The sequence below is a fragment of the Burkholderia sp. 22088 genome (genome assembly GCF_052045915.1).
GTDB classification, from domain to species: Bacteria; Pseudomonadota; Gammaproteobacteria; order Burkholderiales; family Burkholderiaceae; genus Burkholderia; species Burkholderia cepacia.
In genome coordinates, this window is sequence record NZ_JBQEPY010000006.1 from 287,637 (window position 1) to 402,979 (window position 115,343).

89 protein-coding genes and 3 pseudogenes (2 of these 92 cut by a window edge) are annotated in these 115,343 nt (G+C 67.3%); 57 read left to right on the forward strand and 35 right to left on the reverse strand.

All coding sequences use genetic code 11. The features are described 5' to 3' along the window. From ACTJLD_RS14090 to ACTJLD_RS14105, 4 genes are all read left to right on the forward strand, one after another. On the forward strand, nt 1-1,753 hold the 3' portion of the coding sequence (locus ACTJLD_RS14090; protein WP_440659063.1) for a sigma-70 family RNA polymerase sigma factor. It extends 155 nt beyond the left edge of the window; the window shows 1,753 of its 1,908 coding nt (coding positions 156-1,908); its start codon lies off the left edge, out of view; the stop codon is at nt 1,751-1,753. A gap of 276 nt (nt 1,754-2,029) precedes the next feature. Next, nucleotides 2,030-4,012, forward strand: coding sequence for an acetate--CoA ligase (gene acs, locus ACTJLD_RS14095; protein WP_440659065.1), 1,983 nt, complete (start codon nt 2,030-2,032; stop codon nt 4,010-4,012). Nucleotides 4,013-4,197: 185 nt separating this feature from the next. After that, nucleotides 4,198-5,268 carry a porin gene (locus ACTJLD_RS14100; protein WP_440659067.1) on the forward strand — a complete coding sequence of 357 codons (1,071 nt, stop codon included), beginning with the start codon at nt 4,198-4,200 and terminating at the stop codon, nt 5,266-5,268. Nucleotides 5,269-5,536: 268 nt separating this feature from the next. Next, complete coding sequence (locus ACTJLD_RS14105; protein ID WP_060174265.1) at nt 5,537-6,943, forward strand: methyl-accepting chemotaxis protein; 1,407 nt, start codon at nt 5,537-5,539, stop codon at nt 6,941-6,943. Between the two features lie 31 nt (nt 6,944-6,974). Here the strand turns inward: ACTJLD_RS14105 and pbpC are convergent, their stop codons facing one another. Both pbpC and ACTJLD_RS14115 read right to left on the reverse strand, forming a co-directional pair. Next, nucleotides 6,975-9,386 (reverse strand): penicillin-binding protein 1C, encoded by a 2,412-nt coding sequence (pbpC, locus tag ACTJLD_RS14110; RefSeq protein WP_440659068.1) that lies wholly within the window; start codon nt 9,384-9,386, stop codon nt 6,975-6,977. Nucleotides 9,387-9,431: 45 nt separating this feature from the next. Then, on the reverse strand, nt 9,432-15,428 hold the full coding sequence (locus tag ACTJLD_RS14115; protein WP_440659070.1) for an MG2 domain-containing protein: 5,997 nt from the start codon (nt 15,426-15,428) through the stop codon (nt 9,432-9,434). A 12-nt stretch (nt 15,429-15,440) separates the two neighbouring features. On the opposite strand from ACTJLD_RS14115, the gene ACTJLD_RS14120 reads away from it, so the two are divergent. Together ACTJLD_RS14120 and ACTJLD_RS14125 are read left to right on the forward strand one after the other, a co-directional pair. Further along, a complete protein-coding gene (locus ACTJLD_RS14120) occupies nt 15,441-15,725 on the forward strand; it encodes a hypothetical protein (protein ID WP_440659071.1) in 285 nt (94 codons plus the stop codon). An 11-nt stretch (nt 15,726-15,736) separates the two neighbouring features. Next, on the forward strand, nt 15,737-16,990 hold the full coding sequence (locus tag ACTJLD_RS14125; RefSeq protein ID WP_440659073.1) for a lipoprotein-releasing ABC transporter permease subunit: 1,254 nt from the start codon (nt 15,737-15,739) through the stop codon (nt 16,988-16,990). Between the two features lie 34 nt (nt 16,991-17,024). Here ACTJLD_RS14125 and ACTJLD_RS14130 read toward each other — a convergent pair whose 3' ends face one another. Further along, nucleotides 17,025-17,840: a hypothetical protein gene (locus tag ACTJLD_RS14130; RefSeq protein ID WP_060193957.1), complete on the reverse strand. Its 816-nt coding sequence runs from the start codon at nt 17,838-17,840 to the stop codon at nt 17,025-17,027. A 591-nt stretch (nt 17,841-18,431) separates the two neighbouring features. On the opposite strand from ACTJLD_RS14130, the gene ACTJLD_RS14135 reads away from it, so the two are divergent. Both ACTJLD_RS14135 and ACTJLD_RS14140 read left to right on the forward strand, forming a co-directional pair. After that, nucleotides 18,432-20,402 carry a Xaa-Pro dipeptidyl-peptidase gene (locus ACTJLD_RS14135; protein ID WP_060357753.1) on the forward strand — a complete coding sequence of 657 codons (1,971 nt, stop codon included), beginning with the start codon at nt 18,432-18,434 and terminating at the stop codon, nt 20,400-20,402. Between the two features lie 131 nt (nt 20,403-20,533). Then, the gene (locus ACTJLD_RS14140; RefSeq protein ID WP_060373068.1) at nt 20,534-20,902 is read left to right on the forward strand and encodes an NUDIX domain-containing protein; all 369 of its coding nucleotides are present in this window, start codon (nt 20,534-20,536) and stop codon (nt 20,900-20,902) included. 21 nt (nt 20,903-20,923) lie between these two features. On the opposite strand, the gene ACTJLD_RS14145 is transcribed toward ACTJLD_RS14140, so the two are convergent. Beyond that, nucleotides 20,924-21,853, reverse strand: coding sequence for a 2-hydroxyacid dehydrogenase (locus tag ACTJLD_RS14145; RefSeq protein WP_027790641.1), 930 nt, complete (start codon nt 21,851-21,853; stop codon nt 20,924-20,926). A 164-nt stretch (nt 21,854-22,017) separates the two neighbouring features. Between ACTJLD_RS14145 and osmF the strand changes: the two genes are divergently transcribed. The 7 genes from osmF (at nt 22,018) to ACTJLD_RS14180 (ending at nt 27,561) form a co-directional block, all read left to right on the forward strand. Further along, nucleotides 22,018-22,941 carry a glycine betaine ABC transporter substrate-binding protein OsmF gene (gene osmF / locus ACTJLD_RS14150; RefSeq protein ID WP_027790640.1) on the forward strand — a complete coding sequence of 308 codons (924 nt, stop codon included), beginning with the start codon at nt 22,018-22,020 and terminating at the stop codon, nt 22,939-22,941. Then, a complete protein-coding gene (locus ACTJLD_RS14155; RefSeq protein ID WP_440659076.1) occupies nt 22,938-24,116 on the forward strand; it encodes an ABC transporter permease in 1,179 nt (392 codons plus the stop codon). The genes osmF and ACTJLD_RS14155 overlap by 4 nt, the downstream gene beginning before the upstream one ends. Beyond that, complete coding sequence (locus ACTJLD_RS14160) at nt 24,113-25,060, forward strand: ABC transporter ATP-binding protein (protein WP_321940658.1); 948 nt, start codon at nt 24,113-24,115, stop codon at nt 25,058-25,060. The genes ACTJLD_RS14155 and ACTJLD_RS14160 overlap by 4 nt, the downstream gene beginning before the upstream one ends. Further along, nucleotides 25,057-25,845: an ABC transporter permease gene (locus ACTJLD_RS14165; RefSeq protein ID WP_226129431.1), complete on the forward strand. Its 789-nt coding sequence runs from the start codon at nt 25,057-25,059 to the stop codon at nt 25,843-25,845. Before ACTJLD_RS14160 ends, ACTJLD_RS14165 begins: the two co-directional genes overlap by 4 nt. 32 nt (nt 25,846-25,877) lie before the next feature. Continuing rightward, nucleotides 25,878-26,273, forward strand: a complete 396-nt coding sequence (gene arr / locus ACTJLD_RS14170) for an NAD(+)--rifampin ADP-ribosyltransferase (protein ID WP_440659078.1) — start codon at nt 25,878-25,880, stop codon at nt 26,271-26,273. Between the two features lie 157 nt (nt 26,274-26,430). Then, entirely contained in the window at nt 26,431-27,105 is a 675-nt protein-coding gene (locus ACTJLD_RS14175) for a lytic transglycosylase domain-containing protein (protein WP_027790636.1), read from the forward strand. Nucleotides 27,106-27,132: 27 nt separating this feature from the next. Further along, nucleotides 27,133-27,561 carry a lysozyme inhibitor LprI family protein gene (locus tag ACTJLD_RS14180; protein WP_440659079.1) on the forward strand — a complete coding sequence of 143 codons (429 nt, stop codon included), beginning with the start codon at nt 27,133-27,135 and terminating at the stop codon, nt 27,559-27,561. Between the two features lie 30 nt (nt 27,562-27,591). Here the strand turns inward: ACTJLD_RS14180 and ACTJLD_RS14185 are convergent, their stop codons facing one another. Continuing rightward, nucleotides 27,592-28,467 carry a LysR family transcriptional regulator gene (locus tag ACTJLD_RS14185; RefSeq protein WP_440659080.1) on the reverse strand — a complete coding sequence of 292 codons (876 nt, stop codon included), beginning with the start codon at nt 28,465-28,467 and terminating at the stop codon, nt 27,592-27,594. Between the two features lie 168 nt (nt 28,468-28,635). Between ACTJLD_RS14185 and ACTJLD_RS14190 the strand changes: the two genes are divergently transcribed. Continuing rightward, nucleotides 28,636-29,709, forward strand: coding sequence for an alkene reductase (locus tag ACTJLD_RS14190; protein ID WP_440659081.1), 1,074 nt, complete (start codon nt 28,636-28,638; stop codon nt 29,707-29,709). 335 nt (nt 29,710-30,044) lie between these two features. Here the strand turns inward: ACTJLD_RS14190 and ACTJLD_RS14195 are convergent, their stop codons facing one another. The 6 genes from ACTJLD_RS14195 to ACTJLD_RS14220 are packed head-to-tail and all read right to left on the reverse strand — an operon-like array spanning nt 30,045 to nt 37,072. After that, nucleotides 30,045-30,485, reverse strand: a complete 441-nt coding sequence (locus ACTJLD_RS14195) for a dihydroneopterin aldolase (RefSeq protein WP_027790632.1) — start codon at nt 30,483-30,485, stop codon at nt 30,045-30,047. Beyond that, entirely contained in the window at nt 30,482-31,114 is a 633-nt protein-coding gene (locus ACTJLD_RS14200) for a sarcosine oxidase subunit gamma (protein ID WP_059622413.1), read from the reverse strand. Before ACTJLD_RS14200 ends, ACTJLD_RS14195 begins: the two co-directional genes overlap by 4 nt. Further along, the gene (locus ACTJLD_RS14205) at nt 31,104-34,115 is read right to left on the reverse strand and encodes a sarcosine oxidase subunit alpha family protein (protein WP_027790630.1); all 3,012 of its coding nucleotides are present in this window, start codon (nt 34,113-34,115) and stop codon (nt 31,104-31,106) included. Before ACTJLD_RS14205 ends, ACTJLD_RS14200 begins: the two co-directional genes overlap by 11 nt. Then, nucleotides 34,112-34,411, reverse strand: coding sequence for a sarcosine oxidase subunit delta (locus ACTJLD_RS14210; protein WP_027790629.1), 300 nt, complete (start codon nt 34,409-34,411; stop codon nt 34,112-34,114). Before ACTJLD_RS14210 ends, ACTJLD_RS14205 begins: the two co-directional genes overlap by 4 nt. 16 nt (nt 34,412-34,427) lie before the next feature. Further along, nucleotides 34,428-35,672 (reverse strand): sarcosine oxidase subunit beta family protein, encoded by a 1,245-nt coding sequence (locus tag ACTJLD_RS14215; protein WP_006480591.1) that lies wholly within the window; start codon nt 35,670-35,672, stop codon nt 34,428-34,430. A gap of 14 nt (nt 35,673-35,686) precedes the next feature. Then, nucleotides 35,687-37,072, reverse strand: a complete 1,386-nt coding sequence (locus tag ACTJLD_RS14220; RefSeq protein ID WP_027790628.1) for an L-serine ammonia-lyase — start codon at nt 37,070-37,072, stop codon at nt 35,687-35,689. Between the two features lie 302 nt (nt 37,073-37,374). Here ACTJLD_RS14220 and ACTJLD_RS14225 point away from each other — a divergent pair, with 302 nt between their 5' ends. From ACTJLD_RS14225 to denD, 8 genes and pseudogenes are all read left to right on the forward strand, one after another. After that, the gene (locus tag ACTJLD_RS14225; protein WP_027790627.1) at nt 37,375-38,448 is read left to right on the forward strand and encodes a GlxA family transcriptional regulator; all 1,074 of its coding nucleotides are present in this window, start codon (nt 37,375-37,377) and stop codon (nt 38,446-38,448) included. Nucleotides 38,449-38,648: 200 nt separating this feature from the next. Then, complete coding sequence (locus tag ACTJLD_RS14230) at nt 38,649-39,353, forward strand: FadR/GntR family transcriptional regulator (RefSeq protein WP_027790626.1); 705 nt, start codon at nt 38,649-38,651, stop codon at nt 39,351-39,353. 61 nt (nt 39,354-39,414) lie between these two features. Continuing rightward, a pseudogene (gene ltnD / locus ACTJLD_RS14235) lies at nt 39,415-40,314 on the forward strand (L-threonate dehydrogenase); the annotation flags it as partial. Nucleotides 40,315-40,333: 19 nt separating this feature from the next. Beyond that, nucleotides 40,334-41,623, forward strand: a complete 1,290-nt coding sequence (gene otnK, locus ACTJLD_RS14240; RefSeq protein ID WP_059682301.1) for a 3-oxo-tetronate kinase — start codon at nt 40,334-40,336, stop codon at nt 41,621-41,623. Next, a complete protein-coding gene (otnC, locus tag ACTJLD_RS14245) occupies nt 41,620-42,258 on the forward strand; it encodes a 3-oxo-tetronate 4-phosphate decarboxylase (protein ID WP_021156336.1) in 639 nt (212 codons plus the stop codon). The genes otnK and otnC overlap by 4 nt, the downstream gene beginning before the upstream one ends. A 113-nt stretch (nt 42,259-42,371) precedes the next feature. Further along, the gene (locus ACTJLD_RS14250; RefSeq protein WP_042972687.1) at nt 42,372-43,697 is read left to right on the forward strand and encodes an MFS transporter; all 1,326 of its coding nucleotides are present in this window, start codon (nt 42,372-42,374) and stop codon (nt 43,695-43,697) included. A gap of 68 nt (nt 43,698-43,765) precedes the next feature. Then, entirely contained in the window at nt 43,766-44,545 is a 780-nt protein-coding gene (gene otnI / locus ACTJLD_RS14255) for a 2-oxo-tetronate isomerase (protein ID WP_027790622.1), read from the forward strand. A gap of 28 nt (nt 44,546-44,573) precedes the next feature. Next, entirely contained in the window at nt 44,574-45,545 is a 972-nt protein-coding gene (gene denD / locus ACTJLD_RS14260; RefSeq protein ID WP_021156339.1) for a D-erythronate dehydrogenase, read from the forward strand. 43 nt (nt 45,546-45,588) lie between these two features. Here the strand turns inward: denD and ACTJLD_RS14265 are convergent, their stop codons facing one another. The 3 genes from ACTJLD_RS14265 to ACTJLD_RS14275 form a co-directional block, all read right to left on the reverse strand. Next, nucleotides 45,589-46,674 carry a lysylphosphatidylglycerol synthase domain-containing protein gene (locus ACTJLD_RS14265; RefSeq protein ID WP_124919990.1) on the reverse strand — a complete coding sequence of 362 codons (1,086 nt, stop codon included), beginning with the start codon at nt 46,672-46,674 and terminating at the stop codon, nt 45,589-45,591. After that, nucleotides 46,671-47,840: a bacteriohopanetetrol glucosamine biosynthesis glycosyltransferase HpnI gene (gene hpnI / locus ACTJLD_RS14270; protein WP_081072705.1), complete on the reverse strand. Its 1,170-nt coding sequence runs from the start codon at nt 47,838-47,840 to the stop codon at nt 46,671-46,673. Before hpnI ends, ACTJLD_RS14265 begins: the two co-directional genes overlap by 4 nt. A gap of 65 nt (nt 47,841-47,905) precedes the next feature. After that, nucleotides 47,906-48,310 carry a hypothetical protein gene (locus tag ACTJLD_RS14275; protein ID WP_321940663.1) on the reverse strand — a complete coding sequence of 135 codons (405 nt, stop codon included), beginning with the start codon at nt 48,308-48,310 and terminating at the stop codon, nt 47,906-47,908. 225 nt (nt 48,311-48,535) lie between these two features. On the opposite strand from ACTJLD_RS14275, the gene ACTJLD_RS14280 reads away from it, so the two are divergent. The 3 genes from ACTJLD_RS14280 (at nt 48,536) to ACTJLD_RS14290 (ending at nt 51,243) form a co-directional block, all read left to right on the forward strand. Then, nucleotides 48,536-49,195, forward strand: coding sequence for a response regulator (locus ACTJLD_RS14280; RefSeq protein WP_021156343.1), 660 nt, complete (start codon nt 48,536-48,538; stop codon nt 49,193-49,195). Continuing rightward, the gene (locus ACTJLD_RS14285) at nt 49,192-50,646 is read left to right on the forward strand and encodes an ATP-binding protein (RefSeq protein WP_440659086.1); all 1,455 of its coding nucleotides are present in this window, start codon (nt 49,192-49,194) and stop codon (nt 50,644-50,646) included. Before ACTJLD_RS14280 ends, ACTJLD_RS14285 begins: the two co-directional genes overlap by 4 nt. 69 nt (nt 50,647-50,715) lie before the next feature. Continuing rightward, a complete protein-coding gene (locus tag ACTJLD_RS14290) occupies nt 50,716-51,243 on the forward strand; it encodes a cytochrome b (protein ID WP_059697126.1) in 528 nt (175 codons plus the stop codon). Nucleotides 51,244-51,510: 267 nt separating this feature from the next. On the opposite strand, the gene ACTJLD_RS14295 is transcribed toward ACTJLD_RS14290, so the two are convergent. Next, nucleotides 51,511-51,786 (reverse strand): DUF4148 domain-containing protein, encoded by a 276-nt coding sequence (locus ACTJLD_RS14295; RefSeq protein WP_091925372.1) that lies wholly within the window; start codon nt 51,784-51,786, stop codon nt 51,511-51,513. 71 nt (nt 51,787-51,857) lie between these two features. Beyond that, nucleotides 51,858-52,202: a DUF4148 domain-containing protein gene (locus ACTJLD_RS14300; RefSeq protein ID WP_440659087.1), complete on the reverse strand. Its 345-nt coding sequence runs from the start codon at nt 52,200-52,202 to the stop codon at nt 51,858-51,860. Nucleotides 52,203-52,443: 241 nt separating this feature from the next. On the opposite strand from ACTJLD_RS14300, the gene ACTJLD_RS14305 reads away from it, so the two are divergent. Then, nucleotides 52,444-53,133: an aspartyl/asparaginyl beta-hydroxylase domain-containing protein gene (locus tag ACTJLD_RS14305; protein WP_060174281.1), complete on the forward strand. Its 690-nt coding sequence runs from the start codon at nt 52,444-52,446 to the stop codon at nt 53,131-53,133. Between the two features lie 96 nt (nt 53,134-53,229). Here the strand turns inward: ACTJLD_RS14305 and ACTJLD_RS14310 are convergent, their stop codons facing one another. Beyond that, nucleotides 53,230-53,595: an ASCH domain-containing protein gene (locus tag ACTJLD_RS14310; protein ID WP_440659088.1), complete on the reverse strand. Its 366-nt coding sequence runs from the start codon at nt 53,593-53,595 to the stop codon at nt 53,230-53,232. A 308-nt stretch (nt 53,596-53,903) separates the two neighbouring features. Here ACTJLD_RS14310 and ACTJLD_RS14315 point away from each other — a divergent pair, with 308 nt between their 5' ends. Next, on the forward strand, nt 53,904-54,173 hold the full coding sequence (locus ACTJLD_RS14315; RefSeq protein ID WP_059682289.1) for a MoaD/ThiS family protein: 270 nt from the start codon (nt 53,904-53,906) through the stop codon (nt 54,171-54,173). A gap of 67 nt (nt 54,174-54,240) precedes the next feature. Continuing rightward, nucleotides 54,241-55,401, forward strand: a complete 1,161-nt coding sequence (locus ACTJLD_RS14320) for a WD40/YVTN/BNR-like repeat-containing protein (protein WP_027790611.1) — start codon at nt 54,241-54,243, stop codon at nt 55,399-55,401. Nucleotides 55,402-55,446: 45 nt separating this feature from the next. Here ACTJLD_RS14320 and ACTJLD_RS14325 read toward each other — a convergent pair whose 3' ends face one another. Beyond that, nucleotides 55,447-56,376 carry a LysR substrate-binding domain-containing protein gene (locus tag ACTJLD_RS14325; protein WP_060082564.1) on the reverse strand — a complete coding sequence of 310 codons (930 nt, stop codon included), beginning with the start codon at nt 56,374-56,376 and terminating at the stop codon, nt 55,447-55,449. Between the two features lie 147 nt (nt 56,377-56,523). On the opposite strand from ACTJLD_RS14325, the gene ACTJLD_RS14330 reads away from it, so the two are divergent. The 4 genes from ACTJLD_RS14330 to ACTJLD_RS14345 all read left to right on the forward strand — a co-directional run bounded on the left by ACTJLD_RS14330 (nt 56,524) and on the right by ACTJLD_RS14345 (nt 59,998). Then, nucleotides 56,524-56,949 carry a PACE efflux transporter gene (locus ACTJLD_RS14330; protein WP_027790606.1) on the forward strand — a complete coding sequence of 142 codons (426 nt, stop codon included), beginning with the start codon at nt 56,524-56,526 and terminating at the stop codon, nt 56,947-56,949. A 331-nt stretch (nt 56,950-57,280) separates the two neighbouring features. Beyond that, entirely contained in the window at nt 57,281-57,409 is a 129-nt protein-coding gene (locus ACTJLD_RS14335) for a hypothetical protein (RefSeq protein ID WP_021163990.1), read from the forward strand. Nucleotides 57,410-57,487: 78 nt separating this feature from the next. Beyond that, the gene (locus tag ACTJLD_RS14340) at nt 57,488-58,444 is read left to right on the forward strand and encodes a hypothetical protein (RefSeq protein WP_059697134.1); all 957 of its coding nucleotides are present in this window, start codon (nt 57,488-57,490) and stop codon (nt 58,442-58,444) included. Nucleotides 58,445-58,579: 135 nt separating this feature from the next. Then, the gene (locus ACTJLD_RS14345) at nt 58,580-59,998 is read left to right on the forward strand and encodes a hypothetical protein (RefSeq protein ID WP_440659089.1); all 1,419 of its coding nucleotides are present in this window, start codon (nt 58,580-58,582) and stop codon (nt 59,996-59,998) included. A gap of 116 nt (nt 59,999-60,114) precedes the next feature. Here the strand turns inward: ACTJLD_RS14345 and ACTJLD_RS14350 are convergent, their stop codons facing one another. From ACTJLD_RS14350 to ACTJLD_RS14365, 4 genes and pseudogenes are all read right to left on the reverse strand, one after another. Then, the gene (locus ACTJLD_RS14350; RefSeq protein ID WP_021163993.1) at nt 60,115-61,062 is read right to left on the reverse strand and encodes a choline ABC transporter substrate-binding protein; all 948 of its coding nucleotides are present in this window, start codon (nt 61,060-61,062) and stop codon (nt 60,115-60,117) included. 104 nt (nt 61,063-61,166) lie between these two features. Further along, nucleotides 61,167-62,165: a GlxA family transcriptional regulator gene (locus tag ACTJLD_RS14355; protein WP_027790601.1), complete on the reverse strand. Its 999-nt coding sequence runs from the start codon at nt 62,163-62,165 to the stop codon at nt 61,167-61,169. Between the two features lie 107 nt (nt 62,166-62,272). Next, on the reverse strand, nt 62,273-63,169 hold the full coding sequence (gene choW / locus ACTJLD_RS14360) for a choline ABC transporter permease subunit (protein WP_021163994.1): 897 nt from the start codon (nt 63,167-63,169) through the stop codon (nt 62,273-62,275). Then, nucleotides 63,162-64,903: pseudogene (locus tag ACTJLD_RS14365) on the reverse strand (quaternary amine ABC transporter ATP-binding protein). Before ACTJLD_RS14365 ends, choW begins: the two are co-directional and overlap by 8 nt. Before the next feature lie 34 nt (nt 64,904-64,937). Between ACTJLD_RS14365 and ACTJLD_RS14370 the strand changes: the two are divergent. From ACTJLD_RS14370 to ACTJLD_RS14380, 3 genes and pseudogenes are all read left to right on the forward strand, one after another. Next, on the forward strand, nt 64,938-68,378 hold the full coding sequence (locus ACTJLD_RS14370) for a DUF2339 domain-containing protein (protein ID WP_440659090.1): 3,441 nt from the start codon (nt 64,938-64,940) through the stop codon (nt 68,376-68,378). Further along, nucleotides 68,375-69,718 carry a DUF3999 domain-containing protein gene (locus ACTJLD_RS14375; RefSeq protein WP_440659091.1) on the forward strand — a complete coding sequence of 448 codons (1,344 nt, stop codon included), beginning with the start codon at nt 68,375-68,377 and terminating at the stop codon, nt 69,716-69,718. Before ACTJLD_RS14370 ends, ACTJLD_RS14375 begins: the two co-directional genes overlap by 4 nt. A gap of 21 nt (nt 69,719-69,739) precedes the next feature. Next, nucleotides 69,740-69,880, forward strand: a pseudogene (locus tag ACTJLD_RS14380) (transglycosylase SLT domain-containing protein); the annotation flags it as partial. Between the two features lie 151 nt (nt 69,881-70,031). On the opposite strand, the gene ACTJLD_RS14385 reads toward ACTJLD_RS14380, so the two are convergent. Further along, on the reverse strand, nt 70,032-70,829 hold the full coding sequence (locus ACTJLD_RS14385) for a GNAT family N-acetyltransferase (RefSeq protein WP_440659092.1): 798 nt from the start codon (nt 70,827-70,829) through the stop codon (nt 70,032-70,034). 279 nt (nt 70,830-71,108) lie between these two features. Here ACTJLD_RS14385 and ACTJLD_RS14390 point away from each other — a divergent pair, with 279 nt between their 5' ends. From ACTJLD_RS14390 to ACTJLD_RS14405, 4 genes are all read left to right on the forward strand, one after another. Beyond that, entirely contained in the window at nt 71,109-71,414 is a 306-nt protein-coding gene (locus ACTJLD_RS14390) for an NIPSNAP family protein (protein ID WP_222211443.1), read from the forward strand. Nucleotides 71,415-71,725: 311 nt separating this feature from the next. Then, entirely contained in the window at nt 71,726-72,376 is a 651-nt protein-coding gene (locus ACTJLD_RS14395) for an NADPH-dependent FMN reductase (RefSeq protein ID WP_027790596.1), read from the forward strand. A gap of 235 nt (nt 72,377-72,611) precedes the next feature. After that, nucleotides 72,612-72,830, forward strand: a complete 219-nt coding sequence (locus ACTJLD_RS14400; RefSeq protein ID WP_021157097.1) for a hypothetical protein — start codon at nt 72,612-72,614, stop codon at nt 72,828-72,830. Between the two features lie 95 nt (nt 72,831-72,925). Continuing rightward, nucleotides 72,926-73,828: a hypothetical protein gene (locus ACTJLD_RS14405; protein WP_059697139.1), complete on the forward strand. Its 903-nt coding sequence runs from the start codon at nt 72,926-72,928 to the stop codon at nt 73,826-73,828. A gap of 355 nt (nt 73,829-74,183) precedes the next feature. On the opposite strand, the gene ACTJLD_RS14410 is transcribed toward ACTJLD_RS14405, so the two are convergent. Next, nucleotides 74,184-74,513, reverse strand: a complete 330-nt coding sequence (locus ACTJLD_RS14410; protein ID WP_134257607.1) for a hypothetical protein — start codon at nt 74,511-74,513, stop codon at nt 74,184-74,186. Nucleotides 74,514-75,041: 528 nt separating this feature from the next. On the opposite strand from ACTJLD_RS14410, the gene ACTJLD_RS14415 reads away from it, so the two are divergent. The 7 genes from ACTJLD_RS14415 (at nt 75,042) to ACTJLD_RS14445 (ending at nt 90,305) form a co-directional block, all read left to right on the forward strand. Next, a complete protein-coding gene (locus tag ACTJLD_RS14415) occupies nt 75,042-83,144 on the forward strand; it encodes an ESPR-type extended signal peptide-containing protein (protein WP_440659151.1) in 8,103 nt (2,700 codons plus the stop codon). Between the two features lie 124 nt (nt 83,145-83,268). Then, nucleotides 83,269-83,931, forward strand: a complete 663-nt coding sequence (locus tag ACTJLD_RS14420) for an OmpA family protein (protein WP_060193982.1) — start codon at nt 83,269-83,271, stop codon at nt 83,929-83,931. A 403-nt stretch (nt 83,932-84,334) separates the two neighbouring features. Beyond that, on the forward strand, nt 84,335-85,480 hold the full coding sequence (locus ACTJLD_RS14425; RefSeq protein WP_048025465.1) for a DUF2827 domain-containing protein: 1,146 nt from the start codon (nt 84,335-84,337) through the stop codon (nt 85,478-85,480). A 14-nt stretch (nt 85,481-85,494) separates the two neighbouring features. Beyond that, complete coding sequence (locus ACTJLD_RS14430; protein WP_027790588.1) at nt 85,495-86,649, forward strand: DUF2827 domain-containing protein; 1,155 nt, start codon at nt 85,495-85,497, stop codon at nt 86,647-86,649. A 26-nt stretch (nt 86,650-86,675) separates the two neighbouring features. Next, nucleotides 86,676-87,143: a DUF4019 domain-containing protein gene (locus tag ACTJLD_RS14435; RefSeq protein WP_440659094.1), complete on the forward strand. Its 468-nt coding sequence runs from the start codon at nt 86,676-86,678 to the stop codon at nt 87,141-87,143. A 30-nt stretch (nt 87,144-87,173) separates the two neighbouring features. Beyond that, nucleotides 87,174-88,310: a DUF2827 family protein gene (locus ACTJLD_RS14440; protein ID WP_440659095.1), complete on the forward strand. Its 1,137-nt coding sequence runs from the start codon at nt 87,174-87,176 to the stop codon at nt 88,308-88,310. Nucleotides 88,311-88,334: 24 nt separating this feature from the next. Continuing rightward, a complete protein-coding gene (locus tag ACTJLD_RS14445) occupies nt 88,335-90,305 on the forward strand; it encodes an FkbM family methyltransferase (RefSeq protein ID WP_440659096.1) in 1,971 nt (656 codons plus the stop codon). Between the two features lie 98 nt (nt 90,306-90,403). On the opposite strand, the gene ACTJLD_RS14450 is transcribed toward ACTJLD_RS14445, so the two are convergent. From ACTJLD_RS14450 to ACTJLD_RS14460, 3 genes are all read right to left on the reverse strand, one after another. Continuing rightward, nucleotides 90,404-90,826, reverse strand: a complete 423-nt coding sequence (locus tag ACTJLD_RS14450; protein ID WP_081076071.1) for a hypothetical protein — start codon at nt 90,824-90,826, stop codon at nt 90,404-90,406. An 86-nt stretch (nt 90,827-90,912) separates the two neighbouring features. Next, complete coding sequence (locus ACTJLD_RS14455) at nt 90,913-91,716, reverse strand: EAL domain-containing protein (RefSeq protein ID WP_027790583.1); 804 nt, start codon at nt 91,714-91,716, stop codon at nt 90,913-90,915. A gap of 785 nt (nt 91,717-92,501) precedes the next feature. Next, nucleotides 92,502-93,644: a DUF2827 domain-containing protein gene (locus ACTJLD_RS14460; RefSeq protein ID WP_060372458.1), complete on the reverse strand. Its 1,143-nt coding sequence runs from the start codon at nt 93,642-93,644 to the stop codon at nt 92,502-92,504. Between the two features lie 315 nt (nt 93,645-93,959). On the opposite strand from ACTJLD_RS14460, the gene ACTJLD_RS14465 reads away from it, so the two are divergent. Next, a complete protein-coding gene (locus tag ACTJLD_RS14465; RefSeq protein WP_060193988.1) occupies nt 93,960-94,658 on the forward strand; it encodes a methyltransferase domain-containing protein in 699 nt (232 codons plus the stop codon). Nucleotides 94,659-94,758: 100 nt separating this feature from the next. Here ACTJLD_RS14465 and ACTJLD_RS14470 read toward each other — a convergent pair whose 3' ends face one another. The 6 genes from ACTJLD_RS14470 to ACTJLD_RS14495 form a co-directional block, all read right to left on the reverse strand. Further along, a complete protein-coding gene (locus tag ACTJLD_RS14470) occupies nt 94,759-96,873 on the reverse strand; it encodes a phosphocholine-specific phospholipase C (protein WP_440659098.1) in 2,115 nt (704 codons plus the stop codon). Nucleotides 96,874-96,915: 42 nt separating this feature from the next. Next, nucleotides 96,916-97,119, reverse strand: coding sequence for a hypothetical protein (locus ACTJLD_RS14475; RefSeq protein WP_440659099.1), 204 nt, complete (start codon nt 97,117-97,119; stop codon nt 96,916-96,918). 321 nt (nt 97,120-97,440) lie between these two features. After that, complete coding sequence (locus tag ACTJLD_RS14480) at nt 97,441-99,438, reverse strand: acetyl-CoA carboxylase biotin carboxylase subunit (protein ID WP_124819302.1); 1,998 nt, start codon at nt 99,436-99,438, stop codon at nt 97,441-97,443. A gap of 36 nt (nt 99,439-99,474) precedes the next feature. Further along, a complete protein-coding gene (locus ACTJLD_RS14485; RefSeq protein ID WP_059697092.1) occupies nt 99,475-100,260 on the reverse strand; it encodes an enoyl-CoA hydratase/isomerase family protein in 786 nt (261 codons plus the stop codon). A gap of 19 nt (nt 100,261-100,279) precedes the next feature. After that, nucleotides 100,280-101,887, reverse strand: coding sequence for a carboxyl transferase domain-containing protein (locus tag ACTJLD_RS14490; RefSeq protein WP_226255133.1), 1,608 nt, complete (start codon nt 101,885-101,887; stop codon nt 100,280-100,282). A 31-nt stretch (nt 101,888-101,918) separates the two neighbouring features. Beyond that, the gene (locus tag ACTJLD_RS14495; RefSeq protein ID WP_440659101.1) at nt 101,919-103,100 is read right to left on the reverse strand and encodes an isovaleryl-CoA dehydrogenase; all 1,182 of its coding nucleotides are present in this window, start codon (nt 103,098-103,100) and stop codon (nt 101,919-101,921) included. Nucleotides 103,101-103,270: 170 nt separating this feature from the next. Between ACTJLD_RS14495 and ACTJLD_RS14500 the strand changes: the two genes are divergently transcribed. Then, nucleotides 103,271-104,017 (forward strand): TetR/AcrR family transcriptional regulator, encoded by a 747-nt coding sequence (locus tag ACTJLD_RS14500; protein WP_060083262.1) that lies wholly within the window; start codon nt 103,271-103,273, stop codon nt 104,015-104,017. Between the two features lie 53 nt (nt 104,018-104,070). On the opposite strand, the gene ACTJLD_RS14505 is transcribed toward ACTJLD_RS14500, so the two are convergent. Next, the gene (locus ACTJLD_RS14505) at nt 104,071-104,559 is read right to left on the reverse strand and encodes a MarR family winged helix-turn-helix transcriptional regulator (RefSeq protein ID WP_021163015.1); all 489 of its coding nucleotides are present in this window, start codon (nt 104,557-104,559) and stop codon (nt 104,071-104,073) included. Nucleotides 104,560-104,758: 199 nt separating this feature from the next. On the opposite strand from ACTJLD_RS14505, the gene ACTJLD_RS14510 reads away from it, so the two are divergent. From ACTJLD_RS14510 to ACTJLD_RS14530, 5 genes are all read left to right on the forward strand, one after another. Beyond that, entirely contained in the window at nt 104,759-105,838 is a 1,080-nt protein-coding gene (locus ACTJLD_RS14510; protein WP_027790575.1) for an aromatic ring-hydroxylating dioxygenase subunit alpha, read from the forward strand. Then, on the forward strand, nt 105,835-106,800 hold the full coding sequence (locus ACTJLD_RS14515) for a PDR/VanB family oxidoreductase (RefSeq protein ID WP_440659103.1): 966 nt from the start codon (nt 105,835-105,837) through the stop codon (nt 106,798-106,800). Before ACTJLD_RS14510 ends, ACTJLD_RS14515 begins: the two co-directional genes overlap by 4 nt. 64 nt (nt 106,801-106,864) lie before the next feature. Further along, a complete protein-coding gene (locus tag ACTJLD_RS14520; RefSeq protein WP_440659104.1) occupies nt 106,865-107,920 on the forward strand; it encodes a Rieske 2Fe-2S domain-containing protein in 1,056 nt (351 codons plus the stop codon). Between the two features lie 153 nt (nt 107,921-108,073). Further along, the gene (locus ACTJLD_RS14525; RefSeq protein WP_440659105.1) at nt 108,074-109,417 is read left to right on the forward strand and encodes an MFS transporter; all 1,344 of its coding nucleotides are present in this window, start codon (nt 108,074-108,076) and stop codon (nt 109,415-109,417) included. Nucleotides 109,418-109,518: 101 nt separating this feature from the next. Beyond that, on the forward strand, nt 109,519-110,625 hold the full coding sequence (locus ACTJLD_RS14530) for a porin (protein WP_440659107.1): 1,107 nt from the start codon (nt 109,519-109,521) through the stop codon (nt 110,623-110,625). Nucleotides 110,626-110,647: 22 nt separating this feature from the next. On the opposite strand, the gene ACTJLD_RS14535 is transcribed toward ACTJLD_RS14530, so the two are convergent. Then, the gene (locus ACTJLD_RS14535; RefSeq protein WP_027790570.1) at nt 110,648-111,094 is read right to left on the reverse strand and encodes a hypothetical protein; all 447 of its coding nucleotides are present in this window, start codon (nt 111,092-111,094) and stop codon (nt 110,648-110,650) included. A gap of 398 nt (nt 111,095-111,492) precedes the next feature. On the opposite strand from ACTJLD_RS14535, the gene ACTJLD_RS14540 reads away from it, so the two are divergent. Both ACTJLD_RS14540 and ACTJLD_RS14545 read left to right on the forward strand, forming a co-directional pair. Beyond that, nucleotides 111,493-113,661, forward strand: a complete 2,169-nt coding sequence (locus ACTJLD_RS14540; protein WP_440659108.1) for a TonB-dependent siderophore receptor — start codon at nt 111,493-111,495, stop codon at nt 113,659-113,661. A gap of 496 nt (nt 113,662-114,157) precedes the next feature. Continuing rightward, nucleotides 114,158-115,343: the 5' portion of a multidrug effflux MFS transporter gene (locus tag ACTJLD_RS14545; protein WP_226156795.1), read on the forward strand. The gene runs 17 nt beyond the window's last position; 1,186 of the gene's 1,203 nt are visible here — the first part of the coding sequence; it begins with the start codon at nt 114,158-114,160; its stop codon lies beyond the right edge, outside the window.

Sequence of the window (115,343 nt, forward strand, 5' to 3'; positions counted from 1 at the left end):
CGACGATGCCGCGGACGGCGCGGATTTCGACGCCGCCGCGTCGATGCTCGGCGAATGGGGAATCGAGGTACGCGAGCACGTCGACTCGCGAAGCGCATGGACGCTCGATCGTCATTTCGCGCGAGTGACGGACACGACGTCGCCGCTCGCCGACGCGCCGGCCCCGCTCGCGACCGCCGATCTGCTCGCGGCCCGCACAAGCGATCCCGTCCGCATCTACCTGCGCGAAATGAGCGCGACACCGCTGCTCGACCGCGAAGAAGAGATCGCGCTCGCGCTTCATCTGGAAAGCGGCCGCGCGGCGTGCATCGACGCATTGAGCCGCGACCCGGCTGCGCTCGACGCCGTCGCGTCGATCGCCGGCGACATCCGCGCCGGCAAGGTGGCGGCATCGGTCTACGTGACGGGGTTCGTCGGCGACGCCGAATCGCCTGATGAAGCGCCCGCGACTTTGCCCGGGGAATCGCCCGGCAACGCAACGGCGCCTGATTCGGCCATGGAATCACCGGAGGGGGAGGACGACACGGACCGCGCGCCGGACAGCCCCGCATGGCGCGACAGCGTCGTCGCATCGCTCGACCGCGCCGGCGCGCTGGCCGCCGGGATGCAGCACGCATTGCGCACCGGCGGTTTCGCGTCGGCCGGTTACCGGGCGCTGCTTCGCGAGGCCGTCGCGTCGACCGGCAGGATCCGCTTCACCGCGCGTGCGATCGAGCGCATCGGCCGCGCGATTCGCGACCGTGCAACGCAAGCACGCAAGTTCGAACAGCGCATCGTCGACATTCTGGCCGAATCGGGCATCCGCACCGATTCGCCGCGCCGCGACCTCTTCATGCCGTGCGACGACGTGCGCGCATGGATGACCGACTGCATCGCCGCGCATGCCGGCTGTACCGCCGCCCTCGCCTGCCGCGCGCCGGCGCTGATCGAAGCACGCACCGCGCTCGCCGGCCTCGCCGGCGAGTCGAGCCTGCCGCTCGACATCGCGATCGCGATCGACGCGCGACTGTCGCGTATCGAGCGCGCGATGCAGCCCGCGAGAACGAAGCTGTTCCAGAGCAATCTGCGGCTCGTCGTGTCGATCGCCAAGCGCTATCCCGATCGCGGCCTGCAGTTTCTCGACCTGATCCAGGAGGGCAATCTCGGCCTGATGAAGGCCGTCGATCGCTACGATCACCGGCGCGGCTTCAAATTCGCGACGTACGCGACCTGGTGGGTCCGGCAGGCCATCACGCATGCGATCGCCGATCAGGGCCGCACGATCCGCGTGCCCGCGCATACGGTCGACGCGATCAACAAGCTGGCCCGCCTTGCGCGAACGCATGCGCAACGAACCGGCGAGGTTGCCGGCGCCCCGACGCTCTCGGCGCAGATGCGGATCCCGGTCGACAAGGTGCGGGATCTGATGGATATCGTGCGCGAGCCCATCTCCGCGAACCTGCCCGTTTCTCCCGATCACGACCTCACGTTGTGCGACGTCGCGATCGACCACGCCGCGCCGACCCCGGAAGAATCCGCGAGCGCCCGCCAGCTTCGCGCGGCGGTTGCGGCGCTGATCGACCGCCTGCCGGCACGTGAAGCGTGGATTCTCCGCTTGAGGTACGGCATCGACGTCGAAAGCGAGTATTCGCTGCGCGAGATCGGCCGGCAACTGAACCTGTCCGCCGAACGCGTTCGCCAGATCGAGGTGTCGGCGCTCGAACGGATCAGACAGTTCGGGCACGCACCGGCGCTTCGGTCGCTGATCGCCTGACGCCGCCAGGTCGCCCCGCCGCGCTCCGGATCGGGCGGCCGACCACCTTCCCCGGCGCGCGTCACCTGTTGAGGACTGCAACACGATGTGCTGCATTTATGAACGGCCGGCTGGGACTTACGGTATCAACCTCGTCGCCCGTTCGACCTGATCGCTCGAAACGCGCACGGTGCGCCGCGACTTCCGCCGAATGCGCGCATCGATCGTTGATGCTGGCATGCATGTTGCGTTTTCCCGAACAGCAGCCCTGCATCCCAAGAACGCATGGAGACACGCTTGTCCACGATTGAATCGGTTCTTCACGAAACCCGCCAGTTTGCGCCGCCCGCGGCGCTCGAGCAGGCGGCGACAATTTCCGGCATGCCGGCCTATCGGGCGCTCGTCGCCGAGGCCGAGCGCGATTACGAAGGCTTCTGGTCGCGCCTCGCGCGCGAGGGCCTCGCGTGGCACAAGCCGTTCACGAAAGTGCTCGACGAGTCCAACGCGCCGTTCTACAAGTGGTTCGACGACGGCGAGCTCAACGCGTCGTACAACTGCCTCGACCGTCACGTCGAAGCCGGCAACGGCGAGCGCGTCGCGGTGATCTTCGAAGCCGACGACGGCACCGTCACGCGCGTCACCTATGCGGATCTCCTCGCCCGCGTGTCGCGTTTCGCGAATGCGCTGAAGAAGCGCGGCATCGGCAAGGGCGACCGCGTCGTCATCTATATCCCGATGTCGATCGAAGGCATCGTCGCGATGCAGGCCTGCGCGCGCATCGGCGCGACCCACTCGGTCGTGTTCGGAGGTTTCTCCGCGAAGTCGCTGAACGAGCGGCTCGTCGACGTCGGCGCGACGGCGCTGATCACGGCCGACGAGCAGGCGCGCGGCGGCAAGACGCTGCCGCTCAAGAGCATCGCCGACGAGGCGCTCGCGCTGGGCGGCTGCGAAGCGGTGAAGAGCGTGATCGTCTATCGCCGCACCGGCGGCAAGATCGACTGGCATGCCGACCGCGACCTGTGGATGCACGAACTGACGGCCGCCGAATCCGACACCTGCGAGCCGGAATGGGTGAGCGCCGAGCATCCGCTGTTCATCCTGTACACGTCGGGCTCGACCGGCAAGCCCAAGGGCGTGCAGCACAGCACCGGCGGCTACCTGCTGTGGGCCGCGCAGACGATGAAGTGGACCTTCGACTGGAAGCCCACCGACGTGTTCTGGTGCACGGCCGACATCGGCTGGGTCACCGGCCACACGTACATCACGTACGGCCCGCTCGCCTGCGGCGGCACGCAGGTCGTGTTCGAGGGCGTGCCGACCTACCCGGACGCCGGCCGCTTCTGGAAGATGATCGGCGACCACAAGGTCAGCGTGTTCTACACCGCGCCGACCGCGATCCGTTCGCTGATCAAGGCCGCCGAAGCCGACGACAAGGTGCATCCGAAGAGCTACGACCTGTCGAGCCTGCGCATCATCGGCACGGTCGGCGAGCCGATCAATCCGGAAGCGTGGATGTGGTATCACAAGCACGTCGGCCAGGAGCGCTGCCCGATCGTCGATACGTGGTGGCAGACCGAGACGGGCGGCCACATGATCACGCCGCTGCCGGGCGCGACGCCGACCGTGCCCGGTTCGTGCACGCTGCCGCTGCCGGGCATCATGGCCGCGGTGGTCGACGAAACCGGCCAGGACGTGCCGAACGGGCAAGGCGGCATTCTCGTCGTCAAGCGCCCGTGGCCGGCGATGATCCGCACGATCTGGGGCGATCCGGAGCGCTTCAAGAAGAGCTATTACCCCGAGGAACTCGGCGGCACGCTCTATCTCGCCGGCGACGGCACCGTGCGCGACAAGGACACCGGTTACTTCACGATCATGGGCCGGATCGACGACGTGCTGAACGTGTCGGGCCACCGGCTCGGCACGATGGAGATCGAATCGGCGCTGGTCTCGCACGAGCTGGTGGCCGAGGCGGCCGTGGTGGGCCGTCCTGACGACACGACGGGCGAGGCGGTGGTCGCGTTCGTGGTGCTCAAGCGTGCGCGTCCGGAAGGCGAGGAGGCCGCGGCGCTCGCGAAGACGCTGCGCGACTGGGTCGGCAAGCAGATCGGGCCGATCGCGAAGCCGAAGGACATCCGCTTCGGCGACAACCTGCCGAAAACGCGCTCGGGCAAGATCATGCGGCGCCTGCTGCGTTCGCTCGCCAAGGGTGAAGCGATCACGCAGGACACGTCCACGCTCGAGAACCCGGCCATCCTCGACCAGCTGAACCGTTCGCTGTAACACCGCCCGCCCGGGCGGAGCGTTTCGCTTCGTCGCGGTGCCGGGATGCGCTCGCATTCCGGCACTCGCGAAGCACCGCCGTGCGTTCCCCGACGGCACGGCCTGCAGGCGGCACGCGTCGATTCCGCCGCCGCAATATTAATTAGCTATACGTATTACAACATTCAACAAAACGGAGACAGACGATGAAGATCACGACACGGACGATTTGCGCGGCGCTGCTCGGCGCGGCGGCGAGCACGAGCGTTTTCGCGCAGAGCAGCGTCACGCTGTACGGCGACCTCGACGCCGCGTTGCTTTACACGAGCCGGTCGCTCGACTCGGCGACCGGCGGCAATGCGGGCCGCCAGTTCGCGCTGACCGATACCGGCATGACGCCGACCAACTTCGGCTTGACGGGTACCGAGGATCTCGGCGGCGGACTGCACGCGAAATTCAAGCTCGAGAGCGGCTTCAACATCACCGACGGGGCGTTCGGCCATTCGAACGGCAACTTCTTCGGCCGCCAGGCGTGGGTCGGGATCGACGGCGGGTTCGGCGAAACGAAGGTCGGCCTGCAGTTCTCGCCGTTCGTGCTCGCGGTGCTCGGATCGGACCCGCGCAACGTTTCGCACTTCGGCGCCGCGCTGATCCCGTACGTCGACAACGTGCTCGTCACCGGCCTCTTCAACCCGAATGCGATTTCGTACACGAGCCCGACGATCGCCGGGCTCACGGGCAGCGCGATGTTCGGCTTCGGCGGAAAAGCCGGGGACTTCCAGGCGGGACGCCAGTATTCCGGCAGCCTCACGTATGCGAATGGCGGCTTCATGCTCAACGCGGCGCTCTACGACGGCAACGGCGGCACGTCGCCGACGCCGGTATCGAGCACGGTCGCGTTCGTCGGCCGCACGATCGGCACCGCCTACACGTTCGGGCCCGTGACCGGCAAGGCGTCGTTCACGAGCTACAAGGTTGCCGGCTCGTTCAGCAACAACGTGTACAGCGCCGGCCTCGACTATCGCGTCACGCCGACCCTCGACCTGAACACCGGCGCGTGGTACACGATCGATCGCAACGATTCGCACAATCATTCGCTGCTCGCCGCGATCGGCGCCGACTACAGCCTGTCGAAGCGAACGGGCCTGTACGCGCAGGTCGGTGTCGTCAACAACCATGGCGCGATGAACACGGGCCTCGGCATCACGGGCGGCGCGCTGTTCGGGTTGCCGGGCACGACGGTCGGCGTCAACGCCGGCATCCACCACGTGTTCTGACGCGGCGCGACGCGTCCGGCCGGACGGGCAGCCCGCGTGCGCCCGTCCGGCCCGGCACCGGAACACGGCCGCCGCAAACGCCGCAAAAAGCAGCAAAAACCGTGAACGGCGGGCAACGCGCGGCACCGGCCGGACGATCTGCCATCCCGATCCCGGTCTCGATGTTTACCCGACCTCAAGTCCGTGCCCTCGCTGCCGTCAAGACAGGAGCGCACGCCCAGCATCCGCCGATGACCAGGCACGCGTCCCTTCAAGGAGACCCTGCAACGTGAACTTCTTCGGAATCGGCCGCGGCCACCGTTCGTCGCGCGCGCTCGTCGGCGACATCGCCGAGCAGGCCGGCAAGCTCGGCATCGAGATCTGCGACGTGTCGGGTCACGTCGAGGAAGTCGCGGCCCGCGTCGCCAGACAGGCGGAGGTCTGCCACACGCTGCGCGAATCGGCCGCCGTCACGTTGCGCGGCAACCACCGGATTGCCGAAGCGGCGCAGCAGGTGCGCGCCGTGAGCGCGAATGCGTCGAACGCGGTTCGCCAGTCGCAACAGACGATCGAGGCGTCGCTCGCCGACATCCACGGCCTCGTCGAAGGCGTCACGTCGATCGGCAACCAGATGGGTGCGCTGCGCGACGCGCTCGATCATGTACGGGCCGTGTCCGAGGAGATCTCCGTGATCGCGCGACAGACTCACCTGCTCGCGCTGAACGCCGCGATCGAGGCCGCACGCGCCGGCGATTCGGGCCGCAGCTTCGCCGTCGTCGCGGCCGAGGTCAAGAACCTGTCCGCGAAGACCGGACAGGCGACGGCCCAGATCGAGACGACCCTCGCGCGCCTCGCCGAGCAGACCGAACACCTGATCGCGGAAGGCACCGACAACGCCGCCCGCGCGCATCGCGTGCGCGAGGGCACGCGTACGATCGGCGAGGTCGTGCACGCGACCGGGCACGCGATCACCGAGCTCGCCGGCGAGGCCGAGCAGATCGCGTCGCTGACGGACGAAATCGAGACGCAATGCCACCGGCTCGACGAACAGGTCGGCGAGATGGCATCCGGCGTCGAGGATTCGAGCGACAACTTCTCGCAGGCCAAGGACCGGCTCGGCAACCTGCTCTCCGTCTCCGAGACGCTCATCGAACTCACGGCCGCGACCGGCATCGAATCGCCCGACACGCGCCTGATCGACACCGCGCGGCACACGGCCGCCGCGATCAGCAAGCTCTTCGAGGAAGCGGTCGGGCGCGGCGAGATCGCACTCGACGCGCTCTTCGACGCGCACTACGTGCCGATTCCCGGCACCGATCCGCAGCAGTTCATGACGCGCTTCACCGACTTCACCGACCGCGTGCTGCCGGCCATCCAGGAGCCGGTGCTCGGGATCGACGCGCGCATCGTCTATTGCGCGAGCTTCGACCGGCAGTGCTACCTGCCGACCCACAACCGGAAATTCTCGCTGCCCCAGCGCGCGGACGCCGCGTGGAACGCCGCGAACTGCCGGAATCGCCGGATCTACACGGACCGCACGGCGCGCACCTCCGTGTCGCATACCAAGCCGTTCCTGCTGCAGACCTATCGGCGCGACATGGGCAACGGCAACTTCGCGCTGATGAAGGACGTTTCCGCTCCCATCGTCGTCGGCGGACGGCAATGGGGGGTGCTGCGGATCGGCTACAGCGTCTGAGTCCCGGCCTGCACCGGCAGGCCGTCGTCCATTACTGTTCGAGCCCCACCGCCAGCGGCCGCTGGTCGCCGCGGCCGTGATCGTCGACCACGCGCACCGTATAGCTGCCGGCCGTCCGCGGCTGCCAGAACAGCGCATCGCCCGGCACGCTGCGCCCGACGAACGCATCGTTGACGAACCAGTACAGCGCATGCGCGCTCGCATCGGCCGTCGCGTTGAACGCGATGCGCGTCTCCTCCGTACTCTTCACGCGCATCGCATACGTACTGCCGCGCAGCGGCGACGTGATGCGCGGCGGATCGCCGTCGACCTGCCCCGCGTCGCGGCACTCCGCGTTCTGCGGCGGCCGCCGGCGCGCAATGCCGGCCTGCGCGAACACCTGCTGCAGATCCGACGGCCAGAACTCGAAGATCTCCGTATGCGTGCGCTTGCCGTCGTAAGGCGGGCACGCGGCCTTCCCCGTCGCGTCGTCGATCACGACCGGCCGGTGCACGGTGCTCACGCGGATCGGCGACGTGCCCGGAATGAACCATGTCCAGCCCTGCTGCGGGCACCACTCGTTCGGCAGGTCGCCGCTCGCGAGGCAGATCCGCACGCGCTTCAGGCGCGGCGGCACCGCGCGCGGCGGCTCGACGAGCGTGCGCTCGGCATTCAATGCGTCGACGACCTGGAAGAACAGCGGGGCGGCCGCGTCGACGCCGACGAACGCCGTATTGGTCGAGTTGTCGAAATTGCCGACCCACACGACCAGCACGTACGGGCCGAACACGCCGGCCGTCCACGCATCGCGGAACGACCATGACGTGCCGGTCTTCCAGTAGACGGGCACGCTCGACGGCTGCGCGCCGCTCGTTTCGTCGGGGCGCAGATGCTGGCGCAGCATGTCCATCGTCATGTAGCTCGCCTCCGCGCTCAACAGGCGCCGGCCGGGCAGCGCCGGTTCGTCCGCGCGCAGCCGCAGCGGCCGGAATTCGCCGCGATTCGCGAGCATCGCGTAGAGGCCCGCGAGATCCTGCATCGTCACTTCGCCGCCGCCGAGCACGAGCGCGAGCCCGTAGTGCTGCGCGCTCGCGAGCCGGCGCACGCCGGCTTCCTGCAGGAACCGGTACAGGTCGGGTGACTTGAGCTGCGACGCGACCCACACGGCCGGCACGTTGCGGCTGCGGTTCAGCGCGTCGGTCGCGGTGATCGGCCCGAGGAAATGCCCGTCGAAATTCTCCGGCGCATACGGGCCGAACGCGGTCGGCACGTCGCGCAGCACCGTTTGCGGATGCAGCACGCCCTGGTCGAAACCGAGCGCGTAGATGAACGGCTTGAGGGTCGAGCCCGGCGAGCGCCGCGCGAGCGTGCCGTTCACCTGCCCGTCGATCGTGCGGTCGAAGAAGTTCGCGGAACCGACCAGCGCCTTCACGCCCATGTCGCGCGTATCGACGAGGATGGCCGCCGCATTGCGCACGCCGCGCGTGTCGTTGCGCGCGACATAACGCGCGATCTGCCGTTCGAGCGTGCGCTGCAGGTCGAGATCGAGCGTCGTCACGAGCCGCGCACCGCCGTCGCCGTCGTCCGGTGCATCGCCCGAGGCCGTGCGCCACGCGCTGCGTGCGGCGAGCGCCTGGTCGACCGCGTGCGGCGCGTCGAAAGGCAGGGCCGACAAGGGCCGCATCGCCAGCGGCAACGCGAACAGCGGCTTGAGCGACGCATCGCCCGGATGCTTCGTCAGCCAGCGCGCATACAGCCGGTTGCGCGACGCGGCCAGCGCACGGTTGATCTCGTCCTGCCCGCCGCGCACGCGCCGCGCCGGGTCCTGCGGAATCACCGCGAGCGCGAGCGCCTCGGGCAGCGTCAGCGCATCGGGCATCCGGTCGAAATACACGACGCTCGCGGTGCCCGCGCCTTCGACGTTGCGGCCGTAGGGCGCATCGTTCAGATAGGCTTCGAGGATCTGCCGTTTCGAATAGAAGAGTTCGAGCTGCACCGCGCGCGCAACCTGCTCGAGCTTGCCCGCCGGCGTGCGCGTGTTCAGCCGCCACAGCGAGCGCGCGAGCTGCATCGTCAGCGTCGAGCCGCCCTGCGGATTGCCGCCGCGCACATACGTGATCCACGCCCCGCGCGCGAGGCCGTACGGGTTGAAGCCGGGATGCCAGCGGAACCAGCGGTCCTCGTGCAGCATCACGGCCTCGACGAGCTGCGGCGACATCCGGTCGAGCGGCACCCACAGGCGGTAGCGGTCGTCCTTCGCCAGCGTGAGCCGCAACAAGCGGCCCTGTGCGTCGACCACCGCGACCGACGACGGCTTCCAGTCGCGCAGCGGCGGATGCGGCCACAGCCGGCACGCGGCCAGCGCACCGAATACGAGCAGCGCGCCGGCGATCCAATTCTGCCAGCGATGCAGCCAGCGGCCGGCGCCGCGCAGCGCGCGCCGCAGCACCGGGGCGTCAGCCACGCGCGGGCGCTCCGCGCACCCGGCACGGCCGTTGCAGCCGCGCCGTCATCGCACGCGCTCCACGGTCAGCGCCGTGCCGCCGGGTGCCTGTGCCTGCACGCGGCGGTCGTACATCGACTCGCCGTAAGCCGGCGGCGCGACGAAGCGGCCCGCGTTGCTCGCCTTGATCCGGTAGACGAACTCGCGCACGTCGGTCGTCGCGGTGCCGTAGATCACCACGCGGTCCTCGCGCACGTCCGCGAACTGCGGCTGCCACGTGGAGCCCTTGACGCCGATCGGCGAACGCCACGGCGCATCGGCCACCGGCGCCGACGCGCCGCCGTCGCTGTCGCCGTCCTGCGTGTCGGCGACGGGCGGCGGCGCGATCACCGGATCGAAGCCGCCGGGCAGCAGGTCGACGATCGCGATGTTGCCGACGTTCGCCGGGCCGGTCGCGCGGATCTTCAGGTGCACGTCGATCTCCTGGCCGAGCGTGATCTTCCCGAGCGGCTTGCCGTCCGTGTCGGTGTAGTCGCGCACGATCTCCAGGCCATTCCTGATCGCCTTCGTCGACGTGCCGCGGTCGTAGCCCGACTGGCTCGCGATCCACCACGCGGGCAGCGTGCTGCCGTTCACGAAGTCGACGCGCGACGCACCGGCCGCCCACGTGCCCGAGCGCACGAGGTTCGCCTGGATCGACGACACGTCCTTCGGCGCGGCGCCCGCGCGCACCTCGTCGATCGCGAGCTGGTCGAGCTGGCCCGCGCTCGACGCCGCATACGCATCGAGCGCGAGGATCGTCATCGCCGACGACAGCGTGTTGTAGCGGTTGTCGACGAGCGGCGCGGCGAGGTTGTCCATCGCGCGCGGCGACAGCTTGCGCACGCGCTCCGGGAAGTGCTTCGCGATCAGGTACAGCACGCTCGCGTCGCGCGTCAACGGATCGAGGTAGTAGCCGGTCACGTAACCGCCGTCGGACGCGCGCTTGCGCTCGAGCAGCGCCTGCGGGCCCGCGATCAGCGCCGCGGCCTCCTTGTCCTGCTTCAGCAGCTGGTACGACGCGGCAAGCCATGCGGCCGCGAGGTCGTTCTTCCAGTCGTTCGGATACGCGTCCTGCAGCCGCTTCTGCACGGCCGCGAGGCTGTTGGTCGTCACGTTGCCCTGGCGCGTCAGCAAGTACACCGCATAAGCGCGCTGGCGCAGCAGGTCGAGCGAGCCGAGCGAATCGTTCGCCGCGAGCTTCTGCAGATACTGGTTGCCCGCGTCGAGCATGTCCTTCGGCGCGGCGATGCCGCGCTCGCGCGCGTCGAGCAGCACGTGCATCGCGTACGCGGACACGAACGGATCGGCGTCGGGCGTCGCGCTCCACAGGCCGAACCCGCCCTGCGCGTTCTGCCGGCCGCGCAGCACGCCGAGGAACTGCGCGATCGCCGCCGCGTTCGTCGTGTCGGCGCCGGCGTCGGTCGCATGCATCGCGCTCGTCAGCGCGCGCACCGACAGCCACTTCGCCGCGAACACGCGCGGCACGGCCGCGCTCACCATCTGCTCGCTGCAGTAGTGCTCGAAGTTGACGAGATACGACGCCACCCCTTCGGACAGCACGAGCGGCGCGGTCGAGATGCTCGCGTCGCGCGACGCATACGCGTCGTACATCGACCGCAGGTTCGGCACGCTCGCCTTCTTGCCCGGGTCGAGCCGCGCGATGTCGAGCTGCGTGCGGAACGCGGCGGCCGGCCGCACCGACACGTCGACGCGCTGCTGCGCGCCCTTCGCGCCGTAGCGCGCACCGAACGACAGCGCGCCCGAGCCGAGCGTATCGGTCGCCTTCACGCGGAACATCGCGACGCCCTCGTGCTGCGGCGCGAGCGCGACGTTCTGCGTGGCCGGCCCGATCACCTGCAACTGCGGCCCCGTCTTCAGCGTGACCGCGACCGGCACCGGCTGGTTGCCGGCGCCCGTCAGGTTGTTCGAGACACCGACGCTGACGTCGGCCTCGTCACCCGGCGCGAGCGTCGTCGGCACGTTCGGCGACAGCACGAAGTCGCCGCGCACCGTCGTCGCGCCCTCGAACGTGCCGACCAGGTCCGGCGACACCGACACGGCCATCACGCGCAGCTTGCCGTTGAAATAGTCGGGCACGGTGTAGCTCAGGCGCGTGTCGCCGTTCACGTCGACGATCCCCGACCAGTAGACGACCGGCTTGTCGCGCTTGCGCTTGAACGGGTTCAACTGACGGCCGATCGCATCGTCGGCGTCGCCGCCCGGCGCGGCCATCGCCATCAGCTTCTCGAAGTCCGGCAGGATCAGGTCGAGGATCTGCGACGTGCCGACTTCGAGCATCCGCTTGCGGAAGAAGAACTTCAGCGGATCGCCGAGCTTGTAGCGCGCAACTTGCAGGATGCCCTCGTCGACGGCGAACACGACGACCTTCGCGGGCTTCGCCGAATGCACGGTGAAATTCACCGTGTCGCCGGGTTTCACGAGCGCCGGCGCGTCGACCGACAGCGCGTTGCGGCGCGCGTCGAGGTTCACCGAGAACGGCACGACGCCGTAGCTCAGCGGGCTCATGAAGATTTCATCGGACGACGGATCGCGGATGTACTGCACGTTGATGTAACCGTTACCCTCGAAACCGGCCGGCACCGTGATGTGCTGGATCGAGCTCGTCGTGTCCGCATGGAACCATGCGTGCGCATACACCTTGTCGCGCTCGATCGTGATCAGGCCGCTGCCCGCGTAAGGCGCGCGGATCGCGATCTCGACCTGCTCGCCCGGCTTGTAGTCGTGCTTCGCGAGGCTCACCTGCAGCTCCGCGTTGCGGTCGAGCGAACGCGTGACGTTCGCGTCGCCCGTGACCGAATACTCGATCCGGTTCACCGCGGCGCCGTCCGCGTCGCGGATCACGAGCGCATAGCTGCCCGGCTTGTCGGTGCGCAGCGTGAAGTCGAGCCCGGCCGCCGGAATCGTCAGCGGCTTCTCGTCGACGGGCACCTCCTTCAGCCGCGAATCGTATTTGTATGCGCCGGAATCCTGCTTGGTCAGCACCGACACGTAGCGCTCCTCGACCAGCTGCGCGCGCAGGCCCTTCACGTCGATCGCCTTCGCGTTCGGATCGATCGCGACGAGCCGCACCGTGCGCGGGCTGCCGCGCTTCACGTAGCCGAGATCGTCGACGGACTTGTAGCCGACGAGCCAGTCGTTGTTCGACACGAGCGTCTGCGCGTTCGCGGCGACGTTGCGCCCGCCTTCCGCTTCATAGGCCTTCGCCTGGAAGTAGAGCTGGTAGGTCGAATCCGCGTACTTGTCGAGGTCGAGGTCGAATTCGGCATGGCCGTGCTCGTCGGTCGTGCCGTCCTGCAGCGTCGTCGTGTAGCCCTCCTTCGCGCGGCGCGCGTCGAAGAAGTGATAACCCTGCCAGCTGCGGAACGACGGCCACACCGGGCGCAGCGTCAGCGTCGCCGCGACGCGACGCTTCTCCGCCGGCGTGCCGAACAGGTTCTGCGCGTCGACGACGCCCTTCAGCCCCTTCGGCTTCACCCACCCTTCGACGACCTGCTGCGACAGCTTCGCGTCGACCTTCATGCGGTCCGGCAGGAACTCCTTCACCTGCACCGTCGTGCTGCCGATCGGCTCCGCGCCGGGCTGGCCGTCCTTGACGATGTACAGGTTGACCGTCCACGTGCCGGTCGGCGCCGTTTCGGCCGTCGTATAGCCGAGCTCGGTGAAGCCCGTCGCATCGACCGTCACCGGCTTGCGCTCGACCGTGATCCCGCGCGGGTCGACGATCTCCGCCTGCAGCGGCACGCCGGCCGGGCTGCGCGCCCAGCTCGCGGCACGCACGATCAGGCCGATGTGGAACGGATCGCCGGGCCGGTACAGGCCGCGATCCGAGAACAGGTAGGCGGACAGTTGCCCCTGGCCCGTCGCATTGCGCTCGCCGTCGACGTCGAAACGCGAGAAGTCGAGCTGACGATCGCGGCCGGCCACCGGCAGGAACGACAGGTCGGTGTCCTTCTTCACGACGTACAGCTGCGGCCGCTTCTCGCGGTCGAGCCCCTTGAACGCCGGGAAATGCACGATGCCGTCGGCGCCCGTCGTCTGCGTGAACAGCGCCTGGCCGTTCACCGCGAGCACCGATACCGTTGCGCCCGCAACCGGACGGCCATTGCGGATCGACTGGACGAACACGTCCTGGCTGCCGTCGAGCGCCTTCTTGACCAGCATCCCGAGATCGGTCACGACGATCAGGCGCGTATCGCCGAGCGCGCTGTCGCTGTCGTTGTCGTTTCCGCTGCTGTCGCCCGAGTCGGCGTTGTCGGACTGATCCTGGCTGCCGTCGCCGGACGATGCATCGCCGTCCTTCGCGTCGTCGGCCTTTTTCTTCTCGGCGGCCGGATCGTACTTCGTCAGGTGCAGCAGGAACACGCCGCGCTTGCCACCCTTCAGGTACTGGCCGAGATCGATGCCTTCGTAATGCGCCTTGCCGGGTTCGCCGGCCGGGAATGCGCGCGTCTGCACGAAGCGCTCGACGATGTGATCCTCGCTGAACGAATACGACAGCTCGGGCCGCGCGTACGTGCCGTTGTTGAAGCTCACGAGATGCTGGAGCTGGTCGGGCAGCACGCGGCCGATCTCGACCTTCATCCCCGGCAGGTTGCGCGACACGACCGACAACCGCTTGCTGCCGCTCATCGACAGCAGGGAACCGTCGGCCATGAAGCGCAGCAGCTTCGGATAGTCCGGCACCGTGAACGCGGTCGTCACGGGCTCGCCGAGCAGGTAGCCGCCGGCCGACTTCAGGTTGCCCTCGAACCGCACGACGACGCGCTCGCCCGGCGTCGCGTGGTACTTGAAGCTCTGCAGCGTCGCGAAATCGTTCTCGGTGGGCACCGCCTCGAGCGGCAGCGGCTTCGACTGCTTCAGCACCGCATCGCTGATGTCGGCCACGTTCCATTCGTACGGCGGATCGTCGTCCGACTGATCGACGCCCGGCTTGCGCTTCGGCAGCACCCACGCCTTCGCGCGCGCCGCGAGGTCGGCGCTGCGCACGCCGTCGGACGCTTCCGCGACGAGCACCTGCTCGGGCTCGTAGCGCTCGTTGTCGACGAGCGTCGGCGCGATGTTGTCGATCGACAGGCTGTATAGCCCCGGCACGCCGACCGCCGCATGCAGCACGTCGGGCGTGCCGTTGCCGCCGCGCGCGCTCTTCACGCCCTTGTCGACGTCGAGCCGTGCGACCAGCGGATCGCGCGGAATCTCGAGCGGCTGCGAATACACCCACGCGCTCGTCTTCATCTTGTCGTAGTTGACCGTGTAGCGCAGCGGCGTCGCATTCTTGCCGTCGCGGCCGACCAGCACGAGGCCGATGCGCTTCTCGAATTCGGCCGGATCGACCGGATAGTTGAAGCGCAGCTGCAGCAGCGCTTGTTTCTCCGCCGGATTGTCGGGATTCTGGTAGAACTCGTTGTTGCCGAACGTGGCGGCAAACGCGGGCACATCGAACGCGAAGCGGTCGTCGTGCATCGTCACCTGCGGCGCGAACACCCGGTGCACCGCGAAACGCACCTCGACGTGCGCGCCGACCGGCCAGTCGGCCGCCGGCGTGAAACGCAGCGTCTTGTCGTCGACCCACGCCCACGCGCCCTTGAGCGCGGGCGTCATCTCGATGCCCTCTCCGGCCGGCTTGCCGACCTGCTCGATCGGCGCGGCCGATTGCGAGAACACGACGTCGAGCGGATGCACGGTGATCTTCGGCTTGTCGCTGTCGTCCACCTCATAGGTGGTGATCGGCGGCGCCTTCACGGTGAACGTGACGGTCTCGGGCTCCGGCGGCTTCGGCCGATGCTTGAACCAGTAACCGCCGTAGCCGAGCGCGGCCGCGAGCAGCACGATGCCGCCGGCGTGCCACGGGCGGCGGCGCACGGCCGCGGCGGTGATGCCCATCCACGCGGGCGCCGTCCACGACACGTCGCCGACCAGCGGCCGCAGCGCGCAGCCGAGCAGCCACCAGACGAAGCCCGCCGCGCGAATCGGCAGGAGCAGCAGGAAGCGCAGCAAATCCATGTTGTTATTTCCTTGTTCAAGGACGTGCGGCCGGCTTCGGCGGCGCTCCCCGAGATTTATTGGTCTGTGACGGCGCGGCCCTGGTTGCGCCGGAATGCTTGGAATGTTGTGTTCGACCGGATGCTGGCCGCCATTATCGATCAGACCCGAAACGATGGAAATATCGGTGTGCCGGCGCGCAACGCCGGCCGTCGACCGGCCGGTCGGGCGGGATTTCGGCTCGCCGCCCCAACCGCTGCGCGCACCCGCGCCGCGTTCGCTAGAATGCGCGGCTCGGCACGAATCGAATCGAAATGAAAGGAATCCGCTTGAAACTCCCGTTCGAATGGCAGATCGGGCTGCGTTACGCGCGCGGCGGCCGGCGCTCGGCCGGCGACGGCTTCGTGTCGTTCATTGCCGGCGCGGCGATGGCCGGCATCGCGCTCGGCGTCGCCGCGCTGATCGTCGTGCTGTCGGTGATGAACGGTTTCCGGACCGAAGTGCGCGACCGGATGCTGTCGGTGCTCGCGCACGTGGAAATCTTCTCGCCCACCGGCGCGATGCCCGACTGGCGGCTCACCGCGCACGAATCGCTGCGGAATCCGGCGGCGCGCGCCGTCGCGCCTTACGTCGACGCGCAGGCGCTGCTGACGAACGCGGGCAGCGTGACGGGCGTCGCGCTGCGCGGCATCGACCCCGTGCTCGAGCCGCGCGTGTCCGAGATCGCGCGCAAGCCGAAGACGGGGCGGCTCGACGCGCTCGTGCCGGGCGGGATGGGCATCGTGCTCGGCTCGGCGCTGGCCGACGCGCTGCACGTGAAGATCGGCGACCGCATCACGTTCTTCGCGCCCGGCAACACCGCGCGCATCGGCGACGCGCTGCCGCAGTTCCGGCAGTTCAACGTGGTCGGCACGTTCGAGTCGGGCCACTACCAGTACGACAGCGCGCTCGCATACATCCATATCCGCGACGCGCAGACGCTGTTCAACGTACGCGCGCCGACCGGCATCCGGCTGCGCCTCGACGATCTGCAGCGCGCGCCCGAAGTCGCGCTGGAACTGTCGCGCTCGCTGTCGGGCGATCTCTACATCCGCGACTGGACGCGGCAGAACCGCACGTGGTTCGAGGCCGAGCGGCTGCAAAAGCGCATGCTGTCGCTGATCCTGATGCTGATCGTCGCGGTCGCCGCGTTCAACCTCGTGTCGTCGCTCGTGATGACCGTCACGCAGAAGCAGGGCGACATCGCGATCCTGCGCACGCTCGGCGCGCCGCCGGGGTCGATCATGAAGATCTTCGCGATCCAGGGGATGACGATCGGCCTCACCGGCACGCTGGCGGGCGTCGCGCTCGGCTGCGCGATCGCGGTGAGCATTCCGTGGGTGCTGCCGGCGGTCGAGCGGTTGCTCGGCATCCACTTCCTGACGCCGTCCGTGTATTTCCTCAGTTCGCTGCCGTCGAAGCTCGCGGCGATCGACGTGATCGAGATCGCCGCGGCCGCGTTCCTGATGTCGTGCGTCGCGACGCTCTACCCGAGCTGGCGCGCCGCGCGGGTACGGCCGGCCGAAGCGCTGCGCGACGAATAGACGCGCGGCGCTTCGGCACGGCGCGCCGGCGCCGTCATGCCGTCTCGTGAAAACCGACGCTGTGGGTGCCGTTCAGGATGTCCTCGAACGCGTTCCCGAAGCCGACGTCGATCAGGCCCGCACGCCTGCCGTACGTCTTCTGCCCCGACACGTCGCTGACGAAGATCGCCGCACCCGACGACAACTGACGATCGGTATCCAGCAGCGCGAGCGTGCCGCGCGCGCTGCCGGCCGACTCGTCGAAGTTCAGCCGCGTGCCGTCCTGCGTGGTGAAATGCCCGCCGACCTCCTCGAATTTCCGGTTGCGCGCGACGGACGCATTCATCTCCTTCATGAAGAGGAAGTCCGCGTCGGCGCGCTGGCTGGCCACCTTGCGATCGTCGTCGGAGAACGTGTCGCCCACCGCGGCGGCGCCCTGCTCGGCGAAGTCGACGGCCTGCTGGTGAAACTCGCGCGTCGCGAGCACGAGGCCCGCGTTCGCGTTCAGCGTCGACTCCACCCACGCGCGATCGCTCTCCGTCATCGTCTTCGACACGACCTTGATCCGGCCGTTGTCGGTCATGAAGTCGAACTTCGCGTCGGCCAGGTCCGGGCGCTTCGCGATGATCTCCTGCAGGCTCGTCGCGAGCTCGCTGGTGACGTCGCGCAGCTTCGTCGACAGGTCGCCCAGGATCGTCAACTGCTTCGTGCGCGCCGCCTGCATCGCTTCCGGGTCCAGCGCCCGGATCTCGAGCGGCGCGTCCTGCGGTTTCCCGGCCGCCGTGTCCGCCTGTCGACGCCCGTCGAGCGCGGCTTCCTGCACCATCTGCGCGAGCGTCAGGCCGCTCGCTGCCGTGACTGAAATCGTCATGCCCTCTCTCTCCTTTCAATCCGTTTTTTACCGTTTACGGACAAATTTCGCGGAAATTTAGACCGATCGCACATCGATCGCGAAGCACGTGCCAATACTTTGTTTGACTGAAACTAAAAAAGTTTGACACCAGGATTTCACTGAGATAAGTTTGCGCAAGCTTCCGGAAAGCAATCCGGCTCGCCTCGCCGACTCGCGTCGCGCTTTCCTGCCGTTGCAGCACCGCCGTTCGCACCATCCCCGCCTCATCGCATCGTGCCGTTCCGTTTCATCCGAAACCTGAAGGAAGATCGGGCATGCCCGCATTTGATTCGCACTCCTCCATTCACTTCGCGCCGCCGGCCCCGGGCCGACCGCGCGTCATGAACCGGCGGCCGTGCTGACGCTTTCCGGTCGGGGCAATGCAGTCGCCCCGACACCCGCCGGGTTGCGCGACGCGTGACGCGCGTCCACACCGGCCGTGACACCCGGGCATCGCGCCCGGCGCTTTCGAAGGTGCAGTTCCGTTTCATCCGATGCAGCACCCGGCCGGGCCGCGGGGGGCATATCGCGGGCCGGCCGGTTCCGGACAATCACAACAAGAGGTCGACAATGGACATTCATCGAACCGGATTGCGTCGCGCGTGGCTTCCCGCGCTCGTTGCGGCCACGACGCTCGCCGCGTGCGGCGGCGACGACGGCGGCAGCGTGGCGGGCGTCTCGGCGCTCGCGCAGGGCCAACAGGAGGGAGCCGCCGCATCGGCGGCCGACAAGCAGTCGCTCGCATCACGCATCTCGCCGTCCGGCGTCCCGTACGCCAATCCGGCCAGCGGCGGCCGCTATCGCCCCGTGATCGCGAACGGCCAGGTGCAGCCGTCGCTGTCGGGCGGCACGATCGAGGAGAACGCGTGGGTCGACACGTCGGTCGATTCCGACGGCGACGGCACGCGCGACCGCATCCACGTGCGCATCGTGCGCCCGACCGAAACCGCGAACGGCGCGCGCACGCCCGTCATCGTGCTCGCGAGCCCGTACTACGCGGGCCTCGCCGACAGCCCCGACCACAACGTCGACGTCGAACTCGACGGCACGCCGCACCCCGCCGCCAATGCGCAGGCGGCCGCGGCCGCCTCGACGTCCGCGCGCATCATGGCCGCCGCGCCGCAGGTGCGGATGCTGCAGCAGGTGGAGGCCGCCGCCGCCGGGCGCTCGTGGATCGAGGGCTACTTCATTCCGCGCGGCTTCACGATCGTCTACGCGGATTCGCTCGGCACCGCCGGCTCGGACGGTTGCCCGACGATCCTCACGCGCGACGAATCGGTCGCGATGGCATCGGTGATCCGCTGGCTCGGCCGCGACGCGACCGCGAAGGACGCGAACGGCAAGACGGTCGTCGCGAACTGGTCGACGGGCCACGTCGGCATGTACGGCGTGTCGTACGACGGCACGCTGCCGAAGATGGTCGCGAGCCTGCGCACGCGCGGGCTCGATGCGATCGTGCCGGTCGCAGGGTTGACGAACATGTACGGCTACTACCGCTCGGGCGGGCTTGTGCGTGCGCCGGAAGGCTATCAGGGCGAAGACGTCGACGTGTACATCAAGGCGCTGCTGACGAACGCGCATCCGGAGCGTTGCACGCACCTGATCGACGAAGCGTTGCAGCAGGAAGACCGCAAGACCGGCGACTATTCGCCGTTCTGGGCCGCGCGCGACATCCCGACCGGCTTCGCGGTCGCGCCGGCGCTCGTTGCGCAAGGGTTGACCGACGACAACGTGCGCGTCGACCAGTCGACGTTGTGGTATCTCGCGATGCGGCGCCAGGGCGTGCCGACGCAGCTGTGGCTGCACCGCCTGAAGCACACCGACCCGACCCGCGTGCCGGCGATGGCCGATGCATGGACCGCGGAGGTGAACCGCTGGTTTACGCGTTATCTGATCGGTTATGACAACGGCGTCGAACGCGATCCGCGCGCGGTGATCGAGCAGGCTGACGGCACGCTGCTGAAGGAAGCGGACTGGGCCGCACGCCACGCCACGCCGGTCACGTACTTTGCCGGCGGCGACGGCGCAGGCACCGGCTCGTTGCTGCGGCTGCCGACCGGCGGCCCGCTCGCGCGCTTCACGGACGATGCGCGCATCACCGCGCTCACGCTGGCGAACGCACCGACCGGCGAGAATCGCAGCCGTTTCGAAACCGCACCGCTCACGGCCGCGACACGCCTGTCCGGTGCCGCGACCGCACGCGTCAGGCTGACCTTCACGGCGGTGGCCAACGTGACGGCCTTGCTGGTCGATCGCGCGCCGGACGGTACGGCCACGATCGTCACGCGCGCGTGGACCGACCCGCGCAACCGGTGGTCCGAGTGGCGCTCGGAGCCCGTGCTGCCCGGGATGCCGTACGACCTGAAGCTGACGTTCATGCCGCGTGACTACAAGCTGGAAGCCGGCCACCGGCTGGGGCTCGTCGTCCTGTCCAGCGACAACGAGGCAACGCTGCGGCCGACGCCGGGCACGGGCCTCACGCTCGATCCGGCCGGGACGTCGGTGACGGTGCCGCTGGCGTCGTCGTCGGCAGGCGTGTAACCGCACGCCGGCGTCCGGCGCAACGGCGCCGCCTCCCCCGTCTGCGCGCTCGTCGGCGCAGGCGGGGGATCGCAGCAGGAACGGCACAACTGCGCTACGCTGCGAAAGTCGAACGCCAACGGTGCCGCCTCATGATCCCCCTCAGCGCGAAAGCCATCGTCCGCGACGGACGCTCGGTCCTGTTCCTGCGCAATCCACGCGACGAATGGGAGTTGCCGGGCGGCTGGCCCGAAGCCGGCGAATCGCTCGAGGAAACCGTCGCGCGCGAAGTGCGGGAGGAATGCGGAATCGTCGCCTCGGCGAGCCGCTACGTGGCGAGCCGCTCGTGCGAGGTCGTGCCGGGCAAGCGCGTGCTCATCGTGTGCTTCGAGTGCCGGGTCGATCGGCACGAAATCGTCCTGAGCGACGAGCACGACCAGTTCGGCTGGATCGACCTCGATGGCGGCAAGCCGGCGAACCTGCCGGATTTCTATTGGGAATTCTGCAGACAGGCGGGCTGACTCGCGCCCGCCCTGCGGCCATCACACCGGCGTCAACACCGGCTGCCCCGCGAAATGCCGCTTCGCGTTGTCGAGAAACTGCTGCACCGAGCGATCGAGCGCCTCCGGCGACCAGCCGCCCATGTGCGGCGTCAGCACGACGCTGTCGAGATCCGTCAGCGCGCGCGGCGGCTCCGGTTCCCCTTCGTACACGTCGAGCCCCGCGCCCGCGATGCGCCCTTCGCGCAACGCGTCTGCCAAAGCAGCGGTATCGACAACGCTGCCGCGCGACACGTTGACGAGAAAACCGCCCGGCCCGAGCGCATCGAGCACGGTGCGGTCGATCAGGTGCCGCGTGCCCGCGCCGCCCGGCGTCGCGACGATCAGGAAATCGGCCCACTGCGCAAGCGCGTCGACGCGGTCGAAATAGCGATAGGGAACGTTCTTCTCCGACCGGTTGTGATAGCCGATCTCGATGTCGAAGCCGGCTGCACGACGCGCGCACTTCTCGCCGATCTTGCCGAGCCCGACGATGCCGAGCTTCCTGCCCGACACGTTCGGCGGCATCGGCAGCCCGTCGCGCCACACCCCTGCACGGGTTTTCGCATCGAGCGGCACCACGTTGCGCACCGCCGCGAGCAGCAGCGCGAACGCGTGATCGGCCACGCAATCGTCGTTGGTGCCGGCGCCCGTCACGACCGTGACGCCGCGCGCCTTCGCATGCGCGACGTCGATATGCTCGTAGCCCGCGCCGAGCGCGCTGACGAAGGTGAGTTGCGGAAGCCGGTCGATCTCGGCGCCGGTGAGCCCCGTGCTGCCGTTGGTCAGCACCGCGCGTATCGTGCCGCCGTGTTCGGCGATCGCGCGTTCGCGTTCTTCGGCAGTCGGGGCATGGCGCACGTCGAACGACGCGGCGATCTCGCGGTGCGCGTCGCCGCGCAATGCGATGAGGACCAGCAGCTCGGGTTTCATGTCAGCAATTGTCGGCAGGCGGAGACGAAATCGAGTGTAACAAGCCCGCGTGACTCATGCGGGTTATCCCCACGCGGGCTGTGGACACGCCGCCGCACGCGGTTTGCCAAAGCCCGCCCAGTCAAGTAACGTGCGGCCTACGCCCCCGTCCTGGAGATTGGCTCATGAAGCTCGCCCTGCCCGCCCGGATTCTGGGCCTCGCGTTCGCCGCCGCCCTCGTCGCCCCCGGCGCGCACGCCGACGCACCCGTCGTGGTGTCGTCGAAGATCGACACCGAAGGCAACCTGCTCGGCAACCTGATTTCGCAAGTGCTGAAGGCGCACGGCATCCCCGTCACCGAAAAGATCGCGCTCGGCACCACGCCGATCGTGCGCAAGGCGCTCACGAGCGGCGAGATCGACATCTACCCCGAATACACGGGCAACGCCGCCTTCTTCTTCAACAAGGCCGACGATCCTCTGTGGAAGAACGCGAGCCAGGGTTACGACGCGGCGAAGAAGCTCGACTACGCGGCGAACCATCTCGTGTGGCTCGCCCCGGCGCCCGCGAACAACACGTGGGGCGTCGCGTTGCTCGCCCCCGTCGCGCAGTCGCAGCACCTGAAGACGTTCTCCGATTTCGGCAAGTGGGTCGCGGGCGGCGGCAAGGTGAAGCTCGCCGCGTCGGCCGAATTCGTGAACAGCGCGTCGGCGCTGCCGTCGTTCGAGAAAGCGTACGGCTTCAAGCTGAAGCCCGAGCAGCTCGTCGTGCTGTCGGGCGGCGACACGGCCGCGACGATCAAGGCCGCCGCGAACCAGACCGACGGCGTGAACGCGGCGATGGTGTACGGCACCGACGGCGGCATCGCGTCGAGCGGCCTCGCGGTGCTCGACGACGACAAGCACGTGCAGCCCGTCTACGCGCCTGCGCCCGTGATCCGCGAAGCCGTGCTGAAAGCGCACCCGCAGATCGCCGATTACCTGAAACCGGTGTTCGCGAGCCTCGACCTGAAGACGCTGCAGTCGCTGAACGCGCGCATCCAGATCAACGGCGAGCCGGCGGCCGGCGTCGCGAAAAGCTACCTGAAAGCGAAGGGCTTCGTGAAATGACCGAACGCGCGGCGGCGTCCGCGCGGCGCGTGAACCCCGACAAGGTCGGCATCCTGATCGGAATCCTCACGATCGTCGCGGTGCTCGGCCTGCCGTTCGTCGTGCTGCGGCCGAACCGGATCGCGGCCGGCACGGGGCTGTCGGTGTTCGCCACGCTGCCGGCGATGCAGGGCGCGGCGCTGGCCGCGCTGTGGATCGTCGGCGCGCTGTGGGCGATGAAGGCGAGCCGCCCCGCGTGGCGGCTCGCGGCCGGCTGCGCATGGCTCGCGACGCTCGCGTACGCGCTCGGCGCGGCCGCGACGCACGTCGTCGCCGCCGACGACATGCTCGCGCGCGTGTCGCCCGACGCGGGCGTCTGGCTGCTGCTGTTCGCGTGGGCCGTGCTCGTCGCGGACGCGCTCGCACGGCTCGCGTTCGGCCCGTGGCGGCGCCTCGCCGCGCTCGTCGTCGCGATCGCGGCGATCTCGGTGCCGCTCGCGAGCGGCTGGTGGGACGGCCTCTCCGTGATGCGCGAATATGCGGTGCGCAGCGACGATTTCTGGCGCGAAGCGATCCGTCACGTGTCGCTCGCGGGCGGCTCGGTGGCCGCCGCGCTCGTCGCGGGCGTGCCGCTCGGCATCGCCTGCGCGCGCATCGCGGCGGTGCGGACCGTCGCGATGCCCGTGCTCAATGTCGTGCAGACGATCCCCAGCATCGCGATGTACGGGTTGATGATGGCCCCGCTCGGGCTGCTGGCCGCACACGTGCCGCTCGCGGCCGCGCTCGGCATCCGCGGCATCGGCGTCGCGCCGGCCGTGCTCGCGCTGTTCCTGTATTCGCTGCTGCCGATCGCGTCGAGCGTCGTGGTCGGGCTCGGACAAGTGCCGCCGCACGTGACCGAAGCGGCGCGCGCGATGGGCATGACGCGCGCGCAGCGGCTGCTGCATGTCGACCTCGTGCTCGCGCTGCCGGTGATCCTGAGCGGCGTGCGCATCGTGCTCGTGCAGAACATCGGGCTGACCGCGGTCGCCGCGCTGATCGGCGGCGGCGGCTTCGGCACCTTCATCTTCCAGGGGATCGGGCAATCGGCCGCCGATCTCGTGCTGCTCGGCGCGATCCCGACGATCGCGCTCGCGCTGGTGGCCGCCGTCATATTCGAAGCCGCGACCACGCTCGCGAAGGGGCGTACAGGATGATCGAGATCGAACGTGCAGGCAAACGCTTCGGCGATGTCGTCGCCGTCGACGACGTCTCGCTGACGATGCAGCGCGGCACGATCACCGCGCTCGTCGGTGCGTCGGGCAGCGGCAAGTCGACGCTGCTGCGCATGATCAACCGGCTGATCGCCCCCACCAGCGGCACGATCCGCATCGACGGCGTCGATACGGCGACCGTCGCGCCCGAACAGCTTCGGCGCGGCATCGGCTACGCGATCCAGGGGCACGGGCTGTTTCCGCACTGGAGCGTCGCGCGCAACATCGCGACCGTGCCGCGCCTGCTCGGCTGGCCGGCCGCGCGCATCGACGCGCGCGTGAACGAGCTGCTCGACCTGTTCCATCTCGCGCCGGCCGAGTTCGCGGACAAGCTGCCGCACGAACTGTCGGGCGGCCAGCAGCAGCGTGTCGGCGTCGCGCGCGCGCTCGCGGCCGAGCCCGCGATGCTGCTGATGGACGAGCCGTTCGGCGCGCTCGATCCGATCATCCGCGGCAAGGCGCAGGACGACCTGTTCGCGTTGCAGCGCCGCCTCGGCATCACGGTCGTGATCGTCACGCACGATATCGAGGAAGCGCTGAAGCTCGGCGACACGATCGCGGTGATGGACGGCGGCCGGCTGCTGCAGGTCGCGCCGCCTGCCGAGATTCTCGGCAAGCCGGCGGCCGGTGTCGTCGAGCAGCTCGTCGCGGGCGTCGACCGGCCGCTGCGCCTGCTCGCGCTGACGCAGATCGACGCAGTGGCCGAACCCGGCCATGCGGACGGCGAGCCGATCGACGCGACGCGCACGCTGCGCGATGCGGTGTCGGAACTGCTGTGGCGCGGTGTCGATGCATTGCCCGTCGCCGACGGCGATGCACGCAACGTGCGCGGCGCGCGCCGCATCACGCTCGACGCGATCCGCGCGCACGCGAGGCAGCCCGCATGACGACGCCGGATGCCACGCAACGCACACGGCCCTTGCGTTCGCCCCTGCCCCGCCACGTTGCCGCGTTCACGGCGCGCGCCGCCGCGCTCGCGCTGCTGCTCGTGCTGCTGGTGCGGCCGATGTGGCTGCAGGGCCTTTTCGCACCGTTCGCGGACAACGGCGCGCCCGTCATCTACGATCGCGCGAGCCTGCTCGACCTGACGCTCGCGCATCTCGGCACGGTCGCGCTGTCGAGCCTGATCGGCACGATCGTCGCGGTGGCGGCCGGGATCTTCGTCACGCGGCCGGCCGGCGCGGATTTCCTGCCGGTCGCGCGCAGCGTCGTCGACATCGGCCAGACCTTCCCGCCGGTCGCGGTGCTCGCGCTCGCGGTGCCGGCCGTCGGCTTCGGGCTGAAACCCGTACTGATCGCGCTCGTGCTGTATGGCCTGCTGCCGGTTTTCGAAAGCACGATCGCGGGGCTCGAGGACGTGCCGCGCGATGTCGTCGACGCCGCACGCGGGATGGGGATGAGCGGCTGGCAGCAACTGGTGTCGGTCGAGCTGCCGCTCGCGTTCCCGGTGATCGTCAACGGTATCCGGCTCGCGGTCGTGATCAATCTCGGCACCGCGACGATCGGCTCGACGGTCGCCGCGCGCGGCCTCGGCGACGTGATCATCGCGGGCCTGCAGACGTCGAATACCGCGTTCGTGCTGCAGGGCGGCGTGATCGTCGGGCTGCTTGCGGTGCTCGTCAGCGATGCGATCGGCGCGATTGCGCGAGTGGCGAGCGCGCGGCGCGCCTAGAAGTCATCGCGACATTTTCCAAGGGAGAAGCCATGGCTGTCCTGGACACCGGCCCGTTTTTTCATGGCACGAAAGCGGATTTGCGGATCGGCGACTTGCTGACGGCTGGCTTCAGATCGAATTACCGGGATGACGTCGTGATGAATCACGTTTATTTCACGGCCTTGCCCAAGGGCGCCGGCCTTGCCGCGGAAATGGCCAAAGGCGACGACAAGCCGCGGGTCTATATCGTCGAGCCCACCGGGGCCTTCGAAAACGACCCGAACGTCACGGACAAGAAATTCCCGGGCAATCCGACGCGCTCGTATCGAAGCACATCGCCCTTGAAGATCGTTGGCGAACTCGATCACTGGGAACCGTACGATCCGGCGTTCATCCAGCAACTGAGAATCCGCATCGAAGCCGGCATCGGCGAGATCATCAACTAGCGGTCATCCGGACTCCGATGCGTGTCCACGCAACGATCGCCGCGTCGATCGTTGCGAACGTCACAAGCCTACACATCGCTTTCATTCGAGCCGGCACTCGACCGTCTTGCCCGATTGGCCGATATACTATGCGCCTCCCATTTCCCCGCACTCGACCATGCGACGACGGTTTTTCTGGCTGATCGTGCTCTCGCTCGGCATTGCGCAACAGGTATCGGCCCAGCAAACGCCCGCAGTGCCTGCCTCTGCACCCGACGTGCTGGCATCGGCGCCGGCTGTCGCCTCCGCGCCGCTCGCGAACGCCGACGATCAGCCGAACGAAGCAAACCGCCGCATCACGTCCTACCTGACGAAGAAATTCGGTGTCGCGAAGGAGCGTGCCGCCAAGCTCGCCGATATCGTGAGCGTCACTGCGACGAAATATTCGCTGCCTCCCGCACTCGTTTACGCCATCATCTCGATCGAATCGCGCTTCCAGGAAAAGGCGCGCGGCCAGCACGGCGCGACCGGACTGATGCAGGTCGTGCCGTCCGCACACCGCGGCATGCTGCGTAACGTGAAGGACCTGACCGAACCGAATGCGAACGTCGAGGCCGGCTCCCGGATTCTCTCCAGCTACGTGAAAGCGGCCGGCGGCAACGTGCAGGCCGGGCTGAAGAGCTACAGCGGCGGATCCAGCGCGTATGCGGCGAAGGTCATGCAGCGGGTCGATTCGTTCCGGTTCGTGCTCGAACCCGACGACGACGCGAAAGCCGCGAACGAAACGAAGGCGCGGATGGTGCCGGTGAGCGAATCGACGTCGACATCGACGTCGGCGCGCAACGCGCAATAAGCCAGTACGTCGCACACGTCCCGCCCCATGACTCCCTCTCCGCGCATGCGCGACACGATCCGGTACGCCACCCGCCTTCTCGCCGTCGCCGCGCTCGCGAGCGGCGCAGCGTCCGCGTTCGCCGCGGTCGATTGCGAACGGCAGGGGCCGACGATGGATGCGGTACGCCGATGCATCGTCGACAACAACAACCAGGAAGTGGAACGCGCGTACCGGTCGCTCGAACGCAAGACCCGGCAACGCAACCCCGATGCAGCGAAACAGCTCGCGAAATCGCAGGCAAGCTGGCACGGCTTCGCGAGCGACACCTGCGACTACGTCAAAGCCGCCAATCCGCAGCAGATGATTCCGGACGACGCGTGGCTGAACTGCTGGGTCGACTTCAGCCAGGCGCGCGTGCGCATCCTGAAGAAATGGGAAGCGCAGGGCGACGCGCCGCAGCCGGCGCAGCAGTGAACGGCGGACGATCGTCCGCGCAGCCGCCCGTCACGCCTGCGCGAAATGCGCGCGCAGATACTCGATGAAGACCTGCGTCTTCGCCGGCAGCAAGCGCGTTTCCGTCATCGCGTAGACCGGAACGGGCGCACCCTCCCAGTCGGGCAGCACGCGACGCAACCGGCCCGCGGCCACGTCGTCGGCCACGACTTCCGCCGGCATCTGGATGATGCCCGCCTCGTGCACGGCGAGTTGCCGAACCATGCCGACACTGTTCACGATGAAACGCCCGCCCACCGGCACCTCGAGCTCCCGCGCGGCGTCGTGCAGCGTCCACGCATCGACGCGCTGCACGCTCAGGCACTGATGCCGCCGCAGGTCGTCCGGTTCGCGCGGCTCGCCCGCGCGCTCGAGATAGCGCGGCGACGCATACAGGTGATTGCGGAACATCGCGAGCCGCCGCGCGACGAGTTGCGAATCGGCCGATTCGCCGATGCGGATCGCGACGTCGAACGGTTCGCTCACCAGGTCGACACGCCGCGACGTCAGTTCGAAATCGAACGTGAGCTTCGGATAGCGGTTCGCGAATTCGACGATCAGCGGCGCCAGGTAGACCACCGCGAAATCGACCGGAAACGACGCGCGCAGCACGCCCGACGGTTCGGCCAGCAACTCGCCGAGCTGCTCGTGCGCGAGCCGCGCTTCGTCGACGATGCGTTTGCAGCGCTCGAAATACAGCTGCCCTGCTTCCGTGAGCTCGATCCGGCGCGTCGTGCGATGCAGCAGCCGCAAGCCGATCGCCTTTTCCAGCGCGCCGATGCGCCGCGACAGCGTCGAATTCGGCATCCCCAGCGCGTCGGCCGCGCTGCGAAAGCCCTTCGCCTTCACGACCTCCACGAACAGCGCCATGTCGTTCAGCAGTTCCACGCCCACTGCTCCATCAATGGATCAATGTTATCCAAAATACCATGTTTATCTCGAAAAGGAAGCAATGGATGATGTGTCCATGGCGGCGAGGCGCGCGCATGGTGCGCGGCCCGCGCCCGAGACGGCGCCGCCCCGGTGCCGTTACCCGACCCTCGAGGAGCACGCATCATGGACGCATTGTTCACCCCGGCCCGTGTCGGCCGCTACACGCTGCAGAACCGCCTGGTCATGGCACCGATGACGCGCAGCCGCGCCGCGTTCGACGGCACGCCCGGCGCACTGGCCGCCGAATACTACGCGCAGCGCGCAGATCTCGGCCTGATCGTCAGCGAAGGCACGCAGCCGTCGGACGACGGCCAGGGTTACCTGACGACGCCCGGCATCTACACCGATGCACACGTCGCCGGCTGGAAGGCGGTCAGCGAGCGCGTGCATGCGCGCGGCGCCCGCCTGTTCATCCAGCTGATGCACGTGGGGCGCATGTCGCATCCCGACAATACGCCGCATCATCGCCAGGGCGTCGCGCCTTCCGCGATCGCGCCGGGCGTGCCGATGTTCACGATGAAAGGGATGCAGGAGATTCCCGCGCCGCGCGCGCTGACGACGGACGACGTGCGCGGCACCGTGAACGACTTCCGCTTCGCCGCGCGCCGCGCGATCGAGGCCGGCGCCGACGGCGTCGAGATCCACGGCGCAAACGGGTATCTGGTCCAGCAGTTCTTCGCGCCGAACGCGAACACGCGCAGCGACGCCTACGGCGGTTCAATCGAAAATCGTGCGCGCTTCGCGATCGACGTTGCCGAGGCGATCGCCGACGAGATCGGCGCGGACCGCACCGCGATTCGCCTGTCGCCGGGCACCACGTTGTGGGGCATCGACGAAGGCGTGGAAGGGCCGGACCTGTATCGCTACCTGGCGACGCAGCTCGACCGGCTCGGCCTCGCGTACCTGCACGTGATGCACCAGGGCAACGAGCCGCTGCTCGCGGACCTGCGCGCACGCTGGAACGGTACGTTGATCGTGAACCGGCCGGGCCGCACGCGCGACGCGATCGGCACGGATGTCGCGACGGGTCTTGCCGATCTCGAAGCGTACGGCCAGATGGTGCTCGCGAATCCGGATTTCGTCACGCGGCTGAAGACGGGCGCACCGATGAACGACGCGCAGCGCGACACGTTCTTCGGCGGCGATGCGCGCGGGTATGTGGATTATCCGGCGTTGGACGGGGCGGCTGCGGCTTGACGCGATTACACGGGGCGATCGCTGCGACACGCCTGAACTGTTTCGCAGCTATCGCCGGTGAACCGCGCGATATCCGTCAAAGGCCGAACGTCTCATTGCTCGCCACCTGTCACGTTGAACGGAGCGATCCTGATGAGACTGTCGCAGGCATGGCTCGTAGAGGGCGGCATCACGATGCATTGACCGGGAAGGCCACCGCAAGCTGCTGGAGCGGGTCCGCAGTGGGTTGCCCAAAAGCGCTCGCGTGACAAGTGACGGGGGGAACGTCTCATTGTTCCGATATTCCAGGAACAATGAGCAATCGCGTGGGCGGATTGCCTCTCCGCCCCGCCCCTTCAAAGCTGCCCCGCCGCCCCCGTCCACCGCAAGTAATCCCCGCGCGTCCAGTCGAGCGACACGCCGACGCGCTTCGTACCCGGCCGGATCTTCGGCTTGTACACCGACAGCGTCAGCGACTCCAGCGCCGGCCATTCGCGGAACGACAGCACCGCGATGTCGGCGACGAGCGTCTCCAGCAGCCGCGTATGCGGCTTGTGCGACAGGAACGCGGCAAGTCGCGCGCAATAACCGTCGTAATCGATCCACTCGCCCTGCTCGCTCGGCTCGCAGCGATAGCCGAGCCGGGCATCGATCACGATCGGCTGCGGCGCTTCATGCTCGTGCGCATGAATGCCGATCCGCGCGGGCACCTTCAGTTCGTCGACGAACACGCTCCAGCCGTGCCCGCGCAGGCGCGGCGCGTCGATCGCCACGAACGGTTCGTCGAACGGCTTCATGATGCGAGCGGCGCGGCAGCGTCGAGCATGATCCGCACGAAATAGTCGGCGAAGCTGCGGCGCAGGACGATCTCGAACGCATCGTCGCCGGTCGGGACCAGCACGATCGACGTCTTGAAGTAGTGCGACTGCGCGCACTGGCCCGGCTTGAACACGCGCGGGTGGAGATCGAGCGGGCAGCCGCGTGCGAGCACGTCGCGCACGCGTTCGCCGCTGATCTCGACGACGGTATAACCGCTGCCGACGTCGACGGCCGCCGCATACGAACCCTGCACGGCCTCCGCGAGTCGCGCCTCCAGCACGCCTGCCTGCACGGGCCCGTGCGAGCGCACGAGCCACTCGTCGGGGCCGAGCCACAGCACGTCGTACTCGGCGCCGCGGGCAACGGTGTTCGGCGCCGCCGGCGGCCGGCAGCCGACCACGCGCTCGAACGCGGCGACGAACGCCGGATCGCTCAACTCGCCGCGTACGTTCACGAGATCGAGGAACGGCCGCTCGCGCAGCGTGAATTTCTTCGATGCGCGCGCCTGGTGCGGCTTCAGCACGTCGGCCGCGCCGACGAACGGCGATTCAAGCGTCACGCCGCCCGCGCCCGCCACCTGCGTCTGGTTTCTGGTTTCATTCCACATGCTGGCGCACCCCTTCGGTATCGTAGAAAACCGGGCTCGAGATCTTCGCGGTGATGCGCTTGCCGTTGGCCAGCGGAATCACGACGCTCTCGCCCATCTTGTTCAGGCCGCCCTTCACCACCGCGAGCGCGATCGAGCGCTTCAGGATCGGGCTGTAGTAGCTCGACGTCACGTGGCCGATCATCGGCGTCGGATCGACCGCCGACACCTGCGTGTCCTTCGCGACGATCTGCGCGCCTTCCGGCAGCACGAACTGTTCGTCCTCGGTCAGCAGGCCGACGAACTGCTTGCGGCCCTCCTTCGCGGTGTCCGAGCGCGCGAGCGAACGCTTGCCGAGGAAGTCCTTCGACTTCGCGACCAGCCCGCCCATCCCGAGGTCGTACGGCGTGACCGAGCCGTCGGTGTCCTGGCCGACGATGATGTAGCCCTTCTCCGCACGCAGCACGTGCATCGTTTCGGTGCCGTACGGCGTGATGTCGAACTCGGCACCGGCGGCCATCAGCGCTTCCCACACCGCGCGGCCCGCATTCGCCGGCACGTTCACTTCATAGGCGAGCTCGCCCGAGAAGCTGATCCGCATCACGCGCGCCTTCGCGCCGGCAACGGTGCCGTTCCGGTAGCTCATGAACGGGAACGCTTCGTTGCCGAAGTCGATGTCCTGGCACACCTTCTGCACGACCTTGCGGCTCTTCGGGCCGACCACCGCGAACGTCGCCCAGTGATCGGTGACCGACGACAGCCGCACCTTCATGTCGGGCCATTCGGTCTGCAGCCAGCGTTCGAGCCACGTGAGCACGCGCGCCGCGCCGCCCGTCGTGGTCGTCATCATGAAATGCTGGTCGGCGAGGCGCACCGTCACGCCGTCGTCGAACACCATCCCGTTTTCGTCGAGCATCAGCCCGTAGCGGCACTTGCCGACCTCGAGCTTGTTCCAGGGGTTCGTGTACATCCAGTTCAGCAGCTTCACGGCATCCGGGCCCTGGATGTCGATCTTGCCGAGCGTCGATGCGTCGAGGATGCCGACGCTGTTGCGCACCGCCAGGCATTCGCGCTTCACGGCCGCATGGAGATCCTCGCCGTTCTTCGGGAAGTACCACGGCCGCTTCCAGTTGCCGACGTCCTCGAACAGCGCGCCGTGCTCGACGTGCCACTCGTGCACGCAGGTCTTGCGGATCGGGTCGAGGAAATCGCCGAGCTCGCGGCCCGCGAACGTACCGAACGAAACGGGCGTGTAATTCGGGCGGAACGTGGTCGTGCCCGTTTCCGGAATCGACTTGCCGAGCGCCCCCGCGAGAATCGCCATCCCGTTGATGTTGCCGAGCTTGCCCTGGTCGGTGCCGAAGCCCATCGCCGTATAACGCTTCACGTGCTCGACCGACTCGAAGCCTTCGCGCGCGGCAAGCAGGATGTCGGCGGCCGACACGTCGTTCTGGAAATCGACGAACTGCTTCGGCCCGCGCGCCGCGGCCTCGCGGCTGCCGACGAGCCACAGCGGCTGCAGTGCACCTTCGACGGTTTCCGCGACCTGCGGCGCGACCGGGCGCTGCTCGGCCGTGAAGCCCGCGGCCTTCGCCGCTTCCACGCCCGCATCGACCGCGAGCCGCAGCGCGCGCGCCAGGCCGAATTCTCCGGCCGCCGCGCCGATGCTCGCTTCCGCCTGCACGGGCTTGCCCGGCAGGAAACACGCCTTCTCGTCGCTCCAGCACGCCTTGCCGCCCGACTGCGCGAACAGGTGCAGCACGGGGCTGAAGCCGCCCGACATCGCGACGAGGTCGCACGGCAGCGTCTGCAGCTTGCCGCCCACCTGGCCGTTCGTGCTCGACGCGACGTCGACCGACGATACGCGCCACTTGCCCGATGCGGCCGTCACGACGGCGCCGCTCAACACCGTCACGCCCTGCCGCTTCGCCGCGGCCGGCAGCGCACCGTTCGACGATGCGCGCGAATCGACGACCGTCACTTTCGCGCCGCACGCCTTCAGGTCGAGCGCGGTCTGGTACGCACGATCGTTGTTCGTGAACACGACCGCGTTGCGGCCCGGCAGCACGCCGAAGCGATGCACGTAGGTGGACACCGCGCCGGCGAGCATCACGCCCGGCAGGTCGTTGTTGCCGAACACGATCGGACGCTCGTGCGCGCCGGTCGCGAGAATCACGCGCTTCGCGCGAACTTTCCACAGCAGCTCGCGCGTGCCCTTGCGCATCGACACGGGCAGGTGATCGGTCAGCCGCTGCGTGACCGTCACGAGGTTATGGTCCTGGTAGCCGAACGCGGTGCTGCGCGACAGGATCGTCACGTCGGGCAGCTTGCGCAGCTCGGCCTCGATCTTCTCGACCCACTGCAGCGCGGGCTTCGCGTCGATTTCCGCGCGGCACGACAGCAGGCTGCCGCCGAGCTCGCGCTGGTCGTCGACGAGGATCACGCGCGCGCCGGCCGTGGCCGCCGCATGCGCGGCCGCGAGCCCCGACGGGCCGCCGCCCACGACGAGCACGTCGCAATGCGCATAGCACTTGTCGTAGCGATCGGCGTCGAGCGCTTCCGGCGCCTTGCCGAGGCCGGCGGCTTCGCGGATCTTCTCTTCGTACTTCGGCCACATGTTGCGCGGCCACATGAACGTCTTGTAGTAGAAGCCGGCCGGCAGGAAGCGCGACAGCTTCTGGTTGATCGCGTACTTGTCGTTCTCGAGCGTCGGCTCGGCGTTCACGCTCGACGCGACGAGCCCCTGGTACAGCTCGATCTCGGTCGCGCGCGCATTCGGCACCGTGTACGGGCCCGATTCGAGCTGCACGACCGCATTCGGTTCCGCGACGTCGGCCGTCACGATCCCGCGCGGGCGGTGGTACTTGAAGCTGCGCGCGACGAAGTGCACGCCGTTCGCGAGCAGCGCGGACGCGAGCGTGTCGCCCTGGAAGCCCTGATACGTGCGGCCGTTGAACGTGAACGTCAACGGAATCGCGCGATTGATGCGGCCACCGGTGCCGAGGCGGTCTTTCTGGCTCATTTGCTCGTGCCCTCTTCGTGTGCGTTGCCGGCAGCGTCGCCGCCGAACTTTTCGTAGCCCTTGATATCGTAGGTCACCGTGTCGCGCGTGGCCTTGAACCAGCGGCGGCAGCCCTGCGCGTGCAGCCATTGCTCCTTGTGCAGCCCGCGCTTGTTCTCGCGCATGAACACGTATTCGCCCCATTCGCGGTCGGTCATGTTCTCGTTGTTGACGGGGCGCACGATGTCGGCTTCACCGCCGCATGAGAACTCGGATTCGGCGCGCGGCCCGCACCACGGACATTCGATCAGCAACATGTTTTCTTCTCCTCGTTCAGTGCGCGACGGCGGCTGCGCCGTGCTCGTCGATCAGGTGGCCCGTGTAGAAGCGGTCGAGTGCGAACGGCGCGTTCAGCGGATGCGGTTCGTCGCGCGCGATCGTGTGCGCGAACACCCAGCCCGAGCCGGGCGTCGCCTTGAAGCCGCCGGTGCCCCAGCCGCAGTTGAAGTAGAGGCCCTTCACGTCGGTCTTGGTGATGATCGGGCACGCGTCCGGCGACACGTCGACGATGCCGCCCCACTGGCGGTTCATCCGCACGCGCGAGAACACCGGGAACATCTCGACGATCGCCTGCAGCGTGCTTTCGATGATGTGGAAGCTGCCGCGCTGGCCGAAGCCCGTGTACTGGTCGATACCCGCGCCGATCACGAGGTCGCCCTTGTCGGACTGGCTGATGTACGCGTGCACCGCGTTCGACATGATCACCGAGTTGACGACCGGCTTGATCGGCTCGGACACCAGCGCCTGCAGCGGGTGGCTTTCGATCGGCAGGCGCACGCCGGCCATGTCGGCGAGCGTCGTCGTGTTGCCGGCCGCGACCACCGCCACCTTCTTCGCCTTGATGAAGCCCTTCACCGTATCGACGCCGACCACCGCGCCGCCTTCGCGGCGAATGCCCGTCACCTGGCAGTTCTGGATGATGTCGACACCCGCGCGGTCCGCGCCGCGCGCGAAACCCCAGGCCACCGCGTCGTGACGCGCCACACCGGCGCGGCGCTGGATCGATGCGCCGAGCACCGGATAGCGGCTGTTCAGGTTGATGGTCGGCTCGATTTCCTTGATCTGCGCGGGCGTCAGGAATTCGGCGTCGACACCGTTCAGGCGGTTCGCGTTCACGCGACGCTCGGTGTCACGCACGTCCTGCAGCGTGTGGGCCAGGTTCATCACGCCGCGCTGGCTGAACATCACGTTGTAGTTCAGGTCCTGCGACAGCCCTTCCCACAGCTTCATCGCCTTCTCGTACAGCGCGGCCGATTCGTCCCACAGATAGTTCGAGCGCACGATCGTCGTGTTGCGCGCGGTGTTGCCGCCGCCGATCCAGCCCTTCTCGAGGATCGCGACGTTCGTGATGCCGTGTTCCTTCGCGAGGTAGTAGGCGGTCGCGAGGCCGTGGCCGCCGCCGCCGACGATCACGACGTCGTATTCCTTCTTCGGTTCCGGGCTCTTCCACTGCTTTTCCCAGTTCTCGTGATACGAGAGACCGTTGCGGAACAGGCTGAATATCGAGTAGCGGCTCATGTTGTGGTCCTTCGTTAGCATTCGATGACGTTCACGGCCAGACCGCCGCGCGACGTTTCCTTGTATTTCGTCTTCATGTCGGCGCCCGTCTCGCGCATCGTCTTGATGACCGAGTCGAGCGACACGTAGTGCTGGCCGTTGCCCTTGAGCGCCATGCGCGACGCGTTCAGCGCCTTGATCGCGCCCATCGCGTTGCGCTCGATGCACGGGATCTGCACGAGCCCGCCGACGGGGTCGCAGGTCATCCCGAGGTTGTGCTCCATGCCGATCTCGGCCGCGTTCTCGACCTGGTCGGGCGTGCCGCCCATCACCGCGGCGAGCGCGGCGGCCGCCATCGAGCACGCGACGCCCACTTCGCCCTGGCAGCCGACTTCCGCGCCGGAGATCGACGCGGTTTCCTTGTAGATGATCCCGATCGCCGCGGCCGTCATCAGGAATTCGACGATGCCGGCTTCGTTCGAGCCCGGCACGAACTTCACGTAGTAGTGCAGCACCGCGGGAATCACGCCGGCCGCGCCGTTGGTCGGCGCGGTGACGACACGGCCGCCCGCCGCGTTCTCCTCGTTGACGGCCATCGCATACAGGTTGACCCAGTCGAGCATCGACAGCGGGTCGCGCAGCGACTCTTCCGAACGCGCGCGCAGGCGGGCATTCAGCTCGGCCGCGCGGCGCTTCACGCGCATCGGGCCCGGCAGGTCGCCCTCGACCTTGCAGCCGCGCTCGACGCAGGCGGCCATCGTGCGCCAGATCGCGAGCAGCCCGGCGCGCACTTCGTCGGCGGGGCGCAGCGCGCATTCGTTGCGCATCATCAGCTCGGCGATCGACAGCCCGTGCTCGCGGCACTGGCGCATCAGGTCGTCGCCGGTGCGGAACGGGTACGGCACCTCGACCGCCGCGCGCACGCCGTTCACGCGATCGCCGTCGCGGTTCACGACGAAGCCGCCGCCGACCGAGTAATACTCTTTCTCGACGAGCAGCTGGCCGTGTTCGTCGAAGGCCTGGAAGCGCATCCCGTTCGGGTGCACGATGCTCGTGCCGCTCATCAGCTTGCGATAGAAGCCGATATGTTCCTTTTCGTCGAAGCGCACCGTCTGCTTGCCGAGCAGCGACAGCGATTTCTCCGCGCGGATCGCGGCCAGCCGCGGCTCGATCAGGTCGGGATCGATCGTGTCGGGCAGGTGGCCCTCGAGGCCGAGCAGCACGGCCTTGTCGGTGCCGTGGCCCTTGCCGGTCGCACCGAGCGAGCCGTATAGTTCGACCCGCACGCGGCGCACGAAACCGAGCAGGTTCGCGTCCTCCACGTGCGACGCAAAGCGGCACGCGGCGATCATCGGGCCGACCGTGTGCGAACTGGACGGGCCGATGCCGATCTTGAACAGGTCGAACGCGCTGACGTTCATCTGGCTTCCTCTGGATGGGGACATACATCAAGTGACGTTGGGCACCAGTACATCAAAGCGTAAAATCGGCCGATAGAACAAAAACGGCATCGGCGTGGGATACCGCCGCCAAGCGCCGCGCCGGCAGGCCGGAAAGTGCGTTTTGGCGATGGTTCGCGACGGAAAACCACAAGTCGCGCCGGAGCCGATCGGCGACGCTGGCTGCATCCGCGTCGCCCGGCCGTGCCCGACTGCCGTACCCGCGTTACCCGTATCGACAGACTGAGTGAGACCGCCTGCCCGGCGTGAAGAGATTGGCCGCGATGACACCCGACGTACCCGCTTCCCCCCTCGCAGAACCCGCACCGCGACGCATCCGCTTCGGCATCGTGCTGCTGCCGAACTTCACGCTGACGGCCTTCTCGGGCTTCGTCGACATGCTCCGGCTGTCGGCGGACGACGGCGACTACAGCAAGCCCGTGCGCTGCGCGTGGAGCGTGATCGGCGAAACCCTCGCGCCGGTGCGCGCGAGCTGCGGGATCCAGATCACGCCATGGGAAACCTTCGACGCGGCCGAGCCGTTCGACTACGTGGTGGTGGTCGGCGGGCTGCTGCATTCGGGGCCGCAAGCGGGCCCCGAGACGCTCGACTTCATCCGCCGCGCGGCGGCCGGCGGCGCAACGGTCGTCGGGATCTGCACCGGCGTGTTCACGCTGATGCGCGCAGGCGTGCTCGACGGCTACCGCACCTGCGTGAGCTGGTTCCATTACTGGGATTTCATCGAGCGCTTTCCGGCCGCCGATCCCGACCTGCTGATCGCCGACCGGCTGTTCGTGATCGACCGGCGCCGCATCACCTGCTCGGGCGGCCGCGCGTCGATCGACGTCGCCGCCGCGATCCTGCTGCGCCATTTCGATCACGCGACCGTGCAGAAGGCGCTGCGCATCCTGCTGGTCGGCGAGATGCAGAAAGGGAATGCGCCGCAGCCGCATCCGCCGGGCCTCGAGCCGGCGACGCACCCGAAGGTCAAGCGCGCGATTCTCCTGATGGAACAGCATGTCGGGCGGGCGCTGTCGCTCGACGAGCTCGCGAACAAGCTCGACCTGTCGACGCGGCAGCTCGAGCGGCTGTTCAAGGCCGAAACGGGCAAGAGCCCGCAGGCGTTCGCGAAACAGGTGCGGCTGCGCACGGCCGCGTGGCTGCTGACCAGTTCCGACCGCACGGTGGCCGATATCGCGTCGAGCTGCGGGTTCGCCGATGCGTCGCACCTCGGGCGCGAGTTCCGCAAGCAGTTCGGCGTGCCGCCGGCGACTTATCGGGAGCGCGGCGGCGAAGTGGCGGAAGCCGGCGCGACGGCAGATGCGACGGACGACTCCGTCGAGGACATCGCCGACTGACGGCCAACGCACCTGCACTGCTCTTTCCCGCCCGGCTGACCCACCGCGACGCGATAGTCGATCGCGCCGATTTCCCTTCAAATGGAACCGGTTTCAGTTGATTTGACCGACGTTGCCCTCCGTTGATCGAGGGTTATCCCGGATGCTTCATCGCGCTCAAATTTGTATGATGACCACATAACCTTACAAGCCAGAGCACCATGTTCGAGAAAATTCCCGCCCGCGCGATGAGCGACCATGTCGCGCAGCAACTGCTCAAGCAGATCGAAGTCGGCAGCTTCTCGGCCACCGGCAAGCTGCCGACGGAGGCCGTGCTCGCGCAGGAATTCGGCGTGAGCCGCACCGTGATCCGCGAGGCGATCTCGCGGCTGAAGAACGAAGGCGTGGTCGAGCCGCGCCAGGGCAGCGGCGTGTACGTGAACCAGCACGGCGCGATCCGGCCGCTGCGGATCGACTATGCGGAAGCGGTCGAGGCCACCTCGCTGCCGCACCTGCTCGCGGTGCGCCGCGCGATCGAGGCCGAGGTCGCGGCCGAAGCGGCCCTGCACCACACCGACGAAGACATGGCCGACATCGACGAGGCGCTGCGCAAGATCGACGATGCCGTGGCCGAAGGGCGCGACGGCGTCGCGGAAGACGTCGCGTTCCACCGCACGATCGCGGCCGTCACCGGCAACCCGTATTTCCTGAAGACGCTGCAGTTCCTGAACCAGTACCTCGAAGCCGGCGTGAAGGTCACGCGGCGCAACGAAGCGACGCGCGAGGACTTCTCGCGCCAGGTGCGCGAGGAACACGCGGCGATCGCCGACGCGATCCGCGCGCGCGACCCGATGGCCGCGCGCAACGCGGCGCGCACGCACATGTACAACGCCGCCCGTCGTCTCGCGGAAGCCGGCATCTGCTGAAGCCGGCGGCCGCGGCCGTTACAGGCGCCGCCGCTGTCACGAACCTCTTCCGAATCGATCAAGGTTGACCATGTCACGAAATGTTGGAGTCATCGGCCTCGGCGCGATGGGCCTCGGCGTCGCCCGCTCGCTGCTGCGCGCCGGCCTGCGCGTGCACGCATGCGACGTGCGCGACACCGTGCTGCGGGCATTCGCCGCCGAAGGCGGCGTCGCCTGCGCGACGCCGGCCGAACTCGGCGCGCAGTGCGACGTCGTCGTCACGCTCGTCGTGAATGCCGCGCAGACCGAAACGGTGCTGTTCGGCGAGCACGGCGCGGTCGCGGCGATGAAGCCGGGCGGCGTCGTGATCGCCAGCGCGACCGTCGCACCGGAATTCGCGGTGGCGCTCGGTGAACGCATCGAGGCCGCCGGCCTGCAGATGCTCGACGCGCCCGTGTCCGGCGGCGCCGCGCGCGCGGCCTCCGGCGAGATGACGATGATGACGTCGGGCCCGGCCGCCGCGTACGCGGGCTGCGAGGACGTGCTCGCCGCGATCGCCGGCAAGGTCTATCGACTCGGCGATGCGCACGGCATTGGCTCGAAGGTAAAGATCATCAACCAGTTGCTGGCCGGCGTGCATATCGCCGCGGCGGCCGAGGCGATGGCGCTGGGCCTGCGCGAAGGCGTCGATGCCGACGCGCTGTACGACGTGATCACGCACAGCGCCGGCAATTCGTGGATGTTCGAGAACCGCGTGCCGCACATCCTGAACGGCGACTACACGCCGCTGTCGGCCGTCGACATCTTCGTGAAGGATCTCGGCCTCGTGCTCGATACCGCGCGCCGCAGCAAGTTCCCGCTGCCGCTGTCGGCCACCGCGCACCAGATGTTCATGAGCGCGTCGAGCGCCGGCCACGGCGGCGAGGACGATTCCGCCGTGATCAAGACCTTCCCCGGCATCACGCTGCCGCCCGCCCGCTGATTCGAACGACGTACCCGCCATGACCGCTCCCGTTTCCCGTCCCCTGCTCGGCTGCATCGCCGACGATTTCACCGGCGCGACCGATCTCGCGAACATGCTCGTGAAGAGCGGCATGCGCACCGTGCAGACGATCGGCGTGCCCGCCGACGGCGCCACGCTTGATGCGGACGCGATCGTCGTCGCGCTGAAGTCGCGCACGATCCCCGCGGCCGACGCCGTCGCGCAATCGCTCGCCGCCTACGCATGGCTGCGCGAGCAAGGCTGCCGGCAATTCTTCTTCAAGTACTGCTCGACGTTCGATTCGACCGACGCGGGCAACATCGGGCCCGTCGCCGATGCGCTGCTCGATGCGGCCGGCGGCGGCTTCACGATCGCGTGCCCGGCATTCCCCGAGAACGGCCGCACGATCTATCGCGGCCACCTGTTCGTCGGCGACGTGCTGCTGAACGAATCGGGCATGGAAAACCATCCGCTCACGCCGATGAAGGACGCGAACCTCGTGCGCGTGCTGCAGCGGCAAACGAAGTCGCCCGTCGGCCTGATCCGCTACGACACGATCGCGCTGGGCGCGGCCGCCGTGCGCACGCGGATCGACCAGTTGCGTGCGGAAGGCGCACGATTCGCGATCGCCGACGCGCTGTCGGACCGCGACCTCTACGTGCTCGGCGAAGCCTGCGCGGGCCTGCCGCTCGTCACCGGCGGCTCGGGCATCGCGCTCGGCCTGCCCGCGAATTTCCGCCGCGCGGAGCAACTGCCCGAGCGCGACAACGCGGCGTCGCTGCCGCGTATCGACGGCCTGTCGGCGGTGCTCGCCGGCAGCGCATCGAAGGCCACCAACGCGCAGGTCGCCGCATGGCGCGCCACGCGACCGAGCTTCCGCATCGATCCGCTCGCGGCATCGCGCGGCGAACCCGTCGTCGACCAGGCACTCGCGTTCGCGCGCACGCACCTGCCGCAGCCCGTGCTGATCTACGCGACCGCGACGCCTGACGAAGTGAAGGCCGTACAACAAGCGCTCGGCGTCGACGCGGCCGGCCATCTCGTCGAAGCCACGCTCGCGGCGATCGCGCGCGGGCTGCGCGATCTCGGCGTGCGCAAGTTCGTCGTCGCCGGCGGCGAGACGTCCGGCGCGGTCGTGCAGGCGCTCGACGTGAAGTCGCTGCAGATCGGCGCGCAGATCGATCCGGGCGTGCCGGCGACGGCCACCATCGACGCGGCGCCGCTCGGCCTCGCGCTGAAGTCCGGCAACTTCGGCACCACGGACTTTTTCGACAAGGCGCTGCGCGCGCTGGACGGAGCCGCACGATGAGCGACGAAGCGAAACTGCGCGAGGAGATCTGCGTCGTCGGCGCCAGCCTGTACGCGCGCGGCCACGCGGTCGGGAGCGCCGGCAACATCAGCGCCCGGCTGCCCGACGGCTGGCTGATCACGCCGACCGACGCGTGCCTCGGCCGGCTCGACCCGAACGACATCGCGAAAGTCGGCCTCGACGGCCAGCCCGTATCGGGCGGCAAGCCGTCGAAGACGCTCGCACTGCATCGCGGCATCTACGCACGCAATGCCGAAGCGAACGGCGTCGTCCACACCCATTCGACGCACCTCGTCGCGCTGACGCTCGCGGGCGTATGGCGCGACACCGACGTGCTGCCGCCGATCACGCCGTACTACGTGATGAAGGTCGGCCACATTCCGCTGATCCGCTACCGCCGCCCCGGCGATCCGGGCGTCGCCGCGGAAGTCGCGGCGCTCGCCGACCAGGTGCGCGGCGTGCTGCTCGACCGCCTCGGCCCCGTGATGTGGGGGCCATCGGTGTCGCACGCGTCGTATGCGCTCGAAGAACTCGAGGAAACGGCGCGGCTGTGGCTGATGACGAACCCGAAACCCGAACCGCTCGACGAGGCCGCGCTCGACGAATTGCGCGCCAGCTTCGGCGCGCGCTGGTAGCGACGTACCCCGCAACGATTCCCATGCCCGCCGTGTGCGCGGGCCCTTCCGTCAGCACACACAATGATCCGGCGGCGTACACGCCGCCGGCACACAACATCCTGGAGACGACGATGACTGCTCTCGACGCGGCCGCTGGCCGCTCGCCCGCCGCGCCCGCCCATGCCGCGGAACTCGACCGCACCTACAAGAAAGTGTTCTGGCGCATCGTGCCGTTCCTGATGCTCTGCTACGTGGTCGCGTATCTCGACCGCGTGAACGTCGGCTTCGCGAAGCTGCAGATGTCGCAGGATCTCGCGTTCAGCGAAACCGTGTTCGGGCTCGGCGCCGGCATCTTCTTCCTTGGCTATTTTCTGTTCGAACTGCCAAGCAACATGCTGATGCACCGCATCGGCGCACGCATCTGGATCGCGCGGATCATGATCACGTGGGGCCTGCTGTCCGGGCTGTTCGCATTCGTGCAGACGCCGACGCAGTTCTACGTGCTGCGCTTCCTGCTCGGCCTCGCGGAAGCCGGCTTCTATCCCGGCGTGATCCTGTATCTCACGTACTGGTTCCCGTCGCATCGCCGCGCGAAGATCATCGCGGTGTTCATGTCCGCGATTCCCGTGTCGGGCATCTTCGGCAACCCGCTGTCGGGCTGGATCATGGAACGCTTCCACGGCGGCTCGGGTTTCCACGGCTGGCAATGGATGTTCATGATCGAAGCCGTGCCGGCCGTGCTCGTCGGCATCGCGACGATCCTGTATCTCGACAACAGCATCCGCGGCGCGAAGTGGCTCGACGAACGCGAGAAACAACTGCTGGAGGACGAGATCGCCGCGCAGCCGCAGGAACAGCAGCAGCACGGCCACTCGCTGAAGGCCGTGTTCGCCGACCCGCGCATGTGGTGGATGTCGCTGATCTACTTCGCGTTCGTCACGGGCCAGTACGGCCTCACGTTCTGGATGCCGACGCTCGTGAAGTCGACCGGCATCACCGATACGCTGCAGATCGGCCTGCTGTCCGCGATCCCGTTCCTCGTCGCGATCGTCGTGATGAACCTGTTCGGCCACAGCGCGGACAAGCGCCGCGAACGCCGCTGGCACCTGATCGTGCCCGCGCTGATGGGCGCGGTCGGGTTTGCGGTCGCCGCGTCGTACTCGCACAATACGGCGGTGTCGATCGTGTTCCTGTCGCTCGCGGCGGGCGGCGTGCTGACCTGCGCACCGCTGTTCTGGTCGCTGCCGACCGCGTTCCTCGCGGGCTCCGCGGCCGCCGCCGGGATCGCGATCATCAACTCGGTCGGCAACCTCGCCGGGTTCGCGAGCCCGTACGTGATCGGCTACCTGAAGGACGTCACGCACAGCACCGCGTCCGGCATGTACGTGCTGGCCGCAATGCTCGTGATCGGCGCGATCGCCGTGTGGCTCACGCCCGCGAAACTCGTGAACCGCTGAACCGCCGAGTTGCCATTCGACGCGGGGCGACGTATGCCCCGCCCCATTCATTCACAGGACCCGCTGCCATGCCACGCTTCGCCGCCAACCTCTCGATGATGTACACCGAGCACGCGTTCCTCGAACGCTTCGCCGCTGCCGCCTACGACGGCTTCAAGGCCGTCGAGTACCTGTTCCCGTACGACTTCGCCGCCGAGGACATCCGCGCGCGCCTCGACGCGCACACCCTCGAACAGGCGCTGTTCAACGCGCCGCCCGGCGACTGGGCCGCGGGCGAACGCGGCACCGCATCGCTGCCGGGCCGCGAGGACGAGTTCCGGCGCGGCATCGACCAGGCGCTCGACTATGCACGCGTGCTCGGCAACCGGAAGCTGCACGTGATGGCCGGGATGGTGCCGCCGGGCGCCGACCGTGCACGCCATCGCGACACCTACCTGTCGAACCTGCGCCATGCCGCGCAGGCCGCTGCCGCGCACGGCATCACGATCCTGATCGAGCCGATCAACCAGCGCGACATGCCCGGCTATTTCCTGAGCCGTCAGGACGACGCGCAGGCGATCCGCGCGGAAGTCGGCGCGCCGAACCTGAAGGTGCAGTTCGACTGCTACCACTGCCAGATCGTCGAAGGCGATCTCGCGACCAAGCTCCGGCGCGATTTCGCGGGCATCGGCCATATCCAGATCGCGGGCGTGCCCGACCGCCACGAGCCGGATCTCGGCGAACTCAACTACCCGTATCTGTTCGAGCTGATCGACACGCTCGGCTACGACGGCTGGATCGGTTGCGAGTACCGCCCGAAGGCCGGCACGTCGGAAGGGCTCGGCTGGCTCAGGGCCTGCTCCCGCTAATTCACGCATTCCTCGGAAGGTAACGAACATGAAAGTACTGATCACCGGCGGCGCCGGCTTTCTCGGCCAGCGCCTGGCGCGCAAGCTGCTCGAGCGCGGCGAACTGAGCGGCCCCGACGGCCGCAGCGAGAAGATCGACGAGCTGGTGCTGCTCGACGTCGTCGAAGGCAGCGATTTCGGCGATGCGCGCGTGACGTCGATCGTCGGCGACATCGCCGATCGCGCGGTGCTCGAACGCGCGATCGACACGCAAACCGGCGCGATCTTCCACCTCGCGGCAATCGTCAGCGGGCAGGCCGAGGCCGATTTCGATCTCGGCATGCGGATCAACCTCGACGCGTCGCGCGCGCTGCTCGAAGTGTGCCGCGCCCGTGGCCACCGGCCGCGCGTCGTGTTCACGAGCTCGGTCGCGGTTTATGGCGGCACGCTCCCCGATGTCGTGCAGGACGACACCGCGCTGAACCCGCAATCGTCGTACGGCGCCGAGAAAGCGATTGCCGAGCTGCTGCTGTGCGACTACGCGCGGCGCGGCTTCGTCGACGGCCGCGTGCTGCGGCTGCCGACGATCAGCGTGCGGCCGGGCCGCCCGAATGCGGCCGCATCGTCGTTCGCGAGCGGCATCATCCGCGAGCCGCTGAACGGCGAGGAAAGCGTGTGCCCGGTGCCGGGTTCGACGCGGCTGTGGCTGCTGTCGCCGCGCGGCGCAATCGAAGCGCTCGTCGCGGGCTGCGAAATCGACAGCGCGAAGCTCGGCAACAAACGCGTGATCAATTTGCCCGGCCTGTCGGTATCGGTCGACGAAATGATCGCGGCGCTGCGCGAAGTCGCGGGCGACGAAGTCGTGAAGCTGATCCGCCATGTGCCCGACGAGCGCGTCGAGAAGATCGTCGGCAGCTGGCCGGGCCGCTGGGATACGTCGCGCGCGGAAGCCCTCGGATTGAAGGGCGATACGTCGTTCGCGGACGTGATCCGCAGCCATCTCGCCGACGAACGGCGCTGATTCCCGCGCCGCCGGCCGCGCGGGCACGGCCTGCGTGGCCGCATCAATGCGGCCGGGCGGATTCCCCGATGGGCAACGACGCGCGTTTCGTTCCGCCCGGCCGGTTCGCCGAACCGGCCGCCCACTGCCACGCGAGCAGGCCCGGCAGATAGAACAGCAGGTCGCGCACGCGGCGGGCGCCGGCCAGGGCGAGACACGTCGGCGGATCGAACCCGAGGAGCCCGCCGATCAGCACGAACCCGCCCTCCTGCACGCCGAGGCCGCCCGGCATCAGGAACGCGATACTGCTCACGAGCTGGATCAGCGCCTCGATCGCGAGCGCCTGCGCGAAGGTCGGCTCTGCGCCGAGAAAGACCAGCGCGAGCCAGATTTCCAGCGCGTAGCCCACGAACTGCAGGGGCTGCCAGATCGCGAGGTAGCGCACGACGATGCCGGTCTTTCTCCAGATCATCCGGATCGACTGATCGGTACGCGCCGATTCGCCGACGAGCGCCACCACCTTCCCGCTCGTGACGCGGTTGAGCACGCGCATCGCGCGCTCGAACGGCCGCGCATGCTGCACCAGCGCGAACAGCAGCAGCACCGGCACCAGCGCGGCCATGCCGATCGCAAGGTTCCCGGCCACCCGGGCGGCATCGGACGAGACGTGCCCGAGCACGTAGCCGATCGCGACCAGCGCGAACACCAGCTGGCTGATCAGCGTCAGCTGCATGTCGGCGACGAGGCTGGCCACGATCGTCGCCGGCCGCACGCCCGCCTGCCGCAGCAGGCCGAACGACACGATCTCGCCGCCGATCCGCGCGACCGGCAGCAGCCCGTTGATCGATTCGCGAATCCACACGAGTTTCAGCATCGTCGCGAACGACGGCCTACGCGGGCCGCGGATCAGCATCCGCCAGTCCCACGCATTCGCGAGCATCGGCAGGAGGTGGGCCAGCGCCGCGAGCAGCAGCCCGGCGCCGGCAATCTGCAGGCGATGCAGGATGTCCAGCGGATGCTCGCGCCAGATCAGCCACACGGCGAGCGCCAGCCCGCCCAGCGCCGCTGCCTGCCCCGCGCGCCGAAGCCGCGCGTCGCTGCGCGTGGCGTTCCGGGCGGCGTCGCCGCCGGGGTTCGTCTGCGTCGTCACGATTCGCTCGCCGCCGACAACCGCCCTTCCCGGTTCACGCGAAAGCGCGTGCCGCGCCACACGACGTGCGACGAGAAGAAGCTCGACACGAACACGAAGAACTGCAGGAGATCGACGAACGGCAGCCAGATTGCGCCGCGCAGCCCCGCGCCGGTTGCACGGCTGGTTTTCAGCATCAGCAGCACCCGCGCGGCGAGCGCCGCGACCGCCAGCGCGCACGCGGCGGCCGTGCCGCCCGAGAACAGCAGCGCCAGCAGCGCGAGCGGCACCGGGTGCATCAGCACCGAGCCCGCATGACCGAGCCGGTCCGCCGCGCGAATCGTGCAGCTCCAGCGCAACTCGTGGGCGTACAGCCTCGAGAACGTCTCCTCGACGCACGCATGCCCGACGACGAACGACGGAATGACGACCTGCGCGCCCGCCTGCCGCACCGCTTCGCCCAGCGCGTGATCCTCGGCCAGGTGATGCGCGAATCGCGCGAGGCCGCCGATACGTTCGAGCGTCGCGCGCGTGATCGCAATCGTCTGGCCAAAGCAGGGCCGCGCACGCCCGATGCAGAGCCCGGTGATCACGCCCGGCAGGAAATGGTAGTTCGTCATCGCGACGGCGATCCTGGGCCAGAAACCCGGCGATGCGACACCGCGGTACACGCTCGTCACGATGCCGACATCCGGCTGTTGCAGCGCGCCGACGACCGCGCGCAGATAATCGCGCTCGACCAGCACGTCGCTGTCGGCGAGGCACAGCACCGCATACTCCGCGTGTTCGAGCATGTTCACGAGATTGCCGATCTTGCGGTTCGGCCCGTACAGCCGCGCATCGGCGACGACCTTGATGTTCGCGTCAGGGTAGCGTGCACGCAGCGTCTCGACGGCCGCGAGTGCCGCGTCGCCTGCATCGTGCACGCCGAACAGGTGCTGGACGGGGCCCGGATAATTCTGCACGAAGAAGCTTTCGAGATGCTGTACGAGCTGCCACTCGTCGCCGTGCAGCGGCTTCGCGACGGTGACGCCCGGATACTCGCGCGGCTGCGCCGCCGGCCTCGAAAAGAACCGCCCGACCAGCACGCTGGCCGCGACCGTATACGCAATACCCAGCAATACGCCCAGCCCGCAGACGATCGACATCGCGCCGGCCAGCGCGTGCAGCACATGCAGCAACACCATGCGATTCCCCAGTGGTGGCCCGGCGGGACCGTGGTGCGTCGGGGCGGGCACGCGCGAAGGCGGGCTCACCCGTGTGCGTAGCGGAACCGATTTCCGTTGAGCCGGATATGAAGGATGACCAGCCGACGGTACGCGCAATCGGATGACACGGCTACCGTGTGACGATCGATTCCGGTCTCGTGTACGAATCCGCAATCCAGCGCCGCCCTGAACGCCGCGCGGGCAAGCTTGCGGACCGAAAGGATCGCGGTGACGATCGCGACGACGGTCCACATGCGAAACGTCATCGTCGTGAAAAATGCCTCGGGTACGCGCAGCGCCAGCCATGAAACCAGCACGAAGCACTGAACGAACATGCCGGCCAGCGCGGCGATCAGCAGGTAGGCGCGCCATCGCTCGATCGTTGAGGGGGCCATGAGGAATGAATCTCCCGTACGGGCGACTCGCGTCGATCGGACATCGATCGGCAAGGTCGCGGATTGACGGGCAAGCCGGACAGGCGTGACCCGGTTCGGGATCAGGGGCAGCGGAAAATCCCCCTGGAAACGGTGTGGCCGATGGTAGCGGGATTGCCGCCGCCGAACCTTAAGCGTTCTTCAGAATCGGGAGAAGTTTGATCCAGCACAATTACATTCCGTTGCGCGGCAGGCGGGTCGCGCTCGTACAATCGCAGGCATCCTGCCCCCGAATCGACCATGCGACTCCTCCTTGTTGAAGACGACGACCTGATCGGCAGCGGTCTCGAGATCAGCCTGACCCAGGCCGGCTATCACGTCGACTGGTTGCGCGACGGTCACGCAGCGGCAGCCGCCCTCGCGACCACGCGCTTCGCGCTCGTCGTGCTCGATCTCGGCCTGCCCGGGAAATCGGGCACCGAGCTGCTGCGCGCGTTGCGCGATGCGGGCGATACCGTCCCCGTGCTGGTCCTGACCGCGCGCGGCACCGTGGCCGACCGCGTCCGCGGCCTCGACGACGGCGCCGACGACTATCTCGCGAAACCGTTCGAACTGACCGAAGTGCTCGCCCGCTGCCGCGCGCTCGTGCGCCGCTCGCAGGGCCGCGCCGGCGACGAGATCGTGTGGCGCGACATCACGATCGACCTGACCGCCCACACGGTGACACGCGATGCGTCGCGCATCGCGCTCACGTCGCGCGAGTGGGCCATCCTGGTTCAGCTGGTCAGCCACCCGGGCGCGCCGCAGTCGCGCTCGCGCCTCGAGGACACCCTGTACGGCTGGCAGGAAGGTATCGAAAGCAATGCGATCGAGGTGCATGTGTCGAACCTGCGCAAGAAGCTCGGCGCGGAACTGATCCGCACCGTTCGAGGCGTCGGCTACGTCGTCGATCTCGCATGACGTCCCGCTCGATACGGCGCCGCGTTTCGTTGATGGCGCTCGGCTGCGTGACGGTCGTGTGGCTCGCCGCCGTGTTCGGCAGCTTCCGGTACGCGACGCGCGAGATCGGCGAATGGGAAGACGCCCGCCTCGTCGAATATGCATCGCTGCTGGTCAACCTCTCGCCTGCCGACCTCGACCGCCTCGCCCGTGTTCCGCCGGACGCGCGTGTCGAACTGGATCGCCGCGGCTCGAAACCCGGCCCCGAAACCGACGGCGATCGCCTTCCGCGCGACGTGCTGTTCGAGGTGCGCGACGCACGGGGCCAGGTCGTCGCGTCGAGCCTCCCGGCCGGCGCCGCCGGCCTGCCCGACGCGCACGACTCGCGCGGTATTCCTGAAACAATCGTCATCCGCGACGCGTCATGGCGTACGCACACGCTGCGCGACGACGCGTCGGGGCGCTGGATCCGCGTGATGGAAATCGCGAACACGCGCAGCGACCTGGCGACCGGCACCGCGCGCGGCATCGTCCTGCCGTTGATCGTCGCGCTCCCGGTGCTGGCGCTGCTCCTCTGGTATCTGATCGGACGCGGTCTCGCGCCGTTGAAGACGCTGTCGACACTGATCGGCGCGCGCGACGCGCGATCGCTCGAACCGCTCGGCATCGCGGCCGTGCCGGACGAAGTGCGCCCGCTGGTCGACGCGATCGACCGCCTGCTGGCCCGGCTGCGGCAATCGATCGTGCGCGAGCGCGCGTTCACGTCCGATGCCGCGCACGAGCTCAAGACACCGCTTGCCGCGATCAAGGTCCAGGCCCAGGTGGCCATCGCGACCGACGATCCGGCACTCCAGCGGCTCGCGATGCAGCGGGTCGTTCAAGGCGTCGACCGCAGTGCGCGTCTCGCCGAGCAGTTGCTGCTGCTCGCGCGGCTCGACGAATACGAACGCATTCCGACGCGCGCGGTCGCCGTTCGAGAACTCGTCGAAGCTGCCCTCGACCGCCATCTCGCGAAGGCGTCGGACAAGGCCATCGACCTCGTGGCCGGCCCCGTCTCCGAGCGCGCGATCGACGCCGATCCGATCCTGATCGGCATCCTGCTCGACAACCTCGTCGACAACGCCGTGAAGTACGGCCGCCCGGGCGGCCGCATCGAGCTCGGCGTGCGCGACGACGGCGCACTGCAATGCATCGTCGTTCGCGACGACGGGCCCGGCGTCGCCCCCGGCGAGTACGAGCGGCTCGGCGACCGCTTCTATCGCGGCAGCGGCGCGCAGTCGCCCGGCAGCGGGCTCGGGTTGTCGATCGTCACGCGTATCGCGCAATACCTGGGCGGCACCGTGCAGTTCGGGCCCGGCATCGGCGGCCAGGGCCTCGGTGTCACGGTTGCACTGCCATCGGCGGACGCGGGCGAAGCGCGGCCGGCAGGCTCACCCGACGACCGATCACCGCATGAGATGCCGCGTGCTTAACGTTTCGTTAAGCATGCGATCGTAGAATCCACCCGTCCAATACCGTCCCCGTCGTACGCAGGAGCCTTCATGTCCACACCCGCCCGTTATGACACCGTTGCGCGTTTTCTTCACTGGCTGATCGTCGCGCTGATCGTCGCCCAATATGCGATCGGCTGGACGATGCCCGACGTGCATCGCGATACACAACCCGTCGGCCTGATCGCCGCGCACCTGATCGTGGGCACCGCACTGCTCGCCGCGATGGCCTGCCGCGTGCTGTGGCGCGCGACGCATCGCCCGCCGGCGAACGACCTGTCTCCCGCAATGCGTGCGCTGTCGGGCGTCACGCATTTCGCGCTCTACGCGCTGCTGATCGCCGTGCCGCTGCTCGGCTGGATCAACGCATCGTCGCGCGCGTGGGGCGTGACGCTGCTCGGGATCGTGCCGCTGCCCGCGCTGTCGGCGGCCGGTTCCGGATTCGGCCACGCGATGGGCGATGTGCACGGCATCCTCGCCTGGGCGCTGTTCGCCGGCATTTGCCTGCACGTCGCAGCGGCGCTGGCGCACCGCTTCGTGCTGCGCGATCAGATCCTGCAGCGCATGATGCCCTGGTAATCGCGCGAGCGGCAGCACGGCATGCCATCGCGCGCATGAACCGGCCTGCCGCCAGGGCCGCACCGGTCGTCGCCCCGGCTCATCGCGCGACCGGCCGGCCTGACCATCGCGCGCCGCCGGCCAGATGATCGCGGCGCCGAGCGAAGCGGCGCGCGATGACGGGCACGGCGGCCGGTGTCCATCCACCGCGTCGGGCGGCACGAACGGCTGCCGGACGGCCGTGCCGCGAACACGACGGCCTGAAGTCGCACAAGACCATATCGACACCTAGTTGCTGTTCTGCGCCGGCATACCGGCCGCCGGTGCATGCGCGCCGGCAGCCGCCATCCGGGCCCGGTCCTGATCGGCAAGCTTCGCTTGCGCCGCCTGGATGTCCGCCGGATACTCGCCGTCGTCCCCTTTCGCCGGGTCGTACCCGGCTGCTTCCAGGCGCATCAATTCGTCGCGAACCTGCGCGCGCGTCAGCGGCGCGGCCGATTGCGCGAAGGCCGACTGACCGGCGATCGCCGCGATCATCGTCAGTACTGCGATATATGCTTTCATCATGAGCTCCTTCAATGTTCCGTATCGATCAACCTGGGTGAACGCAGGCCCTGCGAACGCAGGCGGCTGCGTCAGCTGCCGAAATAGATCGTGCAGAAACTCGCCGGGCCGACGCATGCGGCGGAACGCTGGCGCGGCGCCATCGTCGCCGGCTTGCCTGCATCGGACGAGGCGGCCGGCTCGCTGCCGACTGCCGTGCCGGCCTGGCGCTGCGGCATCCGTTCGACCTGCTGCCGGAACAGCGGGCTCACGTCCGGATACGACGTATCGGTCACGAAGCGCAGCCCCTGGTTCTCGGCATCGATCAGTTGCTGCCTGACCTGCGCGCGCGTCAGTGCCTGCGCCGATGCGGGCGCCGCGACACCCGCGAAAGAAATCACCGCCACGGCGGCGGCCACCAGCCAATGCTTGTTCATGTTCCACTCCTCGAGAAGTCAACGAGACGACGTGCTACACCCGTATGACGACGGAGCGTGTGCATTTATTCCCGCATGTCGCAGCTCGATTCACGCGGCTTCTCCGGCTCCGGGGGCGCGTGGAACGAACATTCATGAACCTGTCATTCTTTCGTCAGCCGGCGTAACCTGACGTAACGCAGCGCCCGACCCGCTTCGGGCAGACTGACGTCACCCTTTCCGGATCGCGCCTCGATCGACCATGTCCGTCGCTTACGACTATGCAGCCGGCCTGCTGCGCACGCTGTACGACCGCCATATCGACGGCGGCGCGGTGCTCGATACGGCCGCGTTTCCCGATGCCGAGCGTTTCGTCCGTGCGTGGCCCGCCATCCAGGCGGAGGCATTCGCCGTGGCGCGCGACATGGCGCGCATCCCGCGCTTCCACGAGATCATGCGCGAGCAGTACGACATCTCGGCCAACGATGCACGCGACTGGCGGATGTTCATCATGCAGGCGTACGGCCAGCCGTTCCCGCGCAACCTGTCGCGCTGCCCGACCGTCGCGTCGATCGTCGCGACGTCGCCGGACGTGCTGTCCGCATCGCTGTCGTTCCTCGCACCCGGCAAGCACATTCCACCGCATCGCGGGCCGTTTCGCGGCATCCTGCGCGGCTATCTCGTGCTGTCGATGCCGAAGCGCGCGGACGGCGTGCCGGCCGCCGTGCTGAAGGTGGACGGCCACGAATACCGGCTCGACGAAGGCCGTTTCCTGCTGTGGGACGATACGTTCATGCACGAGGTGTGGAACGACAGCGACGCCGTGCGGATCGTGCTGCTGCTCGATATCCGCCGACGCGGGATGCCGCGCCTGCTCACGTGGCTGTCGAATGCGGTGATCGGCATCGTGCGGATCGGGATCAGGATACGCGGGCGATCGATTCCGGTTTAGCGCGGGCGGCGGGCACGCTCCGGGTGATCCTTCGTCTCGACTGCCCTCTCTTGTGTCGAAAGGGCGTTCGGCTCGCCCCTGATGCAGGCGAAATCATCAGGATACCTTTCCGAAATCATCCGGCAACGCATAGATGCCGCGCTTCGCGACGCACGGAACAGGCGGCGCGATCTGCCGAACGTTCTCCAGTTCCCAGCACACGTATCCGGCACACCATTGCTTGCCTTGCGAGCGGGCTTCGTCGGGCGTCCAATCGTGCCCCCCCACGACATCGACCATCGCGAGCGCGATACCGTCGGGATCCTCCTGCCCGTCCTGTCGCAGGAAGATCGCGTTCTGCACCAGCACGAGATCGCGCAACGGGATGGCCGGCGGCGCCCACGAGCGGATTTCCACGCGTTTGCGGCCCGCGACGATATCGTCGACGGCCGGTTTGACGATCGACAGCGCGGATCGCGGCATGGCGGGAATGTCCTTCATCGGCAAGTGGAGAGCGTGCGACCGTCGAGCGGCACGGTGGCACGGCGGCACGGCGGCACGGCGGCCCGGCGGCACGGCGGCACGGCGGCCCGGCGGCCCGGCGGCCCGGCGGCCCGGCGGCCCGGCGGCCCGGCGGCCCGGGCAGGATTGTTTCCGATCCGCGTGGTCGTGTCGACCGCGACGGATCGACACGCCGGCGCACGGCGACTACGAGACACCGTCTTTGCGCCCCCGACGGATCGCCTAAACTAAAGACCGTCCCCTCCGCGCGGCTCCTGCCAGCCACCGCCATGGCGCACCTCTTCTTCGCCGCCTCGATCCAGCGGCATATCGAAACGCCCGAGCGCGAAATCGACGCCCGCACGCTCGGCGAAGCATTCGACACCGTTTTCGGCGAGCAGCCGCGACTGCGCGGCTACATCCTCGACGACCAGGGCGCGCTGCGCAAACACCTGTCGGTATTCATCGACGGCCAGCCGATACGCGATCGTCAGCGCCTGTCCGACGTGCTCGGCGACGCGAGCCGGGTCTATGTCGTACAGGCGCTGACGGGCGGATAAAGGGACGCATGCACAAGCGCCGACCGCGTACCGGAACGCCAGGTCGGGCCATCAGGAGACATCGCACATGAACGATCGACTGCTCGTCGCCACCCGCAAGGGCCTGTTCGTCCTGCAGCCCGGCGGCAACGGCGGCTGGACGCTCGGCGAGCCGCATTTCGCCGGCGAGCCGGTCAGCATGGCGCTCGCCGACCCGCGCGACGGCACGCTGTATGCAGCGCTCAACCTGGGGCATTTCGGCGTGAAACTGCATCGCAGGCGGGCCGGCGCCACCGACTGGGAAGAATGCGCGGTGCCCGTATATCCGCCGCAGCCTGCCGACGATCCGCCCGCGAGCGCCCCGTCGGGCACGGGCGCCGCGAGTGACACGGGCGACACGGGCGACGCGCCGCCCGGCCCGCCGCAGCCGCCGTGGACGCTCCAGCAGATCTGGTCGCTCGAAGCCGGCGGCACCGACGAGCCGGGCGTGCTGTGGGCGGGCACGATTCCCGGCGGGCTGTTCCGCTCCGACGACGGCGGCGGTTCCTGGGTGCTCAACCGGGCATTGTGGGATCGCCCGGAGCGCGCCGAATGGGGCGGCGGCGGATACGATGCGCCGGGCATCCATTCGGTGATGGTCGATCCGCGCGACAGCCGGCACGTGACGATCGGCATCTCGTGCGGCGGCGTCTGGCAGACCGCCGACGGCGGCGCGACGTGGCGTGTGACGGCCGACGGCATGGAAGCCGACTACATGCCGCCCGAGCGGCGCGGCGAACCCAACGCGCAGGACCCGCACCGCGTCGTGCAGTGCGCGGCCAACCCGGACGTGCTGTGGACGCAGCATCACTGCGCGATCTTCCGCTCGACCGACGGCGCCGAACACTGGCGGAGGATCGAGGCACAGCCGTCGAGCTTCGGTTTCGCGGTGGCCGTGCATCCGCACGAGCCGGACACCGCGTGGTTCGTGCCGGCCGTGAAGGACGCGTGCCGGATTCCGGTGGACGGCCGGTTCGTCGTCACGCGCACGCGCGACGGCGGGCGCAGTTTCGAGTCATTCACGAACGGGCTGCCGCCCGCACCCGCGTACGACCTCGTGTATCGGCACGGGCTCGCGGTGGACGATTCGGGCACGCGCCTCGCGATGGCGTCGACGACCGGCGGGTTGTGGACGTCCGTTGACGGCGGGGAACACTGGCAGTTGGTGTCCGCGCATTTGCCGCCGGTGTATTGCGTCAGGTTCGGGTGACGGTGTACGGGCGCACCGTTCGCACACGGCCCGCGCCGCCCCGCTTTAGCGCTCGACGCCCGCCCCCATCCGCGCCACCGCCGCCCGCGTCTGCGCGATCTCCGCTTCGAGCCAGTCGAGAAACGACCTGACCTGCGGCTCGCGCTCCCGCCCGGGCCGGCACAGCGCGACGAAACGCGCGCCGTCGAGCCGCACCGACGGCTCGATCGGTGTCAGTGCTCCGTGCGCGACATGCTCGGCAGCCAGCACCGAGCTGAGCAGCGCGATGCCCTGCCCGTGCAGCACGGCCTGCAACGCGTAATGCTCGTCGTCGTAATGGCGAAACACCGCGCGTTCGAGCCACGCGTCGCGGCCGGCCGCACGGCACCACGACGCCCAGTCGACCGACACCGGCAACGGCGTATCCCACACGGTCTCGATCAGGTCGAGCGGCTCGTCCGTGCGGTGCGCGTCGAACCCGGCGGCCGCATAAGCGCCGAAATACTCGTCGATCAGCGCAATCTCGTGCAGCGCCGGAAACGTGCGCGACGTTGCGCGAATCGCGAGATCGATCCGCGCGTCGCGTTCGAGATCGGCGAGCGTGTTGCCGGTTTCGACCTTGATGTGCAGTTGCGGATCGATGCGACGAAACCGCCCGAGACGCGGAATCAGCCACATCGCGGCGAATGCGGGCGTGGTGGTCAGCACGAGCGTGCGCTCGCCGGTCGCTTCCGGCCGCACTGCGTCGAGCCCGCGGCTCAGCGCCAGCAATGCATCGTGACTCGCGCGAAACAGTTGCTCGCCCTCCTCCGTGAGCCGCACGCCGCTCGCGCCGCGCTCGAACAGCAGCACGCCGAGCCGGCTTTCGAGCGACTTGATCTGGTGCGACACGGCGGCCGGCGTCACGGACAGTTCGTCCGCGGCAGCCTTGAATGCGCCAAGCCGCGCCGACGCTTCGAATACACGCAATGCGGTCAGGGGAAGTTTCGAGAACACGGGGCCTCGCGGGCCGGATCGGGCCGGGTTGAATTCGATTGAATCGGGGTGAGATTAGGTGAATTGAAGCGGGCGTGCAACGCGAATAGCCTTGCGGGACGTCACGGCAGGGTGCCGCGGCGAATGGCGTCGAACCGGAGAAACAACGTGCAAGGCCTATCGCGCAGGATCACGCAGGCGGTGCTCTACGAAGCGATCGCGATTTCCTGCATCTCGCCCGTGATCGCGGCGCTCTTCAAGCAGGGCCTCGTCTATTCGGGCGCGCTGTCGGCGACGATGTCGGCGATCGCGATGCTGTGGAACATGATCTTCAACGCGCTGTTCGAGCGCTGGGAAGCGTCGCGCCGGCAGCCGGCACGCACGCTCGGGCGGCGGATCCTGCACGCCACCGGATTCGAAGGCGGGCTCATCTTCATCCTGGTGCCCGTCGTGTCGTGGTGGCTCGACATCTCGTGGTTCGACGCGTTCGTCGTCGACATCGGGCTGTTTGCGTTCTTCTTCTGTTACGCGTTCGCCTTCCAGTGGGCGTTCGATCGCGTGTTCGACGTGCCCGCGGCGACGAAGGGGGAATGAAACGAGCGCCCGGTAATCAAGTAGTCGAAATCGACATCAATCGGTGCGTTTATTCCCGTTTCAAAACACACCCCCGTTTCATTTTTTCGACATTCAAACACCACCGCCACCAGCATTCACAAAATCAAAACAACCCTAGGGTTTACGTTACATTGTCCCTCCGCAAATTCGAATGCTAATGTTGTCTGACGATTAACAGAAAGCAATCATTCACACCCACCCCATATAATCGGCGCAACCCCATGCGCTCACTCAATCGCTAAATCCGCCCTCGAATTTTCGGGGGCGATTTGCGATGTTCGCAGTTCAATTCCTAAACAAGGAAATCATCATGAACGAAAATCAGGAAAAGCAGGATCTCCCGCTGATCGAATGGATGCAGGAAGATCAGCATGAAGACTGGGTCGAGATGATGAAGGACAGCGCAGTCATTCCATTCGCAACGGCTCTGTGGGCCTAAGCAGGCAGCCCGAACGATGGCGGATCGCAATGACCCGCCATTTTTTTGATCCAGAAACTGGATACCCCGGAGATAATCATGGAAAAAAGTGTCGAAAATTTCTTTTCGTGTGTCCGCGGTCATCCAGCCATGGTGCAGAAACATTCAGCCGGCGCCAACATCCTGGTCGGTTCGGATCAAAGCCAGAGAAATACCGCGCAATCGATTATCCGGCACTGCCCGAAAAAACTCGAATATTCGTTCACCTACGTCGAGCTTGACACGGAAAATCACGAACAGGTCATAAAGGAAATCGACCGGTGTGACATGTTCATCTTCATGTACGACTCGTCCATACGTTCCGACATCAACCCGCATGGGCCGTCGTTCATCCCGCCCCTCAAGCCGAAAATGGCCGAGCACTGGAAGAAGTCGGTATTGCTGCGGGAATACGGCGAATTCTTCAAGGAGGCCTTTTCCGAGAGCATCGACGACATTGCCGCCCGCAACGAACGCATCATTGCGGCGGCACAACGCGCTCGACGCGTGCAATTTCACGACGGCTTCGGCGGTTCGCTGCACGGAACGCTGGATCAGACATGGAAAAGCCTCGATGGCCGCAACCACTACGACCTGATGCCCGGCGAAGTGGCGACCCGCGTACTCGACCTGACCGGAAGCGTCCTGTTCGGCGGCACCTTCCTGAGCACGGTGCCCTTTGCCATCAAGTACGGTGTCATCGACCCGATATTGAAGATCGGGATCGAGCGGAGCCAGGTGGTCAGCGTCGAATCGGCCAATCGACAGCTCGAGGACGATTTCAGGTTGTATCTCGACAAATGCGCGGGAAACAGGATCGTCGAGGAGTTCGGGATCGGGACGAACCTGAACGTCAGGCTGCATGGACGCAATGCAAGTTTCGAAGAACGCCATCCCGGGTTGCACCTTGGCCTCGGCGGCGGTGAACGCGGGAGCCATCATCTGGATCTGGTGTTTTCGTCCGGAAAGATCCTGTTCGACGACACCGTCATCTTCGACGGCGCATTCCGTGTGTAGCCCCTGCGACGACACGGCCGGCATCGACGCCCCGGCGGGGTGCCGGCATCGCGATGCCCACCTCCGGCCCCCTGCTCGCGCCGGTTCCCGTTGCGCCCGCCCCGCACGGTGACCGCGCCCGCCGGAACCGCACTCATGGTCGACCTCGAACAGCAACTGACTGCCGCGCAGACGCAATACGCAGGCGATTCACGTGATCCCGCGATCCTGCATCGGATCTGCGAACTGTTGACCGCCCTCCGGCGAGAGGAGGAAATGCTCCCCTGGGCCGACCTGGCGCTGGCGCTCGACCCGCACGATGCCGTCTCCATGACACGGCGTGCCGATGCGCTCTACCTGCTGGGCCGCTACGTCGAAGCCGCCGAAGCCTGGAAACGCGATCCGTCGCGGCACAGCCGGCCCGAACTCCACCGCTTGCGACTGGGCATGAGCCTGATGATGGCCGGCGATCTCGCGCAGGCCATCGCGTTGCTCGACGAAGCCTTCCGGATGGCGGCAACCGGCCCTGCCGAGATGAGCGCATCGATCGGATTCGCGATGGGAGAAGCGATGCTCAAGGCGGGCGATCCGCGCGGCTTCGCCTATTGGCGAATGCGTGACGACGTTCCGCGCCTGTCCGCCAATTACCGCCCGGTCGACCTGCCGACATGGGACGGCGAATCGACTGTGCGCGGCAGGCGTGTCCTGATCACGCATGAACACGGCTTCGGCGACAACTTTCTCCTCTCGGCCTGCGTGGCCGACTGGCTGGACGAAGGCGCGCACGTCATGCTCACCTGCCATCCGCAGAGCCACGCGCTCATGCAGGCGTCACTGCCGCAGTGCGAGGTCGTCGCCGCCCCCAATCCGGTGCAGTTTCATGCGCCGTTGCCCGATGAACTGCAGGCAAGCGTCGACGGTTTCGCGCCGGACCTGCATGCCTCGCTGCTTCATTTGCCGATGCTGAAAGCCCGGCGGACACGCCTGCCGGAACGATGGTTCGCGCCCTACATCAAGACGCCGCCGCACAAGCAGCGGATCGCTGCCGAATGGGCCGCGCAAGTGCGCGAGCAACATCCGGGCAGGAAGCTGATCGGACTGTTCTGGGATTGCGTCCAACGACATTGGCCCGAAAAAGGCGCCATCGTCAGGTGCTGGGCCAGCCGCCGCAGCCTGCCGCTCGATGCGATCGACGCGATCGTGGCACACCCCGCCATTGCGGAAAGCATGCATTTCGTGAATCTGCATCACCCCGCTGCCGCGGCACTGGCGGGCACGCCGGCCGGCAATGTTAGTCAGTACCGGCCCGGGATTCGGGATTTCGGCGACACGGCTGCATGCATGGCCCAACTGGATGCCGTGGTCGCGGTCGATTCGGGCGTCGCCAACCTGGCGGCCATGATGGGGATGCGGACTTGCGTACCGACCCACGTCTGTGGCGACTGGCGCTGGGGCGTCGAGGGTACCGCGAGCCCCTGGATCGCGCATGCGACCGCCGTGCGGCAAACCCGCGAAGGCGACTGGAGCGACGTGATTCGACGCATCAACGCGTGGCTCATGCAAATCGTGGCCTGATGCCTGCTCACGCCGGACAGGCATGCCGACGCCCCCGGCTCCCGGAATCTTCCCGGGACGGGGGGCGCGAATCCGTCAAGCCGCTTGCGGGCCGGGCGAACGCCCGGCCGCGTCGCTCAATGCACGCCGAGATACGCCTTCACCGCCGGCAGGCCCGGCTTGCCGTCGAGCGTCGTCACGCCCGCGAGCCACTTGTCGAGCGCCTGCGGGTTCGCCTTCAGCCACTCGGCGGCCGCCTTGTTCGGCTCTACCTTGTTCATGATCGGCACCATCACGTGGTTCTCGATCGTCGTCGTGAACTGCAGGTTCGACACGAACTTCGCGACGTTCGGGCAGCGCTGCGCGTAGTCGGGCGGCGTCGCCGTCAGCACCTTCGCTTCGCCGTAGTTCGGGCCGAACACGTCGTCGCCGCCGCTCAGGTAGTCGATCTTCATCTGCACGTTCATCGGATGCGGCTCCCAGCCGAGGAACACGATCCACTGCTTGTCGCGGATCGCGCGATTCACCTCGACCAGCATCCCGGCCTCGCTCGACTCGACCATCTTGAACTTGCCGAGGCCGAACTGGTTGCCGTCGATCATCTTCTTGATCAGCAGGTTGCCGTCGTTGCCCGGCTCGATCCCGTAGATCTTGCCGTTCAGCTTGTCCGCGTATTTCTGGATGTCCGCGAACGACTTCAGGCCGCCCTGATAGACGTAGTCGGGCACCGCGAGCGTGTATTTCGCGCCGGTCAGGTTCGGCGTGGAGAGCACCTTGATCGTGCCGGCCTTCGTGAACGGCTGGATGATCGGGTCCATCGTCGGCGACCAGTAGCCGAGGAACACGTCGATCTGCTTGCTCTTGATCCCCGCGAACGTGATCGGCACCGACGCGATCGTCTTCGTCGGGTTGTAGCCGAGCCCCTGCAGCATCGTCGTGGCGAGGCCCGTGGTCGCCGCGATGTCGGACCAGCCGACATCCGCGAAGCGCACGTTCTTGCACACGGGCGGATCGGCCGCATAAACGGCCGACATCGGCGCGGTTATCCCGATCCCGCACACCGCTGCGATCAATAGGCGCTTCATCTTGCTTCTCCTCAAAGTGATGTCGTTTGCTTGAATGCGGGATCGTTTATTGAAGCCGCGCGCCGCGATCCCGGCGACGTCGCGGACTGGATGATTCTCGACAGTCAGCGCCCCGGCAGCCTGCGCTCGTAGCTCGGCGCATGGCCGAACTGCGCGCGGTAGGCCTTGCTGAAATGGCACGGCGAATGGAAACCGCAGACCGTCGTCACGCGTGCGATCGACGCGTCGGTCGTGCGCAGCAGGTCGCGCGCGCGCTTCAGGCGCAGCGTCAGGTAATAGTGGGTCGGCGACACGTTCAAATACACCTTGAACATCCGCTGCAGGTGCCGCTGCGACAGCCGCACGAGCCGAGCGAGTTCCTCGAGCGACAGCGGCTCCTCGATGTTCGCCTCCATCAGCCGCACGACCTCGATCAGCTCCGCGCGCGAGAAGCCGACGCGCGCATCGACCGGAATCGGCTGCGTATCGGTCGAGCTGCGGATGCGCTCCAGGATGAACTGCTCGGATACCTGCGCGGCCAGCTGCTGGCCGAACCGCATGCCGACGAGGTTCAGCATCAGGTCGAGCGGCGCGGTGCCGCCAGTGCAGGTCAGCCGGTCGCGGTCGACGACGAACAGTTCGTCGGCGAACCCGACCTGCGGGAACTCGGCATGCAGCGACGACAGGTTCTCCCAGTGCACGGTGCAGCGATAGCCGTCGAGCAGCCCGCTCGACATCAGCGCATACGCGCCCGTGCAGATGCCGCCGAGCGGCAGACCGCGTTCGGCAAGCGCCGCGAGCGTATCGCGCGCCTCTTCGTCGACCACGTCGCGGATGCGGATGCCGCCGCATACGATCATCACGTCGGGCAGCTTCGTGTAGTCGAGCGCCTGCGTCGGCCGTACCGCGATGCCGTTGCTGGCATGCACCGGGCTGCCGTCGAGCGAGTAGATCGACCACTGGTAGTGATCGGCCCGCCCGACGTAATTCGCCATCCGAAGCACTTCGACGGCGCTCGAGAACGCGATCATCGAGAAGTTCGGCAGCGTCAGGAAGCCGAAATGGGCGAGGGACGAAACCGGTGAAACGCAGGCGGCGGGCGCGACAGCGACGGCAGACGTCACATCGGTCTCCTGGCGAGGAGGTTGCAGGGGGCCACCCCCGCGGCCGAAGCCGCGGAAGTCGTTTTCTATCGTCAAGGTAAGCGGCCGGGGCTTCCGGCCGCCGGAGGTCAGGCCTGTGCGGGTGAGGCCTTCACGCGAAACAGCTGCTTGAGGCCCGAGAACAGCGGCGCCTTCACGGTGCCCGGCGCGCGGCCGAAGCTTTCGGTGATGCGGTCGAGAATGATCGCGAGCAGCACGACCGACAGGCCGCTTTCGAAACCGAGGCCGATGTCGAGGCGCTGGATACTGGCGAGCACGTCGTTGCCGAGGCCGCCCGCGCCGACCATCGACGCGATGATCACCATCGACAGCGCCATCATGATCGTCTGGTTCACGCCCTGCATGATCGACGGCAGCGCATTCGGGAACTGCACCTTGTACAGCAGCTGCCACGGCGTGCAGCCGAAGGCCTGGCCGGCTTCGACGATCTCGCGGTTCACGTGCCGGATACCGAGGCTCGTCAGGCGCACCGCCGGCGGCATCGCGAAGATCACCGTCGACAGGATCCCCGGCACGCGGCCGAGACCGAACAGCATCGCGGCCGGAATCAGGTAGACGAACGCGGGCATCGTCTGCATCAGGTCGAGGATCGGGCGCACGATCGCGGCGACCCACTTGCTCTTCGCGGCCCAGATGCCGAGCGGGATGCCGAGCACGAGGCTGATGATCGTCGACGACAGCGTGAGGCCGAGCGTGATGACGGTCTGGTCCCAGAACCCGGTCGCGAAAATCAGCAGCAGCGACGCGGTGGTGAACAGCGCGAAGCGCCAGCCCACCCGCCACAGCCCGACGCCGATGAAGATCGCCATCATCAGCCACATCGGGATCGCCTGCAGGCCATGCTCGACGAAGGCCGCGAGCCCCTCGATCGCTTGACCGATCGCGTCGAACGTCTTGGCGTCATGGTCGAGCAGGTAGTGAACGGACTGGTCGACCCAGGTACCGAGCGGAATCATTTCAGACATGGGAGCCTCGCGAACGCGTGATGGCCTTCAGGATGAGCGCGCGATCGACCGAGCCGCAGTAGCAGCCGTCGTCGTCGACGACAGGCAGCGCATTCGGGCTCGCAACCACGCGCGCGACGACATGTTCGAGCGACGCATCGCGCCGGATGCTTTCGATCGGGCTCACGGACGGCGTGTCCTGACCGATCGCATCGCGCGTGACGAAGCCGCGGATCTTGCGTTGCGCGTCGAGCACGAACGCATAGTCGGCACTGCCGTTCAGCGTGGCCGCGACGTTCGCGGCATCGCACTTCGACACGATCGGCACGGCGCCCGTCTGCATCAGGTCGCCGGCCGTGAGGTAGCGGCTGGTGTCGATGCCGTCGAAGAACGCGCGCACGTAGTCGTCGGCCGGGTTCGCGATGATGTCCTGCGGCGTGCCGACCTGCACGAGCCGGCCGCCTTCCATGATCGCGATGCGGTTGCCGATGCGCAGCGCTTCTTCCAGATCGTGCGACACGAACATGATCGTGCGGCGCTGTTCCTTCTGCAGTTGCAGCAGCACATCCTGCATTTCGCGGCGCTTGAGCGGATCGAGCGCGGAGAACGCCTCGTCCATGATCATCAGCGACGGGTTCACGGCCAGCGCACGGGCGAGGCCCACGCGCTGCTGCATGCCGCCCGACAGCTCGGACGGCAGCTTGTGCGAGAACGGCGCAAGGCCGACCTGCTCGAGCACTTCCATCGCGCGGCGCTCGCGTTCCTTCTTGCCGACGCCCGCGACTTCCAGGCCGAACGCGGCGTTCGACACCACGGAGCGATGCGGCATCAGCGCGAACGACTGGAACACCATGCTCATGTCCTTGCGGCGCAGCGCGGTCAGCGCCGAGCGGCGCGCCGACGCGACGTCGAGCCCGTCGATCATCACCTTGCCGGCGCTCGGATCGACCAGCCGGTTCACGAGGCGGATCAGCGTGGATTTGCCGGAGCCGGACAGGCCCATCAGCACGAAAATTTCGCCTTCCTGCACATCGAAGGAGACGTTGTGCACGCCGACAACCTGGCCGGTGCGCTTCAGCACGTCATCCTTCGTCGCGCCGGCGGCGAGCATGTCGAGCGCCTGCTGCGGGTTACTACCAAACACCTTGCACAGACCTTCGACCACGACCTTGGGGGCATCCATCGAAACCTTCTCCTCGTGTAGCGGGGACTCACGTGTGTCATAGCGTGCCTACATAGTTGCCAGAAAAAACCCCGACCTGCCGACGAATTACGACAAACGCTTGCGCAAATACGACACGGCCTCCAGCCCCGCCGGGCGGGCCACGGCGCGCGGCGGCACGCGATTGCGGCGGCGCAATACCCGCACGGCCAGCAACGGCGGGCATCACGCGCCGGACTTGTGCGCAGCAGCGTGGCGCATATCGCGTCGTTTTATGCGCGAATTCGCATCGGGCGCGCGTCGCTTTACGACAATTCCACGTCCGATCCCGCGGCCAACTAGCCTGACAAATGCACGCACGGCATTCACCGATAAAAAGCATGACCGTGCAAAAAGCCGTACGACGACACCGGAAGGTGCACGCCGCGATACCGCGCCGACCCGGAAAATCCCCGACAGCCGCTGTGATACATTCCCCGCCAACAGGCTGATTGCGACGCAGGCCGCCATGCGGCGGCCGCCTTCAGCCGTGCATGCCGGTTCGCCTGCCGGCCATGCCGACACCGCCTCGACCGGCATACGTCCGATCGCAGGCCGATAACGATACGAGAGAGGGAGCAAGGCGAGATGAACTGGGCTTTTACCGCAATCGGCTTCGTCGTGGGCGGGATTGCCGCATTGATCGGGGATTTCTCCGCCGTCAACGGCGCCGTGCTCGGCGCCGCGATCGGGTTCTGTCTCGATCACACGCTGCAACAGCGCAAGCGCAAGGGCAAAGGCGCGGCACCCGACACGTTCGCGATGCAGGCGCCGTCCGCCCAGCCGCCGGTTCCGCTCGCCGATCGCGTCGCGCGGCTCGAAGCCACCGTCGAGACGCTGACACGTGAAGTCGCGTCGCTGCGCGGCCAGCTGGCCGGCGCGAAGGCCGGCTCGACCTCGACCGCGGCGACGGCGCACACGCCCGCCGGCACCGCATCGGTGTCCGCGGCGCAGCCCGCGATCTCATCCGCCCCCGTCCCGCCTTCGGCCACGCTGCCGCCGCGTCCGCCTGCCCAGCCGGCCGCCGCGCGCGCGGACGCACCGGCGTCGATATCGGCACCGGCTCCTGCTCCGGCCCCGGCGCCGGTTCGTGCCGCCGCGCCGGTACCGGTACCGGCCGCGCCCCACGCGACTGAAACGCCTGCCGCTCCGGCCCCCGCACCATCGGTTCCCCCCACGCCGCCCAAACCGCGCGAGCCCGACATCGTCGAGCGTGCATTCCGCGCCGCGCGCGACTGGCTGCTCGGCGGCAACACGGTCGTGCGCGTCGGGATCGTCGTGCTGTTCTTCGGGGTCGCGTTCCTGCTCAAGTACGCAGCCGACAACAACATGCTGCCGATCGAATTCCGCCTCGCGGGCACCGCGCTCGCAGCGGCCGCGCTGCTCGCGATCGGCTGGCGCGTGCGCGCGCGCCGCGCGGCGTATGGGCTCGTGCTGCAGGGCGGCGGCGTCGGCATCCTGTACCTGACGATCTTCGCCGCGACCAAGCTTTACGCGCTGCTGCCCGTCGGCGCCGCGTTTCCGCTGATGGTCGCGGTATGCGCGCTGAGCGCGTTCCTCGCGGTGCGGCAGAACGCGCTGCCGCTCGCGTTCATGGGCACCGCGGGCGGCTTTCTCGCACCGGTGCTGCTGTCGACCGGGCACGGCAACCACGTCGCGCTGTTCAGCTACTACGCGCTGCTGAACGCAGGCATCTTCGCGATCGCGTGGTTCAAGGCCTGGCGTCCGCTGAACCTGCTCGGCTTCGCGTTCACGTTCACGATCGGCTCCGCGTGGGGCGTGACGGCCTATCGCCCCGCGCTGTTCGCGAGCACCGAGCCGTTCCTGATCCTGTTCTTCCTGATGTACGTCGGCATCGCATTGCTGTATGCGGTGAAGCGCGAGCTCGCGCTGCGGCACTACGTCGACGGCACGCTCGTGTTCGGCACGCCGATCGTCGCGACCGCGCTGCAGGCGTCGCTCGTGAAGGACATGCCGTTCGGGCTCGCGTGGAGCGCCGTCGCGTTGTCGGCGTTCTACGTCGTCGTCACCGCATGGCTCGCGCGGCGCCGCGACCGCCTCGCGCTGCTGTTCGAATCCACGCTCGCGCTCGCGGTGATCTTCGCGACGCTGGCCGTGCCGCTCGCGTTCTCCGGCCCGACGACCAGCGCCGCGTGGGCGATCGAAGGCGCGGCCGTCGTCTGGCTCGGCGTGCGCGAGAAGCGCATGCTGCGGTTCGGCTTCGGGCTGCTGATGCAGCTCGCCGCGGCCGGCGCGTTCTTCACGAGCCTGCTCGGGCCGGCCGACGCCACCGCGCTGCCCGTGCTCAACAGCCCCTACATCGCGATGCTGCTGATCGCGCTCGCCGGCCTGTTCACCGGCTGGTGGCTGCACGGACGCGCGGAAGCGCGCGCGTGGCATGCGTGGATGCCCGAGATCGGCGCCGCGGCAGCCGCGTGGGGACTGCTGTGGTGGATAAGCGGCGGGCTGCACGAGATCCTCGTCTACGCGAGCCGTCACGTCGACCTGCATGCCGACCGCTTCGTCGTCGATTCGACCGCGCTGTTCGCGGCCGGCACCGCATGGCTCGCGCATGTCGCGCGCCGCCGGCTGGCGTGGCCGCTCGCCGAATGGCCCGCGCTCGCGCTGACGCCCGTGCTGGCACTGCTCGCGCTGCGTGCATTCGATGCGCATGAAGCGCCGCTGTCGGGGATGGGCGCGTTCGCGTGGCCTGTCGCCGTCGGCGCCGGCCTTGCACTGCTGTGGCGCCAGTCGCGCGGCACGGCAAGCGCCGATCCTGCGGAAGGCGCGACGCCCGGCGCCGCACCCGGCCTCGCGCAAGCCGTCGCCGCAGGCATCATCGCGCCGCTGCACACGCTGACGTTCTGGACCCTGTGCGGGCTGCTGTCGCTCGAAGGTTTCTGGCGCCTGCGCGCGTTCGTGCCCGAAGGCGCATGGAGCTGGAGCGCGTGGGCCTACGGCTTCGGTGTGCTGCTCCTGCTGGTGTCGGGCCCCGGCTCGCGTCTGCGCTGGCCCGTCGCGGCGTTCCCGCGTGCTTACCAGGTGTGGGGCGCGGCACCGCTCGCCGCGCTGCTGTGGCTGTGGAGCATCGCCAGCGCGATCAGCGACGGCAACGCGGCGCCGCTCTTCTGGCTCCCGCTGCTCAACCCGCTCGACATCGCGCAGTGCCTGGTGTTCGTCGCGTTCACCGTATGGCTGCGCCGCCTGCGCGCGCTCGGCATCGCCTGGCATCCGCACATCGTCGACTACGCCGCGATCGCCACCGTGTTCCTGTGGTTCAACGCGCTGATGCTGCGCACGCTGCATCACCGCTTCCACATGGCCTACGACATCGACACCGTGCTGTCGTCGTTCGGCATCCAGCAGGTGTTCATGGTCGGCTGGAGCCTGTTCGCGTTCGCCGGGATGTGGCTGACGCGCCGCGACGGCATCGCCCGCGTATGCGCGCTCGCGTCGCTGCCGCTCATCGTCGTGATGTGGGTGTGGACCTTCTACGCGAACTTCACGCAGGACGGCGGAAGCTGGGCGCGCGTGCCGCTCTTCAATCCGCTCGATCTCGTGCTCGTAGTCGTCTACGCGCTCGCCGCGTCGTGGTTCGTGCGCGCACGCAAGCTCGGCTGGTCGTTCGGCAACCATCGCGTCGAGCTGCTGAGCGCGGCGGGGGCGACCGCGTTCCTGTGGCTGAACGCGATCCTGCTGCGCACGCTGCATCACTGGGCCGGCGTGCCGTACGAACTCGGCGCGATGGCGGAATCGACGCTCGTGCAGGCGTCGGTGTCCGTGTACTGGACGCTCTGTGCGCTCGCGATCACGATCTGGGCCACGCGCCGCGGGCTGCGTCCGCTGTGGTTCGTCGGCGCCGCATTGCTCGCGCTCACGGTCGTCAAGCTGTTCCTGTTCGACCTGTCGCACGTGACCGGCATCGAGCGCATCGTGTCGTTCATCGGCATCGGCGTGCTGCTGCTGTTGATCGGCTATTTCTCGCCGCTGCCGCCGAAGGCCGCCGCGCAACAGGACGGCCTGCAATGAAACGACTCGCCGCGCTGCTCGGGCTGAGCCTGCTCGCGTTGTTCGCGGCGGCCGACGGCCCGCCCGCGCAGCGCTTCTCGCTCGACCTCGACGGCACCGCCGCGTATTACCAGCTCACCGTGCCGCAGCCGGTTTATGCGGCGAGCCGGCGCGACGATCTCGGCGACGTGCGCATCTTCAACGGCGCGGGCGAGCCGGTGCCGTATTCGCTCGACGCGCCCACGGCCGCCGCACCCGCCGTACCGCCGGCGCGCACGCCGGTGCACTGGTTCCCGCTGCCGCCCGCCCGCGCCGACAACGGCAGCGCGCCGCTCGGCGTGACGGTCGGCCCGGACGGCGCGCTGCGCGCGGGCGTCGCCGCACCGGCACGCGCAAAGCACGGCGCGGATCTCGTCGACCTGTCGCATGCGGACGGCGACATCGACGCGCTGCTCGTACACGTGGGCGACGACAGCTACCAGGGGCGTGTCGCCGTCGAAGCCAGCGACGACCTGCGCAGCTGGCGCTCGCTCGGCAGCACGCAGTTGCTGAAAGTCGGCCACGGCGACGACATGCTCGTGCAGGAACGCATCGCACTCGAAGGCGCGGCGCCGCGCTACCTGCGGCTCGACTGGCTCGACGGCGCGCCCGCGATCGCGTCGATCGACGTCGAGACGCACCCGCGCGATGCGCGCGGAACCGACACCGCGTCCGTGCCGCGCCAATGGCGCGACGCCGTGCGCGTGCGGGCCGGCGGCACGCCCGGCGAGTACCTGTTCGACACCGACGGCGCGTATCCGGTCGACCGCGTGCGCATCGACCTGCCGCAACCGAATACCGTCGCGCGCGCGACGCTGCAGAGCCGCGCCGACGCGCAGGCGCCGTGGCGCGACGTCGCGGGCGCCGTGCTGTTCCGGCTGCAGGGCAAGGCCGGCGAGCAGCGCAATCCGCCGCTCGAGTTCGCGGCGAATACGGATCGCACCTGGCGGATCGTCGTCGACATGCGCAACGGCGGATTCGGCAGCGGCCAGCCGGCCGTCGCGATCGGCTGGCATCCGGCCGCGCTGACTTTCGTGGCGCGCGGCGCACCGCCGTTTACGCTCGGCGTCGGCGACGCGTCGCTCGTGTCGTCGGCCGTCGGCCGTGACGCCCTGCTGGTCAGCATGGCCCCCGAAGTGCGGCCCGCGCGCGTCGGCGCGGCGTTGCCGGTATCGGCGGTCACGCCGGCGCCGGCCGCCGACACGGACGCACCGCGCCGCTACGTGCTGTGGGGCGCGCTGGTCGTCGCGGTCGGCGTGCTCGGCACGATCGCGTGGCGCCTCGCGAAAGGCGGCGGCGAGTCGAGCGGCGGCGACGAGTGAGGCGGCGCGGTCGAGTCGGGCTTCGATCGCCGCGCGGTCAGTGTGGCCGGCGCACGCGGGTTGATGCAGGTGCGGCCCGCCGCCGAACGCAATCTCGTCGCGCAAGTGAAGGACCTGTCCGATCCGGCCACCAACGTGCGGATCGGTGCGGCCATCTCATGAAGGTGCGCGTCAGGGCATAAAAAGCGCGTAAACGTCCGTTTCGCCGCGGCGCGGCGGGGGTGTCTCGAGGGCCGTACACGAGCGGGAGCGCCACACTCCGCTCATCCGGCGTTTACGCGGCAAAACAGGAGCAGGAACCGGAGCACGGCGTTCAGCCGAAGGTGTAGCGCCCGTGCTGACGCGGACGCCACGGCGACGAGCGGCAACTCGCGGCACCGGCCGCGCGTCGCGCCGCCCAGCCAGCGCCACGCCGCACGTACCGATCGCGCCGGACCAGCGCGGCCACGCGAGACGGCAATGCATGAGCAACACGCCGCACGGCCGCCATGCGCGCGGCCATTCGCGACGCCGGCGATGCCGACGACACCCGGCGCACGACATGCGCGACGGGCCGCTTGCAGAGGATCGCGCTGTCGTAGCGCTTGCCGTCGAAGCGCATCACGTCGACGACGTCGAAACCCTGCGAGCCGTAGAACGCGAGCAGGTGCGAAGCGGGATGCGGCGTGTCAAGCGCGAGCAGCGTGTAGCCGCGCAACGCGGCCCACCGCTCGGCGAACGACAGCAGCAACGCGCCGATCCCGCGGCTCTGGCAATCCGGGTCCACCGCCACCTGCCGCACGCTCGCGACGCCTTCGCGCCGGTACAGCGGGCAGGCCGACGACGGATCGGTCGCATACAGCGTGGCCGTGCCGATCACGCGCCCGCCGCACACGGCGACATAGCACTCGCCCGCTTCCGCGCGACGCCGCGTGACGACCTCGTCCTGGTCGACACACGTACAATTGAGCCCCATCGCGCCGAGCCGCGCGAACGCGCGATGCAGCATCGGCGTGAGTTGGGCATAGCTGTCGAAGGCCGGATCGAAACGCCGCACGATCACCCGGTCGGCGCACGCGGAAGGCGGCACGGCAGGCGTGTGTTCGGCGATCGCGTTCCAGGGTATCGACATTGCCATGCTCCGTGGTTGGGATGCCCGAAGTCTATGAGCGCGCCGATGGCCCCCGCAAGAAAAAATGTCGTAAAAGTTTGGGGACGTGCGTGCGGGAGAAACGGTTGCGACGGTGCACGCGGCGGCGGCGCTTGCGTCATTGCGAACGCATGACGGCACACCGATCGTTGCGCACGCAAGCAATGCATCGAGCGCGACGGCGTCGATCGCCGGCGCGCCGTTGACACATGCTGCAGCGCCATCCACACTCGCCGGATTCTCTCCGCTCCAGGCGCGCCCATGATCACCTGCTTCCTTCGCTACGTCATCGATCCGTACAAGCTCGACCAGTTCGAAACCTACGGCAAGATGTGGATTCCGCTCGTCGAGCAGTTCGGCGGCACGCATCACGGCTACTTCCTGCCGTCCGAAGGGGCAAACAACATTGCGCTCGCGATGTTCTCGTTCCCGAGCCTCGCCGAATACGAACGCTACCGCGAACGCTCGATGGAGGATCCGGCCTGCCAGGCCGCGTTCCGCTACGCCGAGGAAACGCGCTGCATCGTCAGCTACGAGCGCAGCTTCTTCCGGCCGGTGTTCGACTGACGGGCCACGGCCCGGCGCATCGCGCCCCTTTTCCTGACCGGGACGAAAAAAAGCCCCGCCTGCATCCGCGCGGCGGGGCCAACCCATGTCAGTAGAGACATCATGGAGGAGACGGGCCCATCTTATCGACCGCGGCCGGCCAGCCCAACCAAGCATTTCTGCTATCGATCCGTGCGGCCGCGCGCACGATTGCCCGTGCCTCCCGGCATATCGATAGAACGAAAAGTCGTTTTCAGAGTGGCGGCGGGGTCGTTACCATCTGGTTTTTAAGCCTGTGCTTAGCCGGGCAAGCCATCCCCAAGGAGCGCCCCTTGACTGCATTCGATCAACACCGCCGCCCGTTCGTCGTCGGCATTGGCGGTACCACCCGGGCAGCGTCGTCGACCGAACGCGCGCTGTCGTTCGCGTTGCGCGGCGCGCAGGCAGCCGGCGCACGCACGCGCCTGTTCGACGGCCCGTTCCTGCATACGCTGCCGCACTACGCCCCCGAACACAAAACGCTGACCGACGCGCAGCGCGAACTGATCGACGCCGTGCGCCAGGCCGACGCGATCATCATCGCGACGCCCGGCTATCACGGCGGCGTATCCGGCCTCGTGAAGAACGCGCTCGATACGCTCGAGGAACTGCGTGCGGACGATCGGCCCTATCTCGACGGACGCGCGGTCGGCCTGATCGTCACCGCGTACGGCTGGCAGGCGGCGGGCACCGTGCTGACGTCGCTGCGTTCGATCGTGCATGCACTGCGCGGCTGGCCGACGCCGTTCGGCGCGACCGTGAACACGCTCGAAACGCGCTTCGACAGCGCCGACAGCTGCTCGGACCCGAAGGTCGTCGCCCAGCTCGAGACGGTCGGCACGCAAGCGGCCGAGTTCGCGCTCGCGTTCGCGTCGCATCGCGCGGCCTCGCATGCGGCGTCGGTCGATGCGCTCGCGCCTGTGCTGAAGATCGCCAACCAGTAATTTCCCCGCCTTTCACCGCCCGCGCCCGGACGACCCTGTTCGCCGGCGCGGGCGATGCACATTCGGACGAACGGCCGCGCGCCGTGCACGCCGACGCTGCCCCCGGTTGCCCTTTCCCCGTACCCCGCGCCGATAACGATTCGGCCCGCCGCGTGATTTGCATTGGCCGAAAGATTGGTTCACGCGGCCGGCGGGTTTTCGTACGCTGAACATCCGAACTCTCTCCGCGCACGCCATGAACCGTACGATCCGCTACAAGGGCTACGAAGTCGCCCCCGCTGCCGCCCGGTTGCCGAACGGGCTGTTCGCCGCCAACCTGACGATCGCGAAGGCAAGCAGCGGCCCGTCGCCGCGCTCCGTCTCGTTCGACGCGATCGATTTCTTCTTCGAGGAAGAACACGCGCTTGCCTACGCGTCCCGCTGGGGCCGCCTCTGGGTCGACACGCACGCGTGACGCACGCCTGGCCGGCGTGCGCATGGCCGCTCGAAAATACGCAATTACGGAAGCTATGCAAGAATCTTTCGATCCGTAATCGCACAACAATAGCCATGAGTGACACGCTGCAGGAACAGCACGCAGCCGCAGATCACGCAATGCGCAACTGGACCTTCGAGAGGCAAGGTCCGGTCCGGATCGGTTCCGATGCGCACATGCAGATGTTCTGCCGCATGCTGCTCGACACACACAACCCGTACAAGCCGGCGGTCATCGACTGGCCGGCGCTCAAGCCCGCCGAGCTCAAGCGGCTCACGTCGCTGCCGATCTGGGACATCGCGGTGCAAACCGAAGGTCGTGCATCGATCCGCGTCGCGACCTATGCGGCGACGGTCGGCGATCCGCTGCTGCGCCGCGCGCTCGAGATGGACGGCGGCGAGGAAGCGCGCCACAAGGTCGTGCTGTCGAAGCTCGTCGAGGCATACGGCATCCGGCTCGCCCCCGAGCCCCCCTACCCGGCGCCGAAGGATCCCGAGTGGTCGTGGATGGTCACGGGCTTCAGCGAATGCATCGACAGCTTCTTCGCGTTCGGCCTGTTCCGTTCCGCGCAGCGCTCCGGTTATTTCCCGCCCGAACTCGTCGACACCTTCGAGCCCGTGATCCAGGAAGAAGGCCGCCACATCCTGTTCTTCGTGAACTGGTACGCGTGGTACTGGCGCAGCCTGCCGTGGTGGCGCCGGCCCTGGTTCTTCGCGCGGGTCGCGGCCGTGTGGGTGCATTTGATCCGCGAGCGCATCGGCATCGCGCGCGGGATCGACGCCGACGGCGTCGCGCGCGACGCGAACTTCCCGGCGACGAACACCGCCGACATCGGCGAAGCGCTCAAGCCGCGCGAGCTGATCGAACTGTGTCTCGCCGAGAACGATCGGCGGATGGCCGGTTACGACAAGCGCCTGCTGCGTCCGTTGTTCGTGCCGCGTATGGCACGGCTCGCGCTGCGGTTTCTCAAGAAGTAACGCAACCGCTCCGGGCAAGGGCCCGGTTGCCCGGTCGAACATCCTGGCAACCGGGCCTCGGCCATCATCACGTCCGGGCCGGCTGCATGCCGGCCGGAGCCGGCCGGTGGCAATCGCATCGTCCGCATCCGGGCGCGCAGCAGCGCAATACGCTGTGATCGACGTATCCGTTCTGCTCCGTGCTCCGCGTCCCGTTCACACCTCGATGCGCGTTCGTCACACTTTGCATGGCGAGCCGCATCGCTCGGGCTGCCCGGCCCGCCGCCCGCTCGACGCCGCCACATCGCTACATCGCATGCGGTGTGAAACCTCACCGGCCTGCATCCACCTGCCAGATGTGGCGCCCTCGACACATTCACTCACGCCGTTTTTTCTTCGGCGCTTCGAGGCGCGCGGACAAATTGTCACACCCAGGATTTGACAATTCAGGGGCGTCGGCCAGCGGCTTTAACAACCTGCCGCCAGCACGCGCAAACCGGTAGCGGGTAATGCCTCCCGGACGGGCTCGCCTCGTCGTCAAACCCCACACGAATGTCAACATCAACGAAATAGTCAATAGGACAAATTCGAAATACGAATGACGACGGCCCTGACCATCGCCCTGTAGCACTTTTTTACAAATTCGACGCGCCATCCCGCCCGGAACGCCCGTCACACGGGCCATCGCAGCGAACGAAATGCGCATATCAGCACAGCCAGGCATTCTTAATTTTGAATTAAATTGATTTAAAGATAATCCAGCAAATCAATAATAAATCGAAAACCAAATCTCGAATTAAAAAATTAACGAGCTGGATATCCCATTATCTCAAAACACGCCGCCAAACATTACAAATTAGAAAGGAACGCCTCGCTCGCAAACGTTTGCTATTTCACTTTCCTTACTTTTGCTCCCAAAGCATCTGTAACCCACCGCACAAAACAAACATAACTCATTGATTTTTATAGATAAAATGCCGTGCATGCCGACGGAGCTCGATCCTACATTTTTCATTCTTACATCTTACAAATTCATTCCTCATTGACGCATCAAAACACGGCTTATTAACCATCTTTTAACTTTTCAAACCCGATATTTATCACTTTTTAGCAATCTGAAAAATCCTCCTCCAATAAACTCCGCCCATCAATTTTGAGATTCGCGCGAGCGCACGGAGCATTCCTCTAACAAAAGAGACCGGTGTGTGGCGTGCACATTTGGAGGTAGCAGGACATGAACCGCACATACCGCTCGATCTGGAACGAAGCCCTCGGCGCCTGGGTCGCTGCATCCGAACACGATTCGGCACGGGGCAAGCCGAACAAGTCGGCCGTCATGGTCGCAGCCGTCGCGGCCCTGGCGATCAGCCTGCCCGGGCTCGCCGAGGCCAATACGATCAACACACAGCAGACCTGCCTTACGGGAAGCAACGGCGCGGTCGGCCGCGTGAACCCGGGTGGCACGCAAAACCAGGCCGGCGACGGCTCCGGTACGTACTCGGTCGTGGCCGGGTGTAACTCCAACGGCAACGGTTTCACGGGTGTCACGGTTTATGGCGCGTTCGCACAAGCAAACGGCAACGGCGCCGTCGCCATGGGTATCCAGTCATCTGCCGCCTTGTGGGGTGTGGCAACCGGCCTTGAAACGACCGCCAGCGGCATCGGCGCGACCGCCCTCGGCTTCGGCTCGACGGCAGCCGCGCTGAACTCCGTCGCAATCGGCGGCGCGGGCGGCAACGGTACGACGCCGCTGTCGCAGGCAAACTCGACCATCGCATCGGGTGCGGGCTCGATCGCAATCGGCAGCAACGCAACGAAGGGCGCGCAGTCGGCCGCTTCGGACAGCATCGCGGTCGGCGGCCAGTCATCCGTCGCATCGGCCGCCACGTCGGGGATCGCACTCGGCCGCGGTGCGACCGTCAACGGCGCGTACGGCATCGCTCAGGGCGACGGCATCGTCTCCGGCGCAACCGGCCAGAACGTCGCGATCGGTTCGTCGGGTACGACGGCCAACAGTGGTAGCGCGAACGGCGGCGCGGTGGCAATCGGCCGCGCGCAAACGGCCAGCGGCGACGGCGCGGTCGCGCTCGGCACCAGCAACTCGGCGAACGGCACGGGCGCGGTCGCGCTCGGCAACGGCAACTCGGCGAACGGCACCGGTGCGGTTGCGCTGGGCAGTGGCAACAGCGTGACGGGGACGGGTTCGGTCGGTATCGGCAGCGGCGCCAAGGCGACCTATGCGGGTTCGAGCGCAATCGGTGCCTCGTCGTATGCGGGCGGGACTTCGGCGCCTGCCTCCGCTTTCGGGAACGGGAGTTCCGCGACGGCGAACTATGCAACCGCGATCGGCGTCAACGCCAGCGCTGCCGGCGGCGGCAGCGTTGCGCTGGGCGTGGCCACTGCGAGTGCGCTCCAGAGCGTTGCAATCGGCCAGCAATCCAATGCTTCTCAAGCCGGCAACATTTCGATCGGCTCGTTTGCGACGGCCAGCGGCAACGGCAATGCGGTCGCGATGGGCTATCAATCGACCGCTTCCGCCGGCAACGCGATGGCGCTCGGCTACCTGTCGACGGCCAACGTTGCAAACTCCGTCGCCCTTGGCAACAACTCGGCGACGATTGGTGCGGCGGACACGGCAACGGGCGGCACCGGTTCGGTCAGCTCCGCCACGATCGGTGGCCAGACGTTCGGTAACTTTGCGGGCGCAAGCGCCGCCAACGGCGTCGTCAGCGTGGGTACGGCGGGCAACGAGCGTCGCATCCAGAACGTCGCGGCAGGTCTCGTCACGTCGACCAGCACCGATGCGATCAACGGTAGCCAGCTCTACTCGGTCGCGAGCACGACGACGTCGAGCATCACGAGCCTGTCGACGTCGGCTTCGACCGGCTTGTCGTCGGCGAATAGCTCGATCACGTCGCTCTCGACCTCCACGTCGACGGGTCTGTCGTCGGCCAACAGCTCGATCGGTTCGCTGTCGACCGGTCTCTCGTCGACGAATAGCTCGGTCACGTCGCTTTCGTCCTCCACGTCGACGGGTCTCTCGTCGGCCAACAGCTCGATCGGTTCGCTCTCGACCGGTCTCTCGTCGACGAACAGCTCGGTCACTTCGCTGTCGTCCTCCACGTCGACGGGTCTGTCGTCGGCCAACAGCTCGATCGGTTCGCTCTCGACCGGCCTCTCGTCGACCAATAGCTCGGTCACTTCGCTGTCGTCCTCCACGTCGACGGGTCTGTCGTCGGCCAACAGCTCGATCGGTTCGCTCTCGACCGGCCTCTCGTCGACCAATAGCTCGGTCACTTCGCTGTCGTCCTCCACGTCGACCGGTCTGTCGTCGGCCACCAGCTCGATCGGCTCGCTCTCGACCGGCCTCTCGTCGACGAACAGCTCGGTCACTTCGCTGTCGTCCTCCACGTCGACGGGCCTCTCGTCGGCCACCAGCTCGATCGGCTCGCTCTCGACTGGCCTCTCGTCGACGAACAGCTCGGTCACCTCGCTGTCGTCCTCCACGTCGACGGGTCTGTCGTCGGCCAACAGCTCGATCGGCTCGCTGTCGACCGGCCTCTCGTCGACGAATAGCTCGGTCACTTCGCTGTCGTCCTCCACGTCGACGGGTCTGTCGTCGGCCAACAGCTCGATCGGCTCGCTCTCGACCGGCCTCTCGTCGACGAACAGCTCGGTCACCTCGCTGTCGTCCTCCACGTCGACCGGCCTGTCGTCGGCTAATAGCTCGATCACGTCCCTGTCGACTTCGACCTCGACTGGCTTGTCGTCGGCCACCAGTTCGATCGGCTCGCTCTCGACCGGCCTCTCGTCGACCAATAGCTCGGTCACCTCGCTGTCGTCCTCCACGTCGACTGGCCTGTCGTCGGCTAATAGCTCAATCACGTCCCTGTCGACTTCGACCTCGACTGGCTTGTCGTCGGCCACCAGTTCGATCGGCTCGCTCTCGACCGGCCTCTCGTCGACGAACAGCTCGGTCACTTCGCTGTCGTCCTCCACGTCGACGGGTCTCTCGTCGGCCAACAGCTCGATCACGTCGCTGTCGACTTCGACCTCGACCGGCCTGTCGTCGGCCAACAGCTCGATCGGCTCGCTCTCGACCGGCCTCTCGTCGACCAATAGCTCGGTCACTTCGCTGTCGTCCTCCACGTCGACCGGCCTGTCGTCGGCTAATAGCTCGATCACGTCCCTGTCGACCTCGACCTCGACCGGCCTCTCGTCGGCCAACAGCTCGATCGGCTCGCTGTCCACCGGCTTGAGCACGGTCTCGACGAAGACGGACAACCTCGGTAGCAGCACGGCCTCGGCACTTGGCGGTGGCTCGACGTATGACCCGACAACCGGCAAGGTCTCGGCCCCGTCGTACACCACGTACAACGCGAACGGCACGACGTCGACCGCCAACAGCGTCGGCTCGGCAATCGACAGCATCAACAGCCAGGGCATCAAGTACTTCCACGCGAACTCGACCGGCGCCGACAGCACCGCGACGGGCACCGACGCCGTCGCCATCGGCAGCGGCGCCATCGCCAGCACGAACAATTCCGTCGCGCTGGGCGCCGGCTCGAAGGCCGACACCGCGCCCGTCGACACGAGCAGCGCAACCGTCGGCGGCGTCACGTTCGGCGGATTCGCAGGCACCAAGCCGGTTGGCACCGTTAGCGTCGGCAGCGCCAACAACGAGCGGCAAATCACCAATGTCGCCGCCGGCCAGGTAACGTCGACCAGTACCGACGCGATCAACGGTAGCCAGCTTTATTCTGTCGCCCAACAGGTCGGTACCGCGACCAGTGCCATTTCGTCGCTGTCGACTTCGACCTCGACGGGTCTGTCGTCGGCCAACAGCTCGATCACTTCGCTGTCGACTTCGACGTCGACCGGTCTGTCGTCGGCCAACAGTTCGATCACGTCGCTGTCGACTTCGACGTCGACCGGTCTGTCGTCGGCCAACAGCTCGATCACCTCGCTGTCGACTTCGACGTCGACCGGTCTGTCGTCGGCCAACAGCTCGATCACCTCGCTGTCGACTTCCACGTCGACGGGTCTGTCGTCGGCTAACAGCTCGATCACGTCGCTGTCGACTTCCACGTCGACCGGCCTGTCGTCGGCTAACAGCTCGATCACGTCGCTGTCGACTTCCACGTCGACCGGCCTCTCGTCGGCTAACAGCTCGATCACGTCGCTGTCGACCTCCACGTCGACCGGCCTCTCGTCGGCGAATAGCTCGATCACGTCGCTGTCGACTTCCACGTCGACCGGCCTCTCGTCGGCTAACAGCTCGATCACGTCGCTGTCGACTTCCACGTCGACCGGCCTCTCGTCGGCTAACAGCTCGATCACGTCGTTGTCGACTTCCACGTCGACCGGCCTCTCGTCGGCCAACAGCTCGATCACGTCGTTGTCGACCTCGACCTCGACGGGTCTGTCGTCGGCTAACAGCTCCATCACCTCGCTGTCGACTTCGACGTCGACCGGTCTGTCGTCCGCGAATAGCTCGATCACGTCGTTGTCCACGTCGACCTCGACGGGTCTCTCGTCGGCCAACAGCTCGATCACGTCGCTGTCGACTTCGACCTCGACCGGATTGTCGTCGGCCAATAGCTCGATCGATTCGTTGTCGACCTCGACCTCGACGGGTTTGTCGTCGGCTAACAGCTCGATCACGTCGCTCTCGACTTCGACCTCGACGGGTCTGTCGTCGGCCAACAGCTCGATCACTTCGCTGTCGACCTCGACCTCGACGGGTCTGTCGTCGGCTAACAGCTCGATCACTTCGCTCTCGACCTCGACCTCGACCGGTCTGTCGTCCGCGAATAGCTCGATCGATTCGCTGTCGACCTCGACCTCGACGGGCCTCTCGTCGGCTAACAGCTCGATCACTTCGCTGTCGACTTCGACCTCGACCGGCCTCTCGTCGGCCAACAGCTCGATCACTTCGCTGTCGACTTCGACCTCGACGGGTCTGTCCTCGGCTAACAGCTCGATCACCTCGCTGTCCACGTCGACCTCGACCGGCCTCTCGTCGGCCAACAGCTCGATCACTTCGTTGTCGACTTCGACCTCGACGGGTCTCTCGTCGGCCAACAGCTCGATCACTTCGCTGTCGACCTCGACCTCGACGGGTCTGTCGTCGGCTAACAGCTCGATCACTTCGCTCTCGACCTCGACCTCGACCGGTCTGTCGTCGGCTAACAGCTCGATCGATTCGCTGTCGACCTCGACCTCGACGGGCCTCTCGTCGGCTAACAGCTCGATCACGTCGCTTTCGACTTCGACCTCGACCGGCCTGTCGTCGGCCAACAGCTCGATCACGTCGCTCTCGACCTCGACCTCGACCGGTCTGTCGTCGGCTAACAGCTCGATCGATTCGCTGTCGACCTCGACCTCGACGGGCCTCTCGTCGGCTAACAGCTCGATCACGTCACTTTCGACTTCGACCTCGACCGGCCTGTCGTCGGCCAACAGCTCGATCACGTCGCTTTCGACCTCGACGTCGACCGGTTTGTCGTCGGCTAACAGCTCGATCACTTCGCTGTCGACTTCGACCTCAACCGGTCTGTCGTCGGCCAACAGCTCGATCGATTCGCTGTCGACCTCGACCTCGACCGGCCTCTCGTCGGCGAACAGCTCGATCACTTCGCTGTCGACTTCGACGTCGACCGGCCTGTCGTCGGCCAACAGCTCGATCGATTCGCTGTCGACCTCGACCTCGACCGGCCTCTCGTCGGCGAACAGCTCGATCACTTCGCTGTCGACGTCGACCTCGACCGGCCTCTCCTCGGCCAACAGCTCGATCACTTCGCTGTCGACGTCGACCTCGACCGGCTTGTCGTCGGCCACCAGTTCGATCGGCTCGCTGTCGACCGGCCTCTCGTCGACCAATAGCTCGGTCACCTCGCTGTCGACCTCCACGTCGACGGGCCTCTCGTCGGCCAACAGCTCGATCACTTCGCTGTCGACTTCGACCTCGACTGGCTTGTCGTCGGCCACCAGCTCGATCGGCTCGCTTTCGACCGGCCTCTCGTCGACCAATAGCTCGGTCACCTCGCTGTCGACCTCCACGTCGACGGGCCTCTCGTCGGCCAACAGCTCGATCACGTCGCTGTCGACTTCGACCTCGACGGGCCTGTCCTCGGCGAACAGCTCGATCACCTCGCTGTCGACTTCCACCTCGACCGGCCTCTCGTCGGCGAACAGCTCGATCACGTCGCTGTCCACGTCGACCTCGACCGGCATCAGCTCGTTGTCCACCGGCCTGAGCAGCACGAACAGCTCGGTGTCGTCGCTGTCGACCTCGACCTCGACCGGCCTGTCCTCGGCGAACAGCTCGATCACCTCGCTGTCCACGTCGACCTCGACCGGCATCAGTTCGCTGTCCACTGGCCTGAGCAGCACGAACAGCTCGGTGTCGTCGCTGTCGACCTCGACCTCGACGGGCCTGTCCTCGGCGAACAGCTCGATCAGCTCGCTGTCGACCTCCACGTCGACCGGCCTCTCCTCGGCCACCAGCTCGATCACGTCGTTGTCCACGTCGACCTCGACCGGCATCAGCTCGTTGTCCACCGGCCTGAGCAGCACGGACAGCACGATCCTGTCGCTGTCCACCTCGACGTCGACCGGCATCGGCTCGCTGTCCACCGGCCTGAGCAGCACGAACAGCTCGGTGTCGTCGCTGTCGACTTCGACCTCGACCGCGATCAACGCCGCGAAGACGCACTACTACAGCGTCAACGACAACGGCACGCAGCAGGCCAACTACGACAACACGGGCGCCACCGGCACCAACGCACTCGCCGCCGGCGTGAACGCCAGCGCGGCAGGCGCGAGCAGCGTGGCAGTCGGCGACGGTTCGAACGCGCAGTCGGCAGGCGCGGTCGCGATCGGCCAGAACGCATCGGCCACGGGCGGCAAGGCCGTGTCGATCGGCTCCGGCAACACGGCAACCGGCGACGGCGCAGTCGCGATCGGCGACCCGAGCATCGCGACGGGCACCGGCGCGGTCGCACTGGGCGCGAACGACACGGCGACCGGCAACGGCGCAGTGGCGCTCGGCAACGCGAACACCGCGAACGGCGCCAGCGCACTCGCCCTCGGCAGCTCGAACCAGGCCACCGCGGACAACACGATCGCGCTGGGCAACCAGTCGACGGCCAGCGCCGTCGGTGCGCAGGCCTACGGCTCGGCTGCCAAGGCCACGGCCGCCGATGCGCTCGCCTTCGGCACGAACGCGCAAGCCAACGTCGCCAACTCGATCGCACTCGGCGCGAACTCGGTCACGGGTGCCGCAGTCGGCACGTCGAGCGCCACGATCGGCGGCGTCACGTACTTCTTCGCGGGCAGCTCGCCGGTCGGCGTGGTGAGCGTCGGCGCACCGGGTGCGGAACGCCAGATCACGAACGTCGCCGCCGGCCGGATCTCGGCCACGAGCACGGACGCGATCAACGGCAGCCAGCTCAACGCGACGAACAACGCGGTCAACGCGCTGTCGACGTCCACCGCATCGAACGTCGCATCGCTGTCGACCGGCATCAACTCGCTGTCGACGGGCCTGAGCACGACGAACAGCAACGTGGCCTCGCTGTCCACGTCGACCTCGACCGCGATCAACTCGCTGTCGACTGGCTTGAGCACAACGAACAGCAACGTCAACTCGCTGTCGACGTCGACCTCGACGGGCCTCGGTTCGCTGTCCACCGGCCTGAGCACGACGAACAGCAACGTGGCATCGCTGTCGACCGGCGTGACGAACATCAACAATCAGTTGAACCAGCTGTCGACGTCGATCAACAACAACACGACGCGCGCCGCCAACAACAACGGCATCGCGGCCGACATGAACGGCAAGGGCACCGACGTCCCGACCGTCACCGCGGGTTCGAACTCGGTGGCGATCGGTGCGAATTCGAACGACGGCGGTCGCTCGAACGTGGTGTCGGTCGGCAACGACCAGCAGCAGCGCCAGATCACGAACGTCGCGCCGGGTACGCAAGGCACCGACGCGGTGAACGTGAACCAGCTGACGCAGGTGCAGACGACGCTGTCGACGGCACTGTCGGGCCAGCAGGCGCAGATCAACTCGCTGGGTTCGCAACTGCAGCAGACCGACCAGATGGCGAAGCAGGGTATCGCGGCCGTCGGCGCGATGGCGTCGATCCCGCAGCTCGATCGCGACGCCAACTTCGGGATGGGCGTGGGCACGTCGACCTTCCTCGGCCAGAAGGCGATGGCGGTCAACATGCAGGCGCGCATTACCGAGAACCTGAAGGCGTCGATCAACGGCGGTTTCAGCGGCGGTCAGAAGGTGATCGGTGCCGGCATGCTGTACCAGTGGAAGTAACACGTCGCGCCGCCAGGCCGCCCGGCTCGCCAGCCGGACGGCCTGCGGCGGCCCCGACGGCCGGACGAGCCCGCCGCGCAACCCGTGGCGGGCTTCAGTCAACCCAAGTTTTGAGGATGTAACCGTGAACAAACTCGCTCTTGCGCTCGCACTTTCCGCAACGGCCCTCGCCGCGTGCTCGACCGCATCCGGCCCGACCTTCAGCGCCTCCGAACTGCAGCCGCGCGACGGCGTGCGCACCTTCCAGGTGGACTGCCACGGCCTGCTGTCGGGCCCGGAGACCTGCATGAAGGCCGCCCGCAAGATCTGCGGCGAAGAGCCCGTGCGCGCCGTCGACTCGGCCCGCGCGCTGCGCGACAAGTCCGATCCCGCGACGCTCGTGTTCCAGTGCGGCGCGGCGCCGGTCCAAGCGGCGCAGGCCGCCGCGCCGGCGGCAGCCGTCGTCGAACAGGTCAACCTGTCGGGCGACGCGCTGTTCGCCACCGACCACGCGACGCTCGCCCCGACCGCGCGCGAATCGCTCGACCGGTTGCTGAGCGAGCGCGCCGACCACACGTACTCGCAGGTGAGCGTCACCGGCTTTACGGATTCGGTGGGCAGCGACGACTACAATCTCGCGCTGTCGAAGCGCCGCGCCGAATCCGTCGCGGCCTATCTGAAGGCACACGGCCTGAAGACCGATTCGCTGACGGTCTCGGGTCGCGGCAAGGCCGACCCGGTCGCGTCGAACGCGACGCCCGAAGGCCGCGCCAGCAACCGCCGCGTCGAAATCCGCCTGCAGCACTGAGCGGGCCGCCGCCGCGCGCGGCGCCCCGATCCGGCCGGCCGTCAGCGCCGCGCGGGACCCGCCCCCGCTCCCCGCCGGACGCCCCGGGCGCCGCTTCGCCGGCGCCCTGCTCCCGTTGACCGGCGGCTATGTCAAAGTTCGTCACGTCCCGCCAAAACCGGCGGTTTCCGTGCCACAATCGCCGCAGACAGTCGCCGGGGCAACCTGTCCGAATCACGCGCCGTGCCAGGCGTGCCCGATGACACGCCGGAAACCGGCTGCCGCCCTCGCGAACCAGGTCGCCCGATTCGCCCGCCGCGGCGCACCGGCGCAAATGCAACCATGACAATCCACGGCGCGCCGCTTCCAGGCCAGACGCTCGACGCGATGCCCGGACGCACGACGCCGCAGAGGAAACCAACCGGTGACGGACATCAATGAAGCCGCCTCGGGCGGCACCCGCAAGCAACGGCCGGCGGTCGGCATCTCGCTGTTTGCGCGCGACGGCCAGGCGATCTGGGAAAACGGCATCCACCAGAACATCGCGTTCCTCGCGATGATGCTCAAGCGCTCGGATCGCGTCGGCCCGGTCTACTTCCTGAACGGCGGCGACGCCAACGCGCTGCCGGCCGGCCTCGAACTCGACGGCCTCGACATCCCGCTCGTGAAACCCTCCGACGTCACGCACGAACTCGACGTCGTGATCGAAATGGGCGCGCAGCTGCCGGTGGAGTGGCTCCGACACATGAAGGCGCTCGGCAAGAAAATCGCCGCGTTCTTCTGCGGGCACGTGTACGCCGGCCTGTGCGAAACCCCGATCTTCGGGAAGCCGTCGGGACACGTCTTCAACGGCGCACCGTTCGACGAAGTCTGGCTGCTGCCGCAATACGACAAGACCGCGGCGCCGATGCTGCGGACGATCCTGCGCGCGCCCGTCCACCTGATGCCGCACATCTGGTCGCCGTACTTCCTCGATCGGCGCATCGCCGCGCTCGCCGCGGAAGGCGCGACGTTCGGCTATCGGCCCGGCCGCCGCCCGTGGTACCTCGCGATGCTCGAGCCGAACATCTCGGTCGCCAAGTCCTGCCACTATCCGATGCTCGCGTGCGACGCGTTCTACCGTGCGCGTCCGGACGCGGTTCAGCACATGTTCGTCGTGAACTCGTTGCACATGAAGGAGCATCCGACCTTCGTGCACTTCGCGAACAGCCTCGATCTCGTGCGCCAGCACAAGGCGACCTTCGAGCCGCGCCTCGACCTGCCGGGCTTCATGGCGCGCCACGCGGATGCAGTCGTGTCGCACCACTGGGAAAACGGGCAGAACTATCTGTATTACGACGTGCTGTACGGCGGTTATCCGCTGATCCACAACTCGACGCTGATCGGCGACGCCGGTTATTACTACCCGGACTTCGATTCCGCCGCGGGCGGCCGTGCGCTGCTCGACGCGTGGCTGCATCACGACGAACGTCTCGACGACTACCGCGCGAAGGCCGGCCGGCTGCTGCAGTCGGTCTCGATCGACAACCCCGCGAACCTCGACGCGTTCGTCTCGCGTCTGGTCGCCTGAACCGGAGAATACGCATGTCGGACTCCAATGCCCGTCAAGCGCCCGGCGAGGGCAAGCGTCTCGTCGTCGGCGTGTCGCTGTTCGTGCGCGGCGCCGGCCAGTCGCTGTGGGAAAACGGCATTTTCCAGAACTGCCTGCTGCTGATCCTGCTGCTGCGCCAGTCGCCGCTCGTCGCGGAAGCCGTGATGGTGAACGGCGGCGAACAGGTCGCCGATCCGCAGATGATGCTCGGCGAATGGGACGTGCCGCTCCTGTCGATGGACGAAGCACTGCAGCGCTGCGACGTGCTGATCGAAATGAGCGCGCAGTTCGGCGCGGATTACCTGCGCGCATTCCGCGAGCGCGGCGGCAAGGTCGTCACGATGCGGGTCGGCAACGACTACGTGATCGACATCGAGCGCGCGATGTTCAACAAGCCGTCGGGTTTCCTGTTCTCGGGCGCGCCGTACGATGCCGTGTGGACGATTCCCGAATTCGAGCGCTCGTGCCTGCACTATTACCAGACGGGCCTGCGCGCGCCCGTCACGATCGTTCCGCACATCTGGCACCCGATGCTGTTCGACAAGGCGCGCGCGACGCTCGGTGCCGGGCTGTCGTTCGGCTATGAACCCGGCAAGCCGCGCTGGCGCGTGACGATGTTCGAGCCGAACATCTGCATGGTGAAGACGAGCGTCATCCCGATGCTGGTGACCGAGGAGGCGTATCGCGCGAAGCCCGATTTCCTCGAGTTCGTGCGCGTATGCAACACGCTGCACCTGAAGGAACATGCGACGTTCGTCCATTTCGCGAAGAGCCTCGACATCGTGAACCACGGAGTCACGACGTTCGAGAGCCGCTACGCGGTGTACGAGTTCATGGCCGCATTCGGCGACGCGGTGGTGTCGCACACGTGGGAAAACGCGCAGAACTACCTGTACTACGAGCTGCTGTACGGCGACTACCCGCTGATCCACAACTCGCCGTTCCTCGGCAAGGCCGGGTATTTCTATCCGGACTTCGACTGCCAGGCCGGCGGCCGTGCGTTGCTGAAGGCGTTCGCCGAGCACGACGCGAACCTGGAAGCGTACCGCGAGCAGTCGAAGCACGTGCTCAGCTCCGTGAGCATCTACAACCCCGAGAACGTCGCCGCCTACACGGACGCGATCGCCACCCTCTATCGCGACGCGTGACGCACCGCCCTTTTCCGGACTCGGACATGACCGCACGCACGTCCCTCACCCGCGCCAAATGGCTGATCGGCTGCGCCGTCGCATCGATCGCGATCGGCGCGCATGCGCAAGCCGACGGCGAATCGGCCGACGCGCTGCTCCGCGACTCGGACGCCGTGTTCAAGCAGCTCGACGCCGGCCAGTACAACGCCGTGTGGACCGATGCCGCCGCGTTCGTGAAGGCGCGCATCAAGCAGGACCAGTTCGCGTCGGACATGCAGCGCGCGCGCCAGTCGGTCGGCGCGGTGCGTCATCGCGGCTGGGCGCAGATCACGCGCATCCGCTACACCAACGCGTCGACGACACCCGACGGGCTCTACGCGAACGTCGATTACGCGACGACGCTGATGAGCGGCGCGACCATGTTCGAGAAGCTGAGCTTTCGCCGCGAGGATGACGGCCACTGGCGCCTGACCGGCTATGTGCCGCGCTCGTCGCAAAACTACACGTCGTAACCCGCGCAACGCCCGCACCACGGAGCCGTCATGAAACTCAATGTCGCGATAACGATGAACGTGCAGCGCGACTCGACGCAGTCGATCTGGTACAACGGCGCGAACCAGCACTGCGTGTACCTGTACATGCTGCTGAAGCAGTCGCCGCTGATCGGCGAGGTCTGGCTCGCGCACGACGAAGGCGTGACCGAGTATCCGCAGGCGCTGATGATGGACGCGTTCGGCGACGCGCTGCGGCCGCTGTCTGCCGTCGTCCACCAGACCGACCTGCTGATCGAGATGAACGCGTTCGTCGACTCGACGCACACCGACGCCGTGCGCCGACGCGGCGGCAAGTGCGTGTCGTACCGCTTCGGCAACGACTACGTGATCGCCGTCGAGACGATCAACTTCGAGAAGAACTCGTGGCGGCCGAACCCGCACCGCGTGCAGTTCGACGAGATCTGGACCAACCCGCAGCACATGCACACGTGCGCCGCGTATTTCCAGGCCGTGTACCGCGCGCCGGTGATCGAGCTGCCGCACATCTGGTCGCCGTATTTCATCGAGCGCAGCCTCGACGCCGATCCTGAGCTGAAGGCGCGCTTCGGTTATCGGAACCACGGCCCCGCGAAACGCATCGCGTTCTTCGAGCCGAACCTGAACGTCGTGAAAAGCTCGATCGTGCCGATGCTCGCCGCCAACGCGTGCTACGTCGAGCATCCGGAACTCGTCGAGCACGTGTACATGACCAACACGTTCGACAAGAAGGAAAACGTCGCCTTCAAGCATCTCGCGCTCGGGCTCGAGATGGTGCGCGACGGCAAGGCGACCGCCGACGTGCGCGCGCCGTTCGTCGCGTGGGCCGCGCATCACACCGACATCGTCGTGTCCCACCACTGGGAAAACGGCCTCAACTACCTGCTGTACGACGCGCTGTACGGCAACTACCCGCTCGTGCACAACTCGCCGTTCCTGCGCGACGTCGGCTATTACTATCCGGATTTCGAGATCTTCGACGCCGCGCGTGCGATCGCGACCGCCGCGCAGACGCACGACACGCGGCTCGACGAATACGCCGCCGCGGCACGCCGCTGCCTGCACCAGGTCGACACGCTCGCCGCGCACAACGTCCAAGCGTATTCCGCGCAGATCCAGCACCTGTTCGCCGGCCGCGCACTCGGCTGACCTCATTCGCCCCCGCTACCGCCCATGAATCAGACCGTCCGCAATTTCGTCGTGATCGATTCGATTCACGGTCCGTTCGTCATCAACCGGCACTGCGCGTACCAGGCCGAAGCATTGATCAAGACCGGGCGGCCGCACATCCAGGATGAGCTCGACACGATCCTGAAGGTGATCGACCAGTTGCCGGACGATGCGATCGCCGTGGACGGCGGCGCGAATGCGGGGCTCGTGTGCGTGCCGATCGCCCACCGGTTGCATGCGCGCGGCGGCCGCGTGTACGCGTTCGAGCCGCAGCGCACGCTGTTCCATGCGCTCGGCGGCACGGTCGCGCTCAACCAGCTCGACAACGTCCATCTGCTGAACATGGGGCTCGCCGGCGCCAACGGCACGATGAAGGTGCCCGACGTCGACTACGGGCAGGATGCCGACTTCGGCCAGGTGTCGCTCGTCGGCGCGCACGCGGAAGGCGGCACGCCGACGCCGGTCGTCAGGCTCGACGCGCTCGGCCTGCCGCGGCTGGATTTCCTGAAGCTCGACATCGAAGGCATGGAGATCGACGCGCTGCGCGGCGCGCGCCGTCTGATCGAGACGCACCTGCCCTGGTGCTGGGTCGAATACTGGAAAGTCGGCGAGGCGCCGATCATCGCCACCTTTGCCGGCCTCGACTACACGTTCTACCGGATGGACCCGCTGAACCTGCTTTGCGTGCCGAACGCGCGCTGGGACAGGCAGCGGCTGGTCATCTCGATCGAACCGATCGCCGTCGCGTCGCCGGCCGACGTCGATGCGCCCCCCGACGCAGCCGCCGACACCGACGCGCCTGAAACGCACTGGAACCGCGCACTCGACCATGAGTCGCGCTGCGAGTGGGGGCACGCGATCGACCGCTGGCAACGCGCGCGCGGCCGCGGGCTCGACGACGATGCGATCGCGCTGCAACTCGCGTCGTGCTACGGCTTTGCCGGGGCACCCGACGCCGGGCTCGCGGCGCTCGAACGCTTCGGCGATCCGGATGCGCTGCCCGACGCGACGCGCGGCCGCATCGAGCTGATGCGTTCGATGCTGCTGCTGCGCGCCGGCCGGCGCGACGAAGCGGCCTGCGCCACCATCGCGAGCGAAAACGTCCTGACGGCCGCGCAGTTCGGGCTGCCGACGGAGCGGCTCTACCAGGGCCAGCCGCTGCAGGGCAAGCGGCTGCTGGTGCTCAGCTACGGCGGTGTCGGCGATCAGCTCCAGTACGCACGCTACTTGCATGCGCTCGACACGCTCGGCTGCACGAGCGTGACCGTCGTCGTTCCGGACGCGCTGACGGGCCTGATGCGTCACACGTTCCCGCACATCGAATTCATCGGCGCGCACGGCGCGTGGATCGACACGTCGCAGATCGCACACGACTACTGGTGTTCGTTCCTGGTGCTCGCCGCGCAGTTCGGCTATGCGCCGGTACCCAAGGGAGGATCGGCGGGCGCGTACCTGTCCTGCCCGCCCGGGCATGCGGCCGCGTGGCGCGAGCGCGTGTCGCGCGACGGCCATGCCGCCGGCACGCGTCGCATCGGGCTCAACTGGCGCGGGCGCGACGAAAGCGACGCGCGCTTCCATCGCGCGGCCAGCCTGCGCGACCTCGCACCGCTGACGCGGCTGCACGGTCACGCCGCGTACTGCATCAACCGCGACCTGTCCGCGCAGTCCGAGCAATCGGACCTGCCGGTGACCTTCCCGCATCACGCGATCGGCGATTTCAGCGACCTGGCGGCGCTGATGCTCGCGCTCGACGCGGTGGTGACCACCTGCACCGCGCACGTCCATCTCGCCGGCGCGCTCGGCGTGCCGGCCGTGCTGCTGCTCAGCCCGAAAGCCGACGCGCGCTGGGAAACCGGCTCGCGCACCGCCCTCTATCCGGGCGTCCGGATCGTGCGCGCCGCGCACGTCGGCCGATGGGACGACGCGGTCGACCGCGCGATGGCGTTCGTGCTCGGCGGATTCGGGAAGGATTGACCGGTTTGGCGCGCGTCCGGGCCGTTACGCGACGATGAGATCGACGCGGGCCGCGCGCATCGCGCCGCGCCGGCGCCCGCGACCGGCGTGAACAGGCGCTAGACCAGCACCCGGTCGCCGCTCTGCGCGGCGAACACACGGCCATGCCGCCGGCCCGTCCGCGCGAGCACCGCGAAGCAGTGCGCGACCCGCCGGCTGATGCCGCCGGATTGCTTGACGAGGCTGTCGGACACGCCGCGCGCGATCGCCGAATCGTCGCCGCACGCGCCCGCGATGACACCCGCGTAATAGTGGCGCGCGGCCAGTTCGCGGCCGCCGGCGTCGAGCGGCGTCATCCGCTGGATGCGGCGCGCAATGGTTTTCAGTCCGTCGAGATACGGCGCGACGTCGATCGGCACTTCGGTCGATTCGGCGCCCAGCTGCCACAGCATGTCGGCCAGCTCGGCGATCGCGACGAGTTCGCGCGCACCGGCTGCCTGCGTGCCCGTTCCGCTTCCGGCCTTCGTCCCCGCCATGCCCATGCCCCTTTGCGATTCGTCCCGGCCACGCGCCGGCCACGCCCGACACCGGCGTGCGTCGTGCACGCCACCCACCGGTTTCCGCGCCGTCACGCGGCGGCCGGCGACCGCCATGAAAAACGGATGCCCTGCGCCCAGGCGACGCCGGCATCCACGATGATCTGCCGGTCGATCTCGCTCTCCACGCCTTCGACGACGACGTGCCGCGCACCTTCATGCGCGAACGCGATCAGCCTGCGGAACTGGTAGCGGCCGATCGCGTTGCGCTTGATCATCGACAGGATCGACCGGTCAAGCTTCACGATGTCGGGATTGCCGACCACCAGGTTGTTCAATGCGCTGAAGCCAACCCCGAAATCGTCGATCGCGATGCGGCATCCGGTCTGCCGAAAGCGGTTCACGAACGAACGACCCGCGACGGGATTCAGCGGCCCCGTCTCCGTGATCTCGACCACCAGCCGCGCCGCGACCGACGGCTCGCGCTCGAGCCGCCTGAAGATGGCCAGCCACGCATCGTCGACGACCGCGCTCGCCGCCGCCACATTGCAGCCGTAGACGGCAGCCGGATCGGCGCGCAGCGCGTCGATCGTCCGGCCGACCACGAGCCGGTCGAACCACCGCATCAGCCCGAGCGCCTCGAGGCGCGGCAGGAACGCGACCGGCGGCAGCGCATCGCGCTCGCCCCACCGCAATCGCGCCAGGCATTCCTGGTACAGCACACCGCCCGACAGGTCGGCCCGGCACACGGGCTCTTGCGCGAACGCGAGCCGGCTCTCCACGAAACTGCGTACCGACGCGAGGTCGGGATGATCGTCGGGGGCGCCGAACACGAGATCGATTTCGTCACGATTCGCTTCCCGATTCGCCTCCTGGCGAGCTTCGACCGCATTCATCCGGCGCTCCGGCAAATGGCGAGCCGCCGATCGCGGCTCGACCTCAACAAACATGCGGAGCAAACCGATCATGACGTGCTCCGCCGCCTACCCGGCCCATCCTGTTATGTCGATCTTTTCCGGGGAGCGTACTTTTCGCTTCGGCGCGCCGTCAAATTCGATATTTTCAACGATATTCAGTTACTGGAATACACCACGCATGCGCGATACCGATTGTGCGACAGGTCACACTAACGCAAATTACTTAAACCCGATCCGGATATTGTTTATTCAAACCACCTAAACATCCTTGCCCGAATCAATTCTCGCGTAATTTGCATGCCTCGCAAATTCGAAAGCCTTCAATTAATCAGATAAATGCCGGCCCGCGAGGCAGCGCCCTCGCCCGTCGCCGAACTCGCCGTGAAGGCTGGCGGCCCGGCTTGCGCATCGCAGCAAATCGGCTGCCGCACGTCATTCGATCATCGCAGCGCTCAATTTTCCCGTTTCAAACGAATTATTAAATTTCTAAACAGAATCGAACAACCGTTAATCGATAATATCAATTTAAATCATATGACGATTATCGATCAAACCATTTTTAACAATCTTAAATACTTGTTAACCTATAAAATGATTTCCGACGGACTTCCCTCGGAGCCGTCAAATTCGTGCCTTCGAAAACCGTCGAACCGATCGGGTTCGGCGGTTTCTTTTTTAACGGCATTATTTCGTCAGACATTAGGGCGGGACAATCCCGATGGCGGGCCGCGGCGCAACGTGTGCGCCGCGAGAAAAATCGGGCCTTACGCGGCCGATGCGCCGACCAGGTTCGCGAGCAGGGTGTCGTATTCGGCAATGAGCGCGGGATTCGCCGACGTATAGCGGCTCAGGATGTCGCGCTGGCGCCGCGTGTACGCCTCCCAGTCGTCATCGTGCGTATGCAGCGCGCGCAGCAGCGCATCGGCGCCCTGCTGCACGTCGTTGTCCGGATAGTAGTAGCCGAGATCGGGCGCGAGGCTCGCGTTGTGCACGAGCGGATAGCCCTGCCAGCACACGTCGAAATAGAAATAGTTGAGCGGGTTCGACCATTGGTGCGACACGACGATATCGGTCAGGTCGGCCAGGAACAGCGGCGTATCGAAGCGCCCGACGAAACTCGCCTTGCCCGCGCGCACAATGTCCAGGTAGTTCATCAGCATCACGAATTCGGGGCTGTCGTGCGCGAGGCGATCGGCGTTCGTCACGTGCGTGAAGCAGATCGCATCCGGATCGCGGCGATACGCTTCGTCGATGATCAGCATCGGATACACGCAGAACTTCACGACGTCGTGGTTCGGCTCCATCACCGTCAGCCGCTTGCCCGGCTCGCTGCGCGGCCGGTATTCGCCGTGCTCCGGCAGCGACTGCGCGCGCGCGCTCAGGAACATCGGGTCCCACACGAACGGCACGACGCGCCCGGGGCAGCGGCGCAGCGACTGCAGGAACGGCAGCGACGACGGCGCGATCTGCGGAATCGCCCACACCTCGTCGTAGCCGCGGTTGATGAACAGCGAATCCCACAGCCTGCGGCCGAACAGCATCGATTCCATCGCGTTGATGTACTCGACACCGCAGCAGTAACTGACGAGCTTCGCGCCGCGCGCCTTCAGGTAGGCCGTCTGCTCGCCGTCGATCTGCCCGCCCAGCTCGATCACCACGTCGAGCGCATCCTTCATCTCGGCGAATGCGCGCGTGTCGTACACGCTGCGATCCCACGGCAATGCATCGGTGAGCGGTACGTCGGTGGTGTTGACCAGCGTCACGCGGTAGCCGTGCGGCGACGCCATCAGCAGCTTCGCGAGAAACAGCGCGTTCTGCTTGATGCCGTTGATCCACAGGCTTTCGTCAGGGGCACGCAGTCCGATCGTGATACCGATGCGCAGGCCGTTCAGGACAGGGGATGTCATCGTCGGCGGGATGGGAAGTTGGATGGGGATGGAATGGATGCAGTGTAGCGCGCGAAGCGCCGCCCGCGTCAAGCGGCGCACGCCGCCGGCAACCCGGCATTCTAGCGGAGTGCCCGCCGCATACTGTCAGGGATGGTCAGCGCCGGGCAGGCACGCGCAAGTCCGCGAGACGGTTGTGCGATACTCGTGCGACCCGCCGCGCCACCCGGGTTGCCGCACGGTGTCGGCATCCAGGGTGGACAGAAAACGACCTCGCAGCAACGCTGTGACATCGCTACGATCAATTTTTCAAACCAGCCTTGACGGGAGATCAAAGTGGAACAGATCGGGTATTCGTGGCCAACCTTCGATCAACTCACGCAGCATCTGGTCAAGTCGATCAACCCGGGCAGGATTCTGGATGTCGGGGCCGGGGGCGGGAAATACGGGCGCCTGCTCAGGAAGATCGTGCCCGATTGCCGTTTCACGGCGCTGGAATGTGATGAAGAGACCCATCCGTTCCTGATCGAGAACGGCTACGACGACATCATTTCCGGCGTCAGCGACACGCTGTACGAACGGTCCGGCGACTCGTACGACACGATCATCCTGGGCGATGTCATCGAGCACATGCGCCACTCCCACGGTCGCGATCTACTGGAGTTTCTCAACTATCGATCGCGATACATCATCATCTCGACCCCCGAATGCATGCCGATGAGCAGCGCATCGTACTTCGAGAGCCACAACTCCGTGTGGCGGCCCGATTCATTCATGTGGCATGACTTCTGGGCCCATCAGCAATGCGGGATCATGCACTTCTACTTGCTCAGGGGGCACCTCGACTGGAACGCACCGCGCCTCGATTCTCTCGTGAACTCCGCAAATGCTTCGAGCCTGTTCAATACGCGCGCCAGCAACGAACACGAGGCCGCCGACGAGAAATTTCTCCAGCCGGTCAACCTGACGCTCCATGATTCCCGGTACCTGGAAAAACTCGATGGCGATCAATACGCAGTTTTTCGCCCCATCTGATTTTGTGTACCTGACTGAAAAAGGCGCCGCGCGGCGCCTTTTTCGTTTCTGACATGCGCTCGTCGCGTGCCGGCGCGGAGCCGGCACGCATGGATTGCCGTCAGATCGCCGCGGTCGTCGGCGCCACGGCGGCCGGGTCGGTGATGCTGGCCTTGCCGGTTTCGACGTGCCCCGCGATGCGGCGCGTCCAGCCGGCGTTCCCGGCCACCGCGAACTGCAGGTCGTACCAGTGGCTGCTGCACGACAGATCCCAGTGCGCTTCGACGCGCTGCCCCGCCGGAACCGTCAACGTGCGCGGTGCGCCGCCGTACGCGACATCGGTCGCCGTGACCGCGAGCGTGCCGGCGCCCGCGTTGGCGATCGTCACGTACACGTCGCCGTTGGCCGTGTCGTAACACGGCGTGATTTCAGGCTTCGCGCCGGCATCCGCGACGGCCGATCCGGCGAAGCGCCGGAAATAGCCGTTCGGCCCCCACACGCTCACCAGGTAGTTGCCGCTCGCATCGAGCGCCCACGTGTCGGTCAGCTGCTTGCCCGCTTCGACCGTGTAGCGGCGCGGCATCGCGGTGGGGTCGCCCGCGTAGACCCAGAAATGCGCGCCCTGCGCGCCGGTGTTCGCGAACGTCACCGCGTAGCCTTGCGCCTGGAGCTGGCCGGTCACGTGCAATTCGTACGGCAGCGCACGCGCCGGCCGCGTGCCGGGCTCCTGTGCCGTCACGACCTGCTGCGCGGTGCTGGCCGGTGCGGTCTGCGACGACGCGCGCGAACACTGCAGGTCCGCCTGCGCGACATACGCCTGCGTGCTCGGCAGGGTCGGCAGCGTCGCATCCGATTTCGAGAAGTCGAGCGCCGACGTCAGGTCGCCGCAGATCGCGCGGCGCCACGGCGAGATGTTCGTTTCCATCACGCCGAAGCGCTTCTCGATGAATTGCAGCACCGACGTGTGATCGAAGACCTGCGAGCACACGAAGCCGCCCTTCGACCACGGCGAGACCACGAACATCGGCACGCGCGGGCCGAGGCCGTACGGCAGGTTGTCGGCCGTGTACGTACCCGTCTGCGTCGAGGTCACGACGTTGTGCCGCTCGAGCGACACGTCCACGGTGCTCATACCGGAGCCCGGCAGCGTCGGTGCCGACGGCGGCACGACGTGATCGAAGAAGCCGTCGTTCTCGTCGTACATGACGAGCAGGACGGTCTTGCTCCACACGTCCGGATTGGACGTCAGCGCATCGAGAATGGTCGACAGGTAGTACGCGCCGTAGAGCGGCGTGAATTTCGGATGCTCCGAATACGCGGCGGGCGGCAGCAGCCACGATACCTGCGGCAGCGCGTTCGCCTGCACGTCGGCCTTCAGCTGCGTGATCGGGCGCGTGCTCATCCCGCGCGTCTGCAGCGACGAACCGGCCGGCGCATTCACGAAGTTGTTGAAGCACGCGAGCATGTTCGTGCCGTAGTTGCCGGTGAAGTTGTCGAACCCGGTGCCCTGCTGGTAGATCTGCCACGAGATGCCCGCTTTCTCGAGGCGCTCCGGATAAGTCGTCCAGCTGAAGGGCGGCAACTTGATCTTGTCGAACTGGTTGTCGATGTAGTCGGTGTTGTCGAGCAGCGGGCCGCCGCCCGTGCCGAGCGGGTCGACCATGCCCGTCATCAGGTACATGCGGTTCGGGTGCGTGTTGCCCGGGATCGAGCAGAAGTAGTTGTCGCACACCGTGAACGCATCCGCGAGCGCGTAGTGGAACGGGATGTCGTCGCGGACGTGGTAGCCCATCGTCATGTTGGACTTCTGCACCGCCCACTGGTCGGCGCGGCCGTTGTCGATCGCGCCGTGCGTCGTCGCCCACGTATGCGGCAGGCCGCCGATGCACTGCGCGTTGACGCCCGGGTCGGTCGTGTCGTAGCGGAACGGCGCGATCACGCTCGTCTTGTCTTCCTGCCGCGGCTGGAACCACACCGGCTTGCCGTTCGGCAGCGTGACCGGGAAGCGGTCGTTGTAGCCGCGCACGCCGCTCAGGTGACCGAGGTAGTGGTCGAACGAGCGGTTTTCCTGCATGAACACGACGATGTGCTGCACATCCTGGATCGTGCCCGTCACGGTATTCGGCTCGATCGCCAGCGCCTTGCGGATCGATTCGGGAAGCAGTGCGGTGGCGGCGGTCGCGCCGGCGAGGCCGGCGGAGAACTTCAGAAAATCGCGTCGCGAATGGGTGGCCATGCTGGTTGCTCTTGATTGGATTTCTGGTGGAAACAGCCGGGATCAGGAAGCGGGCGAGGAAGCAGGCGCGGTGAAACCGGGCGGGCAGTGCATCTGCGCGGTGGCGACCACGCCGCCGCCGCATGCGGCCTTCTGCTGCGCCACAGGTGCGGCGGGTGCGATCAGGTCGTCGTTGCAGGCACCGAGGAGTGCGGTCAGCGCGATCAGGCCAACGACCGCGAAAGGCCGTAGGGCCGACTTTCGCATAACGTCTCTCCGTGGATGTGACGACCTGACACAGGCGCGGGTGCGCACCGGTCGTGTCGACGGCGAGATGCTAATTATCACGTGTTACACGATGGTGTCGTGCAAGGAGGCGCGCCGCGTGCACGCAAGGGGCGCACATGCCGCGGCGGAGGGGATAACGAGAGGTTGACGTAATGCAATCGAAAGATTCGCATTGCTTCGTTTTTGCCGAAGCGATCGAAGCGAATCTGTCGCGGTGTCGGTCGAGCAACGCACCACGACGCCTGTCTTACAGGCCGGCAGCCGCGGCAGCCGGCCCGCATACCGCGAAACCGGCGCCGCTCAGCCTTCCGCCATCATCAGCAACTGCGCGCCATCCGAAACCTGGTCGCCGACGCCGTACAGCACTTCCGCGACGACACCCGCGCTCGGCGCGCCGATCGTGTGCTCCATCTTCATCGCTTCCATCACGATCAGCGGCGTGCCCGCTTCGACCTTCTGGCCCGGCTCGACCAGCACCGCGATCACCTTGCCGGGCATCGGCGCGGTCAGGCGGCCGCCGCCCTGCTCCGCATCACCCGCATGCGCGAGCAGGTTGCGCCATTCGAACGTCTCGGCCGCGCCTTGCGAGAACACGTGGAAGGTGTCGCCGTCCGCATACACGCGGCCGCTGCTGCGCACGCCGCCGAGCGTCACGTCGAAATCGAGCGGCGTGGCGCCACGCGTCCACGCGAACGGTTGCGCGGCCGCGCCGCCGGTCGCGAGGCGCGCGACAGCGCCGTCGTCCTCGTACGTGACCGTCACGTCCGCTTCGCGCTCGGCCGCATGCCAGTCGAGCGTGCGGCGATAGCCGCCGTTCAGCCGCCAGTCCGGCAGCGCGCCCCACGGCGACGAACCCTGCGCGGCCGCGCCGCGTTCGCGCGCGAGCAGCGCCGCGCATGCGAGCGCGAGCATCGCGCGCGGCGGCTCTTGCGGCGCGAACAGCGCATCGTGATTGCGCTCGATCAGGCCCGTGTCGAGATCGGCCGTCGCGAACGGCTCGCACGCGACGATCCGCTGCAGGAACGCGGCATTCGTGTGCAGGCCGACCACTTCGCATGCACGCAGCGCGCGCAGCATCAGCCCCAGCGCTTCCGCACGGTCCGCGCCGTGGACGATCAGCTTCGCGATCATCGGATCGTAGAACGGCGTGATCGCATCGCCTTCGCGCACGCCGCTGTCGACGCGCACCGATGCGCCGATCGCGAACTCGACGCCTGCCGGCAGCCGCAGGTGCTTCAGCGTGCCCGTGGACGGCAGGAAGCCGCGCGCCGGGTTCTCCGCATAAAGGCGCGCCTCGAGCGCGTGACCCTGCACGCGCAGTTCGTCCTGCTGAAGCGGCAGCGGCTCGCCGGATGCGACACGCAGTTGCCATTCGACGAGATCGAGCCCGGTGACCATCTCGGTGACCGGATGCTCGACCTGCAGGCGCGTGTTCATTTCCATGAAGTAGAACGCGTCGCCCGTCATGATGAATTCGACAGTGCCCGCGCCGACATAACCGACCGCGCGCGCGGCCGCGACGGCCGCTTCGCCCATCGCACGGCGCACGTCGTCGGGCAGGCCCGGCGCCGGCGCTTCCTCGAGCACCTTCTGGTGACGGCGCTGCACCGAGCAGTCGCGGTCGAACAGGTACACGGTATTGCCGTGCGTGTCGCCGAACACCTGCACCTCGACGTGACGCGGGCGCGTCAGGTATTTCTCGATCAGCACGCGGTCGTTGCCGAAGCTGCTCGCGGCTTCGCGCTGGCACGACGCGAGCGCCGCGGGGAAATCGTCGGAGCGCTCGACCACGCGCATCCCCTTGCCGCCGCCGCCCGCGCTCGCCTTCAGCAGCACCGGGTAGCCGATCGCGTCGGCTTCGCGATGCAGGTTGGCCGCGCCCTGGTCGTCGCCGTGATAGCCGGGCACGAGCGGCACGGCGGCCGCGTGCATCAGCGCCTTCGCGGCGGCCTTCGAGCCCATTGCCGCAATCGCGTCGACCGGCGGCCCGATGAAGACGATGCCGGCCGCTTCGCACGCATGCGCGAAATCTTCGTTCTCCGACAGGAATCCGTAGCCGGGGTGGATCGCCTGCGCGCCGGTTGCACGCGCGGCTTCGATGATGCGCTCGATGCGCAGGTAGCTGTCCGCGGCGGCCGAGCCGCCGATGTGCACGGCTTCGTCGCACGCGGCCACGTGTTTCGCGTTCGCGTCCGCGTCGGAATAGACGGCGACGCTCGCGATCCCGAGACGTTTGCACGTCGCGGCGACGCGGCACGCGATTTCGCCGCGGTTGGCGATCAGAATCTTGTCGAACATGGCTTCGGTGTCGTCCGGAAAGTTAGGGGCACGCCGTCATTCACGCCACGAAGGCGTGCGTTTCTCGAGAAAGGACGCAATCCCTTCGCGCGCTTCCGCGCCGGCCCGGGTTCGCGCGATCCAGTCGGCGGTCTGTTCGATCAACGTCGCGTCGAGCGCGCGGCCGGCCACGTCGGCGACGAGCCGCTTGCACGCGCGCACCGCGTCGGGCCCGTTCGCGACGAGCGTCGCGGCCAGCTTCGCGACGGTTTCGTCGAGCGCATCGGCCGGCACCGCTTCGTGAATGAAGCCGAGCGACGCCGCGCGCGCGCTGTCGAACACCTCGGCCGTCGTGAAGTAACGGCGCGCCGCGCGCTCGCCCATCGCGCGCACCACGTACGGCGCGATCGTCGCGGGGATCAGCCCGAGCCGCGCTTCCGACAGGCAGAACTTCACGCCGTCGGCGGCAATCGCGATATCGGCCGCGGCCACCAGGCCCACTCCGCCCGCGTAGGCATCGCCGTGCACGCGGGCGATCACCGGCTTGCCGCAGCGATGGATCGCCTCGAGCATGCGCGCGAGCTTGCGCGCATCGGCGCGGTTCTCGTCGTCCGAGTAGCCGGCCATCTTCTTCATCCAGTTCAGGTCCGCGCCCGCGCAGAACGCGGCGCCTTCGGCGGCGAGCACGATCGCGCGCACGCCTTCATGCGCGTCGAGCCATTCGAACGCGGTGGTCAGCTCGGCGATCGTCGTCTCGTTGAACGCATTGCGCACGTCGGGGCGCGCGAGCGTGACGGTCGCCACGCGGCCGGCTTCGCTTACCTTGATCGTTTCGTATCGCATCGGTCAGCCCTCCCGGCCGTTACATGCGGAACACGCCGAAGCGCGTGTCTTCGATCGGCGCGTTCATCGATGCGGCCAGGCCGAGCCCGAGCACGTCGCGCGTCTGCGCCGGGTCGATCACGCCGTCGTCCCACAGCCGCGCGCTCGCGTAATACGGATGGCCCTGGCGCTCGTACTGGTCGCGGATCGGCTGCTTGAACGCGTCCTCTTCCTCGGCGGACCACGAACCGCCCTTCGCCTCGATGCCGTCGCGGCGCACCGTCGCGAGCACCGACGCGGCCTGCTCGCCACCCATCACCGAGATCCGCGCGTTCGGCCACATCCACAGGAAGCGCGGGCCGAATGCGCGGCCGCACATCCCGTAGTTGCCGGCGCCGAACGAGCCGCCGATGATCACCGTGAACTTCGGCACCTTCGCGTTCGACACGGCGGTCACCATCTTCGCGCCGTGCCGCGCGATGCCTTCGTTCTCATACTTGCGGCCGACCATGAAGCCCGTGATGTTCTGCAGGAACACGAGCGGAATCTTGCGCTGGCAGCACAGCTCGATGAAATGCGCGCCCTTCACCGCCGATTCGGAGAACAGGATGCCGTTGTTCGCGACGATCCCGACCGGGTGGCCCCAGATGTGCGCGAAACCGGTAACGAGCGTCGTGCCGTAGCGCGCCTTGAATTCGTCGAACTCCGAATCGTCGACGATGCGCGCGATCACCTCGCGCACGTCGAACGGCTTGCGCGTATCGACCGGGATCACGCCGTACAGGCTCTTCGCGTCGTAGCGCGGCGGCTTCGGCTCGCGCAGCGCGACCGGCGCCGCGATCTTCGGCGCGAGATGATCGACGATGTTGCGCGCGATCGACAGCGCATGCGCGTCGTTCTGCGCGAGATGGTCGGCCACGCCCGACAGGCGCGTATGCACGTCGCCGCCGCCGAGATCCTCGGCGCTCACTTCCTCGCCGGTCGCGGCCTTCACGAGCGGCGGGCCGCCCAGGAAAATCGTGCCTTGCTCCTTCACGATGATCGACTCGTCGCTCATCGCCGGCACGTACGCGCCGCCCGCCGTGCACGAGCCCATCACGACGGCGATCTGCGCGATCCCCGCGGCCGACATCGTCGCCTGGTTGAAGAAGATGCGGCCGAAGTGGTCGCGGTCGGGAAACACGTCGTCCTGGTTCGGCAGGTTCGCACCGCCCGAATCGACGAGGTACACGCACGGCAGCCGGTTTTCCGCGGCGATCTCCTGCGCGCGCACGTGCTTCTTCACGGTGACCGGGTAATAGGTGCCGCCCTTGACCGTCGCGTCGTTGCACACGATCACGCACTCGCGGCCGGCGATCCGGCCGATCCCGGTGATGACGCCCGCGCCCGGTGCGTCGTCGTTGTACATGCCGTTCGCCGCGAGCTGCGAGAACTCGAGGAACGGCGCACCCGGATCGAGCAGTTGCGCGATGCGGTCGCGCGGCAGCAGCTTGCCGCGCGCCAGGTGCTTGTCGCGCGCGGCCTGGCCGCCGCCCTGCGCGAGCTGTTCGATCTTCGCGCGCAGATCGGCGACGACCGCCTCGAGCGCGGCGGCATTCGCGCGGAAGTCTTCCGAGCGCGGGTTCAGTTTCGATTCGATGATCGGCATCGACGGGGCTCCGTTCGCGTGACGTGGGGCGTTACATCGTTTCCGCGAACAGCTCGCGGCCGATCAGCATCCGGCGGATCTCGCTCGTGCCGGCGCCGATCTCGTACAGCTTCGCATCGCGCCACAGGCGGCCGACCGGGTATTCGTTGATGTAGCCGTTGCCGCCGAGGATCTGGATCGCCTCGCCGGCCATCCACGTCGCCTTCTCGGCCGTATAGAGGATCACGCCTGCGCAGTCCTTGCGCACCTGGCGGATGTGGTCGCTGCCGGCCGAATCGAGGTGGCGGCCGACCGCGTACAGATACGCGCGGCACGCCTGGAACGTGGTGTACATGTCGGCGACCTTGCCCTGGATCAGCTGGAATTCGCCGATCGCCTGGCCGAACTGCTTGCGGTCGTGGATGTACGGCACCACCGCGTCGAGACACGCGGCCATGATGCCCGTCGGGCCGCCCGACAGCACGGCGCGCTCGTAGTCGAGGCCGCTCATCAGCACCTTCACGCCGCCGTTGAGCTGGCCGAGGATGTTTTCCTCCGGCACTTCGACGTCCTGGAACACCAGCTCGCCCGTGTGCGAGCCGCGCATGCCGAGCTTGTCGAGCTTCTGCGCGACCGAGAAGCCCTTCATCCCCTTCTCGACGATGAACGCGGTAATGCCGCGCGGGCCGGCTTCGAGGTCGGTCTTCGCGTAGACGACCAGCGTGTCGCAATCGGGGCCGTTGGTGATCCACATCTTCGTGCCGTTCAGCACGTAGCGATCGCCGCGCTTGTCGGCGCGCAGCTTCATGCTGACGACGTCCGAGCCGGCATTCGGCTCGCTCATCGCGAGCGCGCCGATGTGTTCGCCCGACACGAGCTTCGGCAGGTATTTCTGCTTTTGAGCCTCGGTGCCGTTGCGGTGGATCTGGTTCACGCACAGGTTCGAGTGCGCGCCGTACGACAGGCCGATCGACGCCGAGGCGCGCGAGATCTCCTCCATCGCGATCATGTGCGCGGTGTAGCCCATGTTCGCGCCGCCGTATTCCTCGGCCACCGTCATGCCCAGCACGCCGAGATCGCCGAACTTCTTCCACAGATCCATCGGAAACTGGTCGGTGCGGTCGACCTCCGCCGCGCGCGGCGTGATTTCCTTCGCCGCGAACGTCGCGACGGCGTCGCGCAGCATCTCGATGTCTTCACCGAGCATGAATTGCACACCGGGCAGGTTGATCATGTCTCCTCCGTCTCCAGAAAGTGTGTGGCATCCACTAATTTCTGAGTTTCGCTCAAATCGAATGAATGCACCGATTCATTGACCAATACAGCGTAAATTTTGCACAGTTTCGCGCCTCGCCGGGTTCGGCGTCAATAGTTTTTTGAGTGACACTCAGATATCATGCCGAGATGACAGCCGCTACCGCCGACACCATGACCGCCACCGTCAAAGCCGATCGCGCCGACACGTCGCGCGCGCCCGCCGGGCGCAAATCCCAGCAACGCGTGCAGGACATTCTGCGCGCCGGCCGGGAAGTGTTCGCCGAAAAGGGTTACGAGCATGCGACGGCCGCCGAGATCGCGCAGCGCGTGGGCGTATCGGAGGCGACGGTGTTCAGTTACTTCCGCGGCAAGCGCGAGCTGTGCGCGCGCGTCATCGCGGATTGGTACGACGAAAACATCGCCGCGTTCGAACAGGGGATGCCGCAGGATGCGTCGGTGCAGCAGCAGTTCGCGTTCATCGTGCGCACCCACCTGCGGCTGATGCTGGTGAACGGCACGGGGCTGTGCGCGCTGGTGCTGTCGGAAGGCCGCGCGAAGCAGCATGCGCTGAGCGACGAACTCACCGCGCTGCAGCGCCGCTACACCGCGCCGCTGATGGACGTGCTCGCGCGCGGCCAGGCAGCCGGGCAGGTACGTACCGACCTGCCGCTGAGCCTGCTGCGCTCGATGGTGTTCGGGCCGATCGAGCACGTGCTGTGGGATGCGATCCTCGGGCACCGCAAGCTCGACACGGAAACGACGGCCACGCAGCTCGTCGACATGCTGTGGGCCGCCGTGCAGCCGCCGGCGCCGGAACAGGCGGCGCTCGTGCGGTTCAGGAATGAAGTGGCGGAAGCCGTGCGCCGGCTGGAAGGGGAAGCGTCACGCCCGTGACGCAAGGGCGCGGCCCGGCGCACGTCGCATCGTGCGCCGCGCGTAACCGACCGCTACGAATCTTCGCCGACGCGCAGCGGCGCGCGGCTCTGCTCGTTATTCAAATGAACGAACTTGCGCAACAGGCGTACGAGTTCCTGCGAATCTTCCTCGCCCATCCCGTCGAACAGGCCGGCACGCAGCTCCTGCACTGACGGAATCAGGCGCGTGAGCAGTTCGACGCCCGTCGGTGTCAGCAGCAGGCGCCGCTGACGCCGCGGCAGCACTTCGCGAACGATCAATCCTTTCGCTTCGAGCCGGACCGCGAGGTCGGCCGTCGTCGACGTGTCGAGCGCCACCCGCTGCGCCAGCGTCACCTGATCGAGCCCCGGACACTCGTAGAGCATCCGCAGGACGGCGTACTGCACCGGCGTCACGTCCCGGCCCAGCTTCTCGTAGAACATCGCGACGGCAATCTGGTGCGCGCGCCGGATCAGGTGCCCCGGCTCGTCGTACAGGTCGAGCGGGAAAGCCGGCGCGTCGGCGGGATTCGTTTTTTCCATGAATGAGTCGATGACATAGGCGGCGCGCACCGGTTGCGCGCGCCGACGGCATGGCGCTGCCTCGCGCCATTTCGCGGGAAAACCAGTATACCGCTCGCCTTGCCCCGGCCAATCTCAATGCGTACACTGAATCTCATTCAGTACACGGAATGAAGAACTGCCGCGTGTCAGCGGCACCGCCCCGAAGGAGACGACGAACGTGTTTCTCAAGAACGCTTGGTATGTGGCATGCACGCCCGATGAAATCGACGGCAAGCCGCTGGGCCGCAAGATCTGCAACGAGTCGATGGTGTTTTACCGCGCGGCGGACGGCCGGGTCGCCGCGCTCGAGGACTTCTGCCCGCACCGCGGCGCGCCGCTGTCGCTGGGATTCGTGCGCGACGGCGTGCTCGTGTGCGGTTATCACGGGCTGGAAATGGGCTGCGACGGCAAGGCGTCCGGCATGCCGGGCCAGCGCGTCGGCGGCTTCCCGCCGATTCGCAGCTTCCCGGTGATCGAGCGGTACGGATTCGTCTGGGTGTGGCCCGGCAATGCGTCGGAAGCCGATCCCGCCAAACTGCCCGCGCTGGCCTGGGCTGAAGACCCGGCCTGGGCGCACGGTGGCGGCCTCTATCACATCCGTTGCGATTACCGGCTGATGATCGACAACCTGATGGACCTCACGCACGAAACCTACGTGCATGCGTCGAGCATCGGCCAGAAGGAAATCGACGAAGCGCCGCCGAAGACGGTCAGCCGCGGCGACGAAGTCGTCACGAGCCGCTTCATGGAGAACGTGATGCCGCCGCCGTTCTGGCGGATGGCGCTGCGCGGCAACGGGCTCGCCGACGACGTGCCGGTCGACCGCTGGCAGATCTGCCGCTTCACGCCGCCGAGCCACGTGATGATCGAAGTGGGCGTCGCCCATGCGGGCCACGGCGGCTACGACGCGCCGGCCGAGTTGAAGGCGTCGTCGATCGTGGTCGACTTCATCACGCCCGAGACGGACACCTCGATCTGGTATTTCTGGGGCATGGCGCGCAACTTCCGGCCCGACGATCACGCGCTGACCGCCGAGATCCGCGAAGGCCAGGGCAAGATCTTCGCCGAGGATCTCGAGATGCTCGAACGCCAGCAGCTCAACCTCGAGCAGTGGCCGGACCGCAAGCTGCTCAAACTCAACATCGACGCCGGCGGCGTGCTGTCGCGCAAGGTGATCGAACGACTGCTCGCCGAAGAAAACGCGGCGAGCCCGCAGCGGCCCGTGATTCCGGTCGCGCAGATCAAGGAGGCGTCATGAGCGCCGCGACATTGACGGTCCGGGTGGCCCGCAAGTGGCAGGAAGCGCGCGACATCTGCGGTTTCGAATTCGTCAGCGACGACGGTTCGCCGTTGCCGGGCTTTGAAGCCGGCGCCCATATCGACGTGCATTTGCCGGGCGGGCTCGTGCGCCAGTACTCGCTGTGCAATCACCCGGAACACGCCGATCGTTATCAGATCGCCGTGCTGCGCGATGCTGATGGCCGCGGCGGGTCGCGCGCGATCCACGACGAAGTCCGGCAGGGCGATACCGTGCGGATCGGCATGCCGCGCAACCAGTTTCCGCTTGCCCCCGACGCCCCGCACCACCTGTTGCTCGCGGGCGGGATCGGCGTCACGCCGATCCTCAGCATGGCGGAACGGCTGTTCTCGTCCGGCATGCCGTTCGACATGCACTACTGCGCACGCTCGACCGATCGCATGGCCTTCGTCGAGCGGATCAACGCGGCCGGGTTTCACGATCGCGCCCGCCTCCACGTCGACGACGGCGCCCCTGGGCAACGCTTCGACCTCGCCGCCGTGCTCGCCGCCGCGCCCGCCGGCACGCACCTGTACGTATGCGGCCCGCGCGGCTTCATGGACGCAGTGCTGAACGCCGCGCGCGAGCGCAACTGGGCCGAAGCGCGGCTGCACTACGAGTTCTTCGGCGGCGCGGTTGCGTCGTCCGGCGCGGACCGTGCGTTCCAGGTTCGGATCGCGAGCAGCGGCAGGGTGATCGACGTGCCGGCCGAATGCACGGTCATCGCGGCGCTGGCGGCGAACGGCGTCGACGTGCTGACGTCGTGCGAGCAAGGCGTATGCGGCACCTGCGCGACGCGTGTGCTCGAAGGCGAGCCCGATCATCGCGACTCGTATCTGACGGAAGCGGAACAGGCAGCCGGCGACCAGTTCATGCCGTGCTGCTCGCGATCGCGAAGCGACCTGCTGGTCCTCGATCTGTAGGTCTGCAAATCGGTAGACGGACCGCACGACTCGCGGCGGCCAACCACAATACTGGAGACGATCAATGGAGCAACATGCCCGGGCACCGATCAATACTACTCAGTTCCCGGTCGACCGATGGTGGGTCGCCGCGCTGTCATCCGAACTGACGGACAAACCCGTCGCCCGCACGCTCCTCGGCCGCCCGGTCGTCCTGTTCCGGTTGCCGTCCGGGGAAGTCGGCGCGCTGGAGGATCGCTGCTGCCACAAGTCGCTGCCGTTGTCGTGCGGCTCGCTCGAATCGCGCGGCCTGCGCTGCGGCTATCACGGCCTGTTGTTCGACCGAGACGGCACGTGCGTGGAGATTCCCGGCCAGGACCGGATTCCGGCGAAGGCGTGCGTGTCGTCGTATCCGGTACGGGAACAGGACGCCATCGTGTGGATCTGGATCGGCGCCGACGCGCACGCTCAACCGACAAGCGCGCCGCCACGCTATGCGTTCCATGCCGATCCGCAATACCGGTTCGGCGGCGGCCACTACCACTACGACGCACCGTATCAACTGATTCACGACAACCTGATGGACCTGAGCCACCTCGGCTATGTCCATCTGAAAACGATCGGCGGCAACGCGGCGCTGCACATGGGTGCGGAAACCCGCGTCAGCAGCGACGGCGATACCGTGACGCTGGTTCGCCGGATGCCGGATTCCGCCCCGCCGCCAACCTATACCGCCGCGTGGCCGTTCGCGGGCCGCGTCGATCGCTGGCAGGAAATCGAATTCCACGTGTCGCACATCCGGATCTGGACGGGCGCGATGGACGCCGGCACCGGCGATCTGCACGATCCGGCACGCGGCGGCTTTCACATGCGCGGCTTCCACGGCATCACGCCCGAGACGGAAACGACGACGCACTACTTCTGGACCGTCGCGACCAATCCGCAACACGACGTCGAGCGCGTCGCGCAAACGGTCATCGAGCAATCCGCGGCGACGTTCGACGAGGACAAGACCGTGATCGAAGCGCAGTACCGGAACCAGCTGCGGTTCCCCGGCGGCCGCCAGATCGACATTCACGTCGACGCGGGCCCCAATCGCGCGCGGCGCGTGATCGAGCGGCTGCTGCTCGAACCCGCTTAAGCATCGCGCCGCCCCGCCGACAACACCCGCCGGTCGCGACGGGCGCTCGCGGGATGCCCCGTCGGCCCGTTCAATCGCTTTCGTCCCATTCGCCATCACCGGCTTCGATTTCATCCCATTTAATTAGTCATACTATTTACAAGGATCTTTGACGTGAGCGCAAACATCCGCAATACGATCGATGAATCCCCGATGAGCACGTTCCAGACGATGGCGGTCACCGCCTGCGTCGTGCTGAACATGCTCGACGGCTTCGACGTGCTGGCCATCGCGTTCGCCGCGCCGCACCTGGCGGCCGAGTGGAAACTGAGCGGCAAGGAAATCGGCCTGCTGCTGAGCGCCGGGCTGGCGGGCATGGGCATCGGCTCGGTGCTGATCGCGCCGCTCGCCGACCGCGTCGGCCGCCGCCGCATCATCCTGCTCTGCCTCGCGGTGATCTCGACCGGGATGCTGGCCTGCGCGGCCACGCACAGCACGCTTCAACTTGCCGTCACGCGTGCGTATACGGGGCTCGGCATCGGCGGCATGCTGGCGAGCCTGACCGTCATCAGCGGCGAATACGCATCGAACAAATGGCGCAGCGCCGCGATCGGCATGCAGTCGACCGGCTACGCGATCGGCGCGACCGGCGGCGGCGTCATCGCCGGCTACCTGCTGTCGACGTGGGGATGGCGCAGCGTGTTCGCGTTCGGCGGCATCCTGACCTTGCTGTCGATCCCGATGGTGCTCGCGCTGCTGCCGGAATCGCTCGACTTCCTGCTGGCTCGACGTCCGGACAACGCGCTGCAGAAAATCAACCGCATCCTCGCGAGAATGAAGCGCGCGCCGATCGACATGCTGCCGGCGGCGACCGCGTCCATCGGCTCGCCGAACGCCACGTCGAGCTGGACGGCCGTGCTGCGCGCGCCGCTGACGCGCCGCACGATCGCGCTGTGGATCGCATTCTTTCTCGTGATGGGCAGCTTCTACTTCGTCGTGAGCTGGACACCGAAGCTGCTGGTTCAGGCCGGGTTGTCGGCATCGCAGGGGGTCACCGGGGGCGTGCTGCTCAATCTCGGCGGCATTGCGGGCGCGTCGCTCTTCAGCCTGCTGTCGACACGGTTCGGCCTCCGTAACCTGCTCGGCGCGACGCTGCTGCTCGGCGGCGTACTGATGGTCGTGTTCGGCGCGAACACCGGCTCGCTCGGGATCGGGATGACGGTCGGGGTATTCCTCGGCGCCGTGATCAATGCATGCGTGGCCGGCATGTATGCCCTGTCGCCGACACCGTATCCCGCCGAAATCCGCACGACCGGCATCGGCCTCGCGGTCGGCATCGGCCGCCTCGGCGCGATCCTGTCGCCGATGACGGTCGGTGCGCTGCTGGACGACGGCTGGTCCGTGTCCCATCTGTATCTCGCGTTCCTCGTGCCGATGGCCGGCGCGGCGATCGCCGTCGCCGTGGCGGGTACGCGCGCCGCGACACCGCGCAGGCAACGCGACCCGGCGATGTCGTAACGCACGACGCCCGCAGCCTTGCCGATACCCGTCGGCACCCCGGATCGGCTCGGGTCATAAAAATATCGATAAGCATATCTACATACTGTTTGGAGACAGCCATGAAAACGAAACTGGGCGCCGCACTCGCGACGGCGATGGCACTGACGCTGGCGCTGGCCAGACCGGCCTGCGCACAAAGCAGCATCACGCTGTACGGGATCATCGATACCGGCGTGTCCTACTACAACAACGCCGCACATGGCGGATCGTTCACGGGTATGCCGACACTGACCGGCGAAGTGCCGTCACGCTGGGGGTTGAGGGGCACGGAGGATCTCGGCGGCGGCTACCAGGCTTTCTTCTTGCTCGAGAACGGCTTCCAGCCCGGCACGGGCGCACTGAACTACGGCGGGCGCCTGTTCGGGCGACAGGCGAACGTAGGCGTGAACAGTCCGTTCGGCGCGCTGACCCTCGGCCGCCAGATGAACATGTCGATGATCGTGCTGACCAATGCGGACGTGATCGGCCCGTCGATTCACTCGATGGCGGATTTCGATTCCTATCTGCCGAACGCGCGCAGCGACAATGCGATCGGCTACAAGGGCACGTTCCACGGGGTGACGCTCGGCGCCACCTACAGCTTCGGCCGCGACGCGGCCGGACCGGCCGGGCCGTCGGCGACGGGCTGCGCCGGACAGGTGCCCGGCGACATCGTCGCTTGCCGCCAATACACGGCGATGCTCGCCTATGACGCGAGCAATTTCGGGCTCGCCGCGTCGCACGACGTGATGCGCGGCGGCGGCGGTGCGCTCGCGCCGCTGAACAATCCGGCGTACACCGACACGCGCGACATCGTCGCCGGCTACGTGAAGATCGGCCCCGCGAAACTGGGCGCCGGGTGGATCCGCCGCAACCTCGCGGCGGCCGAGCACCTGCAGGCCGATATCGTGTTCGCCGGCGGCACGTACTACGCGACGCCCTACCTCGCGCTCGACCTTCAGGGCGTCCGCTACCTGCAACGCCGGGAAAACAGCGAAGGCGGCACGAATGCGACGCTGCTCGTCGGCCGCGCGAACTATTTCCTGTCGAAGCGGACGACCGTCTATACGTCGGTGGGCTACATGTTCAACAGCACGCTGGCCGCGAACGCGGTCGCCGCGGGCGGGACGGTCGGCACCGGGATGAACCAGCTCGGCGTGATGGCCGGCATCCAGCAGAAGTTCTGAACGCCGGATGCGCGTGCGCCGGTCAGTTGGCGAGACGGCAGTGGGCCAGCTTCAGGCCCGGCAACACGGGCGCATCGATATAGCCTTCGTTCACGCAGCTGAAGCGGAAAGCCGTCGACGTGACGAACGGCTTGATTTCGCCGCCGGGAAATTTCGGCTTCAGCGCATCCTGGTCGGCCACGTCGAAATGCGTATCGAACTGCTCGCCATCGGCCGTCAGCGCGCCAAAGTAAGTGCCGCCCGGATCGCTGCCCATCCGGATCACGGCGCCGACGAACGCGAGGCGCTTGCCGTCGTACTTCGACTTCGCCGCGGTCGCGTCCTGCGTGTAGGCCTCGATCACGGCGCCGTAGTGCGCGTCGATCGCCGGGTCGGCATCGGAAGCCGCGCAAGCAGCCTGGTGAATGCCTGCCAGCAGCGCGCAGGCCGCAAGCGCGGCCGCCGCAAACGGCGCGGAAATCTTCTTCATGGGTGGTCTCCCGTCTAGCGTGGTGGTTGAAGTGATTGAAGCCCGGCGCAACGCCGGATGAACTCGCTTCCGTTGCTTTAATCGTTCGAATGGCGGATGACGGCTGCGATCACTTCATCGCCCGCGTGGTCGTGCGCGGTGCGTGGCGTCGCGCGGAACGCGACGTGACAGGAAGATGACATGGTGCGGCCCCCGGCTCTCTCGTTGAATTTCACTGCGTCTGATTTTGGCCGCTACGGTAGCAGACGGCCGCCAGCCCGGCAACCGACGCCCGAGCCCCGGCAATCATGTCATTACAATTGCAAATGATTATCATTACATATATCATGCACGCCTTGGCCGTAACGAAACGCTGCGGCCCGCGACACGATCCTTAGCATTCCCTCCTGTATCGATTCATGCCATCCCGTCGAACGCCCCGCCGCGTCCGGACCCCGCGTCCGTGGCGCTCGAGCCTGCCTGCCCTGATTACCCTTTGCGTCGCAAGCGGCGCGCATGCGGCCAACACCGAAGCCGGTGCAACTGCATCGGCACCCGCAACGCCGGCCGGGAAAGAACTCCCCGCCATCAACGTCAACGCATCGTCGACCGTCGACCCGACCATCGGCTACCAGCCGCGCACCAGCAGCATCGCGGGCGGCAACGACCGTCCGTTGAAAGAGATTCCGCAATCGGTCGCGGTGGTCAGCAGCAGCGTGATGCAGGACCAGCAGGCGCGTTCGCTCGACGACGTGCTCGGCAACATCAGCGGCGTGACGCAAACCAACACGCTCGGCGGCACGCGCGACGCGTTCATCAAGCGCGGCTTCGGGTCGAACAACGACGGCTCCGTGCTGGTCGACGGCGTGCGCACGCCGGTGCTGCACAGCTATCTCGCGACGATCGACCGCGTCGAGGTGCTGAAGGGCCCCGCTTCGCTGCTGTACGGGATGCAGGATCCCGGCGGCGTGATCAACCTCGTCACGCGCAAGCCGGAAGACACGTTCGGCGGCTCGATCTCCGCATCGCGCACGAGCCACGGCGGCAGCAACGCGCAGTTCGATCTCACGGGGCCGCTCGGCAAGCCGGGCCAGGTCGCGGGCGGCACGCTCGCGTTCCGGCTGACCGGCGAATACGACACGAGCCGCTACTGGCGCAGCTTCGGCCGCGAGCGCAACGCGCTGATGGCACCCGCGCTGTCGTGGCACGACGCGAACACGTCGATCGACGTCAGCTATCAGTACGTCGACTACACGATGCCGTTCGATCGCGGCACCGTGCTCGTGAACGGCCAGCTCGACGATGCGTTGCGCTATCGCCGCTACGAAGAAGCATGGTCGCAAAGCAGCGGCATCCAGGAAACGCTGCGTACGCGCATCGAGCACCGCTTCTCCGACGCATGGCGCGTGCGCGCGACCTACGGCTGGGGCCGCGACCGCTACGACCAAACCATCACGCGCGCCACCGCGTTCAACAGCAAGACCGGTGCGATGACGCGCTCGTCCGATGCGAACCTCGGACGCAACGACTCCGACCAGATCGCGACGCTCGGCCTGCTCGGCAACGTGACGCTCGCCGGGATGAACCACGCGATCTACATCGGCGGCGAATACGAACGTCAGCGCAGCTTCCGCGGCGACACGATCCGCGGCAAGGCGACGACGGGCTTCAATCTCTACGATCCCGTGTACGGCCTGCTCGCGGCGGGCGGCACGCCCAACGCGAAGCAAAGCGATTCGCGCTCGGTCGTGCATGCGTATTCGACGATCGTGCAGGACTCGGTGAAGATCACCGACCGCCTCACCGCGGTGGGCGGGCTGCGCTGGGAAAACTGGCAGCAGGAATCGGGGATGGGCCGGCCGTTCGTGTTTGCCGACCGCTCGCGCGGCAGCGTCTGGCTGCCGCAGTTCGGGCTCGCCTACGCGCTCACGCCGGCGCTGACCGCCTACGCGAACGTGAGCCGCTCGTTCAAGCCGAACGTCGCATCGAACGTCGCCGCGCCGCTCGCGCCGGAATACGGCCGCGTGCTCGAGGCCGGGCTGAAGTTCAGCCTGAAGCCCGCGATCACCGGCACGCTCGCGGTCTACCAGATCGACAAGCGCAACGTCGCGGTCACGGTCGGCGACATCACGTCGACGATCGGCACCGCGCGCTCGCGCGGGATCGAGCTCGACGTTGCCGGGCAGATCACGCGCCACCTGAGCGTGATCGGCAGCTATGCGTATACGAACGCGACCGATCGCGACAGCAACACCCCGCTCACGAACGTCGCGCGCCACACGGGCAGCCTGTTCGCCGTGTACGACACGGCCATCGCGAATCTGCCCGGCCGCTGGCGCTTCGGCGGCGGCGCGCGTCTCGTCGGCGCACGCTCCGGCGACACGGCGAACAGCTTCACGCTGCCCGGCTATGTGACCGTCGATGCATTCGCGGCCTACGAAACGACGATCGGCAAGTTCCCGACGCGCTTCCAGCTCAACGTGAAGAACCTGCTCGACAAGACCTACTACCCGTCGAGCAACAGCAACCTGATCGTCGCGGTCGGCGAGCCGCGGCTCGTCACGCTGACGACGACGGTGTCGTTCTGATGGTCTGACGTTCCGATCATCTGATGCGTGCATGGGCCGGCCCAAACACGGCGGCCCATGCACCACGCCCGCATTCGCAGCCGCTCGCGACGCGTAGCGGCTCGCCCCTTGCTCCAAGTGAAGCATCCCTGTCGCTTCGCAAGCGGTCACCGCGACTCCGCGCGCGTTGTGCCGGACAACCACCAACAACGCGGCGACCGAACATCGTCCGATCCGCCGGCGAAGCAGGAACGACAGCGAATCACCCCGTTGCTTGCCGCCCACACCAGCGCCGGATTCCGCTTGACTGCCGTTCCGCGCGGCGCCCGACGCCACCATTCACACGCCTCCCCGGCACTCGCTTCACCGCCCGCAAAAATGCATCCGTGCGATGCAATTCCGCCGGCTCCCTTACCGCATCGCGCGCCGTATGATCGCCCCGGCTTTTTTCCACGGCGGCCCGATGCGCGTCTACCTCTCCATTCGCTCAAGCGCTCCGCTCCAACCACCTGCGAACATGTCCAACCTCTCACTCATCCTCGTCGTCTCCATGCTGAGCGCCTTCGGCCTGATCGCGTCCGACGTCTACCTGCCCGCGATGCCGTCGATGGCCCGCGCGTTTTCGATCGGCGCATGGCAGATGCCCCAGACGGTATCGGCTTACCTGATCGCGCTCGCCTGTGCGCAACTGGTCTACGGCCCCCTCTCCGATCGATGGGGGCGCAAACCCGTGCTGACGGCCGGCATCGTCCTGTACATCCTTGGCTCGATCGGCTGCGCGAGCGCCGGCGGCTTCGCGAGCTTTCTCGGATGGCGCGTGCTCGAAGCGCTCGGCGCGGCGTCCGGCCTCGTCATCGGTCGCGCGATCATCGCCGACACCTGCGACAAGAACGCATCCGCGAAGATCTACAGCATCGTGTATCCGCTCGTGTCGCTGTCTCCGGCAATCGCCCCCGCAATCGGCGGATATCTGGCTGCGTGGTTCGGGTGGCGAAGCGATTTCATTTTCGTCGCCGCATTCGGCGTCGTCGCGCTCGCGCTCGTTCAGTTGCGCCTGAAGGAAACCCGGCCGCCGGTCGCACCGGGGCAACATCGCGCCGCACCGCTGGCCGGCTTCACCGGCGTGCTCGCGGACCGGGCCTTCATCCGCTACACGCTCGTCGTCTGCGCGATCTATTGCGCGTGGTTCGTCTACCTGACGCAGTCGCCGTTCATCTTCTCCGGCCTCGGTCTTTCGGAACGGCAAAGCGGCTGGCTCTATCTGCCGCTGACCGCCGGCATCGTTTCCGCCAACCTGATTGCGCGCCGCATGCTCGACCGGATGTCCTACGACTCGATCGTCGTGGCCGGCGTGGGCTGCTTCGTTGCCGGCGGCGTGGCGTTCGCCCTGTGCGAATCGTGGCACGTCAAAGGGGTCGTCGCGATCGTGATGCCGATGGTGCTCGTCAGCCTGTCGAATGGATCGTCGCTGTCGCTCGCGGTCTCGGGCGCCATCGCGAGCGAACACGGGCGCGCGGCAACGGCGTCGGGGCTGGTCGGCTTCTTCCAGATCGGCAGTGCGTCGCTCGCCGCCACCGTGTCCGGCGGCCTGCTCGGCACCGGAAGCCACGTGCTGGCGACGGCCATCCCGTTCTTCGCGATCGTCGCGGGCATCGCGATCGTGCCGCGCTGGTGTGCCGCGCGGCGCACGCTCTCGATGCGCG

Excerpts from the sequence above, each read along its gene's own strand:
- hpnI (WP_081072705.1), bottom strand. The coding sequence starts at position 47,840 with ATGGTGTTGCTGCATGTGCTGCACGCGCTGGCCGGCGCGATGTCGATC.
- otnI (WP_027790622.1), top strand. The coding sequence starts at position 43,766 with ATGCCACGCTTCGCCGCCAACCTCTCGATGATGTACACCGAGCACGCG.
- ACTJLD_RS14370 (WP_440659090.1), top strand. The coding sequence starts at position 64,938 with ATGAACTGGGCTTTTACCGCAATCGGCTTCGTCGTGGGCGGGATTGCC.
- ACTJLD_RS14500 (WP_060083262.1), top strand. The coding sequence starts at position 103,271 with ATGACAGCCGCTACCGCCGACACCATGACCGCCACCGTCAAAGCCGAT.
- ACTJLD_RS14145 (WP_027790641.1), bottom strand. The coding sequence starts at position 21,853 with ATGAAACCCGAGCTGCTGGTCCTCATCGCATTGCGCGGCGACGCGCAC.
- ACTJLD_RS14435 (WP_440659094.1), top strand. The coding sequence starts at position 86,676 with ATGACCGCACGCACGTCCCTCACCCGCGCCAAATGGCTGATCGGCTGC.
- ACTJLD_RS14440 (WP_440659095.1), top strand. The coding sequence starts at position 87,174 with ATGAAACTCAATGTCGCGATAACGATGAACGTGCAGCGCGACTCGACG.
- arr (WP_440659078.1), top strand. The coding sequence starts at position 25,878 with ATGGCTGTCCTGGACACCGGCCCGTTTTTTCATGGCACGAAAGCGGAT.
- ACTJLD_RS14140 (WP_060373068.1), top strand. The coding sequence starts at position 20,534 with ATGATCCCCCTCAGCGCGAAAGCCATCGTCCGCGACGGACGCTCGGTC.
- ACTJLD_RS14450 (WP_081076071.1), bottom strand. The coding sequence starts at position 90,826 with ATGGGCATGGCGGGGACGAAGGCCGGAAGCGGAACGGGCACGCAGGCA.
- ACTJLD_RS14495 (WP_440659101.1), bottom strand. The coding sequence starts at position 103,100 with ATGATCAACCTGCCCGGTGTGCAATTCATGCTCGGTGAAGACATCGAG.
- choW (WP_021163994.1), bottom strand. The coding sequence starts at position 63,169 with ATGTCTGAAATGATTCCGCTCGGTACCTGGGTCGACCAGTCCGTTCAC.
- ACTJLD_RS14445 (WP_440659096.1), top strand. The coding sequence starts at position 88,335 with ATGAATCAGACCGTCCGCAATTTCGTCGTGATCGATTCGATTCACGGT.
- ACTJLD_RS14250 (WP_042972687.1), top strand. The coding sequence starts at position 42,372 with ATGACTGCTCTCGACGCGGCCGCTGGCCGCTCGCCCGCCGCGCCCGCC.
- ACTJLD_RS14460 (WP_060372458.1), bottom strand. The coding sequence starts at position 93,644 with ATGACATCCCCTGTCCTGAACGGCCTGCGCATCGGTATCACGATCGGA.
- ACTJLD_RS14215 (WP_006480591.1), bottom strand. The coding sequence starts at position 35,672 with ATGAGCCGCTACTCGATATTCAGCCTGTTCCGCAACGGTCTCTCGTAT.
- ACTJLD_RS14225 (WP_027790627.1), top strand. The coding sequence starts at position 37,375 with ATGACACCCGACGTACCCGCTTCCCCCCTCGCAGAACCCGCACCGCGA.
- ACTJLD_RS14345 (WP_440659089.1), top strand. The coding sequence starts at position 58,580 with ATGGTCGACCTCGAACAGCAACTGACTGCCGCGCAGACGCAATACGCA.
- otnK (WP_059682301.1), top strand. The coding sequence starts at position 40,334 with ATGACCGCTCCCGTTTCCCGTCCCCTGCTCGGCTGCATCGCCGACGAT.
- ACTJLD_RS14390 (WP_222211443.1), top strand. The coding sequence starts at position 71,109 with ATGATCACCTGCTTCCTTCGCTACGTCATCGATCCGTACAAGCTCGAC.
- ACTJLD_RS14530 (WP_440659107.1), top strand. The coding sequence starts at position 109,519 with ATGAAAACGAAACTGGGCGCCGCACTCGCGACGGCGATGGCACTGACG.
- ACTJLD_RS14310 (WP_440659088.1), bottom strand. The coding sequence starts at position 53,595 with ATGCCGCGATCCGCGCTGTCGATCGTCAAACCGGCCGTCGACGATATC.
- ACTJLD_RS14230 (WP_027790626.1), top strand. The coding sequence starts at position 38,649 with ATGTTCGAGAAAATTCCCGCCCGCGCGATGAGCGACCATGTCGCGCAG.
- ACTJLD_RS14340 (WP_059697134.1), top strand. The coding sequence starts at position 57,488 with ATGGAAAAAAGTGTCGAAAATTTCTTTTCGTGTGTCCGCGGTCATCCA.
- ACTJLD_RS14135 (WP_060357753.1), top strand. The coding sequence starts at position 18,432 with ATGGACATTCATCGAACCGGATTGCGTCGCGCGTGGCTTCCCGCGCTC.
- ACTJLD_RS14155 (WP_440659076.1), top strand. The coding sequence starts at position 22,938 with ATGACCGAACGCGCGGCGGCGTCCGCGCGGCGCGTGAACCCCGACAAG.
- ACTJLD_RS14410 (WP_134257607.1), bottom strand. The coding sequence starts at position 74,513 with ATGCGCATTTCGTTCGCTGCGATGGCCCGTGTGACGGGCGTTCCGGGC.
- ACTJLD_RS14180 (WP_440659079.1), top strand. The coding sequence starts at position 27,133 with ATGACTCCCTCTCCGCGCATGCGCGACACGATCCGGTACGCCACCCGC.
- ACTJLD_RS14210 (WP_027790629.1), bottom strand. The coding sequence starts at position 34,411 with ATGTTGCTGATCGAATGTCCGTGGTGCGGGCCGCGCGCCGAATCCGAG.
- ACTJLD_RS14190 (WP_440659081.1), top strand. The coding sequence starts at position 28,636 with ATGGACGCATTGTTCACCCCGGCCCGTGTCGGCCGCTACACGCTGCAG.
- ACTJLD_RS14335 (WP_021163990.1), top strand. The coding sequence starts at position 57,281 with ATGAACGAAAATCAGGAAAAGCAGGATCTCCCGCTGATCGAATGGATG.
- ACTJLD_RS14375 (WP_440659091.1), top strand. The coding sequence starts at position 68,375 with ATGAAACGACTCGCCGCGCTGCTCGGGCTGAGCCTGCTCGCGTTGTTC.
- ACTJLD_RS14175 (WP_027790636.1), top strand. The coding sequence starts at position 26,431 with ATGCGACGACGGTTTTTCTGGCTGATCGTGCTCTCGCTCGGCATTGCG.
- ACTJLD_RS14130 (WP_060193957.1), bottom strand. The coding sequence starts at position 17,840 with ATGACGATTTCAGTCACGGCAGCGAGCGGCCTGACGCTCGCGCAGATG.
- ACTJLD_RS14115 (WP_440659070.1), bottom strand. The coding sequence starts at position 15,428 with ATGGATTTGCTGCGCTTCCTGCTGCTCCTGCCGATTCGCGCGGCGGGC.
- ACTJLD_RS14205 (WP_027790630.1), bottom strand. The coding sequence starts at position 34,115 with ATGAGCCAGAAAGACCGCCTCGGCACCGGTGGCCGCATCAATCGCGCG.
- ACTJLD_RS14415 (WP_440659151.1), top strand. The coding sequence starts at position 75,042 with ATGAACCGCACATACCGCTCGATCTGGAACGAAGCCCTCGGCGCCTGG.
- ACTJLD_RS14290 (WP_059697126.1), top strand. The coding sequence starts at position 50,716 with ATGTCCACACCCGCCCGTTATGACACCGTTGCGCGTTTTCTTCACTGG.
- ACTJLD_RS14515 (WP_440659103.1), top strand. The coding sequence starts at position 105,835 with ATGAGCGCCGCGACATTGACGGTCCGGGTGGCCCGCAAGTGGCAGGAA.
- ACTJLD_RS14470 (WP_440659098.1), bottom strand. The coding sequence starts at position 96,873 with ATGGCCACCCATTCGCGACGCGATTTTCTGAAGTTCTCCGCCGGCCTC.
- ACTJLD_RS14300 (WP_440659087.1), bottom strand. The coding sequence starts at position 52,202 with ATGAACAAGCATTGGCTGGTGGCCGCCGCCGTGGCGGTGATTTCTTTC.
- ACTJLD_RS14165 (WP_226129431.1), top strand. The coding sequence starts at position 25,057 with ATGACGACGCCGGATGCCACGCAACGCACACGGCCCTTGCGTTCGCCC.
- otnC (WP_021156336.1), top strand. The coding sequence starts at position 41,620 with ATGAGCGACGAAGCGAAACTGCGCGAGGAGATCTGCGTCGTCGGCGCC.
- ACTJLD_RS14485 (WP_059697092.1), bottom strand. The coding sequence starts at position 100,260 with ATGCGATACGAAACGATCAAGGTAAGCGAAGCCGGCCGCGTGGCGACC.
- ACTJLD_RS14405 (WP_059697139.1), top strand. The coding sequence starts at position 72,926 with ATGAGTGACACGCTGCAGGAACAGCACGCAGCCGCAGATCACGCAATG.
- ACTJLD_RS14305 (WP_060174281.1), top strand. The coding sequence starts at position 52,444 with ATGTCCGTCGCTTACGACTATGCAGCCGGCCTGCTGCGCACGCTGTAC.
- ACTJLD_RS14200 (WP_059622413.1), bottom strand. The coding sequence starts at position 31,114 with ATGTGGAATGAAACCAGAAACCAGACGCAGGTGGCGGGCGCGGGCGGC.
- ACTJLD_RS14280 (WP_021156343.1), top strand. The coding sequence starts at position 48,536 with ATGCGACTCCTCCTTGTTGAAGACGACGACCTGATCGGCAGCGGTCTC.
- ACTJLD_RS14400 (WP_021157097.1), top strand. The coding sequence starts at position 72,612 with ATGAACCGTACGATCCGCTACAAGGGCTACGAAGTCGCCCCCGCTGCC.
- ACTJLD_RS14295 (WP_091925372.1), bottom strand. The coding sequence starts at position 51,786 with ATGAAAGCATATATCGCAGTACTGACGATGATCGCGGCGATCGCCGGT.
- ACTJLD_RS14160 (WP_321940658.1), top strand. The coding sequence starts at position 24,113 with ATGATCGAGATCGAACGTGCAGGCAAACGCTTCGGCGATGTCGTCGCC.
- ACTJLD_RS14540 (WP_440659108.1), top strand. The coding sequence starts at position 111,493 with ATGCCATCCCGTCGAACGCCCCGCCGCGTCCGGACCCCGCGTCCGTGG.
- ACTJLD_RS14430 (WP_027790588.1), top strand. The coding sequence starts at position 85,495 with ATGTCGGACTCCAATGCCCGTCAAGCGCCCGGCGAGGGCAAGCGTCTC.
- ACTJLD_RS14285 (WP_440659086.1), top strand. The coding sequence starts at position 49,192 with ATGACGTCCCGCTCGATACGGCGCCGCGTTTCGTTGATGGCGCTCGGC.
- ACTJLD_RS14385 (WP_440659092.1), bottom strand. The coding sequence starts at position 70,829 with ATGTCGATACCCTGGAACGCGATCGCCGAACACACGCCTGCCGTGCCG.
- ACTJLD_RS14505 (WP_021163015.1), bottom strand. The coding sequence starts at position 104,559 with ATGGAAAAAACGAATCCCGCCGACGCGCCGGCTTTCCCGCTCGACCTG.
- ACTJLD_RS14195 (WP_027790632.1), bottom strand. The coding sequence starts at position 30,485 with ATGAAGCCGTTCGACGAACCGTTCGTGGCGATCGACGCGCCGCGCCTG.
- ACTJLD_RS14535 (WP_027790570.1), bottom strand. The coding sequence starts at position 111,094 with ATGAAGAAGATTTCCGCGCCGTTTGCGGCGGCCGCGCTTGCGGCCTGC.
- ACTJLD_RS14455 (WP_027790583.1), bottom strand. The coding sequence starts at position 91,716 with ATGAATGCGGTCGAAGCTCGCCAGGAGGCGAATCGGGAAGCGAATCGT.
- denD (WP_021156339.1), top strand. The coding sequence starts at position 44,574 with ATGAAAGTACTGATCACCGGCGGCGCCGGCTTTCTCGGCCAGCGCCTG.
- ACTJLD_RS14350 (WP_021163993.1), bottom strand. The coding sequence starts at position 61,062 with ATGAAGCGCCTATTGATCGCAGCGGTGTGCGGGATCGGGATAACCGCG.
- ACTJLD_RS14100 (WP_440659067.1), top strand. The coding sequence starts at position 4,198 with ATGAAGATCACGACACGGACGATTTGCGCGGCGCTGCTCGGCGCGGCG.
- ACTJLD_RS14520 (WP_440659104.1), top strand. The coding sequence starts at position 106,865 with ATGGAGCAACATGCCCGGGCACCGATCAATACTACTCAGTTCCCGGTC.
- ACTJLD_RS14315 (WP_059682289.1), top strand. The coding sequence starts at position 53,904 with ATGGCGCACCTCTTCTTCGCCGCCTCGATCCAGCGGCATATCGAAACG.
- ACTJLD_RS14480 (WP_124819302.1), bottom strand. The coding sequence starts at position 99,438 with ATGTTCGACAAGATTCTGATCGCCAACCGCGGCGAAATCGCGTGCCGC.
- osmF (WP_027790640.1), top strand. The coding sequence starts at position 22,018 with ATGAAGCTCGCCCTGCCCGCCCGGATTCTGGGCCTCGCGTTCGCCGCC.
- ACTJLD_RS14220 (WP_027790628.1), bottom strand. The coding sequence starts at position 37,072 with ATGAACGTCAGCGCGTTCGACCTGTTCAAGATCGGCATCGGCCCGTCC.
- ACTJLD_RS14320 (WP_027790611.1), top strand. The coding sequence starts at position 54,241 with ATGAACGATCGACTGCTCGTCGCCACCCGCAAGGGCCTGTTCGTCCTG.
- ACTJLD_RS14475 (WP_440659099.1), bottom strand. The coding sequence starts at position 97,119 with ATGCGAAAGTCGGCCCTACGGCCTTTCGCGGTCGTTGGCCTGATCGCG.
- ACTJLD_RS14490 (WP_226255133.1), bottom strand. The coding sequence starts at position 101,887 with ATGCCGATCATCGAATCGAAACTGAACCCGCGCTCGGAAGACTTCCGC.